At 60.2% G+C, this 115,343-nt stretch carries 101 protein-coding genes and 1 tRNA gene (1 of these 102 only partly in view); 42 read left to right on the top strand and 60 right to left on the bottom strand.

The genetic code is table 11. From position 1 onward, the window contains the following. Together astE and ACB037_RS06430 are read right to left on the bottom strand one after the other, a co-directional pair. Positions 1-986 carry the 5' portion of a succinylglutamate desuccinylase gene (gene astE, locus ACB037_RS06435; protein WP_225159933.1) on the bottom strand. The gene continues 34 nt to the left of window position 1, outside the view, so 986 of the gene's 1,020 nt are visible here — the first part of the coding sequence; it begins with the start codon at positions 984-986; the stop codon falls past the left edge of the window. Between the two features lie 269 nt (positions 987-1,255). After that, positions 1,256-1,465: a DUF1127 domain-containing protein gene (locus ACB037_RS06430; protein WP_010675316.1), complete on the bottom strand. Its 210-nt coding sequence runs from the start codon at positions 1,463-1,465 to the stop codon at positions 1,256-1,258. Between the two features lie 530 nt (positions 1,466-1,995). Here ACB037_RS06430 and ACB037_RS06425 point away from each other — a divergent pair. Beyond that, a complete protein-coding gene (locus ACB037_RS06425) occupies positions 1,996-2,889 on the top strand; it encodes a DNA replication terminus site-binding protein (RefSeq protein ID WP_371175056.1) in 894 nt (297 codons plus the stop codon). An 81-nt stretch (positions 2,890-2,970) separates the two neighbouring features. Here ACB037_RS06425 and ACB037_RS06420 read toward each other — a convergent pair whose 3' ends face one another. The 8 genes from ACB037_RS06420 to ACB037_RS06385 all read right to left on the bottom strand — a co-directional run bounded on the left by ACB037_RS06420 (position 2,971) and on the right by ACB037_RS06385 (position 14,309). Next, on the bottom strand, positions 2,971-6,807 hold the full coding sequence (locus ACB037_RS06420) for a DEAD/DEAH box helicase (RefSeq protein ID WP_371175055.1): 3,837 nt from the start codon (positions 6,805-6,807) through the stop codon (positions 2,971-2,973). Positions 6,808-7,025: 218 nt separating this feature from the next. Continuing rightward, entirely contained in the window at positions 7,026-7,679 is a 654-nt protein-coding gene (locus ACB037_RS06415) for a YceH family protein (protein WP_039040218.1), read from the bottom strand. Positions 7,680-7,942: 263 nt separating this feature from the next. Continuing rightward, entirely contained in the window at positions 7,943-9,646 is a 1,704-nt protein-coding gene (locus ACB037_RS06410; RefSeq protein ID WP_139736392.1) for a PglL family O-oligosaccharyltransferase, read from the bottom strand. A 94-nt stretch (positions 9,647-9,740) separates the two neighbouring features. Beyond that, the gene (locus ACB037_RS06405; protein ID WP_342040369.1) at positions 9,741-10,829 is read right to left on the bottom strand and encodes a Wzz/FepE/Etk N-terminal domain-containing protein; all 1,089 of its coding nucleotides are present in this window, start codon (positions 10,827-10,829) and stop codon (positions 9,741-9,743) included. After that, the gene (gene rfbC / locus ACB037_RS06400) at positions 10,826-11,380 is read right to left on the bottom strand and encodes a dTDP-4-dehydrorhamnose 3,5-epimerase (protein ID WP_042017517.1); all 555 of its coding nucleotides are present in this window, start codon (positions 11,378-11,380) and stop codon (positions 10,826-10,828) included. The genes ACB037_RS06405 and rfbC overlap by 4 nt, the downstream gene beginning before the upstream one ends. Positions 11,381-11,434: 54 nt before the next feature. Next, positions 11,435-12,340 carry a glucose-1-phosphate thymidylyltransferase RfbA gene (gene rfbA, locus ACB037_RS06395; RefSeq protein WP_139736363.1) on the bottom strand — a complete coding sequence of 302 codons (906 nt, stop codon included), beginning with the start codon at positions 12,338-12,340 and terminating at the stop codon, positions 11,435-11,437. A 47-nt stretch (positions 12,341-12,387) separates the two neighbouring features. Next, positions 12,388-13,278 (bottom strand): dTDP-4-dehydrorhamnose reductase, encoded by an 891-nt coding sequence (rfbD, locus tag ACB037_RS06390; protein ID WP_139736362.1) that lies wholly within the window; start codon positions 13,276-13,278, stop codon positions 12,388-12,390. Positions 13,279-13,283: 5 nt separating this feature from the next. Further along, entirely contained in the window at positions 13,284-14,309 is a 1,026-nt protein-coding gene (locus ACB037_RS06385) for a sugar transferase (protein WP_225315733.1), read from the bottom strand. Between the two features lie 39 nt (positions 14,310-14,348). Here ACB037_RS06385 and ACB037_RS06380 point away from each other — a divergent pair, with 39 nt between their 5' ends. Beyond that, positions 14,349-14,513: a hypothetical protein gene (locus ACB037_RS06380; protein ID WP_225315731.1), complete on the top strand. Its 165-nt coding sequence runs from the start codon at positions 14,349-14,351 to the stop codon at positions 14,511-14,513. A gap of 95 nt (positions 14,514-14,608) precedes the next feature. On the opposite strand, the gene ACB037_RS06375 is transcribed toward ACB037_RS06380, so the two are convergent. The 11 genes from ACB037_RS06375 to rfbB form a co-directional block, all read right to left on the bottom strand. Next, complete coding sequence (locus ACB037_RS06375) at positions 14,609-15,358, bottom strand: glycosyltransferase family 2 protein (RefSeq protein WP_319858919.1); 750 nt, start codon at positions 15,356-15,358, stop codon at positions 14,609-14,611. Next, the gene (locus ACB037_RS06370) at positions 15,359-16,405 is read right to left on the bottom strand and encodes a glycosyltransferase family 4 protein (RefSeq protein WP_319858920.1); all 1,047 of its coding nucleotides are present in this window, start codon (positions 16,403-16,405) and stop codon (positions 15,359-15,361) included. It abuts the gene before it with no gap. Between the two features lie 18 nt (positions 16,406-16,423). Continuing rightward, positions 16,424-17,458 carry an EpsG family protein gene (locus ACB037_RS06365; protein ID WP_261999554.1) on the bottom strand — a complete coding sequence of 345 codons (1,035 nt, stop codon included), beginning with the start codon at positions 17,456-17,458 and terminating at the stop codon, positions 16,424-16,426. Between the two features lie 242 nt (positions 17,459-17,700). Next, positions 17,701-18,612: a glycosyltransferase family 52 gene (locus tag ACB037_RS06360; RefSeq protein ID WP_319894155.1), complete on the bottom strand. Its 912-nt coding sequence runs from the start codon at positions 18,610-18,612 to the stop codon at positions 17,701-17,703. Next, positions 18,609-19,871 (bottom strand): oligosaccharide flippase family protein, encoded by a 1,263-nt coding sequence (locus ACB037_RS06355; RefSeq protein WP_319894156.1) that lies wholly within the window; start codon positions 19,869-19,871, stop codon positions 18,609-18,611. Before ACB037_RS06355 ends, ACB037_RS06360 begins: the two co-directional genes overlap by 4 nt. 35 nt (positions 19,872-19,906) lie before the next feature. Next, positions 19,907-20,941, bottom strand: coding sequence for a pseudaminic acid synthase (pseI, locus tag ACB037_RS06350; RefSeq protein WP_218972404.1), 1,035 nt, complete (start codon positions 20,939-20,941; stop codon positions 19,907-19,909). Positions 20,942-20,952: 11 nt separating this feature from the next. Further along, complete coding sequence (pseG, locus tag ACB037_RS06345) at positions 20,953-22,470, bottom strand: UDP-2,4-diacetamido-2,4,6-trideoxy-beta-L-altropyranose hydrolase (protein ID WP_139737849.1); 1,518 nt, start codon at positions 22,468-22,470, stop codon at positions 20,953-20,955. A gap of 5 nt (positions 22,471-22,475) precedes the next feature. Then, positions 22,476-23,162, bottom strand: coding sequence for a pseudaminic acid cytidylyltransferase (pseF, locus tag ACB037_RS06340; protein WP_139737850.1), 687 nt, complete (start codon positions 23,160-23,162; stop codon positions 22,476-22,478). After that, complete coding sequence (pseC, locus tag ACB037_RS06335) at positions 23,163-24,326, bottom strand: UDP-4-amino-4,6-dideoxy-N-acetyl-beta-L-altrosamine transaminase (RefSeq protein WP_201969368.1); 1,164 nt, start codon at positions 24,324-24,326, stop codon at positions 23,163-23,165. 8 nt (positions 24,327-24,334) lie between these two features. Continuing rightward, a complete protein-coding gene (pseB, locus tag ACB037_RS06330) occupies positions 24,335-25,348 on the bottom strand; it encodes a UDP-N-acetylglucosamine 4,6-dehydratase (inverting) (RefSeq protein ID WP_139737852.1) in 1,014 nt (337 codons plus the stop codon). A gap of 150 nt (positions 25,349-25,498) precedes the next feature. Next, positions 25,499-26,563 carry a dTDP-glucose 4,6-dehydratase gene (rfbB, locus tag ACB037_RS06325; RefSeq protein WP_371175054.1) on the bottom strand — a complete coding sequence of 355 codons (1,065 nt, stop codon included), beginning with the start codon at positions 26,561-26,563 and terminating at the stop codon, positions 25,499-25,501. Positions 26,564-27,422: 859 nt separating this feature from the next. Here rfbB and ACB037_RS06320 point away from each other — a divergent pair. Continuing rightward, positions 27,423-28,097 carry a response regulator gene (locus ACB037_RS06320; RefSeq protein WP_041207018.1) on the top strand — a complete coding sequence of 225 codons (675 nt, stop codon included), beginning with the start codon at positions 27,423-27,425 and terminating at the stop codon, positions 28,095-28,097. 11 nt (positions 28,098-28,108) lie between these two features. Next, positions 28,109-29,479, top strand: coding sequence for an ATP-binding protein (locus ACB037_RS06315; protein WP_371175053.1), 1,371 nt, complete (start codon positions 28,109-28,111; stop codon positions 29,477-29,479). Positions 29,480-29,848: 369 nt separating this feature from the next. On the opposite strand, the gene glk is transcribed toward ACB037_RS06315, so the two are convergent. Beyond that, the gene (gene glk / locus ACB037_RS06310) at positions 29,849-30,817 is read right to left on the bottom strand and encodes a glucokinase (RefSeq protein WP_371175052.1); all 969 of its coding nucleotides are present in this window, start codon (positions 30,815-30,817) and stop codon (positions 29,849-29,851) included. 345 nt (positions 30,818-31,162) lie between these two features. Between glk and ACB037_RS06305 the strand changes: the two genes are divergently transcribed. After that, positions 31,163-32,020 (top strand): MurR/RpiR family transcriptional regulator, encoded by an 858-nt coding sequence (locus ACB037_RS06305; RefSeq protein WP_039041240.1) that lies wholly within the window; start codon positions 31,163-31,165, stop codon positions 32,018-32,020. A gap of 160 nt (positions 32,021-32,180) precedes the next feature. Next, positions 32,181-33,620, top strand: coding sequence for a pyruvate kinase (gene pyk, locus ACB037_RS06300; RefSeq protein WP_041214849.1), 1,440 nt, complete (start codon positions 32,181-32,183; stop codon positions 33,618-33,620). Positions 33,621-33,687: 67 nt separating this feature from the next. Here the strand turns inward: pyk and ACB037_RS06295 are convergent, their stop codons facing one another. The 4 genes from ACB037_RS06295 to ACB037_RS06280 form a co-directional block, all read right to left on the bottom strand. Next, positions 33,688-34,731 (bottom strand): efflux RND transporter periplasmic adaptor subunit, encoded by a 1,044-nt coding sequence (locus tag ACB037_RS06295; protein ID WP_053288309.1) that lies wholly within the window; start codon positions 34,729-34,731, stop codon positions 33,688-33,690. Between the two features lie 15 nt (positions 34,732-34,746). Further along, positions 34,747-37,809: an efflux RND transporter permease subunit gene (locus ACB037_RS06290; protein WP_371175051.1), complete on the bottom strand. Its 3,063-nt coding sequence runs from the start codon at positions 37,807-37,809 to the stop codon at positions 34,747-34,749. 161 nt (positions 37,810-37,970) lie between these two features. Further along, entirely contained in the window at positions 37,971-40,295 is a 2,325-nt protein-coding gene (locus tag ACB037_RS06285; protein WP_371175050.1) for an acyl-CoA dehydrogenase, read from the bottom strand. A 47-nt stretch (positions 40,296-40,342) separates the two neighbouring features. Beyond that, a complete protein-coding gene (locus ACB037_RS06280) occupies positions 40,343-40,996 on the bottom strand; it encodes a TetR/AcrR family transcriptional regulator (RefSeq protein ID WP_005324182.1) in 654 nt (217 codons plus the stop codon). 468 nt (positions 40,997-41,464) lie between these two features. Here ACB037_RS06280 and ACB037_RS06275 point away from each other — a divergent pair, with 468 nt between their 5' ends. After that, entirely contained in the window at positions 41,465-42,205 is a 741-nt protein-coding gene (locus ACB037_RS06275) for a phosphatase (protein WP_005324180.1), read from the top strand. A gap of 87 nt (positions 42,206-42,292) precedes the next feature. Continuing rightward, a tRNA-Thr gene (locus ACB037_RS06270) sits at positions 42,293-42,368 on the top strand. A gap of 240 nt (positions 42,369-42,608) precedes the next feature. Here the strand turns inward: ACB037_RS06270 and ACB037_RS06265 are convergent. The 4 genes from ACB037_RS06265 to ACB037_RS06250 all read right to left on the bottom strand — a co-directional run bounded on the left by ACB037_RS06265 (position 42,609) and on the right by ACB037_RS06250 (position 49,691). Further along, complete coding sequence (locus ACB037_RS06265) at positions 42,609-43,604, bottom strand: sulfate ABC transporter substrate-binding protein (protein ID WP_371175049.1); 996 nt, start codon at positions 43,602-43,604, stop codon at positions 42,609-42,611. Between the two features lie 330 nt (positions 43,605-43,934). After that, positions 43,935-45,350 carry an efflux transporter outer membrane subunit gene (locus ACB037_RS06260; RefSeq protein WP_268453192.1) on the bottom strand — a complete coding sequence of 472 codons (1,416 nt, stop codon included), beginning with the start codon at positions 45,348-45,350 and terminating at the stop codon, positions 43,935-43,937. Then, positions 45,343-48,492 carry an efflux RND transporter permease subunit gene (locus ACB037_RS06255; protein WP_010673711.1) on the bottom strand — a complete coding sequence of 1,050 codons (3,150 nt, stop codon included), beginning with the start codon at positions 48,490-48,492 and terminating at the stop codon, positions 45,343-45,345. The genes ACB037_RS06260 and ACB037_RS06255 overlap by 8 nt, the downstream gene beginning before the upstream one ends. Positions 48,493-48,509: 17 nt before the next feature. Next, positions 48,510-49,691, bottom strand: a complete 1,182-nt coding sequence (locus ACB037_RS06250) for an efflux RND transporter periplasmic adaptor subunit (RefSeq protein WP_010673710.1) — start codon at positions 49,689-49,691, stop codon at positions 48,510-48,512. Positions 49,692-49,845: 154 nt separating this feature from the next. On the opposite strand from ACB037_RS06250, the gene ACB037_RS06245 reads away from it, so the two are divergent. The 3 genes from ACB037_RS06245 to ACB037_RS06235 all read left to right on the top strand — a co-directional run bounded on the left by ACB037_RS06245 (position 49,846) and on the right by ACB037_RS06235 (position 52,479). Further along, positions 49,846-50,481, top strand: a complete 636-nt coding sequence (locus ACB037_RS06245) for a TetR family transcriptional regulator (RefSeq protein ID WP_010673709.1) — start codon at positions 49,846-49,848, stop codon at positions 50,479-50,481. Between the two features lie 90 nt (positions 50,482-50,571). Next, positions 50,572-51,135, top strand: coding sequence for a bifunctional 2-polyprenyl-6-hydroxyphenol methylase/3-demethylubiquinol 3-O-methyltransferase UbiG (locus ACB037_RS06240; RefSeq protein ID WP_223954481.1), 564 nt, complete (start codon positions 50,572-50,574; stop codon positions 51,133-51,135). Positions 51,136-51,303: 168 nt separating this feature from the next. After that, entirely contained in the window at positions 51,304-52,479 is a 1,176-nt protein-coding gene (locus ACB037_RS06235) for a dicarboxylate/amino acid:cation symporter (RefSeq protein WP_042014198.1), read from the top strand. A gap of 63 nt (positions 52,480-52,542) precedes the next feature. Here ACB037_RS06235 and tesB read toward each other — a convergent pair whose 3' ends face one another. The 7 genes from tesB to ACB037_RS06200 form a co-directional block, all read right to left on the bottom strand. Beyond that, positions 52,543-53,406 carry an acyl-CoA thioesterase II gene (tesB, locus tag ACB037_RS06230; protein WP_041214836.1) on the bottom strand — a complete coding sequence of 288 codons (864 nt, stop codon included), beginning with the start codon at positions 53,404-53,406 and terminating at the stop codon, positions 52,543-52,545. Positions 53,407-53,587: 181 nt separating this feature from the next. Then, the gene (locus ACB037_RS06225; RefSeq protein WP_039039189.1) at positions 53,588-53,959 is read right to left on the bottom strand and encodes an endonuclease domain-containing protein; all 372 of its coding nucleotides are present in this window, start codon (positions 53,957-53,959) and stop codon (positions 53,588-53,590) included. Between the two features lie 213 nt (positions 53,960-54,172). Next, positions 54,173-55,096 (bottom strand): 23S rRNA pseudouridine(2605) synthase RluB, encoded by a 924-nt coding sequence (gene rluB / locus ACB037_RS06220; RefSeq protein WP_039039190.1) that lies wholly within the window; start codon positions 55,094-55,096, stop codon positions 54,173-54,175. Beyond that, positions 55,089-55,781: an SMC-Scp complex subunit ScpB gene (gene scpB / locus ACB037_RS06215; protein WP_102948670.1), complete on the bottom strand. Its 693-nt coding sequence runs from the start codon at positions 55,779-55,781 to the stop codon at positions 55,089-55,091. The genes rluB and scpB overlap by 8 nt, the downstream gene beginning before the upstream one ends. 41 nt (positions 55,782-55,822) lie before the next feature. Continuing rightward, positions 55,823-56,704, bottom strand: a complete 882-nt coding sequence (locus tag ACB037_RS06210) for a ScpA family protein (RefSeq protein WP_010673703.1) — start codon at positions 56,702-56,704, stop codon at positions 55,823-55,825. Continuing rightward, positions 56,697-57,317, bottom strand: coding sequence for an L-threonylcarbamoyladenylate synthase (locus ACB037_RS06205; RefSeq protein WP_010673702.1), 621 nt, complete (start codon positions 57,315-57,317; stop codon positions 56,697-56,699). Before ACB037_RS06205 ends, ACB037_RS06210 begins: the two co-directional genes overlap by 8 nt. Before the next feature lie 125 nt (positions 57,318-57,442). Next, entirely contained in the window at positions 57,443-58,324 is an 882-nt protein-coding gene (locus tag ACB037_RS06200; RefSeq protein ID WP_039039192.1) for a PHP domain-containing protein, read from the bottom strand. Between the two features lie 424 nt (positions 58,325-58,748). On the opposite strand from ACB037_RS06200, the gene ACB037_RS06195 reads away from it, so the two are divergent. From ACB037_RS06195 to ACB037_RS06145, 11 genes are all read left to right on the top strand, one after another. After that, positions 58,749-60,383 carry an anthranilate synthase component 1 gene (locus tag ACB037_RS06195; protein WP_041213211.1) on the top strand — a complete coding sequence of 545 codons (1,635 nt, stop codon included), beginning with the start codon at positions 58,749-58,751 and terminating at the stop codon, positions 60,381-60,383. Then, the gene (locus ACB037_RS06190) at positions 60,376-60,975 is read left to right on the top strand and encodes an aminodeoxychorismate/anthranilate synthase component II (RefSeq protein WP_039039194.1); all 600 of its coding nucleotides are present in this window, start codon (positions 60,376-60,378) and stop codon (positions 60,973-60,975) included. Before ACB037_RS06195 ends, ACB037_RS06190 begins: the two co-directional genes overlap by 8 nt. 10 nt (positions 60,976-60,985) lie before the next feature. Beyond that, positions 60,986-61,999: an anthranilate phosphoribosyltransferase gene (trpD, locus tag ACB037_RS06185; protein ID WP_113736249.1), complete on the top strand. Its 1,014-nt coding sequence runs from the start codon at positions 60,986-60,988 to the stop codon at positions 61,997-61,999. Then, on the top strand, positions 61,999-63,504 hold the full coding sequence (gene trpCF, locus ACB037_RS06180; RefSeq protein ID WP_371175048.1) for a bifunctional indole-3-glycerol-phosphate synthase TrpC/phosphoribosylanthranilate isomerase TrpF: 1,506 nt from the start codon (positions 61,999-62,001) through the stop codon (positions 63,502-63,504). Before trpD ends, trpCF begins: the two co-directional genes overlap by 1 nt. A 188-nt stretch (positions 63,505-63,692) precedes the next feature. Further along, complete coding sequence (gene trpB / locus ACB037_RS06175; protein WP_202042250.1) at positions 63,693-64,886, top strand: tryptophan synthase subunit beta; 1,194 nt, start codon at positions 63,693-63,695, stop codon at positions 64,884-64,886. Beyond that, positions 64,883-65,689 (top strand): tryptophan synthase subunit alpha, encoded by an 807-nt coding sequence (gene trpA / locus ACB037_RS06170; protein WP_039039197.1) that lies wholly within the window; start codon positions 64,883-64,885, stop codon positions 65,687-65,689. The genes trpB and trpA overlap by 4 nt, the downstream gene beginning before the upstream one ends. A 1,380-nt stretch (positions 65,690-67,069) precedes the next feature. Beyond that, entirely contained in the window at positions 67,070-67,423 is a 354-nt protein-coding gene (locus ACB037_RS06165; protein ID WP_371175047.1) for a hypothetical protein, read from the top strand. Continuing rightward, a complete protein-coding gene (locus ACB037_RS06160) occupies positions 67,413-67,709 on the top strand; it encodes a hypothetical protein (protein ID WP_371175046.1) in 297 nt (98 codons plus the stop codon). Before ACB037_RS06165 ends, ACB037_RS06160 begins: the two co-directional genes overlap by 11 nt. A gap of 199 nt (positions 67,710-67,908) precedes the next feature. After that, positions 67,909-69,264, top strand: a complete 1,356-nt coding sequence (locus tag ACB037_RS06155; RefSeq protein WP_371175045.1) for a hypothetical protein — start codon at positions 67,909-67,911, stop codon at positions 69,262-69,264. Positions 69,265-69,408: 144 nt separating this feature from the next. Beyond that, complete coding sequence (locus ACB037_RS06150; RefSeq protein WP_371175044.1) at positions 69,409-69,678, top strand: hypothetical protein; 270 nt, start codon at positions 69,409-69,411, stop codon at positions 69,676-69,678. Positions 69,679-70,140: 462 nt separating this feature from the next. Beyond that, entirely contained in the window at positions 70,141-70,383 is a 243-nt protein-coding gene (locus tag ACB037_RS06145; RefSeq protein WP_005302916.1) for a DUF3297 family protein, read from the top strand. Positions 70,384-70,463: 80 nt separating this feature from the next. Here the strand turns inward: ACB037_RS06145 and ACB037_RS06140 are convergent, their stop codons facing one another. Together ACB037_RS06140 and ACB037_RS06135 are read right to left on the bottom strand one after the other, a co-directional pair. Continuing rightward, positions 70,464-70,892: a DMT family transporter gene (locus tag ACB037_RS06140; protein WP_371175043.1), complete on the bottom strand. Its 429-nt coding sequence runs from the start codon at positions 70,890-70,892 to the stop codon at positions 70,464-70,466. Between the two features lie 10 nt (positions 70,893-70,902). After that, a complete protein-coding gene (locus tag ACB037_RS06135; RefSeq protein WP_371175042.1) occupies positions 70,903-71,382 on the bottom strand; it encodes a DMT family transporter in 480 nt (159 codons plus the stop codon). Positions 71,383-71,482: 100 nt separating this feature from the next. On the opposite strand from ACB037_RS06135, the gene ACB037_RS06130 reads away from it, so the two are divergent. The 6 genes from ACB037_RS06130 to tauD all read left to right on the top strand — a co-directional run bounded on the left by ACB037_RS06130 (position 71,483) and on the right by tauD (position 77,465). Beyond that, positions 71,483-72,376 carry a LysR family transcriptional regulator gene (locus ACB037_RS06130; protein WP_010673689.1) on the top strand — a complete coding sequence of 298 codons (894 nt, stop codon included), beginning with the start codon at positions 71,483-71,485 and terminating at the stop codon, positions 72,374-72,376. A gap of 149 nt (positions 72,377-72,525) precedes the next feature. Further along, positions 72,526-73,629, top strand: coding sequence for an ElyC/SanA/YdcF family protein (locus ACB037_RS06125; protein ID WP_371175117.1), 1,104 nt, complete (start codon positions 72,526-72,528; stop codon positions 73,627-73,629). A gap of 319 nt (positions 73,630-73,948) precedes the next feature. Next, positions 73,949-74,923: a taurine ABC transporter substrate-binding protein gene (gene tauA, locus ACB037_RS06120; RefSeq protein ID WP_371175041.1), complete on the top strand. Its 975-nt coding sequence runs from the start codon at positions 73,949-73,951 to the stop codon at positions 74,921-74,923. 16 nt (positions 74,924-74,939) lie between these two features. Beyond that, a complete protein-coding gene (gene tauB, locus ACB037_RS06115) occupies positions 74,940-75,707 on the top strand; it encodes a taurine ABC transporter ATP-binding subunit (protein ID WP_113978026.1) in 768 nt (255 codons plus the stop codon). Further along, complete coding sequence (gene tauC, locus ACB037_RS06110; protein ID WP_371175040.1) at positions 75,704-76,534, top strand: taurine ABC transporter permease TauC; 831 nt, start codon at positions 75,704-75,706, stop codon at positions 76,532-76,534. Before tauB ends, tauC begins: the two co-directional genes overlap by 4 nt. A 79-nt stretch (positions 76,535-76,613) precedes the next feature. Further along, positions 76,614-77,465, top strand: a complete 852-nt coding sequence (gene tauD, locus ACB037_RS06105) for a taurine dioxygenase (protein ID WP_043155533.1) — start codon at positions 76,614-76,616, stop codon at positions 77,463-77,465. 92 nt (positions 77,466-77,557) lie between these two features. On the opposite strand, the gene ACB037_RS06100 is transcribed toward tauD, so the two are convergent. The 8 genes from ACB037_RS06100 to ACB037_RS06065 all read right to left on the bottom strand — a co-directional run bounded on the left by ACB037_RS06100 (position 77,558) and on the right by ACB037_RS06065 (position 85,412). Further along, positions 77,558-77,929 (bottom strand): DUF1428 domain-containing protein, encoded by a 372-nt coding sequence (locus ACB037_RS06100; protein WP_371175039.1) that lies wholly within the window; start codon positions 77,927-77,929, stop codon positions 77,558-77,560. A gap of 83 nt (positions 77,930-78,012) precedes the next feature. Continuing rightward, positions 78,013-79,374: an MFS transporter gene (locus tag ACB037_RS06095; protein WP_048208024.1), complete on the bottom strand. Its 1,362-nt coding sequence runs from the start codon at positions 79,372-79,374 to the stop codon at positions 78,013-78,015. Between the two features lie 164 nt (positions 79,375-79,538). Continuing rightward, positions 79,539-80,432, bottom strand: coding sequence for a heme o synthase (cyoE, locus tag ACB037_RS06090; protein ID WP_010673685.1), 894 nt, complete (start codon positions 80,430-80,432; stop codon positions 79,539-79,541). A gap of 8 nt (positions 80,433-80,440) precedes the next feature. Beyond that, positions 80,441-80,770, bottom strand: coding sequence for a cytochrome o ubiquinol oxidase subunit IV (locus ACB037_RS06085; RefSeq protein WP_010673684.1), 330 nt, complete (start codon positions 80,768-80,770; stop codon positions 80,441-80,443). Further along, positions 80,771-81,466: a cytochrome o ubiquinol oxidase subunit III gene (locus ACB037_RS06080; RefSeq protein ID WP_080560441.1), complete on the bottom strand. Its 696-nt coding sequence runs from the start codon at positions 81,464-81,466 to the stop codon at positions 80,771-80,773. Then, positions 81,387-83,363 (bottom strand): cytochrome o ubiquinol oxidase subunit I, encoded by a 1,977-nt coding sequence (cyoB, locus tag ACB037_RS06075; RefSeq protein WP_041211612.1) that lies wholly within the window; start codon positions 83,361-83,363, stop codon positions 81,387-81,389. Before cyoB ends, ACB037_RS06080 begins: the two co-directional genes overlap by 80 nt. 3 nt (positions 83,364-83,366) lie before the next feature. Next, positions 83,367-84,455 (bottom strand): cytochrome o ubiquinol oxidase subunit II, encoded by a 1,089-nt coding sequence (gene cyoA / locus ACB037_RS06070; protein WP_080767819.1) that lies wholly within the window; start codon positions 84,453-84,455, stop codon positions 83,367-83,369. Between the two features lie 513 nt (positions 84,456-84,968). After that, complete coding sequence (locus ACB037_RS06065; RefSeq protein WP_371175038.1) at positions 84,969-85,412, bottom strand: carboxymuconolactone decarboxylase family protein; 444 nt, start codon at positions 85,410-85,412, stop codon at positions 84,969-84,971. A gap of 119 nt (positions 85,413-85,531) precedes the next feature. On the opposite strand from ACB037_RS06065, the gene ACB037_RS06060 reads away from it, so the two are divergent. Continuing rightward, positions 85,532-86,440, top strand: a complete 909-nt coding sequence (locus tag ACB037_RS06060) for a LysR family transcriptional regulator (RefSeq protein WP_371175037.1) — start codon at positions 85,532-85,534, stop codon at positions 86,438-86,440. A 90-nt stretch (positions 86,441-86,530) separates the two neighbouring features. On the opposite strand, the gene ACB037_RS06055 is transcribed toward ACB037_RS06060, so the two are convergent. The 3 genes from ACB037_RS06055 to ACB037_RS06045 form a co-directional block, all read right to left on the bottom strand. Continuing rightward, positions 86,531-86,860: a DUF3634 family protein gene (locus tag ACB037_RS06055; protein WP_010673678.1), complete on the bottom strand. Its 330-nt coding sequence runs from the start codon at positions 86,858-86,860 to the stop codon at positions 86,531-86,533. 95 nt (positions 86,861-86,955) lie between these two features. Next, on the bottom strand, positions 86,956-87,927 hold the full coding sequence (locus tag ACB037_RS06050) for a nucleoside hydrolase (protein WP_239053847.1): 972 nt from the start codon (positions 87,925-87,927) through the stop codon (positions 86,956-86,958). Positions 87,928-88,058: 131 nt separating this feature from the next. Next, a complete protein-coding gene (locus tag ACB037_RS06045) occupies positions 88,059-88,358 on the bottom strand; it encodes a DUF3861 domain-containing protein (protein WP_371175036.1) in 300 nt (99 codons plus the stop codon). A gap of 81 nt (positions 88,359-88,439) precedes the next feature. Here ACB037_RS06045 and ACB037_RS06040 point away from each other — a divergent pair, with 81 nt between their 5' ends. Further along, positions 88,440-88,862, top strand: coding sequence for a MarR family winged helix-turn-helix transcriptional regulator (locus ACB037_RS06040; protein ID WP_371175035.1), 423 nt, complete (start codon positions 88,440-88,442; stop codon positions 88,860-88,862). Positions 88,863-88,991: 129 nt separating this feature from the next. Next, positions 88,992-89,561, top strand: a complete 570-nt coding sequence (locus tag ACB037_RS06035) for a HutD family protein (protein ID WP_029314060.1) — start codon at positions 88,992-88,994, stop codon at positions 89,559-89,561. Here ACB037_RS06035 and ACB037_RS06030 read toward each other — a convergent pair. Both ACB037_RS06030 and azu read right to left on the bottom strand, forming a co-directional pair. Beyond that, positions 89,558-89,761: a hypothetical protein gene (locus ACB037_RS06030; protein WP_039039209.1), complete on the bottom strand. Its 204-nt coding sequence runs from the start codon at positions 89,759-89,761 to the stop codon at positions 89,558-89,560. The two genes, ACB037_RS06035 and ACB037_RS06030, sit on opposite strands and share 4 nt — an antisense overlap. A gap of 181 nt (positions 89,762-89,942) precedes the next feature. Next, complete coding sequence (gene azu / locus ACB037_RS06025; protein WP_041213229.1) at positions 89,943-90,383, bottom strand: azurin; 441 nt, start codon at positions 90,381-90,383, stop codon at positions 89,943-89,945. 299 nt (positions 90,384-90,682) lie between these two features. On the opposite strand from azu, the gene ACB037_RS06020 reads away from it, so the two are divergent. Next, a complete protein-coding gene (locus ACB037_RS06020; RefSeq protein WP_371175034.1) occupies positions 90,683-91,726 on the top strand; it encodes an FAD:protein FMN transferase in 1,044 nt (347 codons plus the stop codon). Positions 91,727-91,767: 41 nt separating this feature from the next. Here the strand turns inward: ACB037_RS06020 and ACB037_RS06015 are convergent, their stop codons facing one another. Then, positions 91,768-92,193, bottom strand: a complete 426-nt coding sequence (locus ACB037_RS06015) for an Hsp20/alpha crystallin family protein (protein WP_371175033.1) — start codon at positions 92,191-92,193, stop codon at positions 91,768-91,770. Between the two features lie 270 nt (positions 92,194-92,463). Between ACB037_RS06015 and ACB037_RS06010 the strand changes: the two genes are divergently transcribed. The 7 genes from ACB037_RS06010 to ACB037_RS05980 all read left to right on the top strand — a co-directional run bounded on the left by ACB037_RS06010 (position 92,464) and on the right by ACB037_RS05980 (position 102,275). Beyond that, a complete protein-coding gene (locus ACB037_RS06010; RefSeq protein WP_042014219.1) occupies positions 92,464-94,110 on the top strand; it encodes a response regulator in 1,647 nt (548 codons plus the stop codon). Between the two features lie 60 nt (positions 94,111-94,170). Beyond that, positions 94,171-95,133, top strand: coding sequence for an ion channel (locus ACB037_RS06005; RefSeq protein ID WP_029314056.1), 963 nt, complete (start codon positions 94,171-94,173; stop codon positions 95,131-95,133). Positions 95,134-95,375: 242 nt separating this feature from the next. Next, complete coding sequence (gene xthA, locus ACB037_RS06000) at positions 95,376-96,182, top strand: exodeoxyribonuclease III (protein ID WP_010673667.1); 807 nt, start codon at positions 95,376-95,378, stop codon at positions 96,180-96,182. Positions 96,183-96,365: 183 nt separating this feature from the next. Then, positions 96,366-96,854 carry a hypothetical protein gene (locus ACB037_RS05995; protein ID WP_371175032.1) on the top strand — a complete coding sequence of 163 codons (489 nt, stop codon included), beginning with the start codon at positions 96,366-96,368 and terminating at the stop codon, positions 96,852-96,854. 283 nt (positions 96,855-97,137) lie between these two features. Then, positions 97,138-98,670 carry an efflux RND transporter periplasmic adaptor subunit gene (locus tag ACB037_RS05990; protein WP_182951599.1) on the top strand — a complete coding sequence of 511 codons (1,533 nt, stop codon included), beginning with the start codon at positions 97,138-97,140 and terminating at the stop codon, positions 98,668-98,670. Positions 98,671-98,743: 73 nt separating this feature from the next. Beyond that, the gene (locus ACB037_RS05985; protein ID WP_371175031.1) at positions 98,744-101,866 is read left to right on the top strand and encodes an efflux RND transporter permease subunit; all 3,123 of its coding nucleotides are present in this window, start codon (positions 98,744-98,746) and stop codon (positions 101,864-101,866) included. 46 nt (positions 101,867-101,912) lie between these two features. Beyond that, a complete protein-coding gene (locus ACB037_RS05980) occupies positions 101,913-102,275 on the top strand; it encodes a copper-binding protein (RefSeq protein ID WP_202016733.1) in 363 nt (120 codons plus the stop codon). 73 nt (positions 102,276-102,348) lie between these two features. On the opposite strand, the gene ACB037_RS05975 is transcribed toward ACB037_RS05980, so the two are convergent. After that, entirely contained in the window at positions 102,349-104,043 is a 1,695-nt protein-coding gene (locus tag ACB037_RS05975) for a pyridoxal-dependent decarboxylase (RefSeq protein ID WP_323909303.1), read from the bottom strand. Between the two features lie 176 nt (positions 104,044-104,219). After that, a complete protein-coding gene (locus ACB037_RS05970; protein ID WP_069785319.1) occupies positions 104,220-105,233 on the bottom strand; it encodes a lipoate--protein ligase in 1,014 nt (337 codons plus the stop codon). Positions 105,234-105,701: 468 nt separating this feature from the next. Here ACB037_RS05970 and ACB037_RS05965 point away from each other — a divergent pair, with 468 nt between their 5' ends. Next, complete coding sequence (locus ACB037_RS05965; protein WP_371175116.1) at positions 105,702-108,089, top strand: diguanylate cyclase domain-containing protein; 2,388 nt, start codon at positions 105,702-105,704, stop codon at positions 108,087-108,089. Positions 108,090-108,122: 33 nt separating this feature from the next. On the opposite strand, the gene ACB037_RS05960 is transcribed toward ACB037_RS05965, so the two are convergent. The 5 genes from ACB037_RS05960 to ACB037_RS05940 are packed head-to-tail and all read right to left on the bottom strand — an operon-like array spanning position 108,123 to position 113,517. Beyond that, on the bottom strand, positions 108,123-111,281 hold the full coding sequence (locus ACB037_RS05960) for an efflux RND transporter permease subunit (protein WP_371175030.1): 3,159 nt from the start codon (positions 111,279-111,281) through the stop codon (positions 108,123-108,125). Continuing rightward, positions 111,274-112,293: an efflux RND transporter periplasmic adaptor subunit gene (locus ACB037_RS05955; RefSeq protein WP_330143477.1), complete on the bottom strand. Its 1,020-nt coding sequence runs from the start codon at positions 112,291-112,293 to the stop codon at positions 111,274-111,276. Before ACB037_RS05955 ends, ACB037_RS05960 begins: the two co-directional genes overlap by 8 nt. A 39-nt stretch (positions 112,294-112,332) precedes the next feature. Beyond that, a complete protein-coding gene (locus ACB037_RS05950; RefSeq protein WP_039039223.1) occupies positions 112,333-112,779 on the bottom strand; it encodes a YeeE/YedE family protein in 447 nt (148 codons plus the stop codon). Between the two features lie 13 nt (positions 112,780-112,792). Next, complete coding sequence (locus ACB037_RS05945; RefSeq protein ID WP_042881673.1) at positions 112,793-113,206, bottom strand: YeeE/YedE family protein; 414 nt, start codon at positions 113,204-113,206, stop codon at positions 112,793-112,795. Further along, a complete protein-coding gene (locus ACB037_RS05940; RefSeq protein ID WP_041214807.1) occupies positions 113,203-113,517 on the bottom strand; it encodes a metalloregulator ArsR/SmtB family transcription factor in 315 nt (104 codons plus the stop codon). Before ACB037_RS05940 ends, ACB037_RS05945 begins: the two co-directional genes overlap by 4 nt. An 86-nt stretch (positions 113,518-113,603) precedes the next feature. Between ACB037_RS05940 and ACB037_RS05935 the strand changes: the two genes are divergently transcribed. Then, complete coding sequence (locus tag ACB037_RS05935) at positions 113,604-113,789, top strand: DUF2892 domain-containing protein (protein ID WP_041213243.1); 186 nt, start codon at positions 113,604-113,606, stop codon at positions 113,787-113,789. Positions 113,790-113,841: 52 nt separating this feature from the next. Continuing rightward, on the top strand, positions 113,842-115,113 hold the full coding sequence (locus ACB037_RS05930; protein ID WP_039039227.1) for an NAD(P)/FAD-dependent oxidoreductase: 1,272 nt from the start codon (positions 113,842-113,844) through the stop codon (positions 115,111-115,113). The last annotated feature ends 230 nt before the right edge of the window (positions 115,114-115,343 follow it).

Raw genomic sequence — 115,343 nt, 5'->3', positions numbered from 1 at the left:
ATGGTGCGCTGTCCGATGGCCACGTTGGCGTTGGGGAAGACCACCGCCTCCCGCGGTTTCTCTACCCTGTATTGCTGATCCCCATCTTCTGCCAGCACAAAACCCTGGGGAAATTCGGTGAAATTGTCCACATCGCTGGCAAACAGGAAGCGGAACTGCTCCGACTGCTTGTTGATCACCCGATCTATGGCAAAAAGGGTGAAGTCATCGGCTCGCCATGGCTCGAGGGCCACCTCATCCCGGGTCACCAGCTCCTGCAATGTCTGGCGCACCTCGATGAAGCGGGTCATGTCGTTTTCACCGAAGGGCCGCACCTTGCCCAGCTCCACCGTAAAGGCATGGGCGCCGTGCTGGTGCGAGCTGTAATAGCTGAAGGTGGTGGTCGGGCCGCTCGAGAGCAGTATGGTGCGCACGCCGCAGGCACCGAGGAAACGTACCTGCTCCTTGCAGTGGGGGCGTTCGTGGGGGAAGGGATAGACGGCAAACTTCTCGTGGCGCGAGCCGCGAATGGCGGTATGGAGATCGTAGTGGTAACGGGGCCTGGCCGAGTCGGCAAAGAAGCGGCTCACATACTGCTCCAGACGCATGGCGCGGATGCGCTCCCGGTTGCACAGCCCCTCCCCCTTGCTGTGGGCGCCCGAGAAGAGGCGGTTCATGTTCTCTTCCACCTCCCTCACCCCCTGGTTCATGGCGGCGGGGTTGCCAAAGAGGAAGAGCACCCGGTGACGAACCTTGAGCTCCTCTGCGAGCAACCGGGTCAGCAACTGGTTGCAGATCTCGATGGGGGCTGTCTCGTTGCCGTGGATGCCACAGGAAAGGACGATGTCCTTGTGCCCGGGTTGCCCCGCCTCGGAAGCGGGTTCCAGGCAGATCACACCGGTATCCCACACGCTCACCCGGGTACCGTCGGTCAGATTGAAGGCGAAAGGCTCGAGCTGCCACTCATGGCGGCGCGTCAGGGCCAAAAAGTCATGCTGGGGAATCATCCGTCTCACCCTTTAGTCTGGAATGCCATGGCCGGATTATACGCAAGGCAACCGGGCTTAAAATCAGTTTTTAAACAAATTCAAACAGTAAGGATACAAAAATGGCGAGAATGAGTGACAACTCATGCAACAGGATCAAGCGGGGGGAAACACGGGAGAGGGAAAGCGGTGAACGGGTATCGGCAGATGAAGACAGCATGCCTTCGGCAGACGGGTGGGCAGCATGCCCCTGGGATCAGCAGAAAAACAAGGCATCCATGCCCGGCTGATCAACCACGCCAGAACGGCTTGGTGGTCTCTTGATAGCGGTCGGCTTCGTTCAGACCGATGTCCTTGAGCAGGTAGGCGGGCAGCTCGGAGAGCTGGCGACGGCTGCGGCTGCGTTCCAGCCAGGTCAGGACGGTCATCTTGACGCGAGCAACCAGATTCGATTCGCTGGAATGCTGGTAACCGGCTTCGGTATAAGTCATGTTGGCCATGATATGGCTCCTCTCTCTAGTTCTGCGCAAGGCTCGGATTTGATGCGCAAAGCTTAGTCAGGGCGGGGAGGTGCCTCAATTGACGAATTTTGATACATGACATTAGTAAAAGTAATGGTTGATATCGCCAGAGCAATAAACATAACCATATGATTTTAAAATGAAATAATACTGAAACTTTCCCCCTGGCAGCCTGGCAGCATTTTCTCCTGCGCCACCCACTTCTAACTATGCACTTTCCCACGCTAGCTATGCACGGCACGACGACGAGTCAGCAGGGTGCAAACTCTCGGCCACCACGTTTTGTTAACAAATAGATCGCAACAAGATCATTATTTAACAAAAAGATACGAACAGGCAACCTAAACCGGATGCCCCCATGTCACCCCCATCGTCAGGGTGGCACCGGACACTTGGCACCCTGCCATCATACTGGTATGGTTATTTATACAGTGGTTTATCATGCTACCTCCCCACGTTGTCCCGATACCATACTGAACAGGGGACCGGCACACACACAGGATCTGCCGATGGACACCTTTACCCCCACCGCCGCCCTGCGTCAACAGATGGCCCTGCTGGAGGCGTCGCTGGCACGCCTTGCCCGGCAACTGGGCCAGCTCGAGCTGCTGGAGGCTCATGTCTATCCCCTCCCGGCCGTGGCCCAGGGGGAAGAGCATGAGCCCATCGAGGCCATCGAGGTGGGCTATCTCTCGGGCGAGGCGGCCCTTGCCGCCACCCTCGCCGCCTTTCAGGACCACAGCGCCCGCCCCGGCTGCTCCACCAAGGCGACCCACCGTCTGCCCGGCTGGCTGCGCTTTCCTGCCGCCTGCGCCAGGGAGCTGGCCCCCGTCATCGAGGAGATCAACTCGCACAAGCTCGCCTTCAAGGCCATGGTGCAGGCGGCGGGCGGGCGGGACGAGAAGTTCGAGCTGGTGCACGGCGCCCTGCCCGGCGTCATCACCCTGCAGGTCTATCGCAAGCTGACCTGGCTTCAGGGGGATCTCCATTCGCTGGGCTTCACCTGGGCCGACAAGCAGAGCATCAGCCGCCTCAGCCGGGAGCAGGTACTGGAGATGCTGGAGCGCAGCCGCCGGTATGTACCGGCGCTCTTTGACAACGAAGAGTGGAGCAAGATGGTGGATCAGGAGGTATACGACATTCGCCGCCTGCCGGCGGATGCCGCTCTGCGGATCCGCAGGCCGGTCAAGACCCACCCCATGATCAACCTGCTCTGGCAGGACCGGGAGCCCCGCAAGCAGCAGATCAAGGCGAGCCTTCCCCTGCTGCTCTGCTCCGATACCCAGCCGGCCGTCACCCATCTGGGCCACTACCCGCCCAAGCTGCGCCAGGCACGCCGGGATCGCAAGATTGGCGGTGACCCCATCATAGAGCGGCTGCACCTCTACCTCTATCAGGGGTAGCGCAGGCCCGGCACCGCCACAAACGACAAGGGGAGCATCACGGATGCTCCCCTTGTCACATCGGGCGACAGCCCATCGCCGTCAGCTCATCAGCAGTGCCCGCAGGCTCTCCACATCCAGCCCCTTCACCTCGGACTGGCCGCTCAGGAGGCCGTCGGCCAGTGCCCGCTTCTCGTCGTGCAGCGCCACTATCTTCTCCTCCACCGTCTGCTCGCACACCAGGCGATAGACGGTCACCGGCTGGGTCTGGCCCATGCGGTGCGCCCGATCGCTCGCCTGATCCTCCACCGCCGGGTTCCACCAGGGATCGAGGTGCAGCACGGTGTCGGCCTGGGTCAGGTTGAGGCCCGTGCCCCCCGCCTTGAGGCTGATGAGGAAGAGCGGCACCGTTTCATGGCGAAAACGCAGGATGGACTCCTGACGGGACTTGGCCGAGCAGCCCCCATCCAGATAGCAGTAGTCCCACTGCCGCTGCTCGATACGGCTGCGCAGCAGGCTCAGCAGATCGACAAACTGGCTGAACACCAGCACCCGGTGGCCACCATCGATGGCTTCGTCTAGCAGCGCCATCGCCTCGTCCAGCTTGCTGCTGGTCTGGGACCACTCCGGCATCACCAGCTGGGGGGAGCAGCAGAGTCGGCGCAGCCGGGTCAGGCCGCTCAGCACATGCATCAGGGCACGGCCATCGGCACTTTGCACCTGCTGCACCACCTCGCGCCGGGTCGCCTCGTAGAGCTGACGCTCCTCGGGGGAGAGGCTGATGTGATGGATGATCTCGGTCTTGTCCGGCAGCTCCGTCAGCACCTGTTGCTTGAGGCGGCGCAGGATGAAGGGGCTGATCACCGCCCGCAGCATCGCCATGTGCTGGGGATCCTTGACCGCCTTGCCAAAGCGGCGCTTGAACTCCCCGAGGCTCCCGAGCAGGCCGGGGTTGATGAAGCTGAACAGGCTCCACAGCTCCCCCAGATGGTTCTCGATGGGGGTGCCGGAGAGGGCGAGGCGAAAATCCCCGTCGAGCTGGAACAGCAGCTTGGCACGCTGGGTACCGGCATTCTTGATCTGCTGTGCCTCGTCCAGCACCATGCTCGACCAGCGGCGGGACTTGAGCGCCTGGGAGAGACTGCCGAGCATGCCGTAGTTGACCAGGACGATCTGTCCGGCCCTGGCCCCCTGGATCAGGGTCTCCCGCTCGGCGGGATGGTCGAACACCACCACCTCGAGCTCAGGGGCAAAGCGGGCCACCTCCTCCTGCCAGTTGGTGACCACTGACTTGGGCACCACCACCAGCGCCGGGCCCAGGTGCTGGCGCATACGCAGCACGATGAGGGCCTGCAAGGTCTTGCCCAGGCCCATGTCATCGGCCAGACAGGCGCCAAAGCCGTGATGGGCCAGGGTCGCCATCCAGCGTACCCCCTCCTTCTGATAGTCCCGCAGCGCCGTCAGCAGCTCGGGGGGACAGCTCACCTCCTGCTGCCACTCCTGCTGAAGGTTCTGCCAGGCGGCATCCCCCTCGGTGGTGATGACGGAGAGCAGGCGGGCCAGTGGATAGGCCAGCTTGTTGTTGATGCGCTGCTCGTTGTCCAGCATGGCGCCGAGCACGGTGAGGCGTTCCACCAGCTTGTCGCTCAGCATCAGGCTGGTCTTCTCGTCGAGCTGCACCGTGCGCTGGCCCGGTGTCAGCTGGCGCAGGATGAGGCGAAGATCGAGGATCTGGTGCTCGTCCAGCGAGAGCGCGCCCTCCACCTGGAACCAGTCCTGACGCCGCTCGATGCGCAGGCTCAGGGCCGCCTCATCAAGGCTCTTGAGGCGGGCGCTGTCCTGGTGCCAGTGCACCACCACACCGGCATCCACCAGCTCCGGCAGGGCGTTGACCAGGGTGAGCGCCTGCTCCCCGTCCAGCTTCCACTCGTTGCCGGGCAGGCCGATGGGCAACTGGTTGCGAAGGCGCTGGGCATCGTCCTTCTCGGCAGCCAGATCCCGCTGCCAGTAGTGATACTCCCGGATACCCTGGCGCACGATGGCCTCCCCCTTGCCCAGAGGCAAGGGAGGCAGGTCCCCCTCCCGGGTCACCAGCTGGACCACGAGCTGCCCCTCCTGCCAGTCGAGCAGGACGGAGGGAACGCCGGGCCAGGGGGCCAGCTCGGCGTTGCCTCTGAGCCCCGCCACCTGGCTGTGCCAGGGGAGATCGGGGATCGCATCCAGCGTGCGTTGCAGCTCCTCGAGCCCGGCCGGCGGCAATGCCGGAATGGCCTCCAGGGCAGGTAATCTGTCCAGCAGCGCCTGCGGTGTCAGAATAAGCTGCCACAAATCCTGAGCCAGGGGGACGATGTGCGCACCGCGGGCGGCGGGAGCAGGATGTAGTCTGGCGCTCATGCCCTCCCCGCTCTGTACCAGTTGCAGCAGGGGGGCGCTGACGGCCAGTTGCAGCTTCTGCCCCTTGGCATTGAAGAGGCGAGGATGGTTTGCCAGGGGCACCCAGGCATCCCGGGGCAGCTTGCCCATGTTGCGCGGCAGGGTGCGCACCAGTGCCCAGTCAGCTTCGTCCAGCAGGCTGGCGTACTGGGTGGAAAGCAGGGCCGGATCGACCCTTCGCCCGGCGGTCCACTCCCCCTTGGTGCTCTGCTTCTGGATCTTGCACTCAAGCTCAGGCCCCTCCGCGTGGAGCAGCCAGACCAGCCGCTCCTGGGGTTTGCGCACCCCGCTCGAGCGTCCCAACCCCTGCAGCCAGTTGAGCCAGCTTGCCGAGGCGGGGGCCTTGCCTTCCTCCTCGGTGGCATCCTCTTCCTCCCCTTGAGCAGGACGCAACGCGCGCAGGGGCCAATGGGCGGCTTCCCGGCCAAGCAGGAGTCGCAGCAGATCCTGGCAGAAGGCCATCAGGCGATGCCGGGGCTCGGCGTCCAGCACGTGGGAGAGGTCCCACTTGTGCAAGATGGTCACCTGGGGGCTCTGCTCGCCGTGGCGCGCCAGGGCGCAGAGATCGAGCCAGAGGTAACCCCAGTGGAGCTCCTCCAGCGGCAGTTGCAGGGTATCGAACAGGCCGACCGCCTGGCCGTGGCGATCTCCGGCCCACTGCCCCAGCAGATCGGCCAGCAGGGGGGAGTGATGGCCCAGACTGCGCTGCCACTTCTTGCGCTGCTCGCTCCCCTGCACCGGATCTGCCTGTTGCAACCAGCCGAGCCAGAGCAAGGCGCTGAACATCCGAGGCCAGGGCGACGCCTCTTGCCCCTGCCACTGGCCAAGCGCCCCCAGCAGCCGCTCGGCCAGGGGTTGCTCATCCCCCTGCTGCGCCAGTTGTTGCAGTGCAGGCCAGTGAGTGGTTACCTCGCCCCCAAAGGAACCGCAGAGCCACTCCCATTCTCGGGCGCGAGCCTGGATCAGGCCAGAGAGCACCGGGGAGCAGGAGGCGACCAGCGTTGCCAGCGGCCAGCCCTCGTCAGGCTCAGCATCAAGCAGGGCCTGCAGGGCGAAGTGCTCGAGCAGCAGGGCCTGCCAGGCGGGGCTGGAGCCTGCCAGCAGGCGGGGAGCATCGGGGAGATCCAGGAGGCTCAGGAGCTCGGCACTCTGGTAATAGGCCGGGATCTGCCCCGCCTCCCCCAGACAGAGCTCGCGCACCACCTCCTGTGCCCGCTCCAAGCCCGTGACCGAGGGGATGCGGGACCACTGCGGCATGGGGCACTCCCCCGCACGCACCGCCAGGATCAGGGTCAGGGTTCCCTCTGCCGTCAGACTCCACTGCTGCTCCGTTCGTTGACGGACAAGCCCCCACTGCTGCAACTGATCAAGGGTGCCGAGCAGCGCACGCCCGGGTGCGCCCGGGGCATAGAGGGTGTCTTGCAGGTAACGAGTGCTGGCGGCGCGCTGCAATTGCAGCTCGCACAGCAGGGCATGGCAATCTGAAGAGAGGGTGAAGGCTGACATCAGAACTCACGGGCAAGTGCAAAGGCGGAATTTTAACGGGAAAGCGGCGGCGGCTCGACCCTTAAGCGCGAAATAGTGCAAAAAAGCTGGCGCCTTTGATGGGTACGCGAGCGACAGGGCTGACAGGGCACTCGTCCCTGCCACCGGGCAACGGGCTGCAGGAGGGGCGCTGTCATCAAAAAAGGCGCCGCAGCGCCTTCTGGAGACAGGTTGTTGGCTCAGCCTTCCAGCCGTGCCAGACGGGCTTCCAGCCCCTGCAACTGCCCCTTGAGGTGCTCGACCTCTTCTTCGAGCGCTGCCAGTCTGTCTGCCGCCGGTGACACAAGGTTGCCAGCGGGCGCCGCGTCGGCCAGCGCCTGCAGATCCACCTCGCCACTGAACAGGTGCGCGTAGCGGGATTCCCGCTTGCCCGGCTCACGGGGCAGCTTGACCACATAGGGCCCCCGTTCGATGAGGGTGGCCAGCACGGCATCCACTTCGGTCACATCGTCAAAGCTGCACAGCCGGTTGGTGCGCGAGCGCAGCTCACCCGGGGTCTGCGGGCCACGCAGCAAGAGTTCGCAGATAATGCCGAGCTCCTGGGCCGAGAACTTCAGCTCACCGAACTCGGTATTGCAGAAACGATGCTGATAACGGGGCACCCTGGCGTTGAAACCGGCGGTATTGACCACCAGACGGCGGCGGATCAGCTCGTCGATGACGGCGCGAATATCCAGCTCGGCGAGCTCCAGCACGGGTTCCCGGTTGCTCTTCTGGTTGCAGGCATTGACCAGTGCATTGAGCGAGAGAGGGTACTGATCCGGCGTGCAGATCTCTTTCTCAATCAGGCAGCCGATCACGCGGGCCTCTAATGGGCCTAGTACTATCTCCATGTCATACTCCCTTGCCAAACAAGACGTTAAGACGGTTATCTTAACCAAGGCGCTTGCGCCGTCCAGCAGATAACCCCATTTTTGCGAGCCGATGAAACCCTTGCTGCAACCTTGTACAGCAAAACGGCCGCGGTGTGCAGGCGAGGTGAACGGATGGCCGGGAACCTCTTTGGCAACCAGCCCCCTCCCCCTTCAACGAGACGGGCACAAAAACCATCACGGCCGCAAAGGCGGCCGTGATGGTTGAAGGGTTGAGACGGCCCTCACGAAGAGGGCTTGCGCTCCAGGGTCGCGGCCACCTTTCTTGCGGCCGACACGGTGAGCAAAGGCTCACCCGGATAGAGCATCAGGGCGCTTGCCCGCAGGTTGTCCGCCTCCGCCGTGCGCCCCAGGGCATTGAGGGCGATCACCATGTTGGCGTAGATATTGGCCCTCGGGGTATGGCGCACGAAGGCCTGCCCCCAGTCGAGGTAGGCTTCAAGCTCCGCCTGGTTGTTGGCCTGCAGACCGACCATGAGGCGCACCGCGTTCACGTCGAACTCCACCCGGGTCAGCCAGGCCATGGGGTTGACGATGTCGAGCAGGAGCGCAGGCTGCTTGTAACCGCCCCGCTCATACTTGGTCACCACCCAGGCGGTATGCAGGGCGGTCAGCATGAAGGGAATGACGATCAGGGGAATGGCGATGGCCATGAAGCGCAGCAGCAACCAGGGGCGGCACAGATGGTCGCGCCAGTTGCCGTGGTCTTGCTCCTCCACCTCCGCATCCATCGCATACAGGAGCAGCAGCAGCGCCCACCACAGGGCGATGGCGTGGTAGAAGGGGTACTCGGTCTGGGTGTGCAGCAAGATGGGGGTCACCAGCGCAAGCAAGGCGGCGCCCTTGACCCAGCCCGCCCGGCTCAGACGCCACAGCAGGGCTCCGCCCATCAGCACCATGCCCAGCATGGGTGCCAGACCCCCTTCCACCGCCCAGTAGAGAAACTCGTTGTGGGGGTGATCCAGGTTGTACTCGATCTGCACCATGGCCGGGTTCAGCGCCTTGTCGGCCATGTAGTGATGGAGAAACACCGACTCGAAGCTGCCATAGCCCCAACCGGTCCAGGGCATCTGGGCAATCAGCTTGGCGGCGTAGGGCCAGTAGATGGAGCGCATGCCGCCGGACTGGTAGATCTCCAGCCCTCGTCTGGCACCGGCCATCAGGTATTGCGAGGTCAGCCCGAGCAGAATGCCCAGAGCCACCAGCGCGAGCATCCGGCCCAGCCGCCGCTCACGACCCAGCTGGGCAGACAGCAGCAAGAGAGCCATCACGCCGCCAAGTTGCCCGACCCGCGATTGCAGGACCACCAGCAGCAGAGAAGTGGCCAGGATCACCCCATAGCGCAGCCCCTTGAGCCAGGGGTTGGCATCACCGCGCAGCTCCAGCCAGATGGCCAGTGACAGGCCGGTCGCCATGAAGCTCGCCATGACGTTGGGTTGCTGGAAGATGCCATAGGGGCGGTTGGTCTGGGTGTCGTACCCAATCCAGTTGCCCGGCACCAGCAGGTAGTACTGCACCAGGCCGAGCAGCGCCTCGATGGCAACGGCCCCCAGCAGCAGATAGAGCAGCCTGTCTCGCGCCTCGCGGTCGAATCGCCACTGATAGAGGCTTGCCAGAAACAGCAGGCCGGCAAACAGCCCCAGCAGCCGGGGAATGGCATAGTCCTTGAGCTCGAATCCCGGATAGGCCATCGGCAGCAACAACAAGATCCCCCCCAGCCACTGGGCCGTCAGCAGCGGCGAGACCACCAGTCGCTGGCTGAGGGTCACATGCCACAGCCCCAGCGCCATCACCAGGCTGGCGAAGATCCAGCCCCAGGCATTGAACGGCAGATAGAGCCCTGCCCCGCCTGGGTTGTGCATGAAAAAATGCATGCCAAGCAACCAGTAAAGGAGGCTGACAACCCCCAATATCCCTGTCGTCGACATCACCGTCACTGCTCCCTGTTGTGTCATGCTCATGCTCGTTTTCTTCCGACACGCCATACATGAAGGGGGGCAAAGCCCCCCTTGTTCACTTCAATCATCCTTGTGCCGATTCCGGTCGGCGAAACGCATGGCGCACCAGCACGATGCCCACCCCCAGCATGCCACCGAGCAGGGTAGCCAGCACCACGACCAGAGGGCGCTTGGGCTGCTCGCGGCTCAGGGGCTCACTCGGCGAAGCCAGATAGGCGAACGACTGGAAGGGCTGTGCCTCAAGCTTGAGGGCCTGAAGGCTGCCCAACTGCAGGCGCAGGTCGCTCAGCGCCGGGTTGAGGAACTCGGGGTTCTTGATCTCCTTGAGGATCTTGAGCTTCTCGGCGAGGGCGCGCGCCCCCAGATCGATGGGAAGGCTCCCCTGCTCCTGCAGATTCTGCACCGGCGCCTCCAGCCCGGCCGCCTGTGTAATACGCAGACCATATTCGGTACGCAGAATATCGTCTTGCAACTGCTTGAGGGTATCGGCCTTGGCACTCTCGAACTGGGTCTGCAGCGTCTTGATGCGGTTCTGCCAGATGGTATACAGCTCCTTGCCCTTGGCCGCCGACTCCTGATGCTGGATAAAGGCGATGTACTGCTCCAGCCGGGATTTGGCCTCCCCCGCCGTGGCCGCGGCAAAGGAGAGCGTCACATCTTCACGCAATTTGTCCGGTGCCTTGGCGCTGATCCCCTCGGCCATTTTCTTGAGCAGCAGCCGCTTGCCTTTGGGGTCTGTGACGTCGGCCTGCGCGGCCTCGGCATCCAGATAGCCTCTTTCCAGCAGGAACTGGCGCTTGTTGTTGAAGCTGTTGAAGTTGTTGACGAAGTCGCCATAGAGCGCCTTCTTGTCAAAGGCAGTAAAAGCCGCCACCGGTACCTGGGCATTGATCAGCTGATTGATGTTGAGCTCGAGGGACTCCACCTCCTTGAGGGTGGGCGACCTGATCTCGGCCTGGCTGACCCAGACCTGGGGAGCCAGCAGGGCATAGGCGATACCTGCTGCGGCAAAGACGCCTGCGACCAGCAGGATCAGTATTTTCTGGCGCCACAGGACCAGGATCAGCTCACGCAGATCGATTTCATCACCGGAAGAGGCTTGCCAACCCTGGGGCAACTGACTGTCTGAATTATCGAATACTTGTTTGTTCATATCGGGCTCTGAAGATGAGGTGATTGCCAGAGAGGGGCGTGACGGTCTTTCTCTGACAAGCGTAATGGCACATTGTCCATGAGGGGCCACTCAATAGCCAGTGTCGGATCCGACCAGTGAAGGGAGGCTTCCAGCTCGGGAGCGTAATAGTCGGTGCACTTGTAGAGCACCTGGGCCCATTCGCTCTGAACATAAAAGCCGTGGGCAAAACCTGGCGGGATCCAGAGGGAGGTTCCCTCCTCGGCCGAGAGCGACACCCCCACCCACTGGCCCAGGGTCGGGCTCCCGGCCCGCACGTCGACGGCCACGTCGAAGATGGTGCCTGCCAGCACCTGTATCAGCTTGCCCTGGGGCCGCTGGCGTTGATAATGCAGCCCCCGTAGTGTCCCTTGTCGGGAACGACTCAGATTGTCCTGAACGAAGCAAAAATCACCGCATCTGCGGGTGAAGAGATCGTGGCGAAACAGCTCCATGAAGTCGCCCCGCTCATCTGGATGACGCTGGTGGCGGATCTGGATAACATCCGGAATCTTCAATGAAATAAAGTGCATAGGTGTTTTCTTTGGAATAATGGGCAAGGATATATCACCCAATGGAGTGCCTTATCAATCCCAATCGGGGTGCATTTTGCCAAAGGGCTCTTGCAACAGACGCAACAGATAGGCGCCATACCCGCTTTTTGCCAGTGGCTGTGCCAGTGACGCCAGCGCCTCGTCCGAGATCCAGCCCTGGCGCCAGGCGATCTCCTCCGGAGCGGCCACCTTGAGCCCCTGGCGTTTCTCCAGGGTCTGGATGAAGCTGCTCGCCTCCTGCAGGCTGTCATGGGTCCCGGTATCCAGCCAGGCAGCACCACGCCCCATGAAACAGACCTCCAGACTTTGCTGTGCCAGATAATGGAGATTGACATCGGTGATCTCGAGCTCTCCCCGTGACGAAGGGCGCAGGCCCCGGGCAATCTCGCTTGCCGTGGCATCGTAGAAATAGATGCCCGTCACCGCGTATTGACTGGCAGGAGATGCTGGCTTCTCGACGATCGACTCGACCCGCCCCTCACCGTCGAACCCCAGCACACCGTAACGTTCGGGATCCTGTACATGATAGGCAAACAGGGTGGCGCCTTGCGTCTTGGTGCTCGCGCGCTGCAACTGGCGGGGCAGCTCGGTGCCATAGAAGATGTTGTCCCCCAGAATGAGGCAGCAGGGGTTGCCGGCCAGAAAGGGTTCGGCAATGAGCAGCGCCTGGGCCAGCCCGGCAGGCTCTTCCTGCACCGCGTAGCAAAATTGCATCCCCCACTGGCTGCCATCCCCCAACAGCAGCTCGAAGCGGGACAGATCCAGCGGCGTGCTGATGATGAGAATCTCGCGGATACCCGCCTGCATCAGGGTTGAGAGGGGGTAATAGATCATGGGCTTGTCATAGACCGGCAGCAGTTGCTTGCTGATGGCCAGCGTCGCCGGATAGAGACGGGTGGCGGATCCCCCGGCCAGGATGATGCCTTTACGCTGGTGCATGGAACACCTCCAGAGGAAAACAGAGAGCCATCAAGACACGCGTCATGTCATTCACCTTCACACTGACTGGCAAGCCAGCGGCTCATCAGCCCTTCCCAGGCCGGGATCTGGATCCCGAACACAGTGGCAAACCGTCGACAATCGAGCCTGGAGTTGGATGGCCGACGGGCTGCCTGGGGCCAGTTTGCAGATGGAATGGGTTTTATCGGAACGGGCTGCGCCAGCAGACCAAGCCGACAACCTTCCTCAACCAGGGCCGATGCAAAGCCATGCCAGCTCGTCTCGCCTGCGGGGCAGAGATGATAGAGGCCGCCCTTGTCTGGCGCCTTTACGACCTGTGTCAGCGCCAGGAGAACGGACGTTGCCAGCCAGTCCACCTGGGTCGGCGCCCCCCACTGATCCGCCACCACCTCAAGGGGCTGGCCCTCGTTGGCACGGCGCAAGATGGCTCGGGCGAAGTGTGCCTCTTCCCCACCATAAACCCAGCTGGTGCGCACGATCAGATGATGGGGACATAGCCCCTGAATGGCCTGCTCTCCGGCCAGCTTGCTGGCACCGTAGACATTGAGCGGGGCAGGCACATCCACCTCGCGCCAGGGAGCGCTGCCGGAGCCATCGAACACATAGTCGGTGGAAAAATGTACCAGCAGCGCCCCCCTGGCACCGGCTTCCCGGGCAAGCAGTGCGACGGCCTGATGATTGATACGCTCTGCCAGCTCTGGCTGGCTCTGTGCGAGATCGACTGCCGTATAGGCCGCACCGTTGAGGATGACATCAGGCTGATGGCGGTTCAGGGCGCTGATCAGCGCACCGGGGTCGGTGATATCACACGCATCCCTGCCAAGGGCCGTCACCTGCCAATGGGGATAATCCCGGCAAAGGGCAGAAAAAAGGGCTCGTCCCAACTGGCCACGAGCCCCCAGCAACAAGATCCGCATCGGGATTACCGCGCGCCAAAACCGGTCAGGATGGTGCGGATGGTCTTGAACACGATGAGCACATCCAGCCAGAGGGAGAAGTGCTTGATGTAGTAAAAATCGTGCTCGATCTTGATGCGGGTATCATCGGCATCGGCGGCATAACCGTGGACCACTTGCGCCCAGCCACTGATACCGGGCCGCACGATGTGACGGTACATGTAGAAGGGGATCTCCCGTTCGAACTGATCGACGAACGTGCGCTGCTCCGGTCTTGGCCCAATCAGGCTCATGTCCCCTTTAAGGACGTTGAAGAACTGCGGCAGCTCGTCGATGCGCAGCTTGCGGATCACCTTGCCCACCCGGGTGACGCGCATGTCGCCGTCCTGGGCAAACTGGGCGCCGGCTTTTTCCGAATCCTTGCACATGCTGCGGAACTTGTAGATGCGAAAATCCTTGTTCCCCTTCCCTACCCGGTTTTGCAGGAACATCACGGGGCCCGGACTCTCCAGCTTGATGAGGATCGCCGTCACCAGCATCAGGGGGGAGAACAGCGGGATCGCGATCAACGCGGCCAGAATGTCCATTCCACGTTTGATGAAGGCATAGACGGGGGACGGCAAGAGGGAACCAAGCTGGTTCTCGTGCAGATGATCAATCTTCACGCGCCCGGTCAGGGTCTCGCTGATCTGCTTGATGTGATAGACGGGAATGTGAGACAGGGCGCAGCGCGCCAGGAAACGCTCCCACTCACCCGCCAGCTTCTCATCCCGAAGATCTGCCACCACGGCGTCATAACGCACGGCCCCGAGATCTGGTTTGTCCAGCAGACGCCACTGCACACACTCGTGCCGGGTCAGGGCCTGATAGTCCCCAAAGGGCAACAAGGCGTATTTGGGGGTCCGGTAACGGCGGCCGATGAAGTAGGCGAGCCAGCAGCAAAGCAAGGCAACCAGATACGACTCGAACAATACCTGACGGCTGTAAGGCAGCCGCAGGAAGAAGAGAATGCCGACCAGGGCACCATAGAGGGTGGTCACCGTGGGGATCATATAGGCCACGGGACTCGCGCCCGGATAGCGCAGGAAGCGATGCAGCACAATCCCGGTCAGCAGAAACGCCACAAAGGCACCGCTCAGGGTATTGATCCGGACGGCATCGAGGTGATGCCAAAATTCCAGGCCCCATCGCTCAATGGCAGGCAGGCAAACCGCAAGCAAGGCCCCGAAGATGAACAAGGCAGGAGGGCTGAATAACACACGTTCATACCAGCGTGAGTGACGGCGTTGAAAGGACAAAGTTACCCCCAGAGATCGAAATAAAGGTCAAATAAATACATAACTTTCTAATTCTACTCGCGAATTCGTTTTTTCAACGCGATGACGACATAGCTGAGCCAATGATACAAACTATCTGGCAAACTTAACAACAACTTGTGCCGATAGATATGCCACTGCCATTTTGCTGCGGTCAATTTATTTGCAGATAATGAGTTTGAACTCAATCTATAACGAGCAATGATGTCTTGAACGCAGGCAGCCTTTTTTGCAACCTTCATTATTGCAAGCCACATCAGGTAATCTTCATGCCCACAGCGCTCTTGGTAAAATGTGCCAAGCAGTTCGCGGTTATATATTCCCGTCAGATTTCCGATCCGGTTGCTGTTCAGCATATCCTTGTAGCTGAATTCCATCGGACTGGTTCGCACTGCCACGGTGCGATCAATGTCATCAGAGAGAAAAGTAGAGTAATTGCCACACACCACAGCATACCCTTGCTCCAGCAAAGATATCTGTTTTTCCAGTTTGTTTGATTCCCAGAGATCATCACTATCCAGAAAAGCAATATACTTGCCCTTGGCTGATTGAATGCCGACATTGCGGGCATTGGCTACACCACCATTATCCTTGAGCAGGATATATTCGATTCTATCATCGTGGATATCTGCCACAACATTCGCTGTGTCATCTGTTGATGCATCATCAACAATATAGAGGCGCCAATCGCCAAATGATTGGGACAATACAGATTCAACACTATGCCTTATATATCTTGCCGCATTATAAGCGGGCATGATAATAGACACTGATTCAAATGGCATTTATATCAACCTCATCCACTGTTTGACAATGATCTCGGGTGAATAGCGCTCTGCTGCAGACAAGGCTGCGAGCTGCATGTTTCTTCGTGCATCATCCGAGTTCATTAAAAAGACCAACTTCTCCTTGTATGCTTCCATGTCACCATCCGATACCAGGAATCCATCAACACCTTCGCTGATAATTTCTCTTGGCCCGGTCTTGCAATCAAATGCAACCGCCGGCAATCCAAAAGACTTCGATTCTATCAATACCAGAGGAAGGCCTTCATAATGGGAGGTCATCGCCAGAATGCTCGCATTGGCATACTCAATGTCAATGTTCTTGGCAGCGGGGAGCAAGGAAACTGTGTCAGCAAGCGCATGATCATCGACAATCTTTTGCAACTTGTCGCGATCCTCTCCATCTCCGATGATACGCAGCTCCCACCCCTTTTTATCGTCGATAGCAGCCCAGATATGCAATAAACGATCAAATGCTTTTTGATAGGTGAGACGACCAACCGCCAGGACGACTTTTTTCTTTTGTGCCAGGCTATCTGCACCTTGCACCGGAAATGCACTGGCGTTGGAAATAACACTCACATTGGCTTTGACCTTTCCATCGAGAATGGATTGATCATGTTGTGTCAATAACACCAACTCATCCGCAAGATGATAGCTTAAGCGTTTTAAAGCACGAATCCAACAAGGTGAAGTTTCGTAGGCTACATGCTCACTTAGAATAATTTTACTCTTGTGGCGCAACAAGAAATGAATAATCGATAATTGAAATGAGAGCCGCCCCATGGAGATTGATATCAATATATCACAGCAATGATTTTTTAGAAATTTTGCCAAAGCATACTGTGATGTAGACCCAACTACTTGACATGTGACTGACTCATTTAGATGATAGTATGGCTCTTGTTTGTTTAGTGTTAAAGATATAAGTGCAACATCGTAGCCTAATAACGAAAAACTATTAGCCAAAAATGATGCTACGCGTTCCGTTCCACCTGAACAACTAATATCATTAATGAAGATAGATATTTTTTTATTTTTTTGCATAGTTTGCCACTATATAAACTAACGACCTAATGGTATGAAATACATATCAACAAGATAAGGTGATTGAAAACCAATCGATATAACTAGCTGTAATACAAACACCGCAATACAGATAAATGTTGCAACACCAGAAGAAAATCTACTTGCTATTACCATTGGTAGCATGAAGACTTCGGCATATGAAAATGCTGTTGACAAACGTCCACTCAGAATACCAAAATCAGAAAAACCTATTCTCGTTGATATTGCTACAGACTGCATAAAAAACATAAATCTAAATAAATTGTCATTCCAAAGTTTCATGGGTGACATTATGAGCACAAAAACAAATATGCCTACTGTTCTAATAACAGGAAGGGTTAATATACCGACAGGATCTGAGAATTTTTCGGATGCAGCATAACTCTGCAATCTAGATGACATACCAATCAGCATATCAAGTAGTAAAAATTTAAATACAACAATCAAAAATATCATCATCACTGAGCATAAAAATATAACTTTCTTTCCTTTAAAAAGGGATGATGAATTAAAAATAAAGAAAACAAGAGAAAACAAAAACAATATGAATGCTGACTGATGAAAACACGATGCGCATAACATCAATGCAAATAGATAAGTAACTCTCTTGAATACAAGATAATGCGAAATAGCAAAAAAAGCTATACTAATAGCCAATCCTTGGCGCATCTGCATAAATTGCTGCATAAAAAAATATGAACTTGATATATAAAATAAAAAAATCAGGTGATATTTTACATGCGTTAGCTTTGTTGTTTTATATATGAAAATAAAATTCAAAAATGAAAACAATGAAAAAAGAACAAATGAAGAGTCAGAAATTAAAGATACAACATAAGCATACCATCCAAAGCCAATCTCAACACCTGATAACATATAAAAATCAGATGGACTAAATAGTGGATAGCTATTTATATCAAGAAACAATCTGTAGTATATTTGTGTATCGGGAGTCCCTCCCCTCATTCCCACTATAAGTATAATAGGCAGGGACATTAATATCGATATCACAAAGCTCTTCTTAATTACCATGGTAGCACTCTATAATGATCATATATATTTAAACCCTTGCCGACATTAACGTTTGCTGGAGGTTTTTTATAATTTCCTTCCATGATATCCGTGTTACTAAAAGCTTTAGGTTGATATATAGCATTGAGGGTCGCAAAAACTATTTCATTAATGTCATCCACGCCTCAAGCTTTAATAGGTTGAAAATTGTGACACAAGCACTTAAATATAAAAACGCTCATACTAATAAGAGCAATTAAATTCTATATTGTTATGGTTTTATAAGTAAAATCATAATCAAAACCTGAAGTCTCTATGTCAAAAACATAATTAACAACACCACGATGTGAGCTCATATTTATTTGAACTGAACTTCCAAAACCATATAAATTTATTGTTTCATATCTTTTTAACAAAGATAGAATTTTGCTTTCAGCAATCTCAGGCCCATCGATACGCATTCCATTTATAAAGAAGTTATGTGTATCTCTTGGGTGTGGGATATAATAGAAATCTTTATCGGCAAAAAAGCATGACAATTTTTTAATTATTACCTCATTATCCGAAAACACCTCATCATAAACTGTACCTAACAATACATTGGCGACTGAGTTTTTGTCGTTAGTTTCCTTTCGGCCATCAGAACATTGAGCAGGAAACTCAAAATCAATATATGTTGTATTGGGTACTATATTTTTTTTATTCTTATATACGGTATAATGAGAACGAATTATTGATTTCGTTTTTCTCAAGTCATATTTACAACCTGTCAATCTGAACAATATCCGTTTAAAATAACCTCTCTGTTCAATGTAATATGTAGAGTTTCTATTTAAATTAGCAGACCCATCATCAAAAGAGTAAAAATTGTCAAATTTTATAAACGATAAAATACTGTGTGTGAATACACTATCAACAGAGGCACTGTAGACAGATTGGTAATACCTACCTTTGAATAGACGCCTGATGTCTAATATATGATAAGGATAACGCTTGTCACTAATATAGAGTTGTGATGAAATAGCGTGCTTCTTAACTTGCTCAAAGTAATATTCTACTTGTGCAGTTTTATTTTTACAAAAATAAAAAAAATCGAAGTTTGTTATTATTCCTTTGGCAACCAAATTGATAATCTGCAAAGCTTGAAATGGTGTATTACAAACAACTAAATTCATAGTTTCCCACCTTGAGGTAACCATGGCATAGCTAGAACAAAACTTGAATAAAGCCAAGTGCTAATGAATTGAATGAATTTGGTAATAGCGAACGCCCATGCAGCCCCAATCAAACCGAACGAGTTAACTAGTAGTAGTAATAGTCCAACATTGATGATGCCGGATGTAATGGTAATTAAAGATAACCCACTATTTTTCTTAGCATAAAAAATATAATTAGTCACCATTAAATACATACCACCAAATATTTGCCCTAAACAAAGCCAGCCAATTATCTCTCCTGCTTTTCTAAACTCTTCTCCAGCAATGAAACATAAAGCCCAAGGCCCAATCAAAAAGGGAATAGGAGCGATGGCTAGTAAAAATATGAAATATAGATAAGTATAGTTAACGACTCTACGTTTTTCCGCCATTTCATCATGCTTTAATATTTCAAATAACCAAGGCACATAAGCCTTGTTTAGCGCATCAAATACAATATTAAATGCCATGCTTAATTGGACCGCAACCATATATATACCAGCATGACCAAGCCCTAACTTTTGATTGATTACAAAGCGATCAATTGCTGATAGCAAAAAAAATCCGAAAACATGAGGGATTAATGGAATTCCGAATTGCAGTGCTTGCTTAATATAATCTACACGCAAGGAATACAGATGAACCAACCCATCTTTCATTAATAGATAAACTGCAACAACAGTAGACAATCCAGCAGCAATTATTTGTGCATCAATCCTACCCTGAGCGCCGTGATGTAAGGAGAGGACCAATAGCAATGATAATCCCATATTAAAAAGGCTGTTGCTGATCTGTAGTGCGCCAAATTTAATGGCCTCCCCTCGAATCTGCCATTGCCCTAAACGTAAATTTAAAATGAAATTAAAAGAGCTTAATAGCACAGCACTGTAAATCCAATTAACAGGGATAGACAAATAGCTGACCAACAGTTCAGAAAATAACACACACAGGATAAAAACAATTATCATTGAACCTAATAATATCTGTAAGCAAGCTCCATTGTATAAACCAAGCGCTTTCAAACTATTATTATGCTCATAAAACTTCCGATTAGCTGCACCTACCGTATTTAAACCTACAAATGCAGCCAAGCCTGCCACCAATATTTGAAACATGGCTACTTGGCCATACTCGGCAGGTGAAAGCAGCCGAGTCAATATTGGTAATAATAAAAATGGGATTAATGCATTGATAATATTTGAAATGAGATAAACTAAGGAACTTTTGGCTAAAGACATATTTTATTGGGTGAAGCAAAAGCTTCACCACCTTCTTAAATAAATTCAAATGATAACGGAGTTCCGCGTTTAATATCAACTATAGCCGTTTTGCCAAGGACTTGCTCTAAATACTTCGGAGCCAAACCAAATCCGGGCCTAATGCTACGCACATTATCATTACTTAATACATCCCCAGCTTTAATGTCTCGTATCACATATAGAGAACGCCGAAATTTGACATTTCCTTTTTCGGCTTCAGTACGCGTATAATTTACGCTGCCTAATGCTGACCAAGCAGTTTTAGCATCTTTACATAACGCAGCAAGCTCATGAGGTTCGAGCGAGAAGCTATCATCAGCGCCCCCGCCATTTCTATCCATGGTGACATGCTTTTCGATTAAACAAGCCCCCAAGGCTACCGCGGCCACAGCGGTGGCATTATCGATAGTGTGATCAGACAAGCCAGATAGCACACCAAAACGCTCAGCCATATCGGCAATGGTCCGCAGATTGTATTGATCCGCCGGCGCAGGATAACCGCTGACACAGTGCAACACGACCAACTCTTGGCAACCATTGGACTGGGCAGTAGCAATCGCTTCGGCAATCTCTTCCGCATTGGCCATGCCGGTAGACATGATCATTGGCTTACCTGTTTGCGCCACACGTTTTATCAATGGCAAATCTATCAACTCAAAAGACGCTATCTTGTAGGCTGGTGCGTCAAGATCTTCCAACAAATCAACAGCAGTAAAGTCAAAAGGAGAACTGAAGATGGTGATCCCCAACTCTTTGGCTTTCTCAAACAACGGTTGGTGCCACTCCCATGGCATTTGGGCCTCTTTGTAGAGTTGGTACAAATTTTTACCATCCCATAGCCCACCGTGAATTTGAAATTCCTCACTATCACATTCAAGAGTAATAGTGTCTGCGGTATATGTTTGAAGTTTTATTGCATCTGCGCCCGCTTTTTTTGCCTCTTCCATGATCGCAAAAGCACGATTGATATCACCATTGTGGTTAGCGGAGAGTTCCGCAATAATATATGGTGGATAGTCAGGGCCAATCTTGCGGCCATTGATGGTAATAAACGGCTTGATTATTTTGTCCATAATGGTTCTCTTATAAATTTATCTGGCGCTACCTGCTGGTAGCCAGCGTTAGAAAAAAGGCGCTGCGATGCTATATTTTCGGTCAGTACTGTGGCATGAATCCTGATTTTTGGTAGGCATCTATCAAGTAATTTCAAACCTGTTAATCCAATACCCTGACCATGCTTATTAGGAGCAACAAAAATTGAGATAAGGTAATTGTCAGTACCTAGTTCATCTAGTCTAACTGCACCACAGGGTTCGCTACTTTCAGCATTAATTATCAAAAAGAAATAATCTTGCTGGCACTGTATTTTTTTTTCCATCCAGCTTTTGTGCTCTACCCAACTAGGGGGATTGGGATTAAGCGCATAACGTCTGGTTATTGGATCAGATTGCCACTGATAAATCAGTAGAGTATCATCGATTGATACCGGCCTTAGCCTAAATCCTGATATTTCTGTATTAGCCATAATAGTATTAATGACTCGTTGCACCCCCTTGCCATCACACAACTCGAGATTATTATCTACGTATTCTTTATAATTATTCAACAAGTCATGCAGTGCAGGGATTAATCTACTTTCAATATCAGACTGTTGTACTAATAAAGCAGCTTGATGTGCCAACAATGCTTGGCAAATGGCCTGTTGGTTTTCTGCTATCGGAATTACTATATTTGGTAATCCCAGACAGGCTCGCTCCCAAGTGGTTGTCCCTGGAGCACCGATGGCCAGATCGTGCTCGCTCATCAAGGTTGCCATATCTTGTATAAAATCATGATGAACAACATTAACACGATCATCACACCACGTTTTCACTGCTTGATAGTGTGGTGCTCGAGGGCTTAACAGCACGGTAAATACAGCATTAAACTCACTTAACGCCTTAAGTACTCTTAGCGTCACATTTGGCTCATCAATACCACCAAAGGAGAGTAAAATCCTAGGCTGACGACTGGCAGGGGCTCGTAGTATCCCCTGATTTCTTATTTTTCCAAATTGTGAAGACAGCAAGGCGTATGCAACTCCACTTAATACTACAGGCTGCTTGTCTGATATATTAAAACACTCAAAATAGGCCTCCGGAGTGCGGTCAAGCGTTTGATCCAGAATCAAATCAGCATCATGGGGGCGCACCAGATCATCGATAGACAAAACTTTACAATTTAACGACAGCCTTATTTCCCGTTCCCACTGAGCATTAATTCCATAATGATCAACTATCAGCCAGTCAGCGTATACCACACTTTCTAAAACATCTGCAGCGTCTTGTTGCCATGGCACTTGCAACCAAGAAGAATAATCAGCCCCATGCTCAGGTCTGATAACAGTTGTCAGAGATGGCAAGGCAAGCAGATTATGGTTACGCGCAGCAATCAAATCGAGCAAATCACCATCTTGCGGTCTACAAATAAATGTTACCTGATGACCTGCCGATTTTAAGCCATCGGCTAGCACTAGGCAGCGCATTACATGGCCGGAACCTATCCAACGTGATGCATCGGTGCGAATAAAAAACTTCATGGCTATTACCTTAGCGTAAATAGCTTCTCAGCACGCAGCCAATCATCCTGAGTATCAATATCTTGCACCCTGTGGCTGGGTAATAGAACTACCTGTGTATGCACGGCAAATATAGGTAATTTATTAAGCCAAGCATTAGCCTTTCCCCAATAAAATTGCCCCGCATCATGGTAGGCTTCCTCCAGATCTTGGGAACGAGTTAGTTGATACTCGGGATGAAACATACTCACCCAACCTGACTCATCAAGCTTGATAGCGCGTTGAATCGGAAACGAAAAGCGAGTAGCACTGAAAACAAATTGGCATTCCTTGTTGAACGTTAACAATTCTAATCCCTGGCATAAATCATCAGGCTCAACAAAAGGTGCTGTTGCATAGAGGCAGCATACGTTTTCCGGCACTTGCCCTTGCTGATTTATCAACCAATTAATGGCATGGCTTATCACCTCACCAGTAGTGGCATAATCGTTAGCAATCTCTGCCGGGCGAGTAAATGGCACTTCAGCACCATATTCGAGTGCAACAGCAGCAATTTCAGCATCATCGGTTGAAACAATTATACGTTCAAAACAACCAGCCTTCTTAGCAGCTAAGATGGACCATGCGATCATGGGCTTGCTATGAAATGGTTTGATATTTTTCCTAGGAATACGCTTACTGCCACCACGGGCAGGGATGATGGCAATATTCATTTATTTCCCTTCCAATATCTCAGACAATACGCATACTACTTTATCTTGCTGCTCTTCTGTCATGCCGTGGAACATCGGCAAAGAAATAGCTTCACGATAATATTGCTCTGCCTCAGGAAAATCACCAGATTTGAATCCCATATCTTCGTAATAAGGTTGTGTATGTACAGGTATGTAATGAACATTCACCCCGATACCATTTTCACGTAACGCTTCAAAAACCTCTCGGTGCGTTAATGAAATATTATTAAGCTGAAGTCGTATAACGTAAAGATGCAATCCGGAATGGGTATTTTCTAACTGGAATGGTAAGACTATCGGTAACCGCTTCAAAAGTCTGTTATAACGGTCAGCCAAGCGATGACGAGCAGCGATAAATTCATCAAGGCGTTGTATTTGGGTGATCCCTAATGCAGCTTGTAACTCGGTCATTCGGTAGTTAAAGCCCAAGTCAATCTGTTGATAATACCAACCACCATGACTTTCGCCTTTCATCTGCTCGATATCACGGGTGATACCATGGCTACGTAACAAGGCCATTTTATCAGCTAAATCTTTTTGGTTAGTTACCACTGCGCCACCTTCAGCAGTAGTGATAATTTTAACCGGATGGAAACTAAATACCGTAATGTCGCTGTATCGACAATTGCCAATGGGTTCGTTTAAATAACTACCGCCGATAGCATGTGATGCATCCTCGATAACTTTAAAGCCATATTCAGTTGCCAGACGGGAAATCGCTTCCATGTCACAAGGTTGGCCACATAAATGAACAGGAACGACTATCTTGGGTAAGGTACCGTTGGCTTTAGCTGCAATTAGCTTTTTCTCCAATTGCTTCGGACACAGATTATATGTATCTGGATCTATATCTACAAAATCGACTTTGGCGCCACAATACAAACCGCAATTTGCTGATGCAACAAAAGTAACTGGGCTTGTCCATAAAACATCGCCAGGACCAAGACCCAAAGCCAAACAGGCAATGTGTAGTGCCGAAGTAGCACTATTTACAGCCAACGCATACGCTGCGCCAGTATGGGTTGTTAAATATTTTTCAAATTCAGGGACTTTTGGTCCCTGAGTTAGAAAATCAGATTGTAACACCGCAACCACGCCATCAATATCTTGCTGGGTGATCTCTTGTTTACCGTATGGAATCACGTTTTATCTCACACTTCAAAGTTGGCATCTACATGAGTTTTTATCAATTCCCGCAGAGACTCCACGGTCTCCCACTCAGTGTTAGTACCTGAGTTATATTTGAAACCAAACGGTACTTTTACGGCACTATGATGCTTAATATAGTCTTCTTCTGTATGATTGAATGACACAGAAGGTAAAATTGCGTAATAGCGGCCCAAATCAATTGTGTTCAATGAATCGGTATCTGTAATCATCTCTTCATGCAGCTTTTCTCCTGGACGAATACCAACTACCTTCGTCTTGCATTCAGGAGATATTGCTGTTGCTATATCTAAAATACGATATGATGGGATTTTTGGCACAAAAATCTCACCACCGAGATGATGCTCCAGAGCATACATCACCATATTAACACCATCCTGCAGTGAAATATTAAAACGTGTCATTTCTTCATGGGTGATCGGCAACACACCCTCAGCACGTTTTTTCAAGAAAAATGGTATTACAGAACCCCGAGACCCCATTACATTTCCATAGCGAACTACACTGAATCTTATATTTCGCGAACCTTTGATATTATTTGCTGCTGTAAACAACTTGTCAGAGGTCAGCTTTGTCGCTCCATAAAGATTGATCGGCGCACAAGCTTTATCTGTTGACAACGCTACAACTTCTTTTACTCCACACTGCAAAGCAGCGTGGATAACATTTTCAGCACCATCGACGTTAGTGCGAATGCACTCTGTCGGATTATACTCGGCTGTATCTACTTGTTTAATAGCAGCAGCATGAATAATGACATCGATTCCTTCGCACGCTTGAACCATTCGATTACGATCACGTACATCACCAATGAAAAAGCGCAGTTGTGGATAATCTTTTTGCGGATAATTTAAACGTAACTCAGATTGCTTTAGTTCATCTCGAGAAAAAATGACAATGCGCTTAACTTGGGGGTAGCGCTCAAGGATAGTTTTTATAAATTGTTTACCAAATGATCCCGTACCACCTGTGATTAATACTGTTTTATTATTCAGCATAACAATTCCTATATGTTCTCTCAAATTAAACAAGTTATCACCACATTAGTGATTCCAATACTGAACTTATCAAAAATCAGTATTGCCTATAGGGATTAAAATGTCTTTGGATAACTGCAATGAATATTATCAATATTCATTGTGCTAGTTTTACAAACACCGCGAGCTATCTAAGCACCATTGTACTGTTTTATACAATCCTGACTCAAAACTCTCCTGCGGCAGCCATTTCAATTCAGTGGCTATTTTGCCGGCATCAATGGCGTAACGACGGTCATGGCCGGGCCTGTCGGCCACATGGGTGATTTGATCCCGATAGCTTTTCACCCTTTCCCCGGGCTTTTCTCCCTCAAGAGGAGATGGGGACAAGGGGACCAGTTCGTCGAGCAGATCGCAGATGGTTTGCACCACTTCCAGATTGCGCTTCTCATTGTGGCCCCCGATGTTGTAGGTCTCTCCCACTCGCCCTTTGGTCAGCACCAGCAACAGTGCTCTGACATGATCCTCCACATAGAGCCAGTCGCGGATCTGATCTCCCCGGCCATAAAGCGGGATGGGCTTGCCAGCCAGGGCGTGGGCGATCGTTTGTGGAATCAGTTTTTCCGCATGTTGCCAGGGCCCGTAATTGTTCGAGCAGTTGGTCACCAGCACGGGCAGCCCGTACGTTCGGTGCCAGGCGCGCACCAGATGATCGCTCGATGCCTTGGCGGCAGAATAGGGGCTGCTCGGCGCATACGAGGTAGTTTCGGTGAAAAACGGCAGCGCGGCTCCGGAAGTCAACTCATCCGGATGGAGCAAATCGCCGTATACCTCGTCGGTGGAGACATGATGGAAGCGAAATGCAGCCTTGCGTACCTCGTCCAGATCGTTCCAATAGGCGCGTGCCGCTTCCAGCAACATATAGGTGCCGACGATATTGGTCTGGATAAAATCGGCAGGACCGGTGATGGAGCGATCAACGTGGCTCTCGGCGGCCAGGTGCATTACGGCATCGGGTTGATGGGTTGTAAAGACCCTGTCCACTTCAACGCGATTGCAGATGTCGACCTGCTCGAACACATAACGATCGCTCGTAGATACAGACGCCAGAGATGCCGGATCCGCCGCATAGGTCAGCTTGTCCAGATTGACAACTGAGTCCCGGGTATACCGGATGATATGGCGGACAACGGCAGAACCGATAAAGCCGGCACCACCGGTAACAAGAATTTTCATATCAGTGGGTGTTCATGCATGGTCAGTGAATAGCTGAGGCAGGCAAGGCCATACTTGTATGACCAGTATTCGAGGTCAATATTGCCTGAGAAAACCACGACAGCCAGAAGCTGGCAACTGTGTTAGCTACCGCCCTTGGGTTACAGCTCCCAACATGCTGCTTTTAACCTGATTGTCCGTGCTGTTGGCCATCACATCCTCCAGCTTCTTGTTTTGATTGATGTTTAACAATGTTGTCGCATTACATTGCACACCCAGGCAGTCCACAGCCTGCATTGCTCACATCTTGGGCTATCTGCGCCCCAAACCCGATTCGGGGTCAGATTCTATCTTGTTTAACCCAAAGATGAACAGTCAAAACAATAGGAAAGCGTCTATTGAAATCAGGATTCAAAAAAAACCATTCATGTGATACTGCCCTCCATGAATCCACTCAGCCGTTGCCGGATATTGCCCTGCTTTGTTCCAACATACAGGCCAGGGCATGTAAACATGTTTAATTTCAAACAATTAAATTCATACCTCAAGCGCTTGCAGGCACTCGGGGATGGCCTGATGCCAGCAAGGCCCCCTGCCCCTGTGTATCGGCAGGCTGAAAGCGGCAAGCCGCTTGTGCGATAAGAATGGTCGCGACCAGCCCCTGCACCGGCTCTGACCCTCAACACCCAGAAACCGGCAGGCACGGATAGCGAGCCTGAACACGAGGCTGATGACACAGCGTTGCATCATGGGAAATGCATGAGGAAAGAAGACAGGGATGATTCAGTCCCGATACAGCGGGGTCAGGTAGGATCCGGATTGACTCTCCCTCTTGTTGACCCTCTAATTGACAGCCTGGACCCTCATCATCATGCATCTTATGAAAATCCTACTGGTTGAAGACGACAAGCTGCTCAATCACCACCTCTCCACCCTGTTGACCGAGGCCCAGAACCAGGTTTACAGCACGGACAATGCCCAGGTGGCGCTGCACTACGCAGCAGACTACCCCATCGATGTCGCCATCATCGATCTGGGCCTGCCTGACATGGATGGCCTTCAGCTCATCACCCGCCTGCGCGAGCAGCAGATCCCCTTTCCCATCATTGTGCTGACGGCCAGAGGCAACTGGCAGGACAAGGTGGAAGGACTGGAGGCCGGGGCGGACGACTACCTGGTCAAACCCTTCCAGAAGGACGAACTGCTGGCCCGTCTCAATGCGCTGGTACGCCGCAGCGCCGGCTTCATCTCCCCCAGAGTGAAGGCGGGTGACTACGAGCTGGATCTCTCCCGCAAGGAGCTGACCATCGCCGGCGAGGTCACCGTGCTGACCAGTTTCGAATATCTGATCCTGGAATACCTGATGCGAAATGCCCGTCAGGTGGTCTCCAAACAGCAGTTGCTGGATCAGCTCTATGGGGACGGTGAAGGGGATCCCAACACCATCGAGGTGATGGTGAGCCGGCTTCGCAAAAAACTGGATCCGGAAGGGAGCATCCAGCCCATCTCCACCATCCGCCGCCAGGGCTACATCTTCAACCTCGCCTGTAGCTGATGCGCCTTGCCATGTTGCATCCCCTAGCCCTGATCCGCCGCTCCCTGCACCTCAAGCTGATGCTGAGTGCCATGCTGGTCATCGCGCTCATCATGGCCTTCTCCGTCTACATCCTCTACCTCGGCCATGCCGAGGAGCAGGCCCAGAAAGCCAGTGTCCGCATGCAGGAGAACCTCTCCAAGCTGTTCTCGTCCAAGCAGCCGGAGCCCCACGCAATGACGGATCTTGGCAAGCTCACCCCGGATGCCATCGACCCCAATCTCGACACCCTGATCTGCCGCGCCGACGGGGCGCTGAGCTGGTCCAGCCTTCACATGCCGGAGGTGGTCTCCATCAAGGAGACCATCTGCCGGGATCTGATGAGATACCTGGGGGGACTGGATCAGGACTATTTCTTCAAGCTGCATACCATCAAGAACGGCGAGAGCTACTTCATCTACAGCCTGCGTTTCCTGCGCAATCATGGCGCCGGCCCCACCACCTACTACGTGGTGATGGTCGATTCCGCCCGGCGCTATCAGGCCCAGACCCGCGATTACCTCTACCGCTGCATTCGCCAGGCGCTGCTCGCCTACTGTCTGCTGGGCGCTCTGTTGCTGCTCACCAGTTTCTGGAGCCTCTCCTCCCTGCGCACCATGGCGCGCCAGATTGACGAGATCCGCGCCGGTACGCGAGAGGCGCTGTCAAACGACTACGAGCGCGAGCTGACCCCCCTGACAAGCTCGGTCAACCAGTTGCTGGAGAACGAACGCCAGCAGACCCAGCGCTACCAGCACGCCCTCAACGATCTCGCCCACAGCCTGAAAACCCGGCTGGCGCTCATCCAGATCACCGCCCAGGAGCTCAAGCTCGGCCACGACATCCATGACAACATCAATGAACAGATCACCACCATGGATCAGATCATCCAGTACCAGTTGCGCCGCGCCGTCACCGGGCGAAAGCGCCTCGCGAGCAAGGGCACCGAACCGGTTCCCCTCATCGAGAAGCTGCTGGCCAGCCTCGCCAAGGTCTATCGACACAAGAAGCTGCAGACCGGCTTCCAGTTTGACGACGATGTCTTCTTTCACGGCGAGCAGGGCGATCTGATGGAGCTGATGGGCAACCTGCTGGACAACGCCTGCAAGTTCGCCATCAGTGAGATCCGGGTTCATGTCCGCCACCGGGAGAGGGGTCTGCTCATCGTGGTGGAAGACGACGGCCCCGGCATCGATCCCGGCAAATCGCAGCAGATCTTCCAGCGCGGCGTGCGGGCTGACAGCTCCCCCGGCCAGGGGATTGGCCTCGCCGTGGTGACCGAAATCGTGCACAGCTACGGCGGCGAGATCCGGGTGGATGACTCCCCGCTCGGCGGCGCGAGATTCCACATCACCCTCCCCTGACAGCGCAGGAGCCAGTACCTGGCTCCTGCCGCATTCGGGCGTTGCCATCCCGGTGCTTTCCCTGTCTCACACCTCACTCCTTATGCTTCGACCAGGCCAAGCACATGGCAGCGGGGCTGACGAGCTTGCACCCCCATCAGAAGCTGACCTGCCGCTCCCCTCAGCCCCATGCTCGCGCAGAAACGACAGGCATAAAAAAACCGGCCGCGAGGGCCGGTAAAACAGTTCAGGCTTGTCAGGTGACAATGCGCACCCAGCGGATGAAGACCGGTTTCAATTCCCTATGAAGCCCCGTCCTCTTGAGTACGTAGGTTCACTTTACGCCCCGGTCACTGAATCGGGACTGAACCATGTTCACCCTGGCAACGCTCAGAGACGGATCCCGAGCGACTGGCGCAGATAGGCCCCTGCCCCGAGCAGCCCCGGCCCTTCATGGGTGATGAGGAAGACCGGAATGTCTTTGAGATAAGACTTGAAGCGCCCCTTGTCCTCGAAGGCGACCCGAAAGCCCGATCCGATGAAGAACTCCTGGAAGCGCGGCACTATGCCACCGGCGATGTAGACACCGCCGAAGGTGCCCATGTTGAGGGCCAGGTTGCCGGCAAAGCGGCCCATGAGCACGCAGAACAGGCTCAAGGTGCGGCGGCAATCGAGGCAATCCCCCGCCAGCGCGCGCTCGGTGATGTCCTTGGGGGCAAAGGATTCAGGCTCGCGGCCATCGGATTTGACCAGGCCGCGATAGAGATTGACGAGCCCGGGGCCCGAGAGGAAACGCTCCGCCGACACATGGCCCAGCTCGCCGCGCATCACCTGCAGCACCGCATCTTCCTCTTCCGTGTTGGCGGCGAAGTCCACGTGACCGCCCTCACCCGGCAGGCTCAGCCACTGCTCACCGGCCTGCACCAGGTGGGCGACGCCAAGGCCGGTCCCTGCGCCATAGATGGCGATGGGCTTGCCGGCTACCGGAGCCGCGCCCCCGAGCTGGATGCGATCGCTCTCGCCGAGCACGGGCACCGCCAGGGAGACGGCTGTGAAATCGTTGATCACCTGCAGGCGCGCAAGGCCGAGGTTGGCCTGCATCTCGCGGATGGAGAACTCCCAGCTGTGGTTGGTCATGGCGACCCAGTCACCATTGATGGGACAGGCGATGGCGATGCACGCCTCGCCCACGGTGGCATCGTGTTCTTCGAGATAGAGGCGCACCACGGCCTCCAGGCTGGGATGGGCCAGCCCCGAATAGGTTTTTGCCTGGGAAATGGCGCCCGTCGCCAGTTCACAGAGGGCCAGTCGGGCATTGGTACCGCCAACGTCGCCCACCAGCGCATGGGTATGCTGCATAACAAACTCCTTCGTTACCGACTCGGGGCGGCCCTTACCGTCCCGACATTATTATTTGGCTGCAATACTACTCGAGCCCGCAGCCGGGCTGCGCGATTTATGCAGACAAGTGTGCGCCCGCTCACAGTGTTGTTGCTTTGCAACATTTGTAAGCGTTTTCAAGACGCAAATGGAAGTTTGCAACTAAAAACACGAAATAATTAGACATGAGTCATACTTTGCAGGGCCGAGATTAGTTCCGATAAGCGCTTGTCTTGTATAGTCATCGCGGAGACTGGAAACCTGCTTGAGCTGTGAATTTAGTGCACAGACACTGAAGTTAAATTACAAAAATGCCTGGTGGTAATGATGAATACCCTCGATAAAATTACGAACAATCTGGAAAGTTTCAGTAAATCAGAGCGTAAGGTGGCTGAAGTGATCCTGGCCTCACCCCAGACCGCCATTCACTCCAGCATTGCTACCCTGGCCAAGCTGGCCGATGTGAGCGAACCGACCGTCAACCGTTTCTGCCGTCGCCTCGATACCAAGGGTTTTCCCGATTTCAAGCTGCACCTGGCCCAGAGCCTGGCCAACGGCACCCCTTATGTGAACCGCCACGTGGAAGCGGAAGACGGCCCGGACACCTATACCGCCAAGATCTTCGAATCCACCATGGCCTGCCTCGATGCAGCCAAGAACAGCCTGGACATCTCGGCCATCAACCGCTGCGTCGATATTCTGACCCAGTCCAAGAAGATCAGCTTCTTTGGTCTGGGCGCCTCCTCCGCCGTCGCCCGGGATGCCCAGAACAAGTTCTTCCGCTTCAACATCCCCGTGGTGAGCTTCGATGACATCGTCATGATGCGCATGAGCTGCATCAACAGCAGCGAAGGGGACGTGGTTGTCCTCATCTCCCACACAGGCCGCACCAAGGCCCTGGTGGAAATTGCCGCGCTGGCCCGGGAAAACGATGCCACCGTCATCGGCATGACCGCCAAGGACTCTCCCCTGGCCCGCGAATGCAACCTGGTGCTCTCCATGGACGTGCCGGAAGACACCGACGTCTACATGCCCATGGCCTCGCGCATCGCCCAGCTCGCCCTGGTGGACGTGCTGGCCACCGGTTTCACCCTGCGCCGTGGCATGAAATTTCGCGAAAACCTGAAGAAAGTCAAAGAAGGTTTGCGCGAATCCCGCTTTGATACCCCGCACTCCTCCTGATCATTCGGGGGTCCGCCCCCGACTGTCTATGCCAACGGGCTTGGTGTAGTATCGAAATTCAATCAAACAAGGCCACCCAGATGGCCTGCCAGTTGGCGCCATGCCACATGCTTGACGGGGCAGTATTTCAAGTCATATCAACTTCACATTGGAGTCTTTCATGCCAAGACGTACAAAGATTGTTACCACACTCGGTCCGGCGACCGATCGCGACGGCATTCTCGAGGGGATCATTCGCGCCGGTGCCGACATGGTGCGGATGAACTTCTCCCACGGCACTCCTGAAGATCATATCCAGCGCGCCAACCAGGTGCGTGACATCGCCGCCAAGCTGGGCCGCCACGTGGCCATCATGGGCGATCTGCAAGGCCCCAAGATCCGCGTCTCCACCTTCAAGGATGGCAAGATCTACCTCGCCATCGGTGACAAGTTCATTCTCGACGCCGCCCTCGGCAAGGGCGAAGGCTGCCAGGAGCAGGTCGGCATCGACTACAAGAGCCTGCCGCAGGACGTGGTATCCGGTGACATCCTGCTGCTGGACGATGGCCGCGTGCAACTGAAGGTCGAGCAGGTCGAAGGCACCCGCATCCACACCACGGTGACCGTGGCCGGCCCGCTCTCCAACAACAAGGGCATCAACAAGAAAGGTGGCGGCCTCTCTGCCCCGGCCCTGACCGAGAAGGACAAGGAAGACATCAAGACCGCCGCCCGCATGAACGTGGACTACCTGGCGGTCTCCTTCCCCCGCAGCGGCGATGATCTGCGCTACGCCCGCGAACTGGCCCGCGAAGCCGGCTCCAACGCCAAGATCGTGGCCAAGGTCGAGCGCGCCGAGACCGTCGCCAGCGACGAGGCGATGGAAGACATCATCCTTGGCTCCGATGCCGTCATGGTGGCCCGTGGTGACCTGGGTGTCGAAATCGGCGACCCCGAACTGGTGGGTGTGCAGAAGAAGCTCATTCGCCACTCCCGCCGCCTGAATCGCGTGGTCATCACCGCGACCCAGATGATGGAGTCCATGATCAACGCACCGCTCCCGACCCGTGCCGAAGTCATGGACGTGGCCAACGCCGTGCTGGACGGTACCGATGCGGTGATGCTCTCCGCCGAGACCGCCGCCGGCCAGTTCCCCATCGAGACCGTGACCTCCATGGCCAGCGTCTGTGTGGGCGCCGAGAAGCACCCGAGCCTGAACGTCTCCAACCACCGCATGAGCTACACCTTCACCTCGGTGGAAGAGGCGGTGGCCATGTCCACCATGTATGCGGCAAACCACCTGGAAGGGGTCAAGGCGATCGTGGCGCTGACCGAGTCGGGCACCACCCCGCTGCTGATGTCCCGCATCAGCTCCGGCCTGCCCATCTTCGCCATGTCTCCTCACAACAAGACCCTGGCCTGGGCCAACCTCTACCGCGGCGTCACCCCCGTGCTGTTTGATGGCGACGAGACCAAGCCGGTCTACGAGGTGTGCCGCGACGCGCTGGACGTGCTCAAGGCCAAGGGACTGCTGCAAAGCGGCGACATGGTATTGCTCACCCACGGCGACAAGATGGAGACCGTCGGCAGCACCAACACCTGCAAGGTGATGATGGTCGAGTAATCGCCCCTCCTCCCTGCAACAAAAACGGCTCCCGCGGGAGCCGTTTTTTTATGGGATCTGCCCAGGTTCAACCGCGAAACAGCTCCACCTTGTCTCCATCCTGCAGGCTGCCGGCGCCGCGCACCACCACCTTGTCTCCCTGCTTGAGAGCGCCGCTCACCGCCACTTCCCGGCTGTCCCCAAAGAGCACGGTGACCGGCACCCGGTTCACCGTGAGCGCCTCGCCGCGCTGCTCCACCTGATAGACCACGCTTCCCTCGGTGCCGAGCACCAGGGCATCCCGTGGCAGCAGCATGGTGTGCTGCTCTCCCATCGGCAGCGCCACCCGCACTGGCGAGCCGATGATGAAGGTACCCGCTTCCGGCTTGAGGCGCAGCTCGATGAGCCGGGACTTGGGATCGGCGCTCGCCGCCCGCTGGTAATAGATGGCGTGGCTGCTGAGCTGCTCCCCTTCCACCCGCAACCGGGTCTGGGTGGCCAGTTGCCGGGCCCAGGCAATAGGCGCACGCAACCGGATGTCCGGCTGGTCCGGATTGACCAGCTCAAGCGCCTGTTCGCCCGCATCCACATGCTCCCCCGGCTGGATGAAGTGTTCATTCACCACCCCGTCAAACGGGGCAAAGATGCGGCTTCTGCGCAGCTGCTCCTCAATCTGGCGCACCTGCACCCGCGCCAACTGATCGGCCAGCTCAGCCTGCTCCACGTCATAGCGCGCCTTGTCATACTGGCTCTGGGAGGCACTCTTTTGCTGGTGCAAACGATCCAGGCGCTGGAACTCGGCGCGAGCGTAACGCAGGTTGCTCCCCTCTCTGGCTTGTTCCGCCCTCGCCTGCTCCAGCGAGAGGCGCAGAGTCGCGCTGTCCAGGCGCAGCAACTCGTCCCCCGCCTTCACCCGGCTGCCAAACTCGGCTATCCACTCCACCCGACCGCTCACTTCGGCGCTGAGCGCCGCCTGCTGGCGGCTCGCCACCGTGCCGCTGACCCAGATGCTGGCCCCCGCCTCTCCCTGGGCCACCTCCGCCAGCGTCACCATCTTGCTTTGTGCAAGCGCAGGCAGCCCGCCAGCCAGCAGCAGAGCCCCCACCACTATCCTTGTGAAACCTTGTGTCATCGATGAGCTCCTTGCTCAGGCACGCTGCCGAAGGGCGTGCGGTATGTCGGTCTGCTCCCCCAACCGCAGGAAGGCGGGCAACAGGATCAGGGTGAAGAGGGTGCTGCAACTCATGCCGCCGACGATGACGGTGGCCAGCCCCCGGTAGATTTCGCTCCCCTCGCTCGGACTCAGCATCAGGGGCAGCATACCGAAGATGCTGGTGAGGCTGGTCATGGCGATGGGACGCATCCGGCTTTGCAGAGCATCGGTGACTGCCGACTGTCGGCTCATCCCCTCCCGCTCGGCCATCCTGGTCTGGTGCACCAGCAGAATGGCGTTGTTGACCACCAACCCGAGCAGGATGACGAAGCCGATGATGGTGAGCAAGTCCATCGGCAGCGGCGCCACCAGACCGCTCAGGTGCAGCGCCAGCACGCCGCCTACGGTGGCGAGCGGCAAGGTGAGCAGCACCAGCACGGCATCCTTGAGGGAGGCGAAGACCCCCCACAGCAGAATGAGCAGTATCATCACGGCGAACAGGAAGATGCTGCCGAGGTTGCCGAGCGCCTGCTGCAGGCTGTCGGCATTGCCGGCGACCCGCAGCTCCCCCCCGGCCGGCAGCAACGGCCGGATGGCGGCAAAGCTCTTGTGCTGCAGGGTGTCGAGCACCTGCTCCATGCTCATCCCCGCAGGGGGCGAAATCTGCAGGCTGATGCTGCGCCGCCCATCGGATCGGAAGATGCTCTCAGGCCCGAGTTGCGGCTCCACCCGCAGCAGTTCCCCAAGGGGAACGATACGTCCGGACGGGGTAGCAAGCGGCACCGCCTTGAGCTCGTCCGGGTTGGCGGAGGCCTGCCCCATCAGCAGGATGTCGAGCCGCTCATCCCCGTCGAAATATTCGCCGACCCGCAGACCATCGCCAAAGGTCTGGATGATGGCGGGCATGGGGGAGCGATCCCAGCCCACCTCGGCCAGGCGCCTGTCCTGGGGCACCAGCCGAAGCTCGGGAGCGGTGAAATCGAGCCCGGGTTCTGGCCTGACCTGGGCGCCGGGCAAGTCCCGCTGCACTATGGTCATGCTCTCCCTGGCCGCCTGATAGAGTTCGGGCAGCCCACCCCCCTGGATCAGCAGGGAGATGCTGTTTTCACTGTCAAAACCGCCAAACAGGGACCCCTGACCGCCAAACACCCGGGTGTCGGGAATGCCCACCAGCAACTGCTTCATCAAGAGCTGCTCCAGCACCTTGATCTGGCTCTCCTCCTTTGGCCGCACCCCGATCTGGGCACCGCCCGGGTAGCGCAGGATGTAGTAGTTCTTGAGGACAGGCCCCTTCTCCCCTTTCATATAGGGGTCGAGGCGGGCAATCAGGGTATCGATCACCTCCTCCCGCTGGGCCTTGAGATTGACCCCGGGGGTGAAACTCATCCAGACGTCGATGGCGTCCCGCTTCACATCCGGCAGGTAGTTCATCTTGGGCAGCAGCAGCCAGCTCGCCAGCACAGGCCCCGTCATCATCAGGACGATGATGGCCCAGCGCCTGGGGGCGGTGGCAGTCCAGCGGATCACATGGCGAGTGGCGCGGCACCACAGGCGCTCAAAGGGATCAATCAGCCGCTCGTGCCCCATCCAGCGCGCCGCCACCGCAGGCAACACCGTGACCGCCACCACCATGGAGACCGTCACCGCGCAGGCGATGGTGAGCGCAAGATCGGCAAACAACTGCCCTTCCACGTCGTTGAGCAGGAGCACCGGCAGGAAGATGGCGACCGTGGTCAGGGTGGACGCCACCAGAGCGGTCCACACCCGGCGGGTGCCCTCCAGCGCCGCCTCTCCCTTGCTGATGTCACCCCGCTCATGGCGCCGGTAGATGCTCTCAAGCACCACGATGGCGGCGTCGAGCACCATGCCGACCGCAAACGCAATGCCCGCCAGGGAGATGATATTGAGGGTCCGCCCCATCACCTTGAGCAGGCAGAAGGTGAGCATGATGCTGATGGGAATGGCGATCGCGATCATCAGGGTCGCCTTGAGCTGGCGCAGAAAGACCCAGAGGATGGCGCAGGAGAGCAGCACCCCGAGCCCCAGGTTGGCGGTCACCATGCTCACCGCCCGGTTGATATAGAGGGAAGCGTCAAACGACTGCTCCATGTGCAGGCCGACCGGCTCCAGCACCTCCCGGTTGAGCTCCCCGACCTTGGCCTTGATCCCCTCGAGCGCCGCCAGGGCATTGGCGCCGCTCTCCTTGAAGATCTGCGCCGCGATGGCGGTGTTGCCGTTCTGGATGCGCAGCACCGGGTTCTCCTCCCGGGCCACTCTGATCTCGGCAACGTCCCGCAGATAGATGGGCAGGCCGTCACGCCAGTCCACCACCTTGTCCCCCAGGGCCGCCACGTCATAGCGACCGGCAAAGCGCAGCTTGTACTCCCAGCGTCCGATGTCGAGGGTGCCGGCCGACACATCCCAGCCCGTCGTTGCCCGGCTGGCGAGCACCGGGATCTCCACCCCCAGCTCGGCGGCGCGGTAAGGGTCGAAACGGATCTGGATCTGGCGCTCGTTGATCCCCTCGATGTCGACCGTGGACACCCCGGGGATCCGCTCCAGCTCGGGCTTGACCCTCGCCTCGATCAGCGCCTGGTGATCGTCTATCTCCCCCTTGGCGCCGGGCAGTTGCTGGATGAAGAAGAAGGTCAGGGTGTCGTTGCTGCTGTAGTTGTTGACGTAGGGGCCACCGATGTTGTCCGGCAGCCCCGAGACCCGGTTCAGGCGGGAGATGACGTCAAGCTGGGCCCGCTGCATGTCGGTGCCGAGGGCAAACTCCATGTCGATTTCGGTGAAGCCGGGGTAGCTGTTGCTGCTGAGACTCTTGAGCCCCTGTACCCCCTGCATCTCCTGCTCGATGGGATCGGTTATCTCCGACTCCATCTCCTGGGGCGAGGCCGAGCGCCAGTCCACCGTGATGTTGAGGTGAGGACGGTCTATGTCGGGAAACAGCTGGACGGGCAGTCCCCGGATGCTGAGCAGGCCCAGCAAAAAAATCAGCACGACCGAGACCGCCACCCAGATGGGGCGTTCGATCGCCGTTTTGGCGAGGTTCATTCACTCTTCCTGAGTTGTTGTTATCGGCCATTCCGATGGCCTTGCTTCCTGCCCCAAGGGTGGGGGCCATTGCATTAAACTGGAATTAATCGACCTTGTAAATGCCTGGTTAAACAACAAAAAACCGGCCACTAGGGCCGGTTGTCGGTTGACGCTCCGGGTCAGGCTGCGCGCTCGACCGGGTTCGGTTGAGACAATCCTTCCAGCTCGCCAGGAGCGAAGTTGTCCACCTGGATAGCCTCGTAGCGCAGGGCATCGGCGGCCAGCAGCTTGTCCGCCTCCTCCTTGCCGAGGATGGACTGGGACAGAGCGGCAGCCACCAGCTCAGGCAGCGCCAGCTTGCGGGGCAGTCTGCCCTCTTTCTGGGCCTGCACCAGCTTCTTCTCGATGGGCTGCACCGAAACCATGGCCTGGAAGGCACGCTCCATCAGCCCCACCGGATCCGCCTCGTCCTTGCCCACATAACAGAGCGCGGTCAGACGATCCCGGAACTCGCCCGGCGTCATCATGGCCAGACAGATGGCATGGCAGCGATCATCCGCCGGCATCTTGTAACCGACGCCGAACGGGAACACCACCCGCTTGAGTACGGCACCCACCACCTTGTTCGGGAAGTTCTGGAAGAAGCCCTCGAACGCCTTGCCAATCAGGTAGAGGTTGCGCTCCACCGCGTACTGCACGAACGGCAGGTCAGAGACCATGCGGCCCTGATCCTCGTAATGCTTGAGGGTGGCGGAGGCCAGGTAGAGGTGACTCAGCACGTCACCCAGACGGGCGGAGATCATCTCCTTGCGCTTGAGATCCCCGCCCAGCATCAGCATGGAGACGTCGGCGCACAGGGCAAGCCCCTTGCTCATGCGAGAGAGCTGCTTGTAGTAGCGGGCGGTTTCGCCAGCCACCGGGGCGCTGTTGAACTGGCCCAGGGTCAGTCCCTGGAACAGGGCACCGAAGAAGTTGCCGGTACCGAAGGCGATGTGCTTCATCAGCAGAGCGTCAAACTTCTCGAGACCGCGCTCCACATCGGTGTCGGCCGCCGCTTCCAGCTCGGCAAACACATACGGATGGCAGCGGGTGGCCCCTTGCCCGAAGATCATCAGGTTGCGGGTCAGGATGTTGGCCCCTTCCACCGTGATGGCCACCGGAATGCCCATGTAGGCGTAGCCGGTGTAGTTTTTCGGGCCCAGCTGGATGGCGCGACCGGCATGGATGTCCATGGAGTCATCCATCACCTGGCGGGCCATCTCGGTCATGTGGTACTTGGAAATCGCGGTGACGATGGCCGGTGCCTGACCCAAATCCAGGGAACCTGCGGTCATGCGACGAGCCCCTTCGAGCTGATAGGTGAGGCCGCCAATGCGGGCCAGCGCTTCCTGTACCCCTTCAAACTTGCCGATGGACATGCCGAACTGCTTGCGCACGTAGGAGTAGGCGCCCACGGTGCGGCTCGCCATGTGACCACAGGCGGTGCCAAGGGCAGGCAGCGAGATGCCGCGACCGGCGGAGAGGCACTCCACCAGCATGCGCCAGCCACGGCCGGCGTAATCCGGGCCACCGATGATCCAGTCGAGCGGAATGAACACATCCTTGCCGAAGGTCGGGCCGTTCAGGAACGCCAACCCCATGGGGTAGTGGCGATCGCCGACGCGCACGCCTGGGTGACTGGTCGGGATCAGCGCACAGGTGATGCCGATCTCTTCCTTGTCACCCAGCAGTTTTTCCGGGTCATAGAGCTTGAACGCCAGCCCCAGCACGGTGGCACGCGGCGCCAGGGTGATGTAGCGCTTGTTCCAGTTCAGACGAATGCCCAGCACCTCTTCACCCTTGTGCATCCCCTTGCAGACGATCCCCTTGTCCGGGATGGCACCCGCATCGGAGCCCGCTTCCGGCCCGGTCAGGGCGAAGCAGGGTACCTCCTTGCCGTTGGCCAGCCCCGGCAGCCAGAAATCTTTCTGGGCCTGGGTGCCGTAATGCATCAGCAACTCGCCCGGGCCGAGGGAGTTGGGCACCATGACGGTGACCGCGACGCTCAGGCTCTTGGTGGCGATACGGGTGACGATGGTGGAGTTGGCAATCGCCGAGAACTCGCGGCCGCCGTAGGATTTCGGGATGATCAGGGAGAAGAAGCCTTCTTTCTTCAGATAGTCCCACACCGGCTCCGGCAGGTCCTTGGTCTCGTTGACGATCTTGAAGTCGTCCACCATGGCGAGCAGGGTTTCGACCTGGTTGTCGATAAAGGCCTGCTCTTCTGCACTCAGCTCGGCCTTGCCGTAGCCGTGCAGTTTCTTCCAGTCCGGGTTGCCGCGAAACAGCTCCCCGTCCCACCAGACGGAGCCGGCCTCCATGGCCTCCCGCTCGGTGGCCGACAGGGGCGGCAGTATCTTCTTGAAGATGCCGAACACGGGGCGGGTCACCACCTTTTTACGGATGGCGGGGACACCGAGCACCACGGCTATCGCCAGCACCAGCAGGACAAGCAATGTGATCATACCGAAGTTCCTTCTATTTCACTGTTTCCGTTGATTATTGTTAGGTGTTACACGGCCAGGGAGAGCCTGGTCGACTCCACGGGCGCCCCGACACCGGACGCCAGATAAGGAATGACGTTGCGCACCAGCCCTTCCACATCGAGCTGCTGGCCAAAATCGGCCTGGGCGATGTCACGCAGGGCATCCGCAGAGGCCATGGTGAAGACGACGGTGCCCAGGGTGAAGTGCAGGCGCCAGAAGAGATCCGCTGGCGACAAATCCGGATTGGCCTTGGAGATGGCCTGGGTGATCCCGTGCAGGGTCGCCCCATAATGGGTGGTAATAAAGCGGCGCAGGTGACCCTGACTGTCGATATAGCCGCGCCCCAGCAACTGCATGAAGAGCGCCGGGCCATTCGCCCTGACGGCCGACAGTTTCATCAGGGGTTCGACAAAGCTCTCGAACACCTGCAACAGGGTCAGCTGATCCTGCGCCATCAACGTCTGCAACCGCCCGTCCAGTGCCGGCATGAAGAGGCTCAGATAACGGTCGAGCACCGCCTGGATAAGCTCCTTCTTGGAGCCGAAGTGATAATTGACCGAAGCCAGGTTCACATCGGCCTCGCTGGTGATCAGACGCAACGAGGTATCGGCGAACCCCCGCTCGGCAAACAGCACCTCGGCGGCATCGAGAATACGGTTCTTGGTATCGATTTTACTCACTGGACACCTCACTTAAACGAATGTTTAAAAAGTACGTTTCACGCCCACCCATGTCAAGAGAATGTGAACAAGTGTTGGCTAAATGTTTTTAATCAAAAAAGAGGGAAGATGGCGGGAACTTCGCGGCGAGACGGCACTCTATATCTATGCCACTGCAATTAAACATTAAGTCTCGCCCAACCTGCGTCATGCTAGTTGGGCATTTTTTTGCCCTGCCGTCACCCGATGCGCCGGCAGAGAACCAAAAAAAACCGTCGCAGGGGCGACGGCGGGGAAAACGGGTCTGACCATCCAGTGTCGACCCATCGATGGGTGTTCAGGCTTGCATCGATGTCGCCATCCTCGCAGTGAAACGTCATCAGACTTTGTCAGCACAGACCCAAATTGTGACAAAGTATGGCAACCAGCCACATGGCCCGGCTTCGCCAATCTTGCTATGCTGTCGCCTCATGCCAGAGGGGAGAGAAGATGAAGTATACGGTCGATACCCACACGCACACCGTCGCCAGCACCCACGCCTACAGCACCATTCACGATTACCTGCCCATCGCCAAAGCCAAGGGAATCAAGCTGTTCGCCACCACGGACCATGGCCCGGACATGGCAGATGCCCCGCATTACTGGCATTTCGTCAATCTGCACGTGTTGCCCAGGGTCGTGGACGGGGTCGGCATCCTGCGCGGCATCGAAGCCAACATCAAGAACATTGACGGTGAAATAGACTTCCCCGAGCGCTACGAATCGCGGCTCGACATGATCATGGCGGGCTTCCACGAGCCGGTGTTCCCCCCCTGCGATCAGGCGACCCATACCCAGGCCATGATCAACGCCATCCGAAGTGGTCGAGTCGACATGATAAGCCACCCCGGCAACCCCGCCTTCCCCATCGATATCCAGGCGGTGGTCAAGGCAGCGGCAGAGTATCGAGTGGCGCTGGAGGTCAACAACTCCTCGTTCAGTCACTCCCGTGCAGGCAGTGAAAGCAACTGCCGCGCCATCGTCGAGGCAGCGCGCGATCTGGGTGCCTACCTCACTTTCGGCTCCGACTCCCACGTGGCATTCAGCCTCGGCGACTTTGATCACTGCCATCGGCTGGTCACCGAAGCCAACTTCCCACATGAGCGGATCCTGGCCCGCTCCCCCCGCGCCCTGCTCGATTTTCTCGAGAGCCGCGGCCGTGCTCACATCCCGGAGTTCGTTGACCTCTGATATGCCTTAACATCATGAGCCAACTCATAAAATCGAGTTGGCTCAATTGACTTGTCCGGCTTTTTTCACGACTCTGAACATCAAGCCGCCGGTATAGCTCAGTTGGTAGAGCAGCGCATTCGTAATGCGAAGGTCGTAGGTTCGACTCCTATTACCGGCACCAGACAGACGAAGGGTTGGCCTCAGTGCGAGGCCAACCCTTCGTGCTTTTTGTCCCGGGTCTCTGGCCAAGACGCCGGTGTGACTGCACCAGAACCCCCTCCCCCTCCAGGACACCGCCATCCGCGACGGTCCTGTTCATCTTTCAGAGCCTGACGCACCAACCTGGCCCCACCATCAGAGAGGGCAGCCAGGCAGCCACGCCCCGGCTGCACCTGGGTGAGCATCGTTATCCCGGGGCGCCTCAGCGCTGGGCATAGATCTGGTCGAACACCCCGCCCTCCTTGAAGTGAGTGCGCTGGATCACAGGCCACTCGCCGAAGGTCTTCACCACGTCGAGGAAGGTGGCGTTCGGGAAACGGTCTGCAAACTCGGCGAGGATCGCCGGGTTGCGCGGGCGTAGATAGTTGCTGGCAGCAATGCGTTGGCCTTCGTCGGACCAGAGATAGGCCAGATAGGCTTCGGCCTCCTTGCGGGTACCCTGCTTGTCGACCACCTTGTCCACCACTGACACCGGCAGCTCGGCCACGGCGGTGACGCTCGGATAGACCACCTCGAAGCTGCCACGACCAAACTCCCGGGCAATCATCTCGGCTTCGTTTTCGAACGTGACCAGCACGTCCCCTATGCGGTTCTGGATGAAGGTGGTGGTGGCAGCGCGGCCGCCGGTGTCGAGCACGGGAACCTGCTTGAACAGCTTGCCGACAAATGCCCTGGCCGCATCTTCATCGCCCCCCTGCTCCAGCACATACCCCCAGGCAGACAGGTAGGTGTAGCGGCCGTTCCCCGAGGTCTTGGGGTTGGGCACGATGACCTGTACCCCCTCCTTGAGCAGATCAAGCCAATCCTTCAGCCCCTTGGGGTTGCCCTTTCGCACGATAAACACGGTGGCCGAGGTGAAGGGGGCGCTGTGATCCGGCAGGCGATCCGCCCACCCCTTGGGCACCAGGCCCCCATGCTCGGCGAGGGCGTTGATGTCGGTGGCCATGTTCATGGTGATGACATCGGCGGGCAGGCCGTCGATGACGGCGCGCGCCTGCTTGCTCGATCCGCCGTGGGACATGTTGATCTGCAGTGGCTCCCCGCCTTCGGCCTGCCAGTGCTTCAGGAAGGCTCCGTTGTACTCCTTGTAAAAATCGCGCATCACGTCATAGGAGGCGTTGAGCAGGGTGGTCGCCTGGGCCAGCGGGGCGAGAGCCAGTCCTGCAACAAGCAGGGTGGCGGGCACGAGTCGTTTCATTTCACATCCTTGGAATGAGGGGCGAGTGACTGACTATAAGAGTCGACCATTTATTCTTTGAAAGAATAATTACGGCACAGCTTATGCGATAAATGGCATCTCCTGGGTCCAGCGCAACGGATGACGGCGATGAGGTGGTCACCTCCAGGCGGGTCATGATGGTTGCCGAGGGCGGCGCCCATGAGCGTGGAGATCCTCCTGCCCGCGCCCTGACCCGGGCAGGGAGCGCCGTTGTCACCTGCCTCGATTTGGCTTCTCGACATGACAGATAAAAAAACGGGGCGAACCTAGTGGTTCGCCCCTGATGCTTTTTACGTCAACCCCGAGGGGTCAACCCTGTTTGTCTGATGCCGGCTCTGCGTCCTTCGGCGCCTGCCAGCCGCCACCGACGGCCTTGTAGAGGGCGACCTGGTTACTCAGCTGGGCGAGCCGGGTGCTGATGAGCCCCTGCTTGGCGCTGAACAGGGAGCGCTGGGCATCGAGGCGGGTCAGGTAGCTGTCCACCCCTTGCTCGTAACGCACCTCCGCCAGCCTGAAGTAGGTCTGGTTGGCATCCACCAGCGCCTGTTGCGCCTGCAGCTGCTGCGCGTAGTCAACCTGGGCACCGAGGGTGTCCGCGACCTCCTTGAAGGCGGTCTGGATGCTCTTCTCGTAGCTCGCCACCGCCTGCCTGGTCCCCACCTCGGCCACGTCCAGATCCGCAACGCGCTTGCCGCCATCGAAGATGGGCAGATTGATCTGGGGCATGAAGGTCCAGGTGCCGGTGCCGCCGTCAAACAGACCGCTCAGCTGGTTGCTGGCGGTGCCCGCCGTCGCGGTGAGCGAGATGGTCGGGAAGAAGGCGGCGCGGGCCGCCCCTATGTTGGCGTTGGCCGCCTTCAGGTTGTGCTCCGCTGCCAGGATGTCCGGGCGTTGCTGCAACAGGCTGGAGGGAGCCCCCACCGGGATCGGCGCCAGTTTCACCTCGGCCAGGGTGGCCGGTTGTGCCGCCAGCACCGGGATATCGGTGCCAAGCAGCAGGGCCAGACCGTTTCTGTCCTGTTTCACCAGACGCTGGTATTGCGCCTGGCTGACCTTGGCGTTTTCCAGTGCCGTGCGCCCCTGGGCCAGCTCCATCTCGGAGGCGGCGCCCAGGCGGTATTTGTGCTCGGTCAGGGCATAGCTCTCCTGCTCGGTGGCGAGGGTCGCCTGGCTCAGGGCCAGCAACTCCTGATCCGCCAGCAGGGTGAAGTAGGCATTGGCCACCGAGGCCACCAGCGCAATCTGGGTGCTGCGCTGGGTCTCGATTTGCGCCAGATAGGTCTCAAGGGCCTGATCTTTCAGGCTCTGGATCCGGCCAAACAGATCCAGCTCATAGGCGGTGATGCCGATGTTGGCGCCGTACTGGCTGCTGATGGTGCCCTGCCCCGTACTACTGAGATCGTCGGATCCCTGCTGGCGGGTGCCGCTGCCACTGGCGGCCAGGGTCGGCAACTGGGCCGCCCGCTGGATACGGTATTTCGCCTCGTAGGCCTCGACGTTGAGGGCTGCCAGGCGCAGATCCCGGTTGCTCTCAAGGGCGGTGCCGATCAGCGTCTGCAGGGCCGGGTCCTGGAACTGCTGGCGCCAGGGGGCAAGTTCCCCCTTGGCGGCCAGGTCAGCTTGCCAGGAGGCGCCTTGGGGCAGCTCGGGGCGCTGGTAGTCGGGGGCCATGGAGCAGCCCCCCATCATCAGGGTCACGCCCAGGGCGATCAGGGTCTTAGTCATGGTTGATCTCCTTGGTGTGGACACTCTCTTCCCCGGCATGCTTGCGTTCGGTGAAATAGCGCATCACCAGCACAAAGAACAGCGGCACGAAGAAGATGGCGAGCACGGTGGCACTGATCATCCCCCCCATCACGCCGGTCCCGATGGCGTTTCGGCTGCTGGCGCCCGCCCCGGTGCTGATCACCAGGGGCAGTACCCCCAGGATGAAGGCGAGCGAGGTCATCAGGATGGGGCGCAGGCGCTGACGCGAGGCCTCCACCACCGCATCCCCGAGCCTCATCCCCTTGTCGTGCAGCTCCTTGGCGAACTCGACGATGAGGATGGCGTTCTTGGCCGACAGCCCGATCGTGGTGAGCAGGCCCACCTGGAAGTAGACGTCATTCTCAAGCCCGCGCAGGGTCGCGGCCAAAATGGCCCCCAGCACCCCGAGCGGCACCACCAGCATGACCGAGAACGGAATGCTCCAGCTCTCGTAGAGGGCGGCCAGACAGAGGAAGACCACCAGGAGCGAGATGGCGTACAGGGCCGGCGCCTGGGAGCCTGCCTGACGCTCCTGGAAGGAGAGGCCGGTCCACTCGATGCCGATCCCTTCCGGCAACTGCTTCACCATCTCCTCGATGGCCGCCATGGCATCACCCGTACTCTTGCCAGGGGCCGCCTCACCGACGATCTCCATGGCGGAGACACCGTTGTAGCGCTCAAGACGGGGCGAGCCGAAGCTCCACTCCGTGCTGGCAAAGGCGGAGAAGGGCACCATCTGGCCCGCGCTGTTGCGCACGTACCACAGCTTCAGATCTTCCGGGTTCATCCGGAAAGGGGCATCCGCCTGCAGATAGACCTTCTTGACCCGGCCTCTGTCGACGAAGTCGTTCACATAGGAGGAGCCCCAGGCCGCCGACAGGGTGTTGTTGATGTCGGTGATGGAGAGCCCCTGGGCCAGCGCCTTCTCGTAATCGATCTTGATGTCGAGCTGGGGTGTGTCTTCCATCCCGTTCGGGCGTACCCGCACCAGGTTGGGATCCTGCGACGCCATGCCGAGCAACTGGTTGCGCGCCTGCATCAGCTTCTCGTGACCCAGACCGCCTCGGTCCTGCAGGAAGAAGTCGAAGCCGGTGGCCGTGCCGAGTTCCGGAATGGGGGGCAGGTTGAAGGCGAAGACCTGGGCTTCCTTGATGCTGAACAGGAACCCCATGGCGCGGCCGATGATGGCATTGGCGCTGCGCTCTTCTCCCTTGCGCTCGCTCCAGTCCTTGAGCTTGATGAAGGCCATGCCACTGTTCTGACCGCTACCGGCGAAGCTGAAGCCCGCCACCGTCAGCACGGAGTCCACGTTCTCCTTCTCGTTCTCGAGGAAGTAGTCGCGCATCTCCCCGAGCACCACCTCGGTCCGCTCCTTGGTCGCCCCCACCGGGAGCTGCACCATGGACATGATGACCCCCTGATCCTCTTCCGGCAGGAAGGAGGTGGGCATGCGCATGAAGAGCACCGCCAGCACCGCCAGCATAGCCAGATAGATGATGCCGTAGCGGGTGCCCTGCTTGATCACCTTGCGCACGCCGTTCTGGTAACGGTTGGCGTTGGTGTCGAAGAAGCGGTTGAACCAGCCGAAGAAGCCGCGCTGGGCGCCGAATTCACCGTGCTTCATGGGTTTGAGCAGGGTGGCGCACAGGGCCGGGGTCAGGATCAGGGCCACCAGCACCGAGAGCACCATGGCCGAGACGATGGTGAGGGAGAACTGGCGATAGATGGCACCGGTAGAGCCACCGAAGAAGGCCATGGGCACGAACACCGCCGACAGCACCAGGGCGATGCCCACCAGGGCGCCGGTGATCTGGGTCATGGACTTGCGGGTCGCCTCGAGGGGGGAGAGATCCTCCTCGCTCATCAGACGCTCCACGTTCTCCACCACCACGATGGCGTCATCCACCAAGAGGCCGATGGCGAGCACCAGACCGAACATGGTCAGGGTGTTGATGGAGAAGCCGAAGGCTGCCATCACCCCGAAGGTGCCGAGCAGGACCACGGGCACCGCGATGGTCGGAATCAGGGTTGCCCGGAAGTTCTGCAAGAACAGATACATGACGCAGAAGACCAGGAAGATCGCCTCGATCAGGGTCTGCACCACCTCCTCGATGGAGATCTTCACGAACGGCGTGGTGTCGTAGGGATAGACGATCTCCATGTTGGCCGGGAAGTACTCGGAGAGTTCACCCAGCTTGGTCCGCACGTGCTCGGCGGTGTCCAGGGCGTTGGCACCGGTCGCCAGCTTGATGGCGACGGCGGCGGTGGCCTGGCCGTTGTAGAGCGCGGTCGCGTCGTAGTTTTCACCGGCAAGCTCGACCCGGGCCACGTCCTTGAGCTGGACCTTGGAGCCGTCCTGGTTCACCCGCAGCAGGATGTTGTTGAACTCCTCCACGGTGGAGAGCCGGGTCTGGCCCATGATGGTGGCGGTAAATTGCTGATCGCTCACCGCAGGGGTCCCCCCCAGCTTGCCGAAGGCAACCTGGGCGTTCTGGGCCTTGATGGCGGCCTGAATGTCGGCCGGGGTCATCTGCACCCGGTTGAGCTTGTGAGGATCGAGCCAGACGCGCATGGAGTACTGGCTGCCGAACAAGGTGATGTCACCGACCCCGTCCAGACGGCTCAGGGGCTCCTTGATGTTGGCTACCACATAGTCCGCCAGGTCATCGTTGGTCATGGCGCCATCGGTGGAGATGAAGGCGGCCACCATCAGGAAGCTGCTGGAGGTCTTCTGGACCCGCACGCCCTGTTGCTGCACCTCTTGGGGCAGGAGCGACATGGCCTGTTGCAGCTTGTTTTGCACCTGCACCTGGGCGATGTCGGGATCCGTACCCGGCTTGAAGGTGAGGGTCACGCTGACGTTCCCTGACGAGTCGGATTGCGCCGACATGTAGAGCAGGTGATCCAGACCGGTCATGTTCTGCTCGATGATCTGGGTCACCGAGTCTTCTACCGTCTTGGCGGAGGCCCCCGGGTAGCTGGCGGAGATGCCAACCGCCGGCGGGGCGATGGTCGGGTACTGGGCCACCGGCAGGCCGATGATGGCCATGGCCCCGGCCAGCATGATCACCAGGGCGATCACCCAGGCGAAAATGGGTCTATCTATAAAAAAACGTGCCATGAGGCGACTACTCCATCCTACTGCTTGGTTGCCGGGGTCTGTTGTGCGCTGTTGCCGGCACGTTCAGTGGGCGCCACCACGACCCCGGGTTTGACTTTCTGCAGACCGGCGACGATCACCTTCTCGCCAGCCTTGAGACCGGACTCCACCACCCAGCTGTCGCCGGACATGCGGCCGACCTGCACTTCACGCAGTTCCACCTTGTTGTCCGCCGTCACCACCATGACGGTGGCACCGCCCTTGGGGGTACGGGTCACGGCAGTCTGGGGCACCAGCAGGCCTTGCGGGCGCTCGCCCTCCTGCAAGGTGGCGCGCATGAACATGCCGGGCAGCAGCAGTTGATCCGGGTTGGGCACGATCACCCGCAGGGTCACCATGCCGGTCGCCTCGTCCACGGTCACGTCGGAGAACTGGAGGGCTCCTTTCTCGCCATACTGGCTGCCATCTTCCAACTGGAAGCTGACACCGGCCCCGTCCTTCTCCCCCTGGGTCAGCTTGCCCTCGGCCACCAGGCGCTTGAGGCGCAGCAGGTCGGCGGTGGACTGGCGCACGTCCACGTACATGGGATCGAGCTGGGAGATGGAGGTGAGGCTGTCCGCCTGCTGGGCGGTGACCAGGGCACCCTCGGTCACCGCCGACTTGCCGATGCGGCCGCTGATGGGGGCCGTGATGCGGGTGTAAGCCAGGTTGATGTTGGCGGTCTGCAATGCGGCCTTGGCGGCCCCGATCTCGGCCAGCTGCTGTTTCCAGGCCGCGTCGGCGTCGTCATACTCCTGGCTGCTGATGGCTTTCACCTTCACCAGCTCGGCGTAGCGCTGGGCCTTGAGGCGGGCGCTGCGCTCGTTGGCCTCGGCCTTGGCGAGGTTGGCCTTGGCGGAAGCCACTTCGGCCTGATAGACGGCGGGATCAATCTGATAGAGCAGCTGACCGGCCTTGACGTCGCTCCCCTCGGTGAACAGGCGCTTGAGGATGATGCCGTTCACCTGGGGACGCACCTCGGCCACCCGCAGGGGGGCGGTGCGGCCGGTGAGCTCGGACAACAGTTGCAGGGGGGCCGTATGGAGGGTGACCACGTCCACGGCGGCGGGAGGCATCTCCCCCATGGCCTGCTGGGCCCCGTCCTTGTCACCACAGCCAGCCAGCAGGCCGCTTGCCAGCAAGGCAAGGCCGACCGAACGTGCGAGAATATGTTTATGCATCAAGTCTCTGAACCTCAGTTTCAATCAAAAAGAAGTGACAAAACCACAGGGTTTATAAGGCCCCTGTTGGTAAAACGGCGAAGATGAGGCAATATACATACATTCATGAATGTATGTAAGAAACTTTTTTCACTTTTAAACAGGACCGGAGTCAATGGCCAGACGCACCAAAGAAGAGGCGCAGCAAACCCGCTGCAACATCATGAGCACGGCCCTGGATCTCTTCTGCCAACAGGGGCTGGCACGCACCAGCCTGACCGATATCGCCAAGGCGACGGACCTCACCCGGGGCGCCATCTACTGGCACTTCAAGAATAAAGAAGAGCTGTTCGTCACCCTGTGGGAGGAGCTGTGTGCCCCCCTCTCCCACCAGCTCGATGCCTGCGTCGACGAGGCGGAGCCGGATCCCCTGGGCAAGCTGCGCAGCTTTCTCAAGGAGGTGATGCTCAAGATCAGCACCGAGCCCGCCCACCAGCAGATGTTCACCATCATGTTCAATCTGGAATCCATGGAGGGAGAGGCCGCCGTCATGCGCGAGCACATGCACCTGCAATCCATGAATTTCTTCCGGGATCTGGAGATCACCCTGGCCAATGCCGTGCGTCGTGGCCAACTGCCCGAGGGGCTGGATCTGCGCCGCGCCGCCACCCTGCTCCACTGCACCCTGGACGGCTACATCATCAACTGGCTGCACTTCCCGGATCGCATCGATCTGATTGAGGAGTCGGACTTCCTCCTCGATACCCTGTTCACCCTCATCGCGAGCCCCACCCTTCGCCGCCACCCCTGAGTCGGCAAGACGCGCCGCCCCCGCCAATGCTCAACAGCCGGGGGCAAACCTGCTAGAGTAACGCCCCCCACCACGATGAGCCCGACACCCTTGCCACACGCCCCCGCGCCGGCGCACGACGCCGCCCCTCGCCCCGCCCTCGTGGCAGGCGCCCATGCCCCCTTCCTGGCCCTGCTGGGCAACGGCCGTCATCTGCTGGAGGCCGGTTGCGGGGCAGGAGAGGATCTGCGCCTCTTTCGCCAGCAAGGCCTCACCGTGACCGCCTTCGATGCGAGCCGGGCGCAGGCCGCTGCCGCCTCGCGCCTGTGCGGTCAGCCGGTGCGAGTCTGCCGCGTCGAGCAGATGCAAAGCGTCGTTCCCTATGACGGCATCTGGGCCAGCGGCTCCCTCCCCTGTCTACCCGAGCACGAGATAGCCCCGGCGCTCGGTCATCTGGCCACCCTGCTCAAGGCCGGGGGCCCCCTCTACGCCTCCTTCCCCCACGGGAAGGGCGAACCGCTGCCACGGTCGGGGGAATATCCCCTGCAGACCCGGCTCGACGAGGCGGGGCTGCGACGCCTGATCGCTCCCCTCCCCTTCACCCTGCACCACGGCTGGGTGGGGGAAGATGAGGTGAACGGCCCCTGGCTGCACGCCTTGCTGGTGCGGCGCTGATCCGCGAAAGCCCCCGAGGGCAGTGACACCTCACGGCATTCAGCCCGTTAACAATATTTAACCCTGAGTTAACCACCATAAAGCAGACAAGATGCGGTGTTTGTGTTAAAAAGCGGCATTAAAATCAAAATTAAATAACAAATCAGACACCAACACCTGGATTCCCCCATGAAACTCGTTCTCAATCTGGTTGCCGGTATCCTCGCCGGCCTGCTGCTCGGTCTCTATGCCCCCGAATGGGTCGCCCGCGTGCTGTTCACCGCCAAGACGGTGATAGGCCAGCTCATCACCTTCACCATCCCGCTCATCATCCTCTTCTTCATCATGAGCGGCATCGCCAGCCTGCCGAAGAACTCCGGCAAGCTGCTGGGCAAGACGGTGGGGCTCTCCTACTGCTCCACCATACTGGCGGGCCTGTTCGCCTTCACCGTGGCGAGCCACCTGATCCCGCACCTGACCACGGCCGCCGAGCCCACCGCCGAGGCAGCCACCAAGCTCGCTTCCTACATCAACCTCGAGATCCCGCCCCTGTTCGGGGTGATGTCGGCCCTGGCCGCCGCCTTCGTGTTCGGCATCGGCATCAGCGCCACCCAGGCCACCGACCTGCGCCGGGTCGCCGATCAGGGCCGTGACATCATCGACCGCCTGCTGGCACGCGTGATCATTCCCCTGCTCCCCTTCTACATCGCCGGCGTCTTCGTCGAGATGACGGTGGAAGGCACCGTCTTCGCCACCCTCAAGACCTTCGGAGTGGTGCTGGTGATGGCCATCGTCATGCACTGGATCTGGCTCTGCGTCCTGTTCGTCGGCACCGGCCTCGCCCAGGGGCGCTCCCCCGTCATGCTCATCAAGAACATGCTGCCCGCCTACTTCACCGCCCTTGGCACCATGTCCAGCGCCGCCACCATTCCGGTGGCCCTGCAAGCCAGCAAGCGCAACGGCGTGAGCGACGGCATCGCCAACTTCACCGTGCCCCTGTGCGCCACCATCCACCTGTGCGGCTCCACCATCACCCTGGTGACCTGCGCCACGGCGGTGATGTTCCTCTCCGAACACCTGGCCATTCCGGGCTACGGCACCATGGTGCCCTTCATCATGATGCTGGGCGTCATCATGATTGCCGCGCCGGGCGCACCGGGTGGCGGTGTCATGTCCGCGCTCGGCCTGCTCACTTCCATGCTCGGCTTCGGTGAGGCCTCCATCGCCCTGATGATCGCCCTCTACCTGGCCCAGGACAGCTTCGGCACCGCCTGCAACGTCACCGGTGACGGCGTCATCGCCCTGTGGGCCGACCGCTTCGCCCGGGGCGAGCCAGCACTCAGCACCGAGCAGGACGCAGCCTGATAGCGCAGGCAATAAAAAACGGGAGCCATCGGCTCCCGTTTTTCGTTGGCGCAAGAGGGCGTCTCAGCCCCGGCGACGGATCACCCCTTCCTGCATGGTGCTCGCCACCAATACCCCATCCCGGGTGAAGAACTGGCCGCGCACCAGACCCCGACCGCCGCTGGCGCTCGGGCTGTCCACCACGTAGAGCAGCCAGTCGTCCAGCCGGAACTCCCGGTGGAACCACATGGAGTGATCGATGGTGGCCACCTGCATGTCCGGCTCCCAGTAGGAGACCCCGTGGGGCTGCAGGGCGGCGAACAGGAAGTGGAAGTCGGAGGCATAGGCCAGCAGGTAGTTGTGGACCCGCTGATCGTCCGGCACCGGGCCATTGGCCTTGAACCAGGTGTAGCGAAGGGGCTCGTGGACATCCGGGCGAATGGGGTCCACCAGAGTCACGGGGCGAATTTCGATGGGCTTCTCGCACAGGATCTTGTCCCGCAGGGCCGCCGGGATCATCTGCTCGTAGGGACGCACCAGCTCCAGCTCGCTCTTGAGCTGCTCGGGAGGCGTGATGCCGCCCGGCATCTTCGCCTGGTGCTCGAAGCCCTCGGCTTCCACCTGGAAGGAGGCGTTGAGGTAGAAGATGGGCTTGCCATTCTGGATGGCCTTGACCCGGCGGGTGGAGACGGTCTGGCCGTCGCGGATGTTCTCCACGTCGTAGACGATGGGCTTGTTGGCATCCCCGGGGCGCAGGAAGTAGGAGTGGAAACTGTGGACCTGGCGGTCGCTTGCCACCGTCTGCTTGGCGGCTGACAAGGCCTGCCCCATCACCTGTCCGCCAAACACGGATCGCAACCCGAGATCCTGGCTCTGGCCCCGAAACAGGCCCTCCTCGATCTTTTCGAGCGCCAGCAACGCCAGCAGCTCATCCAGTACCTTGCTCATTGGTTTCTCCTGTCTTTGTGCGCGAAAGGCTAACAAGCCCGTCCCGGCAGGGCAACCATCCTGATGCACATCCCCGTCTGCAACCTCCTCCCCTTCAAAAAAGGGAAGTGTATGGCGCTTTCCAGCCCGTACAGAGGGCACTCTGGCCCCCTCCCCTGGCAAGGGGAGGGCTGGGGTGGGGTCAGACGCGATCAAGCCATGCGCGAATAGAGACAACCACCCCGGGTAGATTTTCCATCACCTCCCTGTTGCTAAATCTCAGTACCGTCAGCGACAGGGCCGCCATGTAGGCATCCCGTCGCTTGTCATGACGCAAACCCCGCATGTCGAAATGGCTGTCGCCATCAACCTCAATGACCAACAACCGCCCGGGGCAGTAAAAATCCGCAATGTATGGGCCTATACCTTGCTGACGGCGAAACTTGACTCCGAGTTGCCCAGCCCGAAGCGCCTGCCACAATCGCCGTTCAGGCTCTGTTGGATTGTTTCGCTGTTCACGCCGTTTATCCAGCGTGGCCTCGCGGTTGAAAACACGAACTGGCTTCTCGTTCATGACAGTATTCCTCCGACTATGACCCCTGTCAGCATAACAACTACTCACCCCCTCCCAGCCTCCCCCTTCAAAAGGGGGAGGAGCTTGTCTGGCCCTTTCTCTCCCCTGTGCGATTCAGTCTCAAGGAGCCCGGCAGGAGCAGAAAACAAAAAAGCCCGCACCTTGGGATGCGGGCTTGTGGCGTGTCCGGGGCGAGCGACCCGTGGCGGCGGCTTACTTGCTGCCGGTGCCGGAATTGCGGGTGGAGGAGGTCGGCTTGCGACGGGCGGTGGTGGCACGGGCGCGCGGCTCCTTGCCCTGCATCTCCTTGTGGCGCTTCACGGCGCGACGGATCTGGGCGGCCTGCTTGTGGCGGGTGCTCTTGCCATCCTGCTGCAAATCGACCTTGGACTCGGTCTCGTTGGGCAGGTTGACCAGGCCGCGCAGGTAGTTCACCTCGGGGAGTTTCAGCTCCTGCCAGCCACCGCGGGGGATGCCGCGATCCAGCTTGACGTCGCCGTAGCGGATACGCATCAGGCGGCTCACCTGCACTTCCTGGGATTCCCACAGGCGGCGCACTTCCCGGTTACGGCCCTCGGTCAGGGTGACGTTGAACCACTGGTTCAGCCCTTCACCGCCGGCCGGCTTGATCTTGTTGAACTTGGCCATGCCGTCTTCCAGCTGCACGCCCTTGCGCAGGCGCTGCAGCATGGCTTCGGTGATCTCGCCAAAGACGCGCACCGCGTATTCCCGCTCCACTTCGTGGCTCGGGTGCATCAGCCGATTCGCCAGCTCGCCGTCGGTGGTGAACAGCAAGAGGCCTGAGGTGTTGACGTCGAGACGGCCCACCGCAATCCAGCGGGCGCCATCCATCTTGGGCAGACGATCAAACACGGTGGGACGTCCTTCCGGATCGTGGCGGGTGCACATCTCCCCTTCGGGCTTGTGGTAGGCCAGCACGCGGCAGATCACTTCCTCTGCGGCGCGGGTCTTGACCTGGTGGCCATCCACCCGGATCACGGCGTTCACTTCGACGCGATCCCCCAGCGTGGCGACCTTGCCATCCACGCTGACCCGACCTGCGGTGATCAGGGCCTCCATCTCACGACGGGAGCCTTGACCCGCGCGGGCCAATACTTTTTGCAGTTTTTCACTCATCGGGTTTACCTGATTGTTGATCGCTGCCCGCCGACATCGCGGACAACCTTGGCTCTTGTGAGAAGGCCCCGTTGGCCTCCCCACCATGTTCATGCTCAGCACGGCCTGCCAGAGGCTGACCGTCACCGCCCTCGCCCGGCATGAGCGACAAGGGGGCCTGCAGCTCGGGATCCAGCTCGGGGAGCTGCTCCAGACTCTGCAGGTTGAAATAGTCCAGAAATTCACGGGTGGTGGCGAGCAGCTCGGGGCGACCCGCCACCTCCTTGTGGCCGATGCTGCGCACCCAGCCACGCTCCTTGAGGGTGTTGACGATCTGGCTCGACACCGCCACCCCGCGGATGGCTTCTATCTCCGCCCGGGTGATGGGCTGACGATAGGCAATCAGCGTCAGCGTCTCCATCACGGCGCGGGAATAACGGGGAGCCCGCTCGCTCCACAGGCGCGACAGCTCCTCGGCATACTCCTGGCGGGCCTGGAAACGCCAGCCGGAGGCCACTTCTTTGAGCTCGACCCCCCGCTCGCTGTAATCCTGTCTGAGCTCTGCCAGCAGCAGCTGGACATAGCGGCCGGTGACCGGGTAGTCCGAGAGCACGCTGCCCTTGATTTCGCTCACCGTGAGGGGACGCCCCGCCACGAAGATCGCCGCCTCGATCAGGGTCTTCAATCGTTCAGCAGGCAGCGCCACGGTGGACCTCCCGGGTCCACGCCCCTGGCGCCGCCCCTCGCTCAGTGTAGATGCTCATGCTCCTCCCCTTTCCCCTGACTGGCCAGGGCAAAATGGATGGGGCCCAGGGGCTCCGCCTGCAAGATCCAGATCAATTGCTCCTTGCACAGCTCCAGCAGGGCCAGGAAGGTCACCAGCACCCCCATGCGCCCCTCCTCGGCCCGCAGCACCTGCTCCAGGCGCAGGGTCTGGCCCAGGGAGAGCATGGCGAGGATCTCCGCCATTCGTACCCGGGTCGGGATCTGCTCGCGGCGGATCTGGTGATGTTCAAAATGAGTCGCGCGTTTTACCACACTTTGCATGTAAAGGGCGAGTTCAACCAGAGAAACATCGGGCGCCAATGGCTTCAAGGCACCAAAATCCGGCGCCATGGCGGCGGCGACGAAGATCTCCCGCTCCACCCTCGGCAGGGCATTGACCCGCTCCGCCCCCAGCTTGTAGCGCTCGTACTCCTGCAGGCGACGAATGAGGGTGACGCGAGGGTCTTCTCCCTCCTCCTCGTCTTCCAGCTCCGGGGCCTTGGGCAGCAGCAGGCGGGACTTTATCTCCGCGAGCCAGGCCGCCATCAGCAGGTATTCCGCCGCCAGCTCGAGGTTGAGACCCTGCATCAGATCCACGTACTCCATGTACTGGGCGGTGATCTGCAGGATGGGCAGGTTGAGGATATCGAGCTGCTGGCGCCGGATGAGGTAGAGCAAGAGATCCAGCGGCCCCTCGAAGGTGTCGAGAAACACCTCCAGCGCATCGGGGGGGATGAACAAGTCCTGGGGCAGCTCATGGTAGGGCTGCCCCAGCACGGTGGCGATGGGCGGGGGAAGGGAAGCCTCCCCCGTCGTGCCCGCGGGGGTTGTCAGCGCGGGCACGGGGTCGGCAAGATCACTCAAACGGCGTCGGATCCCCGGCACCGCGGCGACGCAGCACTGGCTCGTCGTCGGAGAAATCCACCACAGTGGTGGGCTGCTCGCCCAGATACCCGCCGTTGACCACCAGATCCAGCTGCTTGCCGAGCTTGTCGGCAATCTCCTCGGGGTCGAACTCCGCCATCTCGGAGCCCGGCAGGATCAGAGTGGTGGAGAGCAGCGGCTCACCGAGGGCCTCGAGCAAGGCCAGCGCGATGTTGTTGGCCGGGACCCGGATGCCGATGGTCTTCTTCTTCTCGTTCATGAGGCGACGCGGCACCTCCTTGGTGGCCTTGAAGATGAAGGTGTAGGGTCCGGGGGTGTTGTTCTTGACCAGCCGGAAGGCGGTGTTGTCCACCTTGGCATAGGTGGAGATCTCCGAGAGATCCCGGCACACCAGGGTGAAGTCGTGGTTCGGCTCGATGCGACGGATGCGGCAGATGCGCTCCAAAGCATCCTTGTTGCCCATCTGGCAGCCCAGGGCGTAGCCGGAGTCGGTGGGATAGACGATGACGCCGCCGTTTTGCAGGATCTGCACCGCCTGGCTGATGAGGCGAACCTGGGGATTGTCGGGATGTACGTAAAAATGCTGACTCATATGCTCTTCTCGCGATAGGGGGCACGCTCGTTGCCCGCTTCATGGTCAAGGGCCCCTTGGCCCATGACACTACCTTAACCTGTTTGACGCAGACTCGCCTGCATCAAAGATGCCGGCCAGGGGGGTCAGCGGCTGGCCAGCAGGCCCGCATGCTCCTCGGGGGTGAGCCCGAAATGACCGGGGTGACCGAGCCACAGCGGCATCCCCTCCTTGGGGAGCCAGAGGTGGCGGCCAAGCTCGGTCCAGTTGGAGGGGAAGTGAAAATCGGACCCCACCGAAATATAGAGATCGTGCTCCCTGGCCCACTGGCCGAGATTCGCCCGCTCCTGGGGGCTCTGCTGGGGCAGGGAGACCTCCATGGCATCCCCCCCGACTGCCTTGAAGGCCACCAGCAGCCGCTTGATCCACTTGGCGGTGAGATTGTAGCGGCTCGGGTGGGCCAGCACCGCCAGCCCGCCTGCGGCGTGGATGGCCTCGATGGCCTCCCCCATCCCGGGCCACTCGGCGGGCACATAGCCCTTGTTGCCCCGGCTCAGGTACTTCTTGAACACCTTCTGCATATTGTCGGCCACCCCGCGCGCCACAAGCACCCGGGCAAAGTGGGCCCGGGTCACGGCGGCGTCACCGGCAAGCTGCTTGGCCTCTTCATAGGTGCCCGGGATGAGGCACTTCTCCAGACGACGCCCGATCTCCTCGGCGCGCGCCTCCCGGCGGGCTCGCTGCCCTGCCAGAAAGGCGAGCAACTGGGGATTTTTCTCGTCCACCCCGAGGGCCACGATGTGGATCTCGTGATGCTCCCACCCGGTGGAGATCTCCACCCCGCTCACCAGGCGCAGTGGCAACTGGTCGGCCGAGATGGTCTGGCGCACCTCCTCAAGCCCGTCGAGGGTATCGTGGTCAGTGACCGCTAACACCTCCACCCCTTTTTCGGCGGCGCGGCGCACCAGGTCGGCGGGGCTCAGCACCCCGTCCGAGGCGGTGGTGTGGCAATGAAGATCGAATCTCATCGGCGTGTTTCGCTCTTGTTTGGGACCTGCCTGGAAAAGGCCGGCAAAAAAGCGACTTGACTTGGCCGCGGCTTTATCGTTTTCTGTAGGCACTTCATTGCAAACATCTTTTTACAGGACTCAATCTCATGCAAGCGACTTCCATCCTGACCATCTGGTGGTGGCACACTCCCTGACATGCGGGCGTGTGGTCGTTGCTGTACCTGTAATCTGACAGCAAGTTAAGAACCCAAAGAAAAAGCCCGCTGACCCCAGCGGGCTTTTTTATTATCCGGCAAATGGACCTGTGATGAAACCGACAATTCAGAGAAGCACACTGACATGGCGATGGCGAACTCGCTGACGTGACCCGAACCCGACCCATTTTCAAGAGAGACAGCGCCATGACCATCGGTGACACACAACACATGCAAGGGAAGGCATTATGACAGGCAACAAGACCCGTTTGCCCCTGGGCGAATTCGATACCATCCGGCTCAATGCCCCCTATGTGACAGACCCCCTGGCACTCTATACCCGACTCTGCCAGGACAGACCCAACAACCTACTGCTCGAATCGGTGGAGATCGACTCCAAGGCCGGTACCCAGAGCCTGCTGCTGGTGGACGCCTGCCTGCGCATCGAGTGCCGCGGCCGCGCCGTGCAGGTGCGCCCCCTCGGCGACAACGGCGCCGCCCTGCTGCGCCTGCTGGAGCAGCGCCTGCCCGCCGTCATCACCCAGACCCGGGTGGCGGACGAGCTGCACCTCGACTTCCCGGCGTCCGATCGGGAGCTTGACGAAGACAGCCGCCTCAAGGGCAGCAGCGTGCTGGACGTGCTGCGTACCCTGCAGCGGGAGCTGCAATGCCAGCAGGGCAAAGAGGCCCTCTTCATGGCGGGCAGCTTCGCCTACGACCTCATCGCCTCCTTTGAAGACTTGCCCGAGGTGCCAGAGGGGAGCAACGACTGCCCTGACTACTGCTTCTATGTGGCCGAGACCCTGATCACCATCGATCACATCAAGCAGAGCACCCAGTTGCTGGCCTGCCTGTTCGGTGGCGAAGAGGATGAGCAGCTGGACGCGCGCTACGCCCGCCTGACCGCTCGCCTCGAGTCCTTCAAACAGGCCTGTCAGCAGCCGCTGCCTGCGCCGCAGGGCACGGCGCCGCTGACCGGCGCCCTGGCCGTCGACAAGGGAGACAAGCAGTTCTGCGCCGAGGTCGAGAAGCTCAAGGGCTTCATCCGCCGTGGTGACATCTTCCAGGTGGTGCCGTCCCGCAGCTTCTCCCTCCCCTGCCCGGATCCCGTCGCCGCCTATCGCCGCCTCAAGCAGACCAACCCCAGCCCCTACATGTTCTACGTGCAGGACGAGGGCTTCACCCTGTTTGGCGCCTCCCCCGAGAGCGCAGTCAAGTTCTGCGCCAACAGCCGCCAGGTGGAGATGTACCCCATCGCCGGTACCCGCCGCCGCGGCCTCAACCCGGACGGCAGCATCAACCTGGATCTGGACGGCCGCATCGAGCTGGAGCTGCGTCAGGACGAGAAAGAGGTGGCCGAGCACCTGATGCTGGTGGATCTGGGCCGCAACGACATCGCCCGCATCTCCGCCCCCGGCACCCGCTACGTCAAGGATCTGCTGAAAGTGGATCGCTACAGCCACGTCATGCACCTGGTCTCCCGGGTGGTGGGCACCCTTCGCGCCGACCTTGACGCCCTGCACGCCTACCAGGCCTGCATGAACATGGGCACCCTGACCGGAGCCCCCAAGCTGCGCGCCAGCGAGCTTATCCGCATGGTGGAAGGCAAGCGTCGCGGCAGCTACGGCGGCGCCGTGGGTTACCTGAACGGCGCAGGGGAAATGGACACCTGCATCGTCATCCGCTCCGCCTTCGTGAAAGAGGGGGTCGCCCATGTCCAGGCCGGCGCCGGGGTGGTCTATGACTCCAAACCCCAGGCCGAGGCGGACGAGACCCGCGCCAAGGCGGCGGCCGTGCTGGCCGCCATCGCTGCCAGCCATGGCACCTCCCTGCAGGCCCTCAGCGCCCAGCAGGAACAACACAAGGACGTGAGCCATGACTAACATCTTCCTGCTCGACAACTTCGACTCGTTTACCTACAACCTCGTCGACCAGTTCCGCACCCTGGGCTACCCGGTGCGCATCTACCGCAACAGCCTGCCTGCGAGCCGCATCATGCAGGAGATCGACGCCTGCGAAGGGGACGCCGTGCTGGTGCTCTCCCCGGGGCCGGGCGCTCCCCATGAGGCGGGCTGCCTCATCGATCTCATCAAGCTGGCCCGGGGCCGGGTGCCCATCCTCGGCATCTGCCTCGGTCATCAGGCCCTGTGTGAAGCCTACGGCGGCACCGTCGGGGCGGCGGGGGAAATCGTCCACGGCAAGCGCTCCCTCATCGAGCACAACGGCCATGGCGCCTTCGCGGGGCTGCCGAGCCCCTTGCCGGTGGCCCGCTACCACTCCCTGGTGGCCACCTATGTGCCACAAGAGTTGCAGGTGATTGCCCACTATCAGGGCATGCCCATGGCCATCGAGCAGCGTGACGAGCGGGTGCTGGGCTTCCAGTTCCACCCGGAATCCATCATGACCAGCGAAGGGGCCCGCCTGCTCACCCAGGCCCTCGCCCATGTCACCCGTCCAGAAAGCCACGTGCGGTAAGGAAGAGACCATGCATCAACATCTCAATACCCTCTATCAGGGTCAGTCTCTCACCCGCGACGCCGCCCGCGATGCCTTCGGCCAGGTGGTTCGTGGTGAAGTGGATCCCATCGTGCTCGCGAGCCTTTTGACCGCCCTCAAGATCAAGGGGGAGACCCCGGAGGAGATCGCCGGCGCCGCCGAGGCGCTGTTGGCCGAAGCCCGCGACTTCCCGCGCCCGGACTATGCCTTCTGCGACATCGTCGGCACCGGAGGGGACGGCCTCAACACCATCAACGTCTCCACCACCTCGGCCCTGGTGGCCGCCGCCTGCGGCTTGAAAGTGGCCAAGCACGGCAACCGCTCGGTCTCGAGCAAGTCGGGGTCGAGCGATCTGCTCGACAAGATGGGGATCAAGCTCGACATGAGCCCGGCCCAGGCCCGCCGCTGCCTGGACGAGCTCGGGGTCTGCTTCCTGTTCGCCCCCCAGTACCACGCCGGGGTGCGCCACGCCATGCCGGTGCGCCAGGCCCTCAAGACCCGCACCCTGTTCAACGTGCTGGGGCCGCTCATCAACCCCGCTCGCCCCAGCTTCCAGCTGATGGGGGTCTATGCCCCCGAGCTGGTGCGCCCCATCGCCGAAACCCTGCTGGCACTCGGCCTGAAAACCGGTATGGTGGTGCACGGCGCCGGCCTCGATGAGATTGCCATCCACGGCCCGACCCAGGTGGCGGAGATCCGCGACGGCGAAATTCGCGAGTACTTGCTCACCCCGGCGGACTTTGGCCTCGACACCTACCCGGTCAGCGCCATCCAGGGCGGTGAGCCCGAGGAGAACCGCGCCATCACCGCCGCCATCCTGGAAGGGCGCGGCAGCCCGGCCCACAACGCCGCCATCGCCGCCAACGTGGCGCCGCTCCTGGTCATGGCGGGCGAGGCCCCGGACTTTCGGCAGGCCGCCGCCCGGGTGCTGACGGTGCTGGCAAGCGGCCAGGCCGCCCTCCTCGCCCGGGATCTCGCCACCCTGAGCCATCAGGAGGCATGATGTCAGCCACCACCACAGCGTGCCCCAGGGGCACTCACCCAGAACGCCCGACGGGCAACAGCCAGCTTCGCAAGGATAACGAGATGTCAGATGTCATTGCTCCCCACGCCTTTCTGAACATGGCCTCCATCAGCCAGACCATTCTCGGCAAGATCGTGGCGGCCAAGCAGGAGTGGGTCGCCGCCCGCAAGGAGAGCCAGCCCCTGGCGAGCTTCCAGGACGCGCTCACCCCGAGCGATCGGGACTTCGAGGGGGATCTGCGCCAAGGCTCCACCCGCTTCATTCTGGAGTGCAAGAAGGCCTCCCCCTCCAAGGGCTTGATCCGCAACGACTTCAGCCCGGAGGCCATCGCCGACATCTATGGCCACTACGCCACCGTCATCTCGGTGCTGACGGACGAGAAGTTCTTCCAGGGGGATTTCGCCTTCCTGCCCCGGGTACGGGGCCGCGTCCAGCAGCCGGTGCTCTGCAAGGACTTCATGATTGACCCCTATCAGGTCTATCTGGCCCGCCACTATCAGGCGGACGCCATCCTCTTGATGCTCTCGGTGCTCACCGACGAGGGGTATCGCGCCCTGTTCAAAGTGGCGAAAGAGTTGGGCCTCGGGGTGCTCACCGAGGTGAGCAACGAGGAGGAGCTGACCCGCGCCATCGACCTCGGCGCCCCGGTGATTGGCATCAACAACCGGGATCTGCGGGATTTGAGCGTCGATCTTGCCCGCACCCGGCAGCTGGCGGCCAGGATCCCGGGGGATCGGGTGGTGATCAGCGAATCCGGCATCAACCACCGCGCCCAGGTGGCGGCCCTGCGCCACCACGCCAAGGGCTTCCTGGTGGGCTCTTCCCTCATGGCGGAGCCGGATCTGGAGGCCGCGGTACGCAAGCTCGTGCTCGGCCAGAACAAGGTGTGCGGCCTGACCCGTCCCGAGGACGCCGCCGCCGCCCATCAGGCGGGTGCCGTGTTCGGCGGCCTCATCTTTGTGGCGAAAAGCCCGCGCTACGTGGACATTCCCGCCGCCCGCGCCGTGATGGCGGGTGCGCCGCTCTCTTACGTCGGGGTGTTTCGCAATGCCCAGCCCGCCACCATCGCCAAGACGGTGGATGCGCTGGGGCTCGCCGCCGTGCAACTGCACGGGGATGAAGACGCCGCCTATATCGAGACCCTGCGCCCCCTGCTGCCGGCAGGCTGCCAGATCTGGAAAGCGGTTGGAGTCACAAGTGGCGAGCCCCTGCCAGCCCTCGACTACCCGGCGGATCGCCTGCTGCTTGATACCAAAGTTGGCAGCCAGAGCGGCGGCACCGGTCAGGCGTTCGACTGGACCCTGCTGGCCCACCTCGATAAAGCCCGGCTGATGCTGGCGGGGGGCCTCAACCCCGACAACGCCCTCGAGGCCGCCCGGGTGGGCTGTCTCGGCCTTGATTTCAACTCCGGGGTGGAGAGTGCCCCAGGCAGGAAGGATGCTCACAAGCTGACGGCCGCCTTTGGCGCCCTGCGCCAACTGTGAGCGCCCCCGTGACTCATTCAACGAATTAATGAACTGCGTTTGCCCATAAGCACAAGGAATAATGTATGACCCTGCTCAATCCGTTTTTCGGTGAATTTCGTCGATGACATGTATGTGCCCCAGCCATACGCCTCAGCCCGCCAAGGCTCATACCTGATCTCAATTGCAGAATGTAAAGGAAGATAACCATGACCCTGCTCAATCCGTTTTTCGGTGAATTTGGTGGTATGTATGTGCCCCAGATCCTCATCCCCGCCCTGCTCCAGCTGGAGAAGGCCTTCGTCGATGCCAAGGATGATCCGGCTTTCGTCGCCGAGTTTCAGGCGCTCCTGACCGAGTACGCCGGTCGCCCGACCCCGCTCACCCTCACCCGCAATTTGACCAGGGGCACCAAAACCCGCCTCTACCTCAAGCGTGAAGATCTGCTGCACGGCGGCGCCCACAAGACTAACCAGGTGCTGGGTCAGGCCCTGCTTGCCAAGCGCATGGGCAAGCACGAAATCATCGCCGAGACCGGCGCCGGTCAGCACGGTGTGGCCACTGCGCTGGCCTGCGCCCTGCTCGGCCTCAAGTGCCGGGTCTACATGGGGGCCAAGGATTGCGAGCGCCAGAAGCCGAACGTGTTTCGCATGAAGCTGATGGGTGCCACCGTGATCCCGGTGCACTCCGGCTCCAGCACCCTCAAAGATGCCTGCAATGAGGCTCTGCGGGACTGGGCTGCCAACTATGAAACCGCCCACTACCTGCTCGGCACCGCCGCCGGCCCCCACCCCTTCCCCACTATCGTGCGGGAGTTCCAGAAGATGATCGGGGAAGAGGCCAAAGCCCAGTGCTTCGAGAAGGAGGAGCGCCTGCCGGATGCGGTGATCGCCTGCGTTGGCGGCGGCTCGAATGCCATCGGCATGTTTGCGGACTTTATCGATGAGCCTTCCGTGCGCCTTATCGGGGTCGAGCCGGGTGGTCACGGCATCGAGAGCGGCGAGCACGGGGCGCCGCTCGGTCACGGCAGCAAGGGGGTCTTCTTTGGCATGCACTCCTTCCTGATGCAGGACAACCAGGGCCAGATCCAGGAGTCCTACTCCGTCTCGGCGGGGCTGGACTTCCCCTCCGTCGGCCCCCAGCACGCCCACCTGGCCGCCATCGGCCGCGCCGAGTACCCCTCGGTGACCGACAAGGAGGCGCTGGACGCCTTCCAGGAGCTGGCCAAATCCGAAGGCATCATACCCGCGCTGGAGTCCTCCCACGCCCTGGCTCATGCCCTCAAGATGGCCCGCAGTGAACCGGAAAAAGAGCAGGTGCTCATCGTCAACCTCTCCGGCCGTGGCGACAAAGACATCTTCACCGTTGCCGACATCTTTGAAAAAGAAGGAACCTTGTCATGAACCGTTACGCACAACTCTTCTCCCGTCTGGACAAGGCCAATCAGGGCGCCTTCGTGCCCTTCGTGATGCTGGGTGACCCCACCCCCGAATTGTCCCTGGCCATCGTCGATGCCCTGGTCGAAGGGGGCGCCGACGCCCTCGAACTCGGCATTCCCTTCTCCGATCCGGTGGCAGACGGCCCCACCATTCAGGGCGCCGCCCTGCGTGCCTTTGCCAGCCACACCACCCCGGACGACTGCTTCGGCCTGCTCGCCCGCATCCGCGCCAAGTACCCGCAGCTGCCCATTGGCCTCCTGGTCTACGCGAACCTGGTCTATGTGCGCCACATCGACGGCTTCTACGAGAAGTGCCAGCAGGCAGGGGTGGACTCCGTGCTGGTGGCGGACGTGCCGGTGCAGATGTGCGAACCCTACAAGGCGGCCGCCGACAAGTTCGGCATCGACAGCATCTTTATCGCCCCGCCCAACGGCGATGCCGAGACGCTCAAGGCTGTTGCCGAGCTGGGCTCCGGTTACACCTATCTGGTGAGCCGCGCCGGCGTCACCGGTGCCGAGACCAAGGCCGGCATGCCGGTGGAGGGTCTCATCAACACCTTGCGCGAGTTCAACGCCCCACCCGCCCTGCTCGGTTTTGGCATCAGCGAACCGGCCCAGGTACGCGATGCCATCAAGGCTGGCGCCGCCGGTGCCATCTCCGGCTCCGCCGTGGTGAAGATCATCGAGACCCACCACCAGAACCCGGAGCATATGCTCACCCGTCTGAAAGAGTTTGTGGAAGGGATGAAGGCCGCCACCAATCGATAAGGGACGGCATTGGCCAAATGCCATTGGCCGTGAGTGATCCGGCTGCGTATTCGCCTTACGCATAGCGGCATAGCGGCATAGCGGCATAGCGGCATAGCGGCCATCGTTGTATCACCCTATCAACGCATCAAAGGGAGCCTGACCGGCTCCCTTTCTCTTTTCTGCTTGCTGCCGCTCCCGACGTCTTTGTCCCCTCTCCCCTTGGGAGAGGGCTAGGGTGAGGGGAGCCAGGGTTCCCCGAAGGTTATCGATGTGATAGGTGCCCGTAGGTTCGCATAGGGTCGCGTATTCGGACGTTCGCGATCCGGGCGGAGTTAATCCGAACTCCCAATCCTGCGGATGCCCCTGATGGCGTGGCTTTGCCACGCAGGATGCGAGGACTCCGTCCTCGACGGGGTTTCGCCCGCCCTTCGGGCCAGGGCGAGTGACTTTGGAAAGACCCAAAGTCACCAAAAGTCTTCTCCCCCGCCAAGCCGCCCGCCTACGGCGGATTCCCTCATCTCGCTCTCTGGGTCGGACGGAACGCCGCAGATGGTACATCCCTGTACCAACTGCGGCTGCGCCGTCATCCCTGACGGCACCCCTGACCCATTGAGCTCGACTCGGCGGCTTGGAGGGGGATCAAGACAAGACAGTGCCAACCCACAGCTCCCGTCTAACTGCAAACAAGCTCCCTCTCCCCTTGGGAGAGGGTCGGGGTGAGGGGAATGTCAGCACTCTCTACAAACCCAACAGCCCACTTAAAACGGCAGTTGCTCACTAATTCGTTGAGCCAGCTCCAATTTCTATCAACCCCCCCTTTCCATGTCTCAGTCCGGCCCCTTAAGATGGCAAACGACAATCCATCTCTCGGAAGAACACCATGACAGTGATTGTTGCTATCTCGCAGGTGAAAAGCAGCGGTCTGGGAGCTGAAACTCAGGGGCGGTAGCCTTACCGGAAAAAACTAACAAACCAGGTAATAAAAGCATTGACCTCAACGGCACCGAGTTCTTGCGGGTGTCACTGTTGATTAAAACGTATGAAATTGCGGATCTAGTACCAGTAGGACTATTCAGTACGGATGCTGTAGTGATGCAAACGCATAGCTATCCTGACCTGTTCACGCAGTCAGGTTTAGCGGTGATGTCCATGACTAGCCCTAAACTATTTTTTATACAGTGGTGACTGATAGAGTAAACATAGGGGTCAAAGTAATACATTAAATTATAAGAGACCGACTGGTAATGTTTTGATTTAATTTGATTTTTTTCATGACAACTATCAGAGCAGAGCGGGGTTATATGGAAGGCTTTGCTATCGGATTAGTTCCGCCTTCTATCTAATCACTGTTATACGCCAAGTATCTAATCAATAAGAGGAGATTAAGGATTTTGAAACATGAATAGCGATCAGATATGGCTTAAGTCGACTGCTGCGCTATGTATTGTGATGCTAATACTATATATTTACGGGATCATTTGGCGAAAGCGGAACTTTGATTTGAACATGATAGTACCGCTTTTGCTTGGTTGTGCAGCGAGTATAGCTGCAATTAAAATGATCGTTCTAGCATTTACTTTACCCAGAGAAATTCAAGGTACAGAGGTAGCATCTTTGATTGACTCTGGAAGCATTTTTGTCGGTGGAATCGTTTTTTTTCTAACTGCTCTATATGGCTCTATCAAAATTGTTGTTGAAGCTTTTGAGCCTAAAAAATCAAATACAAGTGGGAATGATGGTAATGGAGAGTAGCTTTACTCAAAAATATACAATGATGTTAACAGTGATGGTTGCAGTAACAACTGCATTCTTAGCTTCATTTTTAATCTTGCAAAAAGAAATCAAGCCTCAAACTGACGAATTGGTTAGGATTGAGCGAGTTGAAAAGTTAGTGAATGAGCTAGAATCCACGCTTTCACTACAAAAACAAGTATTGGAGCTAAAAGAAGAGAATAAAAGGCTAGCTGAAATGGTTGCATTCTACAAAGAGAAGAATGAGTTTCTAACAAAACAATTGTCAGATGTATCGAAAAATTAACGTATAACAAACTGTTTAAGAGTGATTTGCAACGCATGGTATTTTTACTATGCGTTGTGTTTTTGTGTTTAAGGTGTTTTTCGGAGGAATCGGTATAGCGTTGCTCATACCTTAACAGGGCGTTATATTTCAATCAGTTTTGGTGATAAAAATGATTTCATATACTCATGATAGAAAGTATAAGTTAAAAGACGACAGCTTGAATAGAATTCAAGCTTGCATAGATACGTTCTGCCATAAAGTTATACATGCAAATTTGAGAGACGGTTCAAAAGGAAAAGATAGAACCATAAGCTTTACCGTTGAACATGAGATATTGAGTGGCACAGCAGAGTTGGAAATTAATTTCAAGTTTGTAGATAATGATTCTATGTCAATAGAGGCTGTCCTGTTAAAGTCAGAATTGGACATAAATGAATTTCACTTGAAATATTTTGTACTAGAATTGGTCGATATTATTTCGAGTGGTCAAATAAATGAAAAACTAAAACTTTATACAATAAGAACTTACAATAGAATATTCAACTCCCACCCTATAAGAACTGAGACTTTAATAAATGGAGAGTTTAGGTTTTTAATAAAGCCTTTTGTATGGAAAAGTAAGGATGAACCACTAACTGAACAAGTCGTAATGTACGATATTGAGATACCAGCTGTGAACATTGAACACGCAAGAAGCTTGGCTTATAACTTTACGTCAGATGTTAATGCCTACCTTTCTGTTTTATTGGACGTTGGTTTTGAAATGGTGAAATCAGAATTTCGTATATTCACAACAAAAAATAGTAAAGGTGGATTTGATATAAATAGATACCGAACTGGTTTTGTAGACTATGAGTTAAATCTAATTGTCAAGGATAATCACTACGGACTTAAATCCATAGAGGATATGGAACATGTTGATTCATTTCATTCAGGAAAAACCTCTATGGCATTTGCAATACCAAAGTCGGATGGCGGCTTTGAGTTTATGGATTCACAGATCTACGATACTATCTCGAACAATGATCGTTTAGAAGAGTTGTTCTCTACTCATAAAATAAAGAAAATAAATCAAAAAAGCAAAAAAAAGCCTGAATATATTCCGATAGATCCTATGCCGCATTATCCGAATGAAGAAATAAAAATACCAAGTGATATAAGGAAATACTTCAAAGGTATATTTGACTTGAATGATGAGGCAAGAAAATATTTCGATGCATGCTGTAGAATGTACAACATTTCTTTAACTTTAGGTTCTGGTGCTCCGACTTTAGATAAATCATATAAAGTCTGTGCCATAGAAGCGCTTGCTAAGACTGAAAAATCAAGCTTCTCTGAATTTTTACAAACATACTCAAGTGATGATTTTGATAAACGTCTAACAGATTATTTTTATACTGTTCGCTCAAGTCACTTTCATGGAGGTAGATTTGCATTTGATGAATTTGATGTTAACTTGCAACGTGAAATCTCTTTTTCGTTTAAAGAAAAAACAGCGGATTATGTTAACTTCAACACTTATATCCGTATCGCTTTAGTTAATTGGGTTAAATCCAACATACTAAAAATATAAAAAAGCATTTAAGAGTGATCCCCAACGCTTAGCATTTTTCATTCCATCGTTGGGTTTAGTATTTAAGATGGTATAGTTTAGTTTCGTGGTAGTGTTGCTCATACCTTAATGCGGCGTTAACAGTACGAAAGCATCGAGTGAGTAATGTCGGATAAAACTATTTTGGAAGGGCTTTTAGTCGAAATAGAGGCATACGATAAAAATCGTAATGATCGCGATGCTTTTGCACAAAGAGAATGGCTCGAGCAAAACCCTTTAGGGTTCCCTATTCAGTGCATTCAGCAAGGTAGAGATTGGCAGTACAAAATTGAAACTGAGGACTACTTCGACGAAGAGGGCTTGGAGTCTGAAATCAATGAAGTAATCTCAAAACTTAAAGCGTGTGTCAATGACCTTATTCAGTCCCACTGTTAACAAGGCGCTCCAGCACCGTGCGCTTCGCGCACTCGACAGATTGTAAGTCGCTTTTTTGTGGTTTTGCTACACAAAGGTTTTCACAAAAAATCAACTTAAAAACTGCGACTGAGCTTAGCGTTAACTGGCAAAAGGAAATGCCAAAAGTACTCGAGCAAAAAAAATCAGGATCCCCATCTTGCTGAGCAAGACGTTACCTAGCCAGAACACAAGAGATGGGTGTCCAAGTTTTGATTTTTTTGCTCAGCCACGATATACCCGGCAACCCTTTCCAATCCCACCATTACCGCCCCCTGCGCCTCACTTCGAGCGGCTAGGTATGCCTCCAGCTTGAAGGAAGGGGGCAGCTCGAATTACCTGTCATGAAGTAAACAAGTGCACGGCATGACACGCTGCCAACCTTGAGCCCATGACGGGCATTGCCTACAATGACCCACTTTTTATCACACTCAGGTAAATAAAATGAGCGACAACAAACCGGCCCTGCCCGACCGTCTGGCGGCCAACCCGCGCAGCCCGCACCATGTGGCAGAGTGCTTCCAGCACGAGATCGGCATTCGCGTGAACGGCAAGGAGCGCACCAATGTCGAGGAATACTGCATCAGCGAAGGTTGGGTGAAGATCCCCTCCCCCAAGGCCAAGGATCGCTATGGCAACCCCATGCTGATCACCGTCAAGGGCACCGTCGAGGCCTTCTACGCCTAAGCTGCGTATGACCGCGACGCCCCTGCAGGGGCGCGACCCTGTTATTTCAGAACACCGGCCAAGCGCCGGTGTTCTGCTTTTCAGGAGCGTGGCTTGCCGGCCTGCCAGCGTTGCAGCGCGGCGCCCGCCAGCACCAGCAGGATGCCGAGCAAATCGTTCGCGGCCAGCCGTCCGGCCAGGGCATCGAGCAGTGCGCCCCCCGCCAGCTGGCCCGTGACGATGAGCAGGGCGCAGGCCAGGGCGCCGACCCGGCCTATGGCCCAACTGCTGATGGCGACGAACAGCGCCCCCAGCACGCCGCCGAGCAGCAGCCAGGGATCGAGCCCGGCGAGCCGCTCCCAGGGTGCCCCTTTGAGGATGAGCAAGACGCCGAGCAGCCCGAAGCCGAGCAGGTGGTTGGCAAGGGACGCCGTCATGGCGCCCCGGGCGCTGGCGAGGCGGCCATTGAGGGTGCGCGACAGGCTCACCGCCACGCCGTTCAGCAGTCCCAGCAGGATCAATAAGGTCATGGTGTCTCTCCTAATGCAGCACGATGAGCAGGGCGCCGGCCATCACCAGCAGGGTGGCGAGCGCGTCCTTTCCCGAGGGGCGGCGGCGAGCCAGTCCGAGCCAGCCGAGGCCATCGCACAGGGCACCAAACAGCAGCTGGCCGAGCAGCAGCAGGGCCAGGGTGCCCGCCATGCCGAGGGGCGAGTTGAGGCAGAGGGCCGCCAGCACCACGGTGAGCGCCCCCGGCAGACCGCCGAGCCAGGCCCAGGGCCGGGCCGCCTCCGGCGTCGGGGGCCTTGGGGAGAGCCACCACAGGAGCCCGGCCACCAGGCTGCCGACCCCGTGGGCCAGCCAGCTCGCGAGCCAGGGGTCGGTGGCGCGGGACAGGGCGCCGTTCTGGGCGATCATCAGCGCCAGCAGCAGGCCGGCGGCGAAGGCGGCCAGGGCGCCCAGGGTCTGGCCAAGTGTCTGGCCGAGGGCGGGGCGGCGGTCAACAAGCGGGGGGATCATGGGGTTGCTCCTTGGTTGAACTGACGAGCAGGGTAAATTGTTTTTGATTTGGGGATAATCTACCCTCTTGGAACAACATTGTTTCCATATTGAGAACAACATGAACCAGGAAGCCTTCGCCCTGCTCCCGGCCTTCGTCGCCGTGGTGGAGTCGGGCACCTTCTCCGGCGCCGCCCGTCAGCTCGGTCTCAGCAAGTCGGTGCTGAGCAAGAAGGTGAGCCAGCTCGAGCAGGCCCTCGGCTGCCAGCTCCTCTATCGCACCACCCGCTCCCTCACCCTGACCGAGGCGGGGGAGCGCTACTTCGAGACGGTGCGCCATGCAGTGCGCCTGGCCAGCGACGGGGAAGATGCCATCGGCGCCCTGCAATCGGCCCCCCGCGGCCTGCTGCGGGTGACGGTGCCCATGGTCTATGGCCGGCGTCACATCGCCCCCCTTGTCCCCGAGTTTCTCGCCCTCCACCCCGAGGTGCAGTTGCAGCTGGAGATGAGCGACGCCCGGCAGGATCTGGTGGCCGAGGGGTTCGACGTGGCGGTGCGCATCGGCGAGCTGGAGGATTCGAGCCTGGTCGCCCGCCGCCTCGCCCCCTGTCTCAGCACCCTGTGCGCCGCCCCCGCCTACCTGGCGCAGGCCGGCACGCCCCGCACCCCGGCGGATCTCGAGCGCCACAACTGCCTCTTCTACTCCCTGTTTCGCGGCGGCACCCAGTGGCGGCTGCACGGGCCCGAAGGAGAGGTGGCCATCACCCCGCGGGGCAATTTCGAGGTCAACAACAGCGATGCCATCCACACCGCGCTGCTGGCGGGGCTTGGCATCGGCAACATGCCGGACTTCATCGTGGCGCGGGATCTCGCCATCGGGCGGCTGGTGCCCGTCCTGCCAGACCATGCCCTGCCCGAGCACGGCATCTGGTGCGTCTATCCCAAGCGCCGCCACCTGCCCGCCAAGGTGGAGGCCTGGCTGGCCTTCCTGCAGGAACGTCTGGGGCTGCGCTGAGGGGGGCATCGGGATAACCGGAACGGTTCACGTTTTTTTCATCGGGAAGGGAGTAGAGTAAGCAGCAAACCAAGCATCTGTTTTTATTGGAAAAGCATTCAGGGGACGAGCCACGACATCGCGCCCCGCACCCCAGAGGGAGCCCCATGATGAAGAAAACCGCGATTGCCCTGACCCTCACCAGCCTGCTGACGCTGCCGCTCTTTGTCTCATCCGATGCCTGGGCCGCCCCGGTGCGCTCCCTGCAAAAGGAGCAGAATTACGAGCAGTTCATCAGCAAGCGCCAGGTGGTGGATCAACTGCTGGCAGACGCCGCCCGCATCTTCCACTCCCCCGCCCGGGTCTCCGATGCGGGCTTCACCGCCAAAATGCCGAGCAACATGGAGCAGGTGACCACCCTGCTGCTGGAGGCCCACCAGCTCGAGCCCTATCGCACCGATCTGCTCATCTCGGCGGCCAACGCCCAGATCTACAACGGCAACGTGGACAGGGCCATCGCCCTGTTCGAGCAGGCCCTCACCGCCGCCCCGGACGATCTGGACATCAACACCTATCTGGCCACCTGGCAGCGCTTCAAGGGCAACCAGGCCAAATCCGATGGCTACCTCAAGCGGGTCGGCGAGCTCAATGCCGGTCGCGCCGCCGACTTGCAGCGACTGTTCGCCACCGTGGACAGGGTGGTCGCCACCCCCCTCAAGGAGCGTCAGGGACGGGGCGAGAAGAAGGGGCGCCGCGCCATCGTCACCCTGGGCTATGCCCTCAATCCCGATGGCTCCATGCACGACATCCTGCTGGGACGCCTCGAGACCACCCGCGCCCTGGCCCAGGCCGATCCGGCGGCCCTCGTCATCCTCACCGGCGGCGTGCCCCAGAACCGCCAGACCGAGGGCAAGCTGATGGCGGACTGGCTGGCGAAAAAGGGCATCGACCGCTCCCGCATCATCGAGGAGAACCACGCCACCAGCACGGTGGAGAACGCCCTCTACAGCGGCTATGCCCTCGCCCGCCACGAGATTGAGTTCGCCACCCTGGTGAGCTCGGCGAGCCATGTGCGCCGGGGCCAGACCCTGCTGGAAATCGCCTGCTGGCAGAGCGGCCCGGCGAACATCCGCATCGACAGCGTCGCCTACCCGGACAAGCCCCTCTCGGCCCTGGCCAAGACGAGCCCGGAGGAGCTGCTTGGCATCTACCGGGACGCCCTGCGCACCTATGGCCTGTGGAGCTACCGCTCGGCCCCGCTGGTTGAGCGCTGATCCCCCGGCCCCGCCACCCTGGCGGGGCCTTTTCCTCTCTTCCCCCTGCCAGTCACTGTCCCCCTCTGCCCTCCCTGTTGGCCTACCCCCGCACGCACCTGCCGGCCCCTGGGGGCCGGCCCTTGGCCCCTTGCGTCAGCCACCCGATAGACGGCGGGTGAGCAAGCTATCCACTTTCTGGCATATCTCAATCAGATCATTGATTTACCGTTCTTTTTCTAAGAACCAAACGGCATGAGAGCACCCTTCTCGTTCCTTCGCCCTCGGGGATGTTCAGATAAAGATGTGGCTTCCAACACCCCCAACAAGGAAGTGCATCATGACAGCAAAAGGCATCTCTCTGTGGCTCGCGGCCTCCATGCTGCTCGGCCAGTCCGCCCAGGCCCTCGACGTCACCGTGGCCTACCAGACCTCCGCCGAACCCGCCAAGGTGGCCCAGGCCGACAACAGCTTCGCCAGGGAGAGCGGCGCCACCGTGGATTGGCGCAAGTTTGACAGCGGCGCCAGCGTGGTACGGGCGCTCGCCTCCGGCGACGTGCAGATAGGCAACATCGGCTCCAGCCCCCTGGCAGTGGCGGCGAGCCAGAACCTGCCCATCGAGGTGTTCCTGCTCGCCTCCAAGCTCGGGGAGTCCGAGGCCCTGGTGGTGAAGCAGGGGCTCGCGAAACCCGAGGATCTCGCGGGCAAGCGCATCGCCGTGCCCTATACCTCCACCACCCACTACAGCCTGCTGGCGGCCCTCAAGCACTGGAACGTCGACCCCGCGACGCTGCAGATCGTCAACCTGCAACCACCGGCCATCATCGCCGCTTGGCAGCGGGGCGACATCGACGGCGCCTATGTCTGGGCCCCCGCCCTCAACCAGCTCACCAAGGAGGGCAAGGTGCTGACCGACTCCGCCCAGGTGGGTGACTGGGGGGCGCCGACCCTGGACGTCTGGGTGGTGCGCAAGGACTTTGCCAAGGCCCACCCCGAAGTGGTGCAGGCCTTCGTGAACAGCACCCTGGCCGCCCAGCGTGACTACCTGGCCAACCCCGACGGCTGGCTCACCAAGCCGGACAATCTCGCCAAGCTGGCCAAGCTGAACGGCGTTCCCGAGGCGGACGTTCCCGCTCTGGTGAAGGGCAACACCTACCTCGATGCGAAGGCCCAGAGCGCCGAGCTCGGGCGCCTCGTCAACCAGACCATCATCGACACCGCCCGCTTCCTCGAGAGCCAGGGCAAGGTCGCGAACGCCGCCTCGGACTACCGCCAGTTCGTGACCGATCGCTTCGTGAAAGCCGTGGCCCAGTAAATCCAAGGAGACGACCATGCTGCAGCTCTCTCATGTGTGCGCCGAGTACGCCGGCAGGCGGGTGCTCGACAACATCAACCTCTCCCTGTCCGAGGGGGAGCTGATGGTGGTGCTGGGGCCCTCGGGCTCGGGCAAGACGACCCTCCTCAACCTGGTGGCGGGCTTCGAGCCTTGCCACCACGGCCAGATAAGCCTTGAGGGCAAGCCGGTCACCGGCCCCGGCGCCGAGCGCGGCGTGGTGTTCCAGAGCGAGGGGCTGCTGCCCTGGCGAAACGTGCGAGACAACGTGGCACTCGGCCTGCAGCTGGCGGGTGTGCCCAGTGCCGAACGCACCGAACAGGCCCAGGCACTGCTGCGTCAGGTGGGGCTGGAGGGGGCCGGCGATCGCGCCATCTGGCAGCTCTCCGGCGGCCAGCGCCAGCGGGTCGGCATCGCCCGGGCCCTGGCCACCCAGCCCCGCCTGCTCCTGCTGGACGAGCCCTTCGGCGCCCTGGACGCCTTCACCCGGGAGCAGATGCAGACTCTGCTGCTGCGCCTGTGGCACGAGCACCGGCGTCAGGTGCTGCTCATCACCCACGACATCGAGGAGGCCATCTTCATGGCCACCGATCTGGTGCTGCTCTCCCCCTCCCCCGGGCGGGTGACGGAGCGGCTGACCCTGGATTTCGGTCGCCGCTTCGCCGCCGGGGAGCCCTGCCGCAGCATCAAGTCCGATCCGGCCTTCATCGAGCGCCGTGAATACGTGCTGGAACGGGTGTTCGCAGAGCGGGAGGCCTTTGCATGACTCTCGCCCTCGCCCGGCAACGGGATGTCACCCACACACGGGCAGCGGGCTGGCCCCTGCCCCGCCGTCTGACCCTGAGCCTCGCCACCCTGATCGTGCTGCTGGCCCTGTGGTGGCTGGTGGCCCACTTCGGCTGGGTCGATCCCCTGTTCCTGCCGCCCCCACAGCGGGTGCTGGCACAGCTCATCACCATCGCCGGGCCCCAGGGCTTTATGGATGCCACCCTGTGGCAACACCTGGGGGCCAGCCTGGGGCGCATCCTGGTGGCGCTCGCTGCCGCGGCGTTCTTTGGCATCACGGTGGGCATCGCCATGGGGCTCTCCCCCACGGTGCGCGGCGTGCTGGATCCCCTCATCGAGCTCTACCGCCCGGTGCCGCCGCTCGCCTACCTGCCACTCATGGTGATCTGGTTTGGCATCGGTGAAACATCGAAGGTACTGCTCATCTATCTGGCCATCTTCGCGCCCGTGGCCCTGGCGACCCTGGCGGGGGTGCAGAGCGCCAACGCGGTGCGAGTGCGGGCAGCCCAGGCGCTGGGCGCATCCCGGTCCCAGGTGCTCTGGCACGTGATCCTGCCAGGGGCCCTGCCGGACATCCTGACCGGGCTGCGCATCGGGCTCGGGGTGGGCTGGTCCACCCTGGTGGCGGCCGAGCTTATCGCCGCCACCCGGGGGGTGGGCTTCATGGTGCAATCCGCCGGCGAGTTTCTCGCCACCGACGTGGTGCTGGCGGGCATCCTGGTGATCGCCCTGATCGCCTTCGTACTGGAACTGGGACTGCGCGCCCTGCAGCGCAGGCTCACCCCCTGGCATGGAGAAGGACAATGAGCCACAGGCTGACCTCTTTCCTTCGCCCCCCTTTCCTATTGGTATCGGGCCTTCACGCCCCCAGACATGGAGCAAGACCATGACCGACAAGTTGACCATTACCCCCCTCGGCCCCCACATCGGCGCCGTCATCGCCGGCGTCAATCTGGCCGAGCCCCTGAGCCAGGGGCAGTTCGAGCAGCTCCATCGCGCCCTGCTCAAATACCAGGTGCTGTTCTTTCGCAACCAGCCCATCACCCCGCGAGCCCAGCGGGCGCTGGCGAACCGCTTCGGGGATCTGCACATCCACCCCGTCTACCCCCACACGGAGGAGGCCGAGGAGATCATCGTGCTCGATACCCACGATGACAATCCGCCGGACAACGACAACTGGCACACCGACGTGACCTTTATCGAGACGCCCCCGGCACTGGCCATTCTGGCGGCCAAGCAGTTGCCCCCCACCGGGGGGGACACCCTCTGGGCCAGCGGCATCGCGGCGCTGGCGGCCCTCTCCCCGCCCCTGCAAACCCTGCTGGCAGGGCTGGAAGCCGAGCATGACTTCACCAAGTCCTTCCCGGCCCATCGCCATGATGACAGCGAGGAGGCGCGCCAGCGCTGGCAGGCGGCCGTGGCCCGTCACCCGCCCCTGCGCCACCCGGTGATCCGCACCCATCCGGTGAGCGGCCGTCAGGCCCTGTTCGTCAACGAGGGGTTCACCACCCGGCTGCCCGGGCTGCCCCCCAAAGAGAGCGAGGCCCTGCTCGGCTTTCTGTTCGAGCACATCACCCGCCCCGAGTTCCAGGTGCGCTGGCGCTGGCAGGAGAACGACATCGCCATCTGGGACAACAGGGTGACCCAGCACTATGCCAATGCCGACTACCTGCCGGCCCGCCGGGTGATGCACAGGGCCACCATTCTCGGGGACAAGCCCTTCTGGCGCCCGGGCTGAACATCCCTCATGGAGAGCGACCATGAGATACCGCCCAGCAAAAAGCCCGCCGGCTGGCGGGCTTTTTCATCATCTGACGGGCCTGGGTGTTGCTATCGGCCCTTGAGCTCCAGCACGGTGGTGAAGCCTCCGAAGATCATGCGGGCGCCGTCAAACGGCATGGTCTGGTGCAGGGGATTGGCGGGGTCCATCCTGGGGTCCTGCATCATCTTGCCCATGGCGTCGTCCCGCACCGCCTTGCTCGGCCACTCCACCCAAGAGAAGACCACGGTTTCATCCTCCCTGGCCGCCACCGCCCGGTAAAAGTCGGTCTGCTTGCCGTGGGGCACATCGTCCCCCCAGCACTCCAGCACCCGGGTGGCGCCGTATTCGAGGAAGATGGGGTCAAACTGCCCCGCATGATCGATCAGGGCCTGCTTGTTGGCCGTCGGCACGGCGAGCACGAATCCGTCCACGTATGACATCAGAGGTTCCTCCTGTGAGTGAGGATCTCAGCATAGCAGCCGCCCATCAGCCCGCGCTCTGCGCCGCCCCGCGCAGCCAGCCATCACAAAGAGACCAGCCGCTCCAGATCGCTGCGGGTCAGGCGCTTGCTGTCCACCTTCACGTAGAGAGAGTGCTCCTCGCGCACCAGCAGCACGTCGCTCACCCCCTCGCAGGCGCGGATCCGCTGCTCCAGGGCCGGGGTGGCCTCGACCCCTTCCGGCAGCACGATGCGCAGGCTGCTCACATAGGGGGGCTCGGCCATGGTGAGGCTCACCCCGAGCCAGGCAAGGGCCAGGGCGGCACAACCGCCAAACACCAGGGGGCCGCCCCCCAGGCTGTAGAGCAGGCCGCCGAGACTGCCGCCGATGGCAACCCCGAGGAACTGACTGGTGGAGTAGACCCCCATGGCTGTGCCCTTGTAGCCCGGCGGGGACTCCTTGCTGATGAGAGACGGCAGCAGTGCCTCCATCACGTTGAAGCCGATGAAGAAGAGCTGCAACCCGGCGAGCAGACCCCACAGCTGCTGGCCGCTCTGCCAGAGCACCAGCTCGGCGGCCAGCATCACCACCACGCACCCGATGAAGACCCGCTTCATCTGGCGGTGCTTCTCGGCATAGATGATGAAGGGCACCACGCTCACGAAGGCGATCATCATGGTAACCAGATAGGCCTGCCACTGGCTGTCACGGGGCAGCCCGGCACGCTCCAGCAGGGGCGGCAGGGCCACGAAGCTCGACATCAGCAGGGTGTGGACGCAGAGGATGCCGAGGTTGAGCTTGAGCAGGCGAGGGTTGGTGAGCACGGTACGAAAGCTGCCTCGCACCATGGCGGACTCGCGATTTTGCAGGTGGGCCGCCGGGGTCGGCACCACCCAGAGCACCATGGCGATGGCGGCCAGGGCCAGCAGGGCGATGAGCCAGAAGAGGCCGGACAAGCCCAGGGCATGGGTGATGAGGGGGCCGGTCACCATGGCGATGGCGAAGGTGATGCCAAAGCTCACCCCGATGAAGGCCATGGCCTTGGTGCGATTCTGCTCCCGGGTGAGATCCGACAGGAGCGCCATGACGGCGGCGGAGATGGCGCCGCTCCCTTGCAGGGCGCGCCCGACGATGACCCCCCAGATGGCGTCGCTCAGGGCGGCGATGACGCTGCCAAGGGCAAACATCAGCAGGCCGCCAACGATGAGGGGCTTGCGCCCCACCTTGTCGGAGAGCAGGCCGAAGGGGATCTGGAACAGGGCCTGGGTCATGCCGTAGATGCCGATGGCAAGCCCGATGAGCGCCTCGGAGGCGCCCGCCAGGGACATGCCGTAGGTGGTCAGCACCGGCAGCACCATAAACATGCCGAGCATGCGCAGCGAGAAGACGGAGCCGAGCGCCCAGGTCGCGCGTCGCTCGCCCCTCGTCATGGTGAAATCATTCATGAGGGCCTCGATGAGTCAAAAAGAAGAGAGAAAGAAAGGGGTGACAGGCGCACGGCCACCCCGAAAAATCGGTGATGCCCCTCGCAGGGCGGCGCCCATAATAGCAGAGCCGGGAAGATTCCCGGCTCTGGATTTCATGCATTTCAGGGGTGCAGTTCACACTATCAGGGCAGCATGCTCACCAGCACCGGCGCTGCGTCCGGCTGGAAGTCCACCGACATCATCACGCTCAGGCAAGTAATGGTGACGATGGAGAACATGAACAGCTTGCGCGCCCAGAGGGAGTCGTCCACCGCCGCCTTGTAGCCCGACAGCGCCATCCCCAGCCACCAGACGCTCACCGCGGTGGCCACCACCAGATACTTGTACCCGGCGTAGCCGCCGAGGAACAGCATCAGGGTCGGCACCATGAACGCCAGGATGTAGAGGGTGATGTGGAGCTTGGCCACCGGGATCCCCTTCACCACCGGCAACACCGGGATGTTGGCGGCCTGGTAGTCCTTGAAGCGGAAGATGGCGATCGCATAGGAGTGCGGCATCTGCCACAGGCTGAAGATCGCCAGCAGGATCAGGGCCCCCGAGTCGAACTGCCCGCTCACCGCGCAGTAGCCGATGACCGGTGGCGCGGCGCCGGAGAGGCTGCCGACCAGGGTGCCATAGACCGAGTGGCGCTTCATGTAGAGGCTGTAGACCCCCACATAAACCAGGAAGCCCAGCACCGCCAGCAAGGCGGCCAACGGATTGGCCGCAAAGTAGAGCAGTGCAATGCCCGCAACGCCCAGCGCCGTCGCATACCAGAGGGAGACACCGGGGGCGATGAGCCCCCGCACCAGGGCGCGGTTCTTGGTGCGCTCCATGATGCAGTCGATGTCCCGGTCGATGTAGTTGTTGAACACGCAACCGGAGGCCACCACCAGTGACACCCCCACCATGGTCAGGATGAACAGGGGCACATCCAGGCTCCCCTTCGAGGCCAGCAGGAATCCCCCGATAACCGAGATGAGGTTGCCGAAGATGATGCCCGGCTTGGTCACTTGCAGGTATTGCTTCATCATCATCAACCCGCTCAGTGAACCATCATGTTGATGTTGAGGTTGTACATGATCCACAGGGAACCCACGACCACGATGGCGATGATGAGCACGGTAAAGACCAGTGCCACCAGGTTCCAGCGCTCCTCGGAGGAGGTGTTCATGTGCAGGAAGTAGACCAGGTGTACGAAGATCTGCACCACCGCCATGGCCACCACGGTGCCGAGCACCACGGCGTGGGAGGCGGAGCCGTCCATCACCATCCAGAACGGCACGGCGGTCAGGATGAGTGACAGCACGAAACCGATCATGTAGGACTTGACGCTGCCGTGGCTGGCGCCGTGATTGTCAACGGAATGACTCATTTACATGACCCCCATCAGATAGACCACGGTGAAGACGCAGATCCATACCACGTCGAGGAAGTGCCAGAACAGGCTCAGGCACATCAGGCGAGTGCGGTTGCGCTCGGTCAGCCCCTTCTTGGTGATCGACACCATCATCACGATGATCCAGACCAGGCCGCTGGTCACGTGGATACCATGGGTCCCCACCAGGGTGAAGAAGGCAGAGAGGAAGCCGCTGCGATCCGGGCCCGCCTCGTGCACGATCAGGTGATGGAACTCATAGATTTCCATCGCGATGAAGCCGGCACCCAGCAGGAAGGTGACGAACAGCCAGGTGTTGACCGCCGCGACCTTGTTCTTGTTCATGGCCAGCATGCCGAACCCGAAGGTGATGGAGCTCAGCAGCAGCAGCATGGTTTCGGCGAACACGAACGGCAGTTCGAAGATGTCCTTGCCGGTGGGGCCGCCGGCAGTGCCGTTGACCAGGACCGCATAGGTCGCGAACAGGGTCGCGAACAGGATGCAGTCACTCATCAGGTAGATCCAGAAACCGAATACCTTGGTGGCACCGGCATCGTGGTGCCCATCCTCATGGGCACCGTGAGAGTGATGTAGTACGTCAGTCGCCATGGAATTAAGCCACCTTGTTGATGTTGTCGAAATGCTGACCTTCGATGCGCTCGATCTCGTCAACCTGTACGTAGTAGTCCACATCGTCGTTGAAGCTGTGGATGATCCAGGTGGCGATCATGCCGATGAAGCCGGCGATGGCCATCCACCAGATGTGCCAGATCATGGCAAAGCCGAACACCACGCTGAAGGCGGCGATGATGACACCGGCACCGGAGTTCTTCGGCATGTGGATGGGGGCATACTGGGCAGGCTTCTTGTAAGCGCTGCCGTCAGCCTTGGCTTCCCAGAAGGCGTCCAGACCGGTGACCTTCGGCTCGATGGCGAAGTTGTAGAACGGCGGCGGAGAGGACGTCGCCCACTCCAGGGTACGGCCACCCCAGGGATCGCCGGTCAGGTCGCGGTTCTTCTCGCGGTCGCGGATGCTGACCACGATCTGGATGACCTGGCACAGTACGCCCAGGGCAATCAGACCGGCGCCGCAGGCGGCGACCACCAGCCAGCCGTGGAACTCGGGATCGATGTTCTGGCTGACACGACGGGTCATGCCCATGAAGCCCAGCACGTAGAGCGGCATGAAGGCCACGAAGAAGCCGGTGATCCAGCACCAGAAGGCACGCTTGCCCCAGACGTCATCCAGCTTGAAGCCGAACGCTTTCGGGAACCAGTAGGTGATACCGGCGAAGCAGCCGAACACCACGCCGCCGATGATGACGTTGTGGAAGTGGGCGATGAGGAACAGGCTGTTGTGCAGCACGAAGTTGGCGGCCGGCACGGAGAGCAGTACCCCGGTCATGCCACCCACGGTGAAGGTGATGATGAAGCCGACGGTCCACAGCATGGGCGAGGTGAACTCGATGCGACCGCGGTACATGGTGAACAGCCAGTTGAAGATCTTCACCCCGGTCGGGATGGAGATGATCATGGTGGTGATGCCGAAGAAGGCATTCACGTTGGCGCCGGACCCCATGGTGAAGAAGTGGTGCAGCCAGACGATGAACGACAGCACGGTGATCGCCACGGTTGCCCACACCAGGGAGGTGTAACCGAACAGCTTCTTCTTGCAGAAGGTCGCCACCACTTCGGAGAAGATCCCGAACACCGGCAGCACCAGGATGTACACCTCGGGGTGACCCCAGGCCCAGATCAGGTTGATGTACATCATCATGTTGCCACCCATGTCATTGGTAAAGAAATGGGTACCCAGGTAGCGGTCTGCGGTGAGCAGGGCGATGGTGACGGTCAGGATCGGGAAGGAGGCAATGATCAGGATGTTGGCACACAGGGCGGTCCAGGTGAAGACCGGCAGGCGCATCATGGTCATGCCAGGGGCACGCATACGGATGATGGTGGCGAAGAAGTTCACGCCGGTCAGCAGGGTCCCCAGACCCGAAATCTGCAGACTCCATATCCAGTAATCGACCCCGACCCCGGGACTGAACTCCAGCCCCGACAAGGGCGGATAGGCCAGCCAGCCGGTCTGGGCGAATTCACCGACCCCGAGGGAGACGTTGATCAGCACCACGGCCGCGGCGGTGAACCAGAAGCTCAGGTTGTTCAGGAAGGGGAAGGCCACGTCACGGGCACCGATTTGCAGCGGCACCACGATGTTCATCAGACCGATCACCAGCGGCATGGCCACGAAGAAGATCATGATGACGCCGTGGGCGGTGAAAATCTGGTCGTAGTGATGGGCATTCAGGTAGCCTTCGCCACCCCCGGAGGCGATGACCTGCTGGCCACGCATCAGCACGGCGTCGGCAAAGCCACGCAGCAGCATGACCATGCCCAGAATGAGATACATGATACCGAGGCGTTTGTGGTCGACCGAGGTCAGCCACTCTTTCCACAGATATTGCCACTTGCCGTAGTAAGTGATGAGACCGGCGATGGCCAGGCCCCCCAGAATGATACCGGCTATCGTGACCATGATGATGGGTTCATGGTACGGAATAGCCTCGAGTGTCAATTTTCCAAACATCGATTATTCCTCGGATCCTGCTTTCACACTCTTGTCGGCCGACATGGCCATGTGTCCGGCATGGGCGTCATGGTTCATGGCCTGGTTCTCCATGGCGTCCTCTTGCGAGGCCTCATGGTTCATCCCTTCGTGGTCCATGGCACCCGCTTTCGGGGCGGCGTCATGGTTCATGGCCTCGTGGTTCATGCCCTCGTGATCCGCAGAGCCCGCAGCCGGGGTGGCGTGACCACCATGGGACATGCCGCCCATGAACTTGTTGATGATGTTGACGAACAGCTTGGGATCGGCGCTGGCGAAGTACTCCACCGGGTGGTTTTCGCTCTTCTTGGCCAGGGCATTGAACTCATCCATGGTGCTCAGGGCCTTGGAAGAGGCCTTCACCTTGGCTACCCAGGCGTCGAAACCGGCTTGGTCCTGGGTCGCGATGGCCTTGAACTTCATGCCGGAGAAACCGGCACCGCTGTAACCGCCGGAGATGCCCTTGTACTCGCCCGCTTCGTTGGCAATCAGGTGCAGCTTGGTCTGCATGCCGGCCATGGCGTAGATCTGGCCGCCCAGTTGCGGGATGAAGAAGGAGTTCATCACGGTGTCGGAGGTCACCCGGAAGTTGACCGGGGTGTTGACCGGGAAGGCCAGCTCGTTGACCGACGCAATGCCCAGCTCCGGATAGACGAACAACCACTTCCAGTCCAGGGAAATGACATCCACCTGAACCGGTTTGACGTCCGATTCCAGCGGCTTGTAGGGGTCGAGGGAGTGGGAAGTTTTCCAGGTGATCACCGCCAGGATGACGATGATGATGACGGGTACAGTCCAGACGACTGCCTCAATCTTGTTGGAGTGGGCCCAGTCCGGCGCATAGGTGGCACTGGTGTTGGACGCCCGGTATTTGTAGGCGAACGCCACCGCCATGACAATCACGGGCACCACTACGATCAGCATCAAGCCGAGTGCGGTGAGTATCAGTGACTTCTGCTCCATACCGACCTGCCCCTTGGGGCTCATCAGTGCCATGTCGCAGCCACTCAGCAAGCTGGCGGTCGCGAGCAGCAGCAAAGCGCCCAAGCCCCTCTTCACATCAAAGAGTCTCATGCAATGTCCTCATCTTTTGAAGGCTTATTGGTATAAAAAAATGCAGCATTTTATTGCATCAGACCGGCATGTGAACAACATGAAAAATTAATCCCAAAAATGTTCAAAAGGTGATGGAAAGCGGTATCAGATGTTAATCCCTTGACAATGACCAATTTATTCAAGTTACACCGCGGCAATTCATCTTCCGTTAATCTCTCGCGCCACCAAAAGTGACCACCAATTAACCAAAAAGATCCATCTGGTCTGTTTTTAACCCGCCATTGCGATCAAAAAAGAGCCATACAGCCCCTTTTCGACTCACAGGTCATTTTTCCACACCTTGATCTGGATGGGTATTTTTCGGGGAAGATTAAAAAAATAATTAATCAAACGAATGTATGATTAACTTCCCGCCCCCCGACAACGGTCGCAACCCCTGGCGCCAGAAGGCACACTTCGTAACAAAACGGGCCCTTGTGCGGGCCCGTTGATAATCGTTTTCTCTCCCTCCCTCGGAGTCGGAGTCAGGAGTCAGGAGTGATCGTGTTCCATCCGGGTCGCCACGGCGATCCGGTTCCAGGCGTTGATGGTAGCCACCTGCACCAGACACTGGGCCAGCAGGGTTTCCCCCAGTTGGGCCAGCGCCGCCTCATAGGTCTGCGCCGTGAGCCCCTTGTCGGCGATCAGGGTCACCTCGTCGGTCAGGGCCAGCACCGCCCGCTCCCGGGCGTCGAACAGCGGCGACTCCTGCCAGGCGGCCAGCGCCAGCAGACGCTGGGCGCTCTCCCCGTGCTTCATCGCCACGTCGGCGTGCATCTCGATGCAGTAGGCGCAGCCGTTGATCATGGAGGCGCGCAACTTGATGAGCTCTTTGAGCGACAGGGGAATGTCGGTGCCCCCGAGGTAGGACTCAAGGCCCATCATGGCCGAGACGGCGGCGGGCACCTGGTTGGCGAGCTGGATACGGTGTGACATGGCAAGACTCCTGAGATGGACCCCGGATGGGGCGGTGAGCTGATTGTTCACTTTTTCATTGTTGATTAGAATATCGTCATAACCTGCAACAGTTTTGCGTTTATCGCAAAGGTGAATCCATGCTGGATCGCATCCGCATCCTGGCCCAGGTGGTGGAATCGGGCAGTTTCTCCCGTGCCGCCCGCGCCCTCAACCAGGCCCCCTCCTCCGTGACCCGTGCCATCGACGCCCTGGAGCAGCAGCTCGGGATCCCGCTCTTCAAGCGCAGCACCCGCCAACTGGTGCTGACCGAGCAGGGCGCCTATTTTCTCGCCCGCTCCCTGCCCCTGCTGGAGGAGGCGGATCAGCTGGTGCAATCCCTGCAACCCCTCTCGGTGGCGCCAGAGGGGCCGCTGCGGGTCTCGGTGTTCGAGAGCTTCGGCGCGTCCTGGCTCTCTCCCCGCCTGCCCGACTTCCTCGCCCGCTACCCCGGGGTACGCCTGGAGGTTGCGCTGGACAACCGCATGGTGGATCTCGATGCCGAGAACGTGGACGTGGCGGTGCGCATCGGCAAGCCCGCCGACAGCAGCCTGCACACTCGCCATCTGCTCACCAACCGCTCGCTGCTGGTCGCCTCCCCCGCCTATCTGGCCCGCCATGGCGAACCCACCCATCCCGCCGAGCTGGCCCACCACAACTGCCTCATTCGCGGCCATGGGCGCCAGCGCCAGCACTGGTACTTCCAGCAGGGCACGGAGCGCGAGAAGGTGGCGGTGCATGGCAACCTCGCCTCGGTCGGGGGCACGCCCCTGCTCTACGCCGCCCTCGCGGGGTGCGGCGTGCTGCTGCTGTCGAGCTGGATGGTGCAGCAAAGCATCGACGAGGGCACCCTGCTGCCGCTGCTGCCAGAGTGGTTCGCCTCCCCCTACGAGGATCGCCAGGACGAGATCCACGCGGTGTTTCGTGGCGGCCGCTTCCTCAAACCCCAGACCCGCGCCTTCATCGACTTTCTGGTCGAGGCGATCAGGCCCCTGCAAGGGCCGCGCTGACCGCAACAGGGCCTCCTGGCGAAACCCTGAAAACGCAGACGCCGGGCACAGGGCCCGGCGTCTGGAAATGAGGGTCGCCACGGCGACCGCTCAGCGTGATTTTCGCCCGTCAGGGCTTGGGGGGAGCCCCCGGTAATCCCCGTAGGGGAAGATGTTGCGCAGGCGCTGGGCCACGGGCTCGGGGATGGAGCGGGAGAAGACCAGCCTCACCCCGTTGCCGTCCCGCAGGCCCAGGATGCGCCCGCGCACCGGCTCATGGTGCAGGATCTGGGTCGCCTGGGTCACAAAGCGCGGCGGCACCGAGCCCCGCTTCACCACCACCTTGCCCGGCGCGAGCCGGACCTCGAACAGGGCGCCGCGCCCCAGCGTCATCAACCACCCGATCAGGGCTATCGCCACCAACAGAGACAACCAGGCCATTGCGTCTTCCTCCCGTCAACCCGATGTTCGCCAGTATAACCGGGGGCGCCTCACCATGACCCGGCCGCCATCACGCTTTCACTCACTGCCGGGCCTTATCGGCGCCCCTTGCCCCAGGCCACCAGGGTATCCCGATAGAGGGCGAGCAGGGCCTGATCCCGCACCGCGATCCCGACCTGCTGGGCCGGGCAGTCGGCCCACTCGTCATGGGGATGGCGGGTGTCGTCAAATTTTTGCAGGGTATGGCCGATGGCGGGCCCCTCGGTGATGACCCGCACCGGCCCCTTGCGCAGGGTGAACAGCGCAGGATCGATCACATAGGCGATGGCGGAGGGATCGTGCACATGGCACCCCGCCATGCCGATGCGCTCGGAATAGAAGCGCAGGTAGAAGCGGCTGACATCCCACAGGAAGCGGCCCGGCTCCCCCGCATCGTCCCGCAGGGCATCCAGATAGTCGGCGGTGAAGATGCTCTGCTGGGTGACGTCGAGCCCGATGATCACCAGGGGCCAGGGGGCGGTGAAGACCCGGTCCGCCGCATCGGGATCGTCGTGGATATTGGCCTCGGCATAGGGGGTCACGTTGCCGCGATGGCCGTTGACGCCAAAGGCACCGCCCATCACGACCACTTCTTTCACCAGGGCGGCTACCTCGGGGGCCGCCTCGAGCGCCAGCGCCAGGTTGGTGAGGGGCCCGATGGTCACTAGCGTGATCTCGCCGGGGTGGGCCTTCACCGTCTCGACGATGTATTGCCAGGCCGGGCGGGGATCCGGGATGAGGGTCACCTCCCCCGCCTGGACGTCGCCAAAGCCGCTCGGGCCGTGCACCACTGTCGTCGGCCCCACGGGCTCGCGCAGCAACGGCGCGGCGGCGCCCCGGGCCACGTCCGCCTTCATGCCATATTTTTGCTTGAGCCAGAGGGCGTTGCGGGTGCCGTTTTCGATGGTGGCATTGCCAAACACAGTGGTGATGGCGAGCAATTCGATGGCAGGGTGCGCCTCGGCAAACAGAATGGCCATGGCATCGTCGATGCCGGGATCGGTATCCAGAATGATCTTGTGGGTCATGGGTCCTCCGTGAAACGAGCTGCCAGTGTAGCGGGCCCTCGCCGCTTTGACAGCACCGGGATCACAACCTCGGGGTTTCCTTTGCATCAGGCATGCTGGCGGGACCACTCGCCCCTGGGGTCAGGGCAGGGTCACTCGGAAGGGGCGACCACGGCCTCCTCTCCCCTGGCGGTGCGTTTCAGTCGCCCCATGAATTGCTTGAAATGGGGGAGAAACTCCTTGAACAGCTCCTCTTTGCGATGCTGCATCATGACTTCGCCAAACAGCTTCAACCCGACGATAAACGCCTGATGTTCCTGCTCCGACATGGCCAGCTTCCCCTTGCTGAGCGCCAGGATGGCAAAGATGTCGTCGTGATTCTGGCAGTCGAACTGCAACGGGGGCACCTCGCGCTCCAGCGCCTGGACCTGTACACGATAAGTGTGTGGCATCTTTCATCTCCTCTCGGGCTGGGCTTTTGCCCATATGGTTGATAAAATCAATTAAACCCTTTTAAGTTGACTTTATCAACCATGAAGTTGTCAAACCGCCTCTTCCGGATCCTCGATCAGTACAAAATCGCCATGACCCAGCATTTCCGGGCACAGCAGATCGCCCTTAGCCCCCTCCATTACAAGGTGCTGCAACTGATCAATGCGCTGGATCCCGCCACGCCGCAGCTCATCGCGCAGCGGTCGGGCCGCGACAAGGCGCAGGTGACGCGCCTGCTGCAGGAGATGGAGAAACAGGGGCTCATCGAGAAGCGGCCCCATCCCACTGACAGACGCAGCATCTGTCTGGCCTTGACCCCGCTGGCCTGCGAGCGGGTCAACCAGGGGGAGCAGGAGGCCGCACGGCTCGACGAACGGCTGTGTTCCCTGCTGACGCCGGCGGAGATAGCGCAGTTGCAGCAACTGCTGGACAAGATAGAAAAAGGGCTTGAGTCGACCGATTAGGGTCAGCGTCAGGGGGGCCGCTGCCTGATTTGTGGCCAACCAGCGCGGCCTGTGCTGGCGGCGCCTTGTGAGCCACTCCCGGAGATGGTATCACTGGCCCCACTCTCCCCTTCCCGCCGAGGCGCCATCGTGATCACCCTGATTAAAGAGTCCGACCAGTTGAAAATGCCCTGGAAGAACAGGCAGGGCACCACGGCCCAGATCCTGATATCCCCCCCTGGTTCGACCCTGGACAAGCTCGACTTTGACTATCGGCTGAGCTCGGCCCCCATCAAGGAAGCAGGGAGTTTCTCACGCTTTCCCGGCTACCAGCGCATCCTGCTGCCCGTCAGCGGTGCCGGTTTCGTGCTCAACGGCCACCCCTACGCCACCTTCGAGGCGGCCCACTTCAGCGGGGATGACGAGACCCGCTGCGAGCTGCTGAAAAAAGAGGTGACGGATCTCGGGCTCATCTACCACCCGGCGCGCATCAGCGCCAACGTACGGGTGCTGAACCTGCCCTTCCCCCTCAGCCTCACCCTGGAGGCGGACAAGTGCTACCTCTGCCACCTGCTGGAGGGCCAGCTCACCGTGCAGGGGCAACAGGTCGCACCGGGCGAGACCCTGGTGGTGCAGGGGGAGGAGAGCATCCGCTTCGAGTGCGGCAAGAAGACCACCCTCGCCTTCTTTACCCTGCAGCCCAAGCAAGCCGCCGTTTAACGCCGGGGGGCACGGCCCCCGCTGTCGAGGCAGGCCTGCATGGTGTCATAGGGGGTATAGTGCCTGGTGCGGCTGTAGTAGGTGCCGCCCTTGGGGTGACAGATGCCGCTACGGCTCTTCTTCACCGGGGGCTCGGCGGCCAGCGCGATGGCACACAGCAGCATCAGGCAACAGCCAAGCATCCATTTCACTGCGTTCATGCTCTCTCTTCCGAAGGTGCGTAGGCGGGCCACTGGCCCATTTGCGGCCTATTGTACGCCGCTCATCCCCTTGCCACCCCAGACCAGATCATGAAAGTACCGCGACGCAGCGCAAGCGAAGACAAAAAAGCCGGGACCCTCCCGGCTTTTGCTTGTGCTGGCGGCGACACGACCCTTGGCACTACCCCACCTTGAAGCTGCCCTTCATCAGGGCGAAGTGGCCCGGGAAGGAGCAGAAGAAGGTGAGATCCTTGCCCGCAAGGCCGTCGGTCTTGAAGGTGACGCTGGTGCTCTCGCCGCCCCCCACCAGCTTGGTGTGGGCCAGGATCCTGGGGTCATCCTTGGGCAGGTAGTCGTGATCGACCCCGGCGCTCATGCCGGCGGTGGCGATGGCCTGATAGTCGGCGGTATTGGCCAGCACCCAGTTGTGGCCCATGTTGGCCACCGGCAGCTTGCCCGTGTGATTGAGGGTCACCGTCACCTCCTTGCAGGTGGCCGGCACGCTCATCGCGGTCTGGTTGTACTGCATGGCGTCATTGCCTTCGATCACCAGTGCGCACTCGTCGGCCAGGACCGGGGTGGCGAGGGAGCCAAGAAGCAGCAGGGTTAACACCTTTTTCATCACGTTCTCCTTTGATTGACGAAGGATGACAGCACAGGCATCTCGCCCCCGTGGGCGCGACCCGCAAAGATGCTGTCAGGATCGATCTTCATTGTATTCAAATGTCGCCGAAGGACGACCGCTTTTGGGCCAGCCTGCGGGCCCGGTCACTTCTTTTCTCCCGACCCCGGGCCCAAAGCGGGTTGATCAAATTCCCCTCCGGCTTAATTATTTGCGGCCTTCCCGCCCACGGCCACTCGCCAACACCGCAGCCGTTGGCTAAGCTGCTCCCCCGTCGATGACTCCCGCGAGAATGAGAGATGAAGTTCCCCTTTGCGCCTGCGCTGGCGCGCACCCTGCTGCTCTCCCTGATCCTGCTGCTTGGCGCCTGCCAGCCGGCCCCGACCCAGACCCGCATCCAGGGCAACACCATGGGCACCTATTATGCGGTGACCCTGAGCGACCCCTTTCCCGGCGGACAGGGGGCGCTGCAACAGGAGGTGGAGGCGCTGCTGGCACGCCTGAACAAGGAGATCTCCACCTATGATCCGGGCTCCCTCATCTCCCGCTTCAATCAGGGAACGGGGCAGCCCCCCCAGGTCATCCCGGCCACCATGGCGAAGATTGTGCAACAGGGCATTGACGCCGGGCACCTCACCCGGGGGGTTCTCGATGTCACCGTGGGCCCCCTGGTCAATCTGTGGGGGTTCGGGCCGGACAAGCGCCCGGTCAGGCGGCCCAGCGCAGAGCAGATCGCCAAGGCGCGGGAGCGGGTCGGCATCGACAAGCTCACCCTGACCCCCGAGGGGGATCACTTCCTGCTCGGCAAGGCCATCCCAGACCTCTATCTGGATCTCTCCACCCTGGGCGAGGGGGCGGCCTCCGACGAGATAGCCGGGCTGCTGGAACAAAAAGGGGTCCACAACTACCTCATCGAGGTGGCGGGGGCGGTGCGCAGCAAGGGGCACAACGACAAGGGCAATCCCTGGCGGGTGGCCATCGTCGAGCCCTCGGACAGACCGGGCGCCATCGAGGACGTGGTGACCCCGAACGGCATGGCGGTGAGCACCGCCGGCAGCTATCGCAACTATTACGAGCTCGACGGCAAGCGCTACTCCCACATCATCGATCCCGCCACCGGCGAGCCCGTGACCCACAAGCTGGTCTCCGCCACCGTCATCACCCCCACGGCCCTGGAGGCCGATGCCCTCGACACCGCCCTCATGGTGATGGGCCCCGAGCAGGCGATGGCCTTTGCCAGGGAGCACAAGCTGGCGGTCTATCTCATCGAGAAGACCGCCACGGGCTTTGCCGCCAGCCACACCCCCGAGTTTGCCCCCTATCTGGTGCGCAAGCAGCCCTGAATGACGAGGCCCCGCAGTGCGGGGCCTCGTTCACTGACCGCCTATTCGATGGGGATGCGGTGGGGCGCGGGGCTGGCCGCCTGCTTGGGCAGGCGCAGGGTGAGGATGCCGTTGTCAAAGCGGGCGCTCACCTGCTCTGGCGACACCTCCACCGGCAGCTCGACGCAGCGCGACACGCTGCCATAGTAGCGCTCGCTGCGCAGGGCCCGTTCATCCTTGTTCTGGCTGTCAAACTGGCGGATCTCCGCCTTCAGGGTCACCAGCTTGCCGTGCACGTCCACGTGGATGTCCTCCTTCGCCACTCCGGGCAATTCCGCCTGCAGCAGGTAGTCATCCCCGCTCTCCCGCAGATCCAGCTTGATCTGGCCGGGCAACGGGTCCCCGTGCAGGGGGCGGATGTAGAAGCCGGAGGCCATGTCGTGGAACAGATCATCAAACAGGCTGGTGCGACTCGGTAGCAAACTCATCTGATCCCTCCTTGTGAGCGGGCAAGGGAGCAGACGGGCACCCTGCCCCCTGCCGCCTCCCGCATGCTGACGCTCTTCAAGTCTAAAAACCGGGACGTCGCCTGCCAGTGCCAACTCGCCTTCCCTTGACCGGGATCAAAGGCAAGACACCCTTTTTTTCACCCAAGGTCTGCGGGAAAAACCGAGGGGCCTCCCCATGTGCAATTGCCTGCCTGCGGACTTTGGTGGCACACTTCTCCCACCAGCCCGTAGCGCCTTGATGCCAGACAGATGCAGACACCGGACTCCGTACCCGAGAAGAAACCCCAGCCCAAGCCCAAGCGCATCCTGCTGGTCAACGAACAGCGTTCCTTCCAGATGATGATGAAGGCAATGCTGATCAACATCGGCATCAACCGCATCACCTACACCAACTCCGCCGACGAGGCGCGCCGCCGCTGCCAGAAAGAGAGCTTCGACATCTATCTGCTCGACTATGAGCTGGGGGCGGGCGAGAACGGCCGCCAGTTGCTGGAAAGCCTGCGGGATCAGCAACTCATTCCGCCCCAGAGCGTGGTGATCATGGTCAGCAGCGACGGCTCCCGCGCCATGGTGCTGAGCGCGCTGGAAGCCGAGCCCGACGAATACCTGATGAAGCCCTTCTCCCAGGAGCAGTTCTCGTTTCGCCTCAAACGCGCCCTCGCCCGGCGCCAGGCGCTGGAGAGCGTCTTCAGCGCCCTCACCCGGGACGATCTGCCCGCCCTGGTGGAGGCCTGTGCCAAACAGGCGGACGCGGTGCCCCGCTTTGCCAACTTCTGCCGCTGCCTGCAGGCCGACACCCAGCTCAAGCTGGGCCAGGCCAAGGAGGCTCGCAGCCTGATGCGCCAGCTGCTGGCGGGGCAGGAGAACAGCTGGGCTCGCCTCACCCTGGGCAAGGCGTGCCATACCCTGGGTCTGCACGAGGAGGCGGTGAGCCACCTGCAAGCCACCCTGAAACACACCCCCCTGATGGTGGAGGCCTACCTCTGGCTCGCGGAGTCTCTGCTGGCGCTGGGCAATGACGAGCAAGCCCAGCAGGAGCTGCGCCGGGCGGTGGACATCTCTCCCCAGTCGGTGCAGCTCTCCCGCCGTCTGGCGGAGGTGTGCCTGCAACGGCACGACTACGCCCAGGCCAAGGACGTGCTGCTCGCCCTCATCGACTTGTCGCGCAACTCGATCCACCGCACGCCGCATTATCTCGGGGCCTATATCCAGACCCTCACCTTGTACGCCCTCAACAGCAACGACGGCTACCACATCGCCAACCTGCAAAAGCAGGTGAACTCCGCCCTGTCGCGCATCCGCGACTCCCTGATGATGTCGGAGTTCAACTACCCGGTGTTCGAGCAGATCTGCCAGGCCCGGGTGCGCATCGCCCTGGGGGAGCTGCTCAAGGGCAAGAAGATGCTCTATCGCGCCAACCAGAACTGGCTGGACGAGCCCGCCACCATGCCTCCGGCCCTCCTTGGCGAGACCATACTCGCCCTCTATCAGCTCGGGGAGTTCGAGTACGCCGAGAGCCTGCAATCCCTGCTGGCGGAGGATGAGGATCGGCTGCTCACCACCTGCATCCAGGTGACCCGGGATGACAAGACGGTGCAGGAGCGGCGCCAGCGCTATCAGCAGCTCAACGATCTGGGCATCAAGGCCTATCAGGCCGGGGAGCTGGAGCAGGCCCTCGGCCACTTTCGCGAGGCCCTGCGCCGGGCGCCCGCCAATACCGGCGCCGCCCTCAACAAGATCCAGGTGCTGCTGCAACTCATGCAGAAGAACCGCAAGAGCCCGGAGTTTGGCGCCGAGTGCAAGGAGACCCTGGAGGTGCTGGAGGGCATCCCCCTCAACCCCGCCCAGCAGGAACGTTTTCGCAAGCTGCGCCAGGAATATCATCAGCACAGCTGATATCCCCCCTCCTCCCCTCACCTATGCTGATACTGACTCAGGGAAGGGAGGGGCAACACCATGGCAATGTGCCGATACCTGGTGGCCGATGGCCGCCACTGCACCGAAGAGGCAGGGGATCATGATCTCTGCCGCTGGCACGACCCCGCTGCGGCCCACAACACCCCTGATACCGCCGAGGCGCTGGAGCGCTATGTGCGCCAGGGGGGCCTGTGCCACGGCCTGCAACTGGCCCGCGCCGAGCTGGCGGATCTCAACCTGGTGAACAGGCAGGGTCCGGAGGGATTCTTGCTGGAGCAGTGCAACCTCTATCGCGCCAACCTGCGAGGTGCCCATCTCTACGGCATTCGCATCAAGGGCGGCAGCCTGATGAAGGCCGATCTGAGCGAAGCGAACCTCCACTGCGCCACCCTCGACGACGTCAACCTGCTCGGCATCCGCTGGAAGAACACCCGCCTGGACAACCTGGAGACGGGCAAGCGGCTGATGCAGGACAGAAAGGGGCGCCGCGAGCGGGACCCGGCGCAGGCCCGCGTCTGGTTCAAGGAGGCGGAGGAGACCTACCGGGATCTGCGCAAGGCCTCGGAGGCCCAGGGCATCTTCACCATGTCCGGTCGCTACATCCAGCAGGAGCTCACCATGCGCCGCCTGCAGATGCCGTTCTGGTCCTACCGCCGCTTCGCCTCCTGGATAGTGGATCTCTTCTGCGGCTACGGCGAGGCCCCCATGCGGGTGGTGCTCTTCTCCCTGCTGCTCATCGTCATCTGCAGCATTTTTTACTTCTTCTGCGGCCTCAACTTCGCGGGCACCCACCTCATCTATCGCCCGGACGCTCCTCTGGAGCAGAACGCCATCTTCCTGATGGAGTGCCTCTACTACAGCGTGGTGACCTTCACCACGCTGGGGTATGGGGACTTCACCCCGGTGGGGCTGTCGCGGATCTTCGCCGCCTTCGAAGCCTTTACCGGCAGCTTCACGCTGGCACTGTTCGTGGTGGTGTTTGTCAAGAAGATGACCCGCTAGAAACCTGTCCACGATCTTGCTGGGAAGCCGCTTCCAAGGCTCATGTGCTGCTCGCTTGTGTGTCGCCAGGCGCTCCCATGCACTCAGGTTCCTCTGCTGCGCGTCACCTTGCTGACAGCCTCACGCGACAGATCGTGAACAGATTCCCGAGCCGCTGCGCCAGTCACAGCCCCCGAACTTGCATCCATCGCGGATTCCTAGTCCAATAAGCGACGAACAAAAACGACATGAGCACCCCGAACATGAAGATCATCTCTTTCAATATCAATGGCCTGCGCGCCCGTCTTCATCAGTTGCAAGCCCTTATCGACAAGCACCAGCCGGACGTGATCGGCCTGCAGGAGATCAAGGTGCACGACGAAGCCTTCCCGGTCGCGGACGTGGAGGCCATGGGCTACCACGTGGTCTTCCACGGCCAGAAGGGGCACTACGGGGTCGCCATCATGAGCAAGCAGGCTCCCATCGAGGTGCAAAAGGGTTTCCCCACCGATCCGGAAGATGCCCAGCGCCGCATGATCATGGCCAGCTTCAAGCGGGAAGACGGCTCCGTCATCAAGGTGATGAACGGCTACTTCCCCCAGGGGGAGAGCCAGGATCACGAGACCAAGTTCCCGGCCAAGCAGAAGTTCTATGAAGACCTGCAGCACTACCTCGAGACCCACCACACTCCGGACGACCAGATAGCGCTGATCGGGGATATGAACATCTCCCCCACGGATCTCGACATCGGCATCGGCGAGGCGAACCGCAAGCGCTGGCTGCGGGATGGCAAGTGCTCCTTCCTGCCCATCGAGCGTGAATGGATGGAGCGGCTCAAGGGGTTCGGCCTCACCGACACCTTCCGCGCCGCCAACCCCACCGAGTGCGAGCGCTTCTCCTGGTTCGACTACCGCTCCAGGGGCTTTGACGAGAACCGGGGCCTGCGCATCGACCTCATCATGGCCTCCGACGCCCTCAAGGACAAAGTGACCGAGACCGGCATCGACTACGAGCTGCGCGGCATCGACAAGCCCTCGGATCACGCCCCCATCTGGACCTGCTTCGCCTGATCCCCTCGTCAGGCTAGCCCTCGCCAAAAACCCCGGCCCCCGCCCATGCGGGGGCTTTTTCTGTTCACTGCCCCGCCCTTTTTTAATCCATGTCAATTCCCAGGCAGACGGCGCTTGCCAGGCCTTGACCTTCTCCTTTCGGCAAGGTTTAGATTCGGCCCATCCGTCACAGGGAAACCACCCATGCTCTCATCGAGATTGCCCACCACGTTCATCGCCCGGCTGTTGCTGGGGCTGATGCTCGTCTGCAATCTCACCCTGTGCATCGGCTGGCATGGGGCGGCCACCGCCCTGCCAAGTGACGCATCCGCATCCATCCTGGCTCCGGCGCAGTCCCCCTTGTCTCATGGACTGCACCAGAGCGAGCCTGTGCAGCACTCCGCCATGCACCAGACCGATACAGCCTCCCTCTCCTGCCACGGCGGCCCCCAGAGTGAGGCGGCCCCGCCCGGGGAGGAGTGCCAGATGCAGAGCGGCGTCTTCGGCGCCACCAGTGCGCCACCCCTGCTCGGCCTGCTGCTGTCACTGCTGCTTCCCCTGCTGTTGCTCCCTTCGTGGCGCCTCGCCCCCCTGCTGGACAACTGGTTGCGGGATCCCTTCCTGCGATCCCGCGGCACCCACCCTCCCTCCTGGCCGCGCCGACACCTGATGCTGTCGGTGCTGCGCCACTAGAAAGCGCTTCTCTCGCGGCAGCAACAAGCCTCGGCTTGCCCGTTTTCTGCCGCCTTGCCTGACCCTGTGCCCCGGCCAAGCCGGCCCGCTCGCAGGGAGCCGTGCGCACTGACACAGCTGCGCCCCGTTTGCCGCCTCGTGGTGATGCCCTGCCCGCGCACACCACCACACAGGCGGCCTGACAGAAGAGAAGAGATATCATGTCATCCACCCCCGTTATCCGGTCTGCCTGCACGCGGCCGTGCCAGTCCCCCCTTCGCCTCCTGTGCGTCGGAGGCTTGTCATGAACAAGACGCTGTTGATGTCCGCCCTGCTGCTCGCCCTCGGCGCCGGTGGCGGCTACTGGGCCGCCAAACAGACCGGTGCAGGCCCCGCCGCCAAAGAGAAGACGCCGCTCTACTGGGTCAACCCCATGGATCCCCGCGACAAGCGCGACGGCCCAGCCAAGGACAACATGGGGATGGACTTTATCCCCGTCTATGAGGAAAAACAGGGCGGCTCACCGGGCACAGTCACCATCAGCCCCGAGATCCAGCAGAATCTTGGGGTGCGGCTCGCCAAGGTGGAGAAGCTCCCCATCCACCAGCAGATCGAGACGGTGGGCTACGTCGGCTATGACGAGGACAGGCTGGAGGCGGTCAACGCCCGCATGGCGGGCTGGGTCCGCACCCTCGCCATCAAGAGCGAGGGACAGCAGGTGAGCAAGGGAAGCCTTATCTACGAGCTCTATGCCCCGGATCTGGTCAACGCCCAGCACGAGTATCTGCTCGCCCTCAACACCAGCAACCCTCTGTTGCTGCGCGCCGCCGAAGGCAAGCTCAAGTCCCTGCAGGTACCGGCGGATCAGATAGCGGCCCTCAAACGCACCCGTCAGGTGCAGGAGACGGTGCGCATCTATGCCCCCAGCAGCGGCTATGTCTCCGAGCTGAAGGTACGCGAAGGCCAGTATGTGGAGCCCGCCGCGGCGCTCTTTAACATCAGTACCCTCAAGCAGGTGTGGGTGAGTGCCGAGGTGTTCGAGCGTCAGGCGGCCCAGCTGAAGGTAGGCGATCCGGTCACCATGACCCTCGACTATGCCCCCGGCCGCCACTGGCAGGGCCGGGTCGATTACCTCTACCCGACTCTGGATGCCACCACCCGTACTCTCAAGGTACGGCTGCGCTTTGCCAACCCGGACGAGTTCCTGAAACCCAATATGTTCGCCAAGGTGACCATTCAGGCGGGCAAGGGAGAGCCGCAATTGGTGGTGCCGAGCGAAGCGGTGATCCGCACCGGCAGCCAGGACCGGCTGGTGCTGGCGCTGGGGGATGGCAACTTCAAGTCGGTCGCCGTCACTCTGGGCCCCCAGTTTGGCGACAAGGTGGCCATCAAGGCAGGGGTAGAGGCTGGGGATAACATCGTCAGCTCGGCCCAGTTCCTGCTCGACTCGGAATCGGCCATCGATTCTGACTTCCAGCGCATGACGGCGGTACGCCCCGCCCAGGTGTGGACCCAGGGGGAGGTTGAAAGCATCGATCTGGCCAACCGTACCCTGATGGTCTCCCACCAGCCCATCCCCGAGTGGCAGTGGCCCGCCATGGAGATGGAGTTCACCGTGGCAGATGGGGTCGATATCAGCAAGCTGGCCGAGGGGCAGACCCTCCATCTGCAAGTGATGCAGGAGGGTGATGAGTACCGCATCACCACTATCCATCAGGAGAAGTCACCCGCTACTGACGGCGACGCCAAGCCTGTGGCAGATGAGATGGGCAAGATGGAAGGCATGGACCATAGCCAGCATCAGATGGCGATGCCCGAGATGGAGAAGAAGTCATGATCCCTGCCATCATTCGCTACGTTGCCAACAAACAGGCTCAGCTCTCTGCACCCAATGAGCAAGGAGCCCAATCATGATCCCGTCAATCATTCGCTGGTCCATCGGCAACCGCTTTCTGGTGCTGCTATTGACCCTCATGCTCACCGCCTGGGGACTCTGGTCGGTGAAGCAGACTCCGGTGGACGCCCTGCCGGATCTCTCCGACGTGCAGGTGATCATCAAGACGGCCTACCCGGGCCAGGCGCCTCAGGTGGTGGAGGATCAGGTGACCTACCCGCTCACCACCGCCATGCTGGCGGTGCCGGGGGCGACCACGGTGCGCGGCTACTCCTTCTTCGGTGACTCCTTCGTCTATGTGCTGTTTGACGACAGCACCGACCTCTACTGGGCCCGCGCCCGGGTGCTGGAGTATTTGAGCCAGGTCGCACCCAACCTGCCCGCCTCCGCCCGCCCCCAGCTCGGCCCCGATGCCACCGGGGTGGGCTGGGTCTATCAGTACGCGCTGGTGGACAGAACCGGCAAGTATGACCTGAGCGAGCTCACCTCGCTGCAAAACTGGTTCCTCAAGTACGAGTTGCAGACGGTGGAGGGGGTCTCCGAAGTCGCCACCGTGGGCGGCATGGTGCGCCAGTATCAGGTGCGGGTCGACCCGGACAAGCTGCGCGCCTACGGCATTCCGCTCTCCCTTATCGAGACCGCCATCAAGCAGGGCAACCAGGAGACCGGCGCCTCCGTCATCGAGATGGCGGAAGCGGAGTACATGGTGCGCTCGAATGGCTATCTGAAAAGCGTGGAGGACTTAAAACAGATACCCCTCGGTACCACTGTGCGCGGTGCCCCGCTGCTGCTGGGCGACGTAGCGGATGTGGTCACCGGGCCCCAGAGCCGGCGCGGTCTGGCCGAGCTCAACGGCGAAGGGGAAGTGGTGGGCGGCATCATCGTCATGCGTTACGGCGAGAATGCCCAGCACACCATCGACGGGGTCAAGGCGCGACTCGCCCAGCTGAAAAGCAGTCTGCCGGAGGGGGTGGAGGTGGTCACAGTCTACGATCGCTCCGACCTTATCCAGCGCGCCATCGACAACCTCTCCGGCAAGCTGGTGGAGGAGTTCGCGGTGGTGGTGCTGGTCTGCCTCGGCTTCCTGTTCCACCTTCGCTCATCCCTGGTGGTGGTCATCTCCTTGCCCATCGCCATCCTGACCGCCTTTATCGTGATGCACCTGCAGGGGATCAACGCCAACATCATGTCCCTCGGCGGCATCGCCATCGCCATCGGCGCCATGGTGGATGGCGCCATCGTGATGATCGAGAACGTCCACAAGCATATGGAGCGGGAGACGCTCACCGACAAGAACCGCTGGCGCATCATCACCGAGGCGAGCATAGAGGTGGGCCCCGCCATCTTCTTCTCCCTGCTGATCATCACCATCAGCTTCCTGCCGGTGTTTGCGCTGGAGGCGCAGGAGGGGCGGATGTTCCACCCCCTCGCCTACACCAAGACCTACGCCATGGCGGCCGCGGCCGGGCTCGCCATCACCCTGGTGCCGGTGATCATGGGCTACTTCATCCGCGGCAAGGTGCTGGCGGAGCAGGCCAACCCGCTCAACCGCTGGCTGAGCCAGGGCTATGTGCCTTTGCTCAAGGCCGTCCTGGCCCGCCCGAAAACCACCCTGGCCATCGCCGCCGTGGTGACGGTGGCGGGCTTCTGGCCGCTCAAGTACCTGGGTTCCGAGTTTATTCCGCCGCTCGATGAGGGGGACATCATGTATATGCCCACCACAGCAGCAAATATCTCGGTGGGCAAGGCGCGAGAGATTTTACAGCAGACCGACAAGCTCATTCGCACCGTGCCCGAGGTGCAGAACGTGTTCGGCAAGGCGGGGCGCGCCGAATCGGCCACCGACCCCGCCGACCTGGTGATGATGGAGACCAGCATCCAGCTCAAGCCACGCGACCAATGGCGCCCCGGCATGACCCCGGAAAAGCTCAAAGAAGAGCTCGACTCCCTCATCCGCTTCCCCGGTCTCACCAACGCCTGGGTGCCCCCCATCAAGACCCGCATCGACATGCTGGCCACCGGCATCAAGACCCCGGTGGGCATCAAGATTGCGGGGCCCGATCTCAAGGTGATCCAGCAGCTCGGCCAGCAGCTGGAACAGATCGTCGGCAAGGTGGAGGGCGCCTCATCGGTCTACGCCGAGCGGGTAGCGGGCGGCCGCTATGTGAAGGTGGACATCGACCGGCTGAAAGCGGCCCGTTACGGCCTCAATATCGCTGACGTGCAGGCGGTGCTCGCCACCGCGGTGGGCGGCATGGAGGTGGGTCAGACCATCGAGGGGCGCGAGCGTTATCCCATCAACCTGCGCTATCCCCAGAGCTATCGCGATTCGGTGGCCAGCCTCGAACTGCTGCCCCTGGTCACCCCCAAGGGTGAGCGGATCGCCCTGGCGGACGTGGCGCGGGTCTACATCAGCGACGAGGCGCCCATGCTGCGCAGTGAAAACGCGCGCCTCAACGGCTGGGTCTACGTCGATATTCGCGGCCGCGATATCGGCTCCTTCGTCGATGAGGCCAAGGCCGAGGTGGACAAACAGCTGGTGCTGCCGGCGGGCTACGCCCTCACCTGGTCCGGGCAGTACGAGTACATGGAGCGGGCCAAGGCACGCCTCGCCTACGTGGTGCCATTGACCGTCGCCATCATCGTGCTGCTGCTCTATCTGGCGTTTCGCCGCTTCCAGGAGGTGCTGCTCATTCTCACCACCTTGCCGCTGGCGGTGGTGGGCGGGATCTGGACCCTCTGGCTGCTCGACTTCAACCTCTCGGTGGCGGTCGGGGTGGGCTTTATCGCCCTGGCGGGGGTGGCGGTGGAGACCGGCGTCCTGATGCTGGTCTACCTCAACCACGCCTGGGATGACCTCGTGGCCAGCGGCAAGCCGGACAAGGCGGGGTTGCACCGGGCGGTGATCCACGGCGCCGCCCTGCGCCTGCGCCCCAAGATGATGACGGTGGTCACCATCATCGCTGGCCTGCTGCCCATCATGTGGAGCCATGGCACCGGCTCCGAGGTGATGCAGCGCATCGCCGCCCCCATGATCGGCGGCATGGTGACGGCGCTGGTGCTGACCCTGCTGGTACTGCCCGCCGCCTACTACCTGTGGCGCAGCCGCAGCCTGCCTGCTTATCAACAATCCGAATGACCCGATTTCCCAACCCTTTTCGACTGAACGATTGAAGGAAAACACCATGAACTACAAGACGCTGACCCTGACATTGCTGCTGGGCCTCGCTACCCACACCGGCCTGCAGGCCGAGGAGATGATGAACCATCAGGGCCACGACATGGGCCAGATGAGCCAGATGGAAGGCATGAACGAGATGGGCGAGATGGCGATGACCCAGGGGGTCATCAGCCGCATCGACGCGGCCAGCGGCAAGGTCGGCATCAAGCACGAGGCCATCGCGAACCTCAAGATGCCGGCGATGACCATGGTGTTTCGGGTGGCCGATCCCACACTGCTCAAGGATCTGAAAGTGGGGGATGCGGTGCGCTTTCACGCCGAAAACCCGGCCGGCAAGCTCACCGTGACCGCCATCCAGAAACGGTAACCACTGCCTTGAGCCATAAAAACGGCGGGATTATCCCGCCGTTTTTATTTATGACATCACAAGATGCGGCTCTTCAGCCACGAATATGCGCGATAAAGGCGTCGATCTGCTCGCGGGTGCAGGCGGGGTTCATGAAAACCGCCTTCTCCCCGGCGATATAGGAATACTTGCCACGCTCGTCGTATTCCGAGTGCGCCACCGCCTCCACCCAGTTGGTGTAGAGCCCCACCTTGCCGCGTCCCTTGAATAGGCTGCGGTGGTAGTCGGTGTTGCGTGCCAGCCGCGCCTTGTAGGCCGCATCCGGGCTGCGGGCCAGCTCGAAGGCGAATTCGGCTTCCGGGTCCTGCACCCACTCGGGGTTGTAGATCTTGAAGCCGACACTGGGCCCCTGATTCTCCTGGGCCACCAGCTTGACGTTGCCGAGCTGGCTTAACCGGAAGCGGAAGTAGTTGGCGTTTTGCAGGCAGTGGGCCAGCACGGTGCGATACCCCTCCACCCCCAGGTAGTTGAGGGCCGCATAGGCACCGAACAGGCCGCTCGCCCCCCGGGAGCACTCGATGGTGGATTGCAGGTGGGTCTGACCCTGGATGTCCCGCTCAAAGTAGGAGAAGTTCTCCGGATCGTTCTCCATCGCCTTGAGATCGCTCTGCTCTTTTATCATCACCAGGCTGGAGGTGTAGGGCACATAGCCCCACTTCTGGAAGTCGACGGTGAAGGAGTCGGCGTATCTGAGCTCGGCGAAACGGCTCACGTTGCGCTCGATCCCCGCGAGCGTCGCGGCGTTGATGGCGAGCGGGTTGGCGGCAAAGTCGTAATCCAGGAAGAAGATCATCGACCAGCCGATGGCGGCGTCGACGTGGATGTGGGGCCTGACCGCCACCTCGAACCGCTCGCACAGCCTGTCCCGCAGCTCGACCACGGGTTTGACCCTATCCACCCCGAAGGTGTCGGTGGTGCCCATGGTGAGCATGATGGTGGGCACCACGTGATGAAGGGCGAAGCAGGCGGTCAGGGTACGTTCGAGGTGGTCGAGATCGATGTCGTTGTTCTCGCCGACCTGGATGCGGATGGTCTTGTTCTCGATGTCCACCCCGAGCAGGGAGAGGTTGGTGATGTTGGAGTAGTGACCGCCCTGGGAGTTGATGATGCGGTAATCCTGATAGTGGCCTAGCCCCTTGTGCTTGGCCTGTGGCAGGCTCTTGCGGATGCCGAGCAGGTAGCCGTAGAGGTTACAAAACGTCCCCCCCTGGGTGAAGATGCCGGTGGCGCGAGCCGGGTCATAACCCGCCAGCAGCGCTATCTGGCGCACCACTTTCTTTTCCAGCTCCTCGGCAACCCCAGCGTATTCGGAGTAGACCAGGTTGGGATTGGCCAGAATGCCCATCTGGGCGCCATAGATGGCGGGATCCGCCGACATGGTGATGACGTTCTCGACGCTGGAGGGGTTCTCCCAATCCTTTGACAGGGCGCCGGCAAACAGCAGCTCCGCCATGGGCTCCCCCGGCGTGCGCATGGTGGCTGGCACCGGCATGGTTTCGCAGAGATCCGCCAGGCGGGCGCGACCATCGGGCCAGGCATTGAGCCGCGCATCCGGCGCCAGTCCGCGGGCGCGAAACTCGTTGAGGGTGGCAAAGCCGGGCTCGCGAAACACCGGCCAGAGGTCGGGGTTGCGTGAGAAAAAGTGGGCTTTGACGGTGGCAAAACGGCGGGCGAATTCGGGGGAGACGGCGTTGACGCCCTCATCTTTCAGATAGACCAAGTGATTCATTTTTATACCATTGATACTGCTGAGGTGCGGTTTTTATACTCCAGTGACACCTCTATCAACAGAGACAATAACTAATGGTCTGCCCTACTTTTTGTCATGTTGGCGCCCTGATGGGCGCCGCGCCCCCTCTCCCCTCTTTTCCCCTGTTCATCTTGTGATCCTGGTCATGGGCAAGGTCAGCGCAGGGCGGTCAGCAGCCATGCCGAAAACCCTTCCAACTCGGGGTTGGCCGAAAACGTCGCCCGCCACTGACGCAGCAACGCGGCGATGGCGTCGGGACGATAGGCCACCCCGGGCAGGCGTGCGGCCAGGTCATCCAGGGGAGCAGGGTCCAGGGTGTCGCTGAAGATCTGTGCCCGTCCTATCACCCCCTTCTCCACGTCGAAATGAAGCTCGACCCCACCCCAGGGGAAACGCTCCTCCAGCAGGTGGCTGAAGGCGGGAGCATGGCCGAAGTTCCACTCCCAGCTGCGTTGGCGGGCAAAAGTCTCGGCAAAGCCGGGCAGGTCGGGCATCCGCTCGGGGGAGATGTGCTCGGGCTGCACCACCTCACCGTGATGGGCAAAGAAGGCGTTGCACAGGGCCTGCACCACCTGCTCATGATCCAGACCAGGCAGCAGCTCGCCAAGGTTCGCCACCCGGCTTCTCACCGAGCTGATGCCCTTGGCCGCCAGCTTCTTGGGGTCGGGATTGAGGTAGTGGGCAAGGCGGCCGAGATCGGCATCCAGCAGCAGGGTACCGTGGTGAAAGCCGCGATCATGGGTCTCCCGGTAGGCCGAACCCGACACCTTGCGATCCCCGTCCGGGGTCGCCACCAGCAGGTCGTTTCGCCCGGAGGCAAAAGCGCTCACGCCGAGTCTGGCGAGGGCATCGATGACGATGGTGGTAGAGACGCTCTTGTCATAACCGGGCTTGCCCGCCATGAAGGTGAAACAGCTGTTGCCAAGGTCGTGGAACACGGCGCCGCCCCCGCTGCTGCGCCGGGCCAGGGTCACCCCGTCCTCTTCCATGCGGCGGGTGTTGCACTCCTTCCAGGGGTTCTGGGCCCGGCCTATCACCACCGTATTGTCGTTGCGCCACAGGAACAGCACCCGCTGGGCCGGGTCCATCTGGCGAAAAATGCACTCCTCCACCGCGAGGTTGAACAGGGGATCGTGGGAGTCGGAAAGCAGCAGGCGCAAGGAAGACATGACAGGACCTTCTCGGGAAACAGGAAACGGATGACTACCATACCACCCTGAACGGAGGAAGGCGTCCCCCGACCGCCACAGGTCGACACCCGATCGGGGAAAGAGCATCAACTTCTGATACGACAGGAGAAGACAAGAGGGAGTCGCCGAAAACATGCAGTTTGTCATTAACAGGCGAGAAGAGAGGCGGCAGCCACCCCTCTTGGAATGACACCTTATGCCCTTGTCACCGGGCCGGTGACGGGTTGACAAGGTTTCAAAATGAGCCGTGACGCCCATTGACGTGATGAATGACACAAAAATGACTTTTACTGCCTCCCGCGCCCCATCTTATTGGGGCCTGCTCCCCTTGCGAATGGCAGGAAATTGTTTGACTCTAGCCAGAAGAGCACCTCCCGAGAGAACAGCGGTATGACGGAGTCCGATGCATCTCGCCAGCCTGTACGCTGGCTTCTGCCCTTCTGGGTGATGATTGCCACCCTGACCACGGCTCCCCTCAGGGCGGATGAGCGCGTCATCCTGCAACTTCCCTGGCAGCACCAGTTCCAGTTTGCCGGTTACTACGCCGCCATCGCCAAGGGGTTCTACCAGGAGGCCGGTCTGCAGGTCACCCTGCGGGAGTCGGGGCCGGGCACCGACGTCATCAATGAAGTCACCACGGGTCGCGCCCAGTTCGGCATCCGCGGCAGCGATCTGCTGTTGGCTCGGGCAGCTGGCCGCCCAGTGGTGGTGCTCGCCGCCATGTTGCAGCACTCCCCCCTGATGCTCATCACCCTGGAGCGGCCGGATATCCAGACCCCGGGCGATCTGGCCAACAAGCGGCTGATGCTCGAACCCGGCTCCAACGAGCTGCTCACCTACCTGCATCGCTACACCCGCAGCCGGCAGTGGGATACCCTGCCCTACGAGCGGGGGGTACAGGCACTGCTGAGGGGCCAGGCGGACGCCATCAGCGCCTACAGCACAACCGAGCCCTTCACCCTGCAGCAACAGGGCATTCCCTACCGGGTGTTCAGTCCCCGCGACATCGGGTACGACTTCTACGGAGACAACCTCTTCACCTCGGAAAATGAGGTCTTCAACCAGCAGGAACGGGTCCAGCGCTTCTTGCAGGCCAGCCTCAAGGGGTGGCGCTATGCCATGGATCATCCCGAGGAGATGATCAACCTGATCCTGGAGCACTACCCCAGCGGGGCCGGGCGTGAGGCGCTCGCCTTCGAGGCCCGTGAAACCCGGGCCCTGATGCAGCCCGACATCATCGAGCCCGGTTACATGCAGCAGGATCGCTGGCAGCAGATCGCCCGCACCTACCAGGAGGCCGGGATGATCAAGGCGGTGCCCAACCTCACCCCCTTCCTCTACAACAGTACCCAGGCGAGCCTTCGCCAGCAGCGCCAACTGCTCGACAGGAGCGTGGCCATCGCCATGCTGATCTCCTTCTCCCTGCTGGCCCTTCTCGGCGTCTTCCTGCACCTCTATCTGCGTCTGCGGGAAGAGGCCAGTGACCGACAGCGGCTCACCCGGGAACTGGCCCAGCGCGAGCAGCACTACCGTTTCGTGGCGGAGAACAGCGGCGACGTGATCTGGACCATGGACACCGACAGCCTGCGTTTTCGTTACATCAGCCCCGCCATCGCGTCCCTGAGCGGCTATGAGCCCGCCGAACTCTTTGCCCTCTCCCTGCGCCAGCTGCTCCCCGATGAGTCCTGGAAACAGCTTCGCGACGGCATCACCGCCTCCCTCGAGGCCTGGCAACGGGGGGATCATGGGCAGACCCGGTGCGTCATCCACTCCCAGCTGCGCCACAAGCAGGGTCATCTGGTGGCCATCGAGACGGTAACCACCTTGCATGGCAGCGCCAGCACAAGACCGGACGCCATTTTGGGGGTGACCCGGGATGTCACCGAACGTTCGGCCCGGGAGGAGATGATGCGCCGCCTCGCCTTCTATGACCCCCTCACCGGCCTGGCCAACCGCCGCCTGCTGCAACAGCGGCTAAAGGAGACCCTGGAGCAGGCTCCCCAGCAGCCCCTGGCCCTGGTCTTCATCGATCTCGACCACTTCAAGCCCATCAATGACACCTTCGGCCACGAAACCGGCGACCTGCTGCTCAAGCTGGTGGCCGAGCGCATGGGGGAGTGCGTCAGGGAAGAAGATCTGGTGGCACGCCTTGGGGGGGACGAATTCGTCATCATGCTGCCCGATACGGATGCCTCGGCCCTCGCGGTCGCCGACAAGCTGCACCACTGCCTGCATCACCCCTTCCAGCTTGAGCAGCAGGCGCTGCGCATCTCCGGCAGCATAGGGGTCGCCCTCTATCCGGATCACGGCACCGACCCCAAGACCCTGATGCACCACGCCGATCAGGCCATGTATCAAGCCAAGCACCATGGCCGGGGCAGGGTCTGCCTGTTTTCCACCGGGCAGGATCCCCTCCCCGGCACCCTGCAATGGCAGCCCGCCCACGCATGCGGCCACCCCCGCATCGATGCGGACCACCGCCAGCTCTACCTGCTGGCCAACCGCTTGCTCGAGCACATGCAGGATCCCGGCATCCATCCCGATGCCTTGCTGGCAGACATGGCGCAGATATTCGAGATGGCGCGCCAGCACTTCCTCCTCGAAGAGCAGGTCCTCGCGCAATATGGCTATGAGGAGCTGGCGGCCCATCGCCAGGAGCACCAGCATCTGCTGAAAAAAGCCGGTCAGCTGATGGCGGCCGCACAGGCGGGCACCCTTGGCAACGACGCCCTGCTCAACTTCATCATCCAGGAGCTGGTCGTGGGTCACATGAGCCAGGCGGATCGCCGTTATTTCCCCCTGATGAAAACCTGCGATGCCCGCGAGGCGGTGTGATACCCGAAAACAGGGGGCACGTGCCCCCTGTGTTTACCTCTGACTTCGGCGAACGAGCAGGCTGTAGTAGAGCAGCGGGATCACCACCAGGGTGAGCAGGGTGGAAACCAGGATCCCGAAGATAAGGCTGATGGCGAGGCCATTGAAGATGGGGTCATCCAGGATGAAAAGCGCCCCTATCATGGCCGCCAGCGCCGTCAGCATGATGGGTTTGGCTCGCACCTGCGCCGCCTCGATCACCGCCTGCTCGAACGCCATGCCACTCGCCCGCTGCTGCTCGATGAAATCCACCAGCAGGATGCTGTTGCGCACGATGATCCCGGCCAGCGCAATCATCCCGATCATCGAGGTGGCGGTGAACTGGGCCCCCAGCAGGGCGTGACCCGGCATCACCCCGATGAGGGTGAGCGGAATGGGGGCCATGATGATGAGCGGCACCAGATAGGAGCGGAACTGGGCCACCACCAGCAGGTAGATGAGGATCATCCCCACCCCGTAGGCCAGCCCCATGTCGCGGAAGGTCTCGTAGGTTATCTTCCACTCCCCGTCCCACAAGAGGGCCACCTCCCCCAGCTTGTCGGGCTGATGCACGTAATACTGTGGCAGCGAGATGTCGGCACCGGCGGCAAACATGCCGTAGAGCGGGCTGTCGGCATGGCCGCCCATGTCAGCCACCACCATCACCATGGGCTGCATGTTCTTGTGCATGAGGTAGCTGGGGGCGACCTCGTCACGACGGCTCACCAGCTCGGAGACCCGCACCAGCTGGCCGCTCTGGCTGCGCACCTTGAGGGCCAGGATGCCGGTCAGGTCCCGCTTGTCACCGGGGGCGAGCTCGATGCGGATCGGCACCGGATACTTGGCGCCTTGCCCCTGCAGCCAGCTGGCATCCTGATAACCCACGCCCCCGTTGAGGGTCGCCACCAGATCCCCGAGATCGACCCCGAGCAGGGCCGCCTGGGCGCGATCCACCACCAGCCGCCACTTGGGCTGGGGGTCGGTCAGATAGATGTCCACGTCCACCAGATCCGCCGTGGCCACAAAGCGGGCCTGTACGGCTCGGGCAGCGGCTTCACGGGCGGCCTGCGTCGGGCCATACACTTCCGCGACGATGGGTGACCAGACAGGCGGTCCCGGGGGCACCTCCACCACCTTGAGATTGCCCCCTGCCGCACTGGCGATGGCCTGCAAGGGCGCACGCACCGACCGGGCAATCTCGTGACTGCTGCGATCCCGTTCATGCTTGTCCACCAGATTGACCTGAATATCCCCCACGTTGGCGCCGCTGCGGATGAAGTAGTGGCGCACCAGCCCGTTGAAGTTGATGGGGGCGGCGGTGCCGGCGTAGATCTGGTAATCCTTCACCTCGGGCACCCTGGCGAGCTCCCGCCCCACCGCCAGCAGGGTGCGCTCGGTCTGCTCCAGGGTCGCCCCCTCCGGCATGTCGAGCACCAGCTGGAATTCAGACTTGTTGTCAAAGGGGAGCATCTTGAGCACCACCCACTGCACCACGGGCATGACGGCCGCCCCCGCCACCAGCAGCAGAATGACCAGCCAAAGCTTATGTCTCGCTCTTTTGGCACCCGCCCCCATCAGGAAGGGGGTCATCAGCCGGTGAAAGAGCCCGGCCTTGGCCTCCCCGTGGGCGACATGCCCCTCGCGCTTGAGCAGGTGATTGGCCAGCCAGGGGGAGAAGATGAAGGCCACCAGCAGGGAGATGAGCATCCCCATGCTGGCATTGATGGGGATGGGGCTCATGTAGGGGCCCATCAGGCCGCTGACGAAGGCCATGGGCAGCAGGGCCGCGATGACGGTCAGGGTCGCCAGTATGGTCGGCCCCCCCACCTCGTCCACCGCGCCCGGAATGAGATCCTTGAGCGACCCCTTGCCCAGGCCGCGATGGCGGTGGATGTTCTCCACCACGACGATGGCGTCATCCACCAGGATGCCGATGGAGAAGATCAGCGCAAAGAGGGACACCCGGTTGAGGGTAAAGCCCCATGCCCAGGAGGCGAACAGGGTCAGTGCGAGGGTGATGACGATGGCGACCCCCACCACCAGCGCCTCGCGCCACCCCATGCTCACCAGCACCAGCAATACCACCGCCGTGGTGGCAAAGATGAGCTTGCCGATGAGGGTGTTGGATTTGGTCTCGGCGGTGACGCCGTAGTCACGGGTCACCGTCACCTCGACGCCAGCCGGGATGAGCCGGTTCCTGAGGCTCTCGACCCGTGCCTCCACCCGCTTGGCCACCTCCACCGCGTTCTGCCCCGGCTGCTTGCCGATGGCCAGGGTCACCGCCGGGTAGCTGGCTTGCCCCTGCCCCATCCAGCTTCGCTGGACCGGGGTCTCTTCCCCAAGCCCCACCCGGGCCACCTCACCGAGATAGACGGGCTTGCCGTCGTGCAACCCTACCACCAGCTCCCGGGCCTCCTGTTCGCTTTGCAGGAACTGCCCCACCTGCACCTTGATCTCCCGGTTATCCTGCACCACGGCCTGTTCGCTGCCTACCCGGTTGGCGGCAGAGAGACGCTGGCTCAGCTCGCCCCAGCTGATGCCATGGGCGCTGAGGGCCGCCGGATCCGGCATCACCCGCAGCACGGCGCGCTGGCCCCCCAGGCTGTAGATGTCCCGGGTACCGGGAATGCGCTTGAGTTCGGTCTCCAGCTCGTGGGCGACCCGGGTCAGATCGGGGGCCCCCAGTTGCTTGCTCCAGAGGGTCAGACTGACGATGGGAACATCATCGATCCCCCGGGGTTTTACCAGTGGCTGACCCACCCCCAGCCCCTGTGGCAGCCAGTCTCGATGGGAGTCGAGCTGGTTGTTGAGATCGACGATGGCCTGCTCGCGACTCACCCCCACCTTGAATACCACCACCAGCAGGGCGCCATCGGGTTGGGAAAAAGAGTAGAGGGTATCTATGCCCTTTATCTGGGAGACCACCTGCTCGGCAGGGGTGGTGACGAGGGATTCCACCTCTGCCGGGCTGGCCCCCGGGAAGGGAATGTAGACGTCGGCGAAGGTGACATCGATCTGGGGCTCCTCCTCCTTGGGGGTCACCAGCACGGCAAAGAGGCCGAGCAAGAGCCCCACCAGCGCCAGCAGCGGGGTGATGGCCGAGCCCTGAAACAGGGCCGCCAGCCGACCCGCCAGCCCCAGGCGGCCATGGTTGCCGTTCAGCTCGCTACTCATGGGGCACCTCCTGTTGACGGCTCCAGGCATCGGGGGCCAGGGTGTCACCGCCCTTGAGACCCGCCAGGACCTCGCACAGCCCAGCCTCGCAGTGGCCGACCCGCACCGGGGTCAGGGCCCATCCCTCCCCCTCTTTGAGGTAGACACCGTTGAACTCCCCCTGCCGCAGCAGGGCGGGCTCCGGCACTTGCAACACCTGACGCTCACCCTGTTTGAGCTGCACCTTGAGCCACATGCCGGGCAGCACCCCTGTCGTGTTCGGCGGCAGATCGAGGCGCAGCCGGAAACTGTGGCTCTGGCTGTCGGCGTAGTTGAAGCGGGTCAGCTTGACGGGAGTCACGGCCTTGCCACCGGGCAGCAGCACCTGCACATCCGACGGCTGGCCGGCGAGAGCCAGCGCGGACTGGGGCAGCTCCAGCTCCACCCTCAGCTCGCCCAGAGAGAAACCGGATAGCAGCGGCGTACCGGGGGCCACCGTCTCCCCCAGCTCCACCAGCCGCCTGGTCACCACCCCGGCGTAGGGGGCGAGGATACGGGTATAGCCGTAGGCTTCCCGGGCCTGGATGAGGGCGGCCTCGGCGGCATTGACCTCGGCGCGGGCGGCCCGATCCGTTGCCTGGGCGTTGTCGAGCTGGGCCCGGGTGATCACCCCCTTGGCGATGAGGGCCTGATAACGGGTGAGCTGGCGCTCGGCCTCCACCTGCTGGGCCTGGGCCCTGGCCACCCGCGCCTCGGCGCCGGTCACGGCGGCAGACTGCTCCTTGCCGCTTATCTCGAGCAGGGGCTGCCCGGCCTGTACCTCGTCGTTCACATCCACCAGCATGCGGGAGACCCGGCCACTGGTCTGGGCCGCGACCGTCCCCTGATGAATGGCGCTCACGGTACCGCTCAGGGTGAGCCAGTCGGTGACGCGCTGCGGGGTCAGCGTCAGCGACCCCTTGGCCTCCTCGGCCGCCACCAGGGTGGATGTCATGACCAGCAGGGTGGTCACCAGCAACCGGATTGTGTTCATCATGATTCTCCTTCCCTGGCTCATGGGCACCTTGAAAACTCAGGCAATACGGTGCTGGCGAGCCTTCTCCAGCACCCTGTTCCAGACCTTGTCCACCAGCAGGATCCCGGCCGCCATGGCCCCGATGAACAACAATATCATGGGCTGTCCGCTGGAAATGAGACTCAAGGCAGGCCCTGGACAGATGCCGACCAGGCCCCAACCGATCCCGAACAGTGCGGCCCCGCCAATCAGGCGGCGATCCAGCACGGGAGCGGGAACCCGGGCCATGGGTTCCCCCAGCAGGCTCAGACGACGGGGCTTCACCAGCAGGAAGTAGCCCGGCATGAAGACAGCCAGAGCGCCCCCCATCACGAAGGCCAGGCTGGGATCCCAGGCACCGGCCAGATCGAGAAACCCGGTGACCCGCGCCGGATCCATCATCCCGGAGAGGGCCATTCCCAGCCCGAACAACAGACCCGCAAACACACTCGTCAGCAATTTCATGGCAATCAACCCGTCAAAACATGTGGTGAGTAAAGAACACGGTCGCCACGCCCATCCCCATAAAGGTGAGCGTCGCCACCACGGAGCGCGTCGACAGCCGCCCCATGCCGCAGATACCGTGACCGCTGGTGCAGCCATTGCCAAGACGGGTGCCGATGCCCACCAGCAGGCCGGCCAGCAGCACCACGGGCCAGCCGGGCAAGGCATCAAAGGCGGGCATGGTGGCCCAACCCAGGGTCAGCGCCAGCCAGGCCCCCAGTCCCAATCCCAGCAGAAACAGCACCCGCCAGGGGGTCTTGTACTGCATTGCACCGGCCAGAATGCCGCTGATCCCGGCCACCCGGCCGTTGAACAACATCAGGATCAGGGCCGAGAGCCCCGCCAGCATGCCGCCCCCCAACGAGAGCAGCCATTGGCTTTCCATCATCGAATTTCCTCATCTGAGTGACAAAAATGGGTTTGCAGCGCCGCCAGCACATCGGCCGCCGCCTCGCTCACCAGGGAGTAGTAGATCTGCTGGGAGACTTTGCGCGAGCGGACAAGGCCCTGGCGCTTCAATACCGACAGTTGCTGGGAGAAGGCCGACTGCCCGAGCTGGCTGTGGGCCAGCAGCTCCCCGACCCCCTTCTCCCCTTCCACCAGCTGGCAGAGCACCATCAGGCGTTCAGGATGAGCCAGCGCCTTGAGCAGGCCGGCGGCGGCAGTCGCATGTCGGTTCATCTCGTCGAAGTGGCTCATAAGATTAAATTAGCAATTGCTGATATTTGTTCTATTGTATAAAACAACTCTAAATTAGCAATCACTAAACAAAAAGGAGACGAGAAATGACCGTCGATAACGGAGTCAGAGTGGTCGCGGGTGGCATGTTGCTGCTGTCGCTGCTGCTCACGGCCTGGGTCCACCCGGGTTTTGTCTGGTTGAGCGTCTTTGTCGGGGTCAATCTGATCCAGAGCGCGTTCACCGGGGTCTGTCCCGCCGCCGCCGTGCTCAGGCGAATGGGGCTCAAATAGGCAGGCGGACATATTGGCTCACAGGAGCCGTGTAATAGAGCGGAGGCTCATTATGGCAACCATCATCATCATCGGGGCAGGGTTGGGGGGCATGTCGGCCGCCTACGAGCTCAAGGCCGAACTCGGCAAGCAGCACGACGTCATCCTGGTGAACGACAAACCTGACTTTGAATTCAACCCTTCGAACCCGTGGATTGCGGTCCGGTGGCGAGAGCGCAAGGATATCTCCCTCCCCATAGAGCCTCATGTGAAGAAGAAGGGGATCCGCTTCATCCACGCCGCCCTGACCGGGTTGCAACCCCTCGAACAGCAGATCCGCCTCTCCGATGGCCAGCACCTGCACTACGACTTTCTGGTGCTCTGCACCGGCCCCGCACTCGCCTTTGAAGAGGTGCAGGGAGCAGGCCCGACGGCGGGCGGCACCGCCAGCGTCTGCACCCTCTCCCACGCAGAGGAGTGCCTGCACAGTGTCAACGGGCTGCTCGACGAACCGGGGCCGGTGATCGTCGGTGCCATGCCCGGCGCCTCCTGCTTCGGCCCGGCCTACGAATACGCCTTCATCCTCGATCGCCACCTGCGCGACAAGAAGGTGAGAAAGGACGTGCCCATGACCTTCGTCACCAGCGAACCCTACATCGGTCACCTCGGCCTCAACGGCGTGGGGGATTCCAAGGGCATGCTGGAGAGCGAGCTGCGCATGCGCGACATGCAATGGATCTGCAATGCCCGCACCGTGGCGGCCAGGGATGGGGTGATGACGGTGGAGGAGCTGGATGAAGATGGCAACGTCAAGCGCACCCACAGCCTCCCCTACAAGCATGCCATGATGCTGCCCGCCTTCGCCGGCATCAGCCCCCTGCGGGGCCTCGAGGGGCTGGTCAATCCCCGCGGGTTCGTCATCGTCGACGAACACCAGCGCAACCCTGTCTTCCCGCAGATTTACGCCGCCGGGGTCTGCATCGCCATCCCGCCCCAGCACAAGACGCCGGTACCGACCGGGGTGCCCAAGACCGGCTACATGATTGAGGCCATGGTGCGCACCTTGAGCCACAACATCAAGGCGGAGCTGGACGGCCAGCCCCCGGTCACCCGGGCGGTGTGGAATGCCATCTGTCTGGCGGACATGGGGGACACAGGGGCCGCCTTCGTGGCCATGCCGCAGATCCCGCCGCGCAACGTCGCCTGGTTCAAGAAAGGGAAGTGGGTCCACCTGGCCAAGATAGCGTTCGAGAAGTATTTCCTGCACAAGATGCAGGTAGGCGACACCGAACCCATCTATGAAAAACTGATGCTCAAATACCTGGGCATCGACAAGACCCGGTAACCCCCCAAGGGCCCGCCGGTGAAGGGAAGAGGGCTCCCTTCACCGGCGCTTTCATCTCTTTTTAATTATGTTTCAATATGTTGCTATCAAAGGCTCGGGGTTTACCCAGGCAGCCGTATCGGCTACCATGTCGCCTCTTTATCACTAGCGGAGACCATCGGTGGGCAACTCATCAAGTGACAGACGCACGCCGACCCTCGTCGTCGGCCCCCTGGTCGCGAGCTAGCCGC

This window comes from Aeromonas sp. S19(2024) (assembly GCF_041402625.1).
Lineage (GTDB): Bacteria > Pseudomonadota > Gammaproteobacteria > Enterobacterales > Aeromonadaceae > Aeromonas > Aeromonas caviae.
This window is presented reverse-complemented; position numbering and strand designations above follow the sequence as displayed.

Bases quoted from the DNA above. Each gene is read 5' to 3' on its own strand.
- rluB (WP_039039190.1), bottom strand. From the start codon at position 55,096: ATGAGTGAAAAACTGCAAAAAGTATTGGCCCGCGCGGGTCAAGGCTCC.
- ACB037_RS06285 (WP_371175050.1), bottom strand. From the start codon at position 40,295: ATGATCACATTGCTTGTCCTGCTGGTGCTGGCGATAGCCGTGGTGCTC.
- ACB037_RS06030 (WP_039039209.1), bottom strand. From the start codon at position 89,761: ATGAACGCAGTGAAATGGATGCTTGGCTGTTGCCTGATGCTGCTGTGT.
- rfbB (WP_371175054.1), bottom strand. From the start codon at position 26,563: ATGAAAATTCTTGTTACCGGTGGTGCCGGCTTTATCGGTTCTGCCGTT.
- ACB037_RS05935 (WP_041213243.1), top strand. From the start codon at position 113,604: ATGACCGTCGATAACGGAGTCAGAGTGGTCGCGGGTGGCATGTTGCTG.
- ACB037_RS05995 (WP_371175032.1), top strand. From the start codon at position 96,366: ATGCTCTCATCGAGATTGCCCACCACGTTCATCGCCCGGCTGTTGCTG.
- ACB037_RS06260 (WP_268453192.1), bottom strand. From the start codon at position 45,350: ATGACTAAGACCCTGATCGCCCTGGGCGTGACCCTGATGATGGGGGGC.
- ACB037_RS06040 (WP_371175035.1), top strand. From the start codon at position 88,440: ATGAAGTTGTCAAACCGCCTCTTCCGGATCCTCGATCAGTACAAAATC.
- ACB037_RS06005 (WP_029314056.1), top strand. From the start codon at position 94,171: ATGGCAATGTGCCGATACCTGGTGGCCGATGGCCGCCACTGCACCGAA.
- cyoA (WP_080767819.1), bottom strand. From the start codon at position 84,455: ATGAGACTCTTTGATGTGAAGAGGGGCTTGGGCGCTTTGCTGCTGCTC.
- ACB037_RS06080 (WP_080560441.1), bottom strand. From the start codon at position 81,466: ATGTGGACTACTACGTACAGGTTGACGAGATCGAGCGCATCGAAGGTC.
- ACB037_RS06145 (WP_005302916.1), top strand. From the start codon at position 70,141: ATGAGCGACAACAAACCGGCCCTGCCCGACCGTCTGGCGGCCAACCCG.
- ACB037_RS06205 (WP_010673702.1), bottom strand. From the start codon at position 57,317: ATGAGTCAGCATTTTTACGTACATCCCGACAATCCCCAGGTTCGCCTC.
- ACB037_RS06370 (WP_319858920.1), bottom strand. From the start codon at position 16,405: ATGCAAAAAAATAAAAAAATATCTATCTTCATTAATGATATTAGTTGT.
- xthA (WP_010673667.1), top strand. From the start codon at position 95,376: ATGAAGATCATCTCTTTCAATATCAATGGCCTGCGCGCCCGTCTTCAT.
- ACB037_RS06320 (WP_041207018.1), top strand. From the start codon at position 27,423: ATGAAAATCCTACTGGTTGAAGACGACAAGCTGCTCAATCACCACCTC.
- ACB037_RS06225 (WP_039039189.1), bottom strand. From the start codon at position 53,959: ATGAACGAGAAGCCAGTTCGTGTTTTCAACCGCGAGGCCACGCTGGAT.
- ACB037_RS06430 (WP_010675316.1), bottom strand. From the start codon at position 1,465: ATGGCCAACATGACTTATACCGAAGCCGGTTACCAGCATTCCAGCGAA.
- trpCF (WP_371175048.1), top strand. From the start codon at position 61,999: ATGTCAGCCACCACCACAGCGTGCCCCAGGGGCACTCACCCAGAACGC.
- ACB037_RS06265 (WP_371175049.1), bottom strand. From the start codon at position 43,604: ATGAAACGACTCGTGCCCGCCACCCTGCTTGTTGCAGGACTGGCTCTC.
- ACB037_RS06375 (WP_319858919.1), bottom strand. From the start codon at position 15,358: ATGCCATTTGAATCAGTGTCTATTATCATGCCCGCTTATAATGCGGCA.
- ACB037_RS05965 (WP_371175116.1), top strand. From the start codon at position 105,702: ATGATTGCCACCCTGACCACGGCTCCCCTCAGGGCGGATGAGCGCGTC.
- ACB037_RS06045 (WP_371175036.1), bottom strand. From the start codon at position 88,358: ATGCCACACACTTATCGTGTACAGGTCCAGGCGCTGGAGCGCGAGGTG.
- trpA (WP_039039197.1), top strand. From the start codon at position 64,883: ATGAACCGTTACGCACAACTCTTCTCCCGTCTGGACAAGGCCAATCAG.
- ACB037_RS06255 (WP_010673711.1), bottom strand. From the start codon at position 48,492: ATGGCACGTTTTTTTATAGATAGACCCATTTTCGCCTGGGTGATCGCC.
- ACB037_RS05975 (WP_323909303.1), bottom strand. From the start codon at position 104,043: ATGAATCACTTGGTCTATCTGAAAGATGAGGGCGTCAACGCCGTCTCC.
- ACB037_RS06060 (WP_371175037.1), top strand. From the start codon at position 85,532: ATGCTGGATCGCATCCGCATCCTGGCCCAGGTGGTGGAATCGGGCAGT.
- ACB037_RS06425 (WP_371175056.1), top strand. From the start codon at position 1,996: ATGGACACCTTTACCCCCACCGCCGCCCTGCGTCAACAGATGGCCCTG.
- ACB037_RS06360 (WP_319894155.1), bottom strand. From the start codon at position 18,612: ATGAATTTAGTTGTTTGTAATACACCATTTCAAGCTTTGCAGATTATC.
- ACB037_RS06085 (WP_010673684.1), bottom strand. From the start codon at position 80,770: ATGAGTCATTCCGTTGACAATCACGGCGCCAGCCACGGCAGCGTCAAG.
- ACB037_RS06160 (WP_371175046.1), top strand. From the start codon at position 67,413: ATGGAGAGTAGCTTTACTCAAAAATATACAATGATGTTAACAGTGATG.
- cyoB (WP_041211612.1), bottom strand. From the start codon at position 83,363: ATGTTTGGAAAATTGACACTCGAGGCTATTCCGTACCATGAACCCATC.
- ACB037_RS06010 (WP_042014219.1), top strand. From the start codon at position 92,464: ATGCAGACACCGGACTCCGTACCCGAGAAGAAACCCCAGCCCAAGCCC.
- rfbD (WP_139736362.1), bottom strand. From the start codon at position 13,278: ATGCGGATCTTGTTGCTGGGGGCTCGTGGCCAGTTGGGACGAGCCCTT.
- ACB037_RS06295 (WP_053288309.1), bottom strand. From the start codon at position 34,731: ATGACACAAGGTTTCACAAGGATAGTGGTGGGGGCTCTGCTGCTGGCT.
- ACB037_RS06385 (WP_225315733.1), bottom strand. From the start codon at position 14,309: ATGATCCCCACGGTGACCACCCTCTATGGTGCCCTGGTCGGCATTCTC.
- ACB037_RS06015 (WP_371175033.1), bottom strand. From the start codon at position 92,193: ATGAGTTTGCTACCGAGTCGCACCAGCCTGTTTGATGATCTGTTCCAC.
- ACB037_RS06130 (WP_010673689.1), top strand. From the start codon at position 71,483: ATGAACCAGGAAGCCTTCGCCCTGCTCCCGGCCTTCGTCGCCGTGGTG.
- ACB037_RS06140 (WP_371175043.1), bottom strand. From the start codon at position 70,892: ATGACCTTATTGATCCTGCTGGGACTGCTGAACGGCGTGGCGGTGAGC.
- tauA (WP_371175041.1), top strand. From the start codon at position 73,949: ATGACAGCAAAAGGCATCTCTCTGTGGCTCGCGGCCTCCATGCTGCTC.
- rfbC (WP_042017517.1), bottom strand. From the start codon at position 11,380: ATGCACTTTATTTCATTGAAGATTCCGGATGTTATCCAGATCCGCCAC.
- ACB037_RS06275 (WP_005324180.1), top strand. From the start codon at position 41,465: ATGAAGTATACGGTCGATACCCACACGCACACCGTCGCCAGCACCCAC.
- cyoE (WP_010673685.1), bottom strand. From the start codon at position 80,432: ATGATGATGAAGCAATACCTGCAAGTGACCAAGCCGGGCATCATCTTC.
- ACB037_RS06305 (WP_039041240.1), top strand. From the start codon at position 31,163: ATGATGAATACCCTCGATAAAATTACGAACAATCTGGAAAGTTTCAGT.
- ACB037_RS06190 (WP_039039194.1), top strand. From the start codon at position 60,376: ATGACTAACATCTTCCTGCTCGACAACTTCGACTCGTTTACCTACAAC.
- ACB037_RS06125 (WP_371175117.1), top strand. From the start codon at position 72,526: ATGAAGAAAACCGCGATTGCCCTGACCCTCACCAGCCTGCTGACGCTG.
- ACB037_RS05930 (WP_039039227.1), top strand. From the start codon at position 113,842: ATGGCAACCATCATCATCATCGGGGCAGGGTTGGGGGGCATGTCGGCC.
- ACB037_RS06380 (WP_225315731.1), top strand. From the start codon at position 14,349: ATGCAGCACAATCCCGGTCAGCAGAAACGCCACAAAGGCACCGCTCAG.
- pseB (WP_139737852.1), bottom strand. From the start codon at position 25,348: ATGCTGAATAATAAAACAGTATTAATCACAGGTGGTACGGGATCATTT.
- rfbA (WP_139736363.1), bottom strand. From the start codon at position 12,340: ATGCACCAGCGTAAAGGCATCATCCTGGCCGGGGGATCCGCCACCCGT.
- trpB (WP_202042250.1), top strand. From the start codon at position 63,693: ATGACCCTGCTCAATCCGTTTTTCGGTGAATTTGGTGGTATGTATGTG.
- ACB037_RS06365 (WP_261999554.1), bottom strand. From the start codon at position 17,458: ATGGTAATTAAGAAGAGCTTTGTGATATCGATATTAATGTCCCTGCCT.
- ACB037_RS06410 (WP_139736392.1), bottom strand. From the start codon at position 9,646: ATGTCGACGACAGGGATATTGGGGGTTGTCAGCCTCCTTTACTGGTTG.
- ACB037_RS06200 (WP_039039192.1), bottom strand. From the start codon at position 58,324: ATGAGATTCGATCTTCATTGCCACACCACCGCCTCGGACGGGGTGCTG.
- ACB037_RS05945 (WP_042881673.1), bottom strand. From the start codon at position 113,206: ATGATGGAAAGCCAATGGCTGCTCTCGTTGGGGGGCGGCATGCTGGCG.
- ACB037_RS06020 (WP_371175034.1), top strand. From the start codon at position 90,683: ATGAAGTTCCCCTTTGCGCCTGCGCTGGCGCGCACCCTGCTGCTCTCC.
- ACB037_RS06095 (WP_048208024.1), bottom strand. From the start codon at position 79,374: ATGAATGATTTCACCATGACGAGGGGCGAGCGACGCGCGACCTGGGCG.
- ACB037_RS05940 (WP_041214807.1), bottom strand. From the start codon at position 113,517: ATGAGCCACTTCGACGAGATGAACCGACATGCGACTGCCGCCGCCGGC.
- ACB037_RS05960 (WP_371175030.1), bottom strand. From the start codon at position 111,281: ATGAGTAGCGAGCTGAACGGCAACCATGGCCGCCTGGGGCTGGCGGGT.
- ACB037_RS05985 (WP_371175031.1), top strand. From the start codon at position 98,744: ATGATCCCGTCAATCATTCGCTGGTCCATCGGCAACCGCTTTCTGGTG.
- ACB037_RS06135 (WP_371175042.1), bottom strand. From the start codon at position 71,382: ATGATCCCCCCGCTTGTTGACCGCCGCCCCGCCCTCGGCCAGACACTT.
- trpD (WP_113736249.1), top strand. From the start codon at position 60,986: ATGCATCAACATCTCAATACCCTCTATCAGGGTCAGTCTCTCACCCGC.
- ACB037_RS06290 (WP_371175051.1), bottom strand. From the start codon at position 37,809: ATGAACCTCGCCAAAACGGCGATCGAACGCCCCATCTGGGTGGCGGTC.
- ACB037_RS06420 (WP_371175055.1), bottom strand. From the start codon at position 6,807: ATGTCAGCCTTCACCCTCTCTTCAGATTGCCATGCCCTGCTGTGCGAG.
- ACB037_RS06050 (WP_239053847.1), bottom strand. From the start codon at position 87,927: ATGACCCACAAGATCATTCTGGATACCGATCCCGGCATCGACGATGCC.
- ACB037_RS06355 (WP_319894156.1), bottom strand. From the start codon at position 19,871: ATGTCTTTAGCCAAAAGTTCCTTAGTTTATCTCATTTCAAATATTATC.
- tauB (WP_113978026.1), top strand. From the start codon at position 74,940: ATGCTGCAGCTCTCTCATGTGTGCGCCGAGTACGCCGGCAGGCGGGTG.
- ACB037_RS06195 (WP_041213211.1), top strand. From the start codon at position 58,749: ATGACAGGCAACAAGACCCGTTTGCCCCTGGGCGAATTCGATACCATC.
- ACB037_RS06055 (WP_010673678.1), bottom strand. From the start codon at position 86,860: ATGGCCTGGTTGTCTCTGTTGGTGGCGATAGCCCTGATCGGGTGGTTG.
- ACB037_RS05955 (WP_330143477.1), bottom strand. From the start codon at position 112,293: ATGAACACAATCCGGTTGCTGGTGACCACCCTGCTGGTCATGACATCC.
- ACB037_RS06065 (WP_371175038.1), bottom strand. From the start codon at position 85,412: ATGTCACACCGTATCCAGCTCGCCAACCAGGTGCCCGCCGCCGTCTCG.
- ACB037_RS06165 (WP_371175047.1), top strand. From the start codon at position 67,070: ATGAATAGCGATCAGATATGGCTTAAGTCGACTGCTGCGCTATGTATT.
- pseG (WP_139737849.1), bottom strand. From the start codon at position 22,470: ATGAAGTTTTTTATTCGCACCGATGCATCACGTTGGATAGGTTCCGGC.
- ACB037_RS06100 (WP_371175039.1), bottom strand. From the start codon at position 77,929: ATGTCATACGTGGACGGATTCGTGCTCGCCGTGCCGACGGCCAACAAG.
- ACB037_RS05970 (WP_069785319.1), bottom strand. From the start codon at position 105,233: ATGTCTTCCTTGCGCCTGCTGCTTTCCGACTCCCACGATCCCCTGTTC.
- ACB037_RS06150 (WP_371175044.1), top strand. From the start codon at position 69,409: ATGTCGGATAAAACTATTTTGGAAGGGCTTTTAGTCGAAATAGAGGCA.
- pyk (WP_041214849.1), top strand. From the start codon at position 32,181: ATGCCAAGACGTACAAAGATTGTTACCACACTCGGTCCGGCGACCGAT.
- ACB037_RS06315 (WP_371175053.1), top strand. From the start codon at position 28,109: ATGTTGCATCCCCTAGCCCTGATCCGCCGCTCCCTGCACCTCAAGCTG.
- pseF (WP_139737850.1), bottom strand. From the start codon at position 23,162: ATGAATATTGCCATCATCCCTGCCCGTGGTGGCAGTAAGCGTATTCCT.
- ACB037_RS06250 (WP_010673710.1), bottom strand. From the start codon at position 49,691: ATGCATAAACATATTCTCGCACGTTCGGTCGGCCTTGCCTTGCTGGCA.
- azu (WP_041213229.1), bottom strand. From the start codon at position 90,383: ATGAAAAAGGTGTTAACCCTGCTGCTTCTTGGCTCCCTCGCCACCCCG.
- ACB037_RS06245 (WP_010673709.1), top strand. From the start codon at position 49,846: ATGGCCAGACGCACCAAAGAAGAGGCGCAGCAAACCCGCTGCAACATC.
- ACB037_RS06405 (WP_342040369.1), bottom strand. From the start codon at position 10,829: ATGAACAAACAAGTATTCGATAATTCAGACAGTCAGTTGCCCCAGGGT.
- ACB037_RS05990 (WP_182951599.1), top strand. From the start codon at position 97,138: ATGAACAAGACGCTGTTGATGTCCGCCCTGCTGCTCGCCCTCGGCGCC.
- ACB037_RS06415 (WP_039040218.1), bottom strand. From the start codon at position 7,679: ATGGAGATAGTACTAGGCCCATTAGAGGCCCGCGTGATCGGCTGCCTG.
- glk (WP_371175052.1), bottom strand. From the start codon at position 30,817: ATGCAGCATACCCATGCGCTGGTGGGCGACGTTGGCGGTACCAATGCC.
- ACB037_RS05980 (WP_202016733.1), top strand. From the start codon at position 101,913: ATGAACTACAAGACGCTGACCCTGACATTGCTGCTGGGCCTCGCTACC.
- ACB037_RS05950 (WP_039039223.1), bottom strand. From the start codon at position 112,779: ATGAAATTGCTGACGAGTGTGTTTGCGGGTCTGTTGTTCGGGCTGGGA.
- ACB037_RS06235 (WP_042014198.1), top strand. From the start codon at position 51,304: ATGAAACTCGTTCTCAATCTGGTTGCCGGTATCCTCGCCGGCCTGCTG.
- tauD (WP_043155533.1), top strand. From the start codon at position 76,614: ATGACCGACAAGTTGACCATTACCCCCCTCGGCCCCCACATCGGCGCC.
- tauC (WP_371175040.1), top strand. From the start codon at position 75,704: ATGACTCTCGCCCTCGCCCGGCAACGGGATGTCACCCACACACGGGCA.
- tesB (WP_041214836.1), bottom strand. From the start codon at position 53,406: ATGAGCAAGGTACTGGATGAGCTGCTGGCGTTGCTGGCGCTCGAAAAG.